This is a genomic window from Vibrio sp. 2017_1457_13 (genome assembly GCF_030851525.1).
GTDB classification, from domain to species: Bacteria; Pseudomonadota; Gammaproteobacteria; order Enterobacterales; family Vibrionaceae; genus Vibrio; species Vibrio metschnikovii.
The window spans coordinates 288,358-372,675 of sequence record NZ_VHTA01000005.1; the positions used below are offsets into that span (position 1 = coordinate 288,358).

The 84,318-nt window shown below is 44.0% G+C and carries 72 protein-coding genes (1 of these 72 only partly in view); 34 read left to right on the forward strand and 38 right to left on the reverse strand.

Features of this window, described 5'->3' with window-relative positions; genetic code table 11:
• The 3 genes from FKN88_RS08865 to FKN88_RS08875 all read right to left on the reverse strand — a co-directional run.
• Window positions 1-1,274, reverse strand: partial view of an FAD-binding and (Fe-S)-binding domain-containing protein gene (locus tag FKN88_RS08865; protein ID WP_187984632.1) — the 5' portion only. Its footprint begins 1,561 nt before the window's first position; the window shows 1,274 of its 2,835 coding nt (coding positions 1-1,274); the start codon lies at window positions 1,272-1,274; its stop codon lies beyond the left edge, outside the window.
• Between the two features lie 25 nt (window positions 1,275-1,299).
• On the reverse strand, window positions 1,300-2,436 hold the full coding sequence (gene lldD / locus FKN88_RS08870) for an FMN-dependent L-lactate dehydrogenase LldD (protein ID WP_306687410.1): 1,137 nt from the start codon (window positions 2,434-2,436) through the stop codon (window positions 1,300-1,302).
• A 112-nt stretch (window positions 2,437-2,548) separates the two neighbouring features.
• Window positions 2,549-4,249, reverse strand: coding sequence for an L-lactate permease (locus FKN88_RS08875; RefSeq protein ID WP_306687409.1), 1,701 nt, complete (start codon window positions 4,247-4,249; stop codon window positions 2,549-2,551).
• 204 nt (window positions 4,250-4,453) lie between these two features.
• Between FKN88_RS08875 and FKN88_RS08880 the strand changes: the two genes are divergently transcribed.
• Window positions 4,454-5,353 (forward strand): LysR family transcriptional regulator, encoded by a 900-nt coding sequence (locus tag FKN88_RS08880; RefSeq protein WP_004396998.1) that lies wholly within the window; start codon window positions 4,454-4,456, stop codon window positions 5,351-5,353.
• Between the two features lie 62 nt (window positions 5,354-5,415).
• Here FKN88_RS08880 and FKN88_RS08885 read toward each other — a convergent pair whose 3' ends face one another.
• Window positions 5,416-5,910 (reverse strand): hypothetical protein, encoded by a 495-nt coding sequence (locus FKN88_RS08885; RefSeq protein WP_040905296.1) that lies wholly within the window; start codon window positions 5,908-5,910, stop codon window positions 5,416-5,418.
• Between the two features lie 228 nt (window positions 5,911-6,138).
• Between FKN88_RS08885 and FKN88_RS08890 the strand changes: the two genes are divergently transcribed.
• The gene (locus FKN88_RS08890; RefSeq protein WP_004396999.1) at window positions 6,139-8,499 is read left to right on the forward strand and encodes a Lon protease family protein; all 2,361 of its coding nucleotides are present in this window, start codon (window positions 6,139-6,141) and stop codon (window positions 8,497-8,499) included.
• A gap of 51 nt (window positions 8,500-8,550) precedes the next feature.
• Here the strand turns inward: FKN88_RS08890 and FKN88_RS08895 are convergent, their stop codons facing one another.
• On the reverse strand, window positions 8,551-9,015 hold the full coding sequence (locus FKN88_RS08895; RefSeq protein WP_217512995.1) for a DUF2850 domain-containing protein: 465 nt from the start codon (window positions 9,013-9,015) through the stop codon (window positions 8,551-8,553).
• A 165-nt stretch (window positions 9,016-9,180) separates the two neighbouring features.
• Here FKN88_RS08895 and FKN88_RS08900 point away from each other — a divergent pair, with 165 nt between their 5' ends.
• The gene (locus tag FKN88_RS08900) at window positions 9,181-9,462 is read left to right on the forward strand and encodes a pyrimidine/purine nucleoside phosphorylase (protein WP_004397000.1); all 282 of its coding nucleotides are present in this window, start codon (window positions 9,181-9,183) and stop codon (window positions 9,460-9,462) included.
• A gap of 258 nt (window positions 9,463-9,720) precedes the next feature.
• Here FKN88_RS08900 and FKN88_RS08905 read toward each other — a convergent pair whose 3' ends face one another.
• The 3 genes from FKN88_RS08905 to FKN88_RS08915 form a co-directional block, all read right to left on the reverse strand.
• A complete protein-coding gene (locus FKN88_RS08905; RefSeq protein ID WP_306687408.1) occupies window positions 9,721-10,569 on the reverse strand; it encodes a pirin family protein in 849 nt (282 codons plus the stop codon).
• A 161-nt stretch (window positions 10,570-10,730) separates the two neighbouring features.
• A complete protein-coding gene (locus tag FKN88_RS08910; protein WP_306687458.1) occupies window positions 10,731-11,342 on the reverse strand; it encodes an alpha-ketoglutarate-dependent dioxygenase AlkB in 612 nt (203 codons plus the stop codon).
• 352 nt (window positions 11,343-11,694) lie between these two features.
• Window positions 11,695-13,227 (reverse strand): DUF3612 domain-containing protein, encoded by a 1,533-nt coding sequence (locus FKN88_RS08915; protein ID WP_004397004.1) that lies wholly within the window; start codon window positions 13,225-13,227, stop codon window positions 11,695-11,697.
• Window positions 13,228-13,385: 158 nt separating this feature from the next.
• On the opposite strand from FKN88_RS08915, the gene FKN88_RS08920 reads away from it, so the two are divergent.
• Complete coding sequence (locus FKN88_RS08920) at window positions 13,386-13,964, forward strand: malate synthase (protein ID WP_004397005.1); 579 nt, start codon at window positions 13,386-13,388, stop codon at window positions 13,962-13,964.
• Between the two features lie 123 nt (window positions 13,965-14,087).
• Here FKN88_RS08920 and FKN88_RS08925 read toward each other — a convergent pair whose 3' ends face one another.
• Window positions 14,088-15,104 carry a GGDEF domain-containing protein gene (locus tag FKN88_RS08925; RefSeq protein ID WP_004397006.1) on the reverse strand — a complete coding sequence of 339 codons (1,017 nt, stop codon included), beginning with the start codon at window positions 15,102-15,104 and terminating at the stop codon, window positions 14,088-14,090.
• A gap of 101 nt (window positions 15,105-15,205) precedes the next feature.
• Window positions 15,206-16,132 (reverse strand): chemotaxis protein, encoded by a 927-nt coding sequence (locus FKN88_RS08930; RefSeq protein ID WP_040905299.1) that lies wholly within the window; start codon window positions 16,130-16,132, stop codon window positions 15,206-15,208.
• 184 nt (window positions 16,133-16,316) lie between these two features.
• Here FKN88_RS08930 and ppiC point away from each other — a divergent pair, with 184 nt between their 5' ends.
• Together ppiC and ompW are read left to right on the forward strand one after the other, a co-directional pair.
• On the forward strand, window positions 16,317-16,595 hold the full coding sequence (ppiC, locus tag FKN88_RS08935; protein ID WP_072671031.1) for a peptidylprolyl isomerase PpiC: 279 nt from the start codon (window positions 16,317-16,319) through the stop codon (window positions 16,593-16,595).
• Window positions 16,596-16,918: 323 nt separating this feature from the next.
• Window positions 16,919-17,563: an outer membrane protein OmpW gene (gene ompW, locus FKN88_RS08940; protein WP_306687407.1), complete on the forward strand. Its 645-nt coding sequence runs from the start codon at window positions 16,919-16,921 to the stop codon at window positions 17,561-17,563.
• 88 nt (window positions 17,564-17,651) lie between these two features.
• Here the strand turns inward: ompW and FKN88_RS08945 are convergent, their stop codons facing one another.
• The 3 genes from FKN88_RS08945 to FKN88_RS08955 all read right to left on the reverse strand — a co-directional run bounded on the left by FKN88_RS08945 (window position 17,652) and on the right by FKN88_RS08955 (window position 23,806).
• Window positions 17,652-19,988, reverse strand: a complete 2,337-nt coding sequence (locus FKN88_RS08945) for a VolA/Pla-1 family phospholipase (RefSeq protein ID WP_306687406.1) — start codon at window positions 19,986-19,988, stop codon at window positions 17,652-17,654.
• A gap of 16 nt (window positions 19,989-20,004) precedes the next feature.
• Window positions 20,005-21,237 carry an outer membrane protein transport protein gene (locus FKN88_RS08950; RefSeq protein ID WP_306687405.1) on the reverse strand — a complete coding sequence of 411 codons (1,233 nt, stop codon included), beginning with the start codon at window positions 21,235-21,237 and terminating at the stop codon, window positions 20,005-20,007.
• 523 nt (window positions 21,238-21,760) lie between these two features.
• The gene (locus tag FKN88_RS08955) at window positions 21,761-23,806 is read right to left on the reverse strand and encodes an alpha-amylase (RefSeq protein WP_306687404.1); all 2,046 of its coding nucleotides are present in this window, start codon (window positions 23,804-23,806) and stop codon (window positions 21,761-21,763) included.
• A 310-nt stretch (window positions 23,807-24,116) separates the two neighbouring features.
• On the opposite strand from FKN88_RS08955, the gene FKN88_RS08960 reads away from it, so the two are divergent.
• Both FKN88_RS08960 and FKN88_RS08965 read left to right on the forward strand, forming a co-directional pair.
• Window positions 24,117-24,605, forward strand: a complete 489-nt coding sequence (locus FKN88_RS08960) for a hypothetical protein (protein ID WP_306687403.1) — start codon at window positions 24,117-24,119, stop codon at window positions 24,603-24,605.
• A gap of 136 nt (window positions 24,606-24,741) precedes the next feature.
• Window positions 24,742-25,650 carry an aldo/keto reductase family oxidoreductase gene (locus tag FKN88_RS08965; RefSeq protein ID WP_154170931.1) on the forward strand — a complete coding sequence of 303 codons (909 nt, stop codon included), beginning with the start codon at window positions 24,742-24,744 and terminating at the stop codon, window positions 25,648-25,650.
• A gap of 93 nt (window positions 25,651-25,743) precedes the next feature.
• Here FKN88_RS08965 and FKN88_RS08970 read toward each other — a convergent pair whose 3' ends face one another.
• Window positions 25,744-27,069 carry an anaerobic C4-dicarboxylate transporter gene (locus tag FKN88_RS08970; protein WP_004397015.1) on the reverse strand — a complete coding sequence of 442 codons (1,326 nt, stop codon included), beginning with the start codon at window positions 27,067-27,069 and terminating at the stop codon, window positions 25,744-25,746.
• A gap of 415 nt (window positions 27,070-27,484) precedes the next feature.
• Window positions 27,485-28,324 carry an ammonia-dependent NAD(+) synthetase gene (gene nadE / locus FKN88_RS08975; protein WP_154170933.1) on the reverse strand — a complete coding sequence of 280 codons (840 nt, stop codon included), beginning with the start codon at window positions 28,322-28,324 and terminating at the stop codon, window positions 27,485-27,487.
• A 130-nt stretch (window positions 28,325-28,454) separates the two neighbouring features.
• On the opposite strand from nadE, the gene FKN88_RS08980 reads away from it, so the two are divergent.
• Window positions 28,455-28,970 carry a nicotinate-nicotinamide nucleotide adenylyltransferase gene (locus FKN88_RS08980; protein ID WP_306687402.1) on the forward strand — a complete coding sequence of 172 codons (516 nt, stop codon included), beginning with the start codon at window positions 28,455-28,457 and terminating at the stop codon, window positions 28,968-28,970.
• Window positions 28,971-29,003: 33 nt separating this feature from the next.
• The gene (locus FKN88_RS08985; protein ID WP_170904377.1) at window positions 29,004-29,477 is read left to right on the forward strand and encodes a hypothetical protein; all 474 of its coding nucleotides are present in this window, start codon (window positions 29,004-29,006) and stop codon (window positions 29,475-29,477) included.
• A gap of 102 nt (window positions 29,478-29,579) precedes the next feature.
• Here FKN88_RS08985 and emrD read toward each other — a convergent pair whose 3' ends face one another.
• Window positions 29,580-30,785 carry a multidrug efflux MFS transporter EmrD gene (gene emrD / locus FKN88_RS08990; RefSeq protein ID WP_161425163.1) on the reverse strand — a complete coding sequence of 402 codons (1,206 nt, stop codon included), beginning with the start codon at window positions 30,783-30,785 and terminating at the stop codon, window positions 29,580-29,582.
• A 323-nt stretch (window positions 30,786-31,108) separates the two neighbouring features.
• Here emrD and FKN88_RS08995 point away from each other — a divergent pair, with 323 nt between their 5' ends.
• The 6 genes from FKN88_RS08995 (at window position 31,109) to FKN88_RS09020 (ending at window position 36,850) form a co-directional block, all read left to right on the forward strand.
• Window positions 31,109-31,387: a hypothetical protein gene (locus FKN88_RS08995; RefSeq protein ID WP_161425164.1), complete on the forward strand. Its 279-nt coding sequence runs from the start codon at window positions 31,109-31,111 to the stop codon at window positions 31,385-31,387.
• A 230-nt stretch (window positions 31,388-31,617) separates the two neighbouring features.
• Complete coding sequence (locus FKN88_RS09000) at window positions 31,618-32,526, forward strand: siderophore ABC transporter substrate-binding protein (protein WP_161439043.1); 909 nt, start codon at window positions 31,618-31,620, stop codon at window positions 32,524-32,526.
• Window positions 32,527-32,799: 273 nt separating this feature from the next.
• Complete coding sequence (gene vctD / locus FKN88_RS09005; RefSeq protein WP_158137058.1) at window positions 32,800-33,738, forward strand: iron chelate uptake ABC transporter permease subunit VctD; 939 nt, start codon at window positions 32,800-32,802, stop codon at window positions 33,736-33,738.
• On the forward strand, window positions 33,728-34,678 hold the full coding sequence (gene vctG / locus FKN88_RS09010) for an iron chelate uptake ABC transporter permease subunit VctG (protein ID WP_161426640.1): 951 nt from the start codon (window positions 33,728-33,730) through the stop codon (window positions 34,676-34,678). The genes vctD and vctG overlap by 11 nt, the downstream gene beginning before the upstream one ends.
• Window positions 34,679-34,684: 6 nt before the next feature.
• A complete protein-coding gene (gene vctC, locus FKN88_RS09015) occupies window positions 34,685-35,446 on the forward strand; it encodes an iron chelate ABC transporter ATP-binding protein VctC (RefSeq protein ID WP_158137056.1) in 762 nt (253 codons plus the stop codon).
• A 210-nt stretch (window positions 35,447-35,656) separates the two neighbouring features.
• Window positions 35,657-36,850, forward strand: a complete 1,194-nt coding sequence (locus FKN88_RS09020) for an acetate/propionate family kinase (protein ID WP_158145121.1) — start codon at window positions 35,657-35,659, stop codon at window positions 36,848-36,850.
• 113 nt (window positions 36,851-36,963) lie between these two features.
• Here the strand turns inward: FKN88_RS09020 and panF are convergent, their stop codons facing one another.
• The 4 genes from panF to FKN88_RS09040 all read right to left on the reverse strand — a co-directional run bounded on the left by panF (window position 36,964) and on the right by FKN88_RS09040 (window position 39,646).
• Window positions 36,964-38,430 carry a sodium/pantothenate symporter gene (gene panF / locus FKN88_RS09025; RefSeq protein WP_306687401.1) on the reverse strand — a complete coding sequence of 489 codons (1,467 nt, stop codon included), beginning with the start codon at window positions 38,428-38,430 and terminating at the stop codon, window positions 36,964-36,966.
• A complete protein-coding gene (locus FKN88_RS09030; RefSeq protein ID WP_004397051.1) occupies window positions 38,423-38,704 on the reverse strand; it encodes a YhdT family protein in 282 nt (93 codons plus the stop codon). The genes panF and FKN88_RS09030 overlap by 8 nt, the downstream gene beginning before the upstream one ends.
• Window positions 38,705-39,030: 326 nt before the next feature.
• Window positions 39,031-39,189 (reverse strand): hypothetical protein, encoded by a 159-nt coding sequence (locus FKN88_RS09035; RefSeq protein ID WP_004397053.1) that lies wholly within the window; start codon window positions 39,187-39,189, stop codon window positions 39,031-39,033.
• 244 nt (window positions 39,190-39,433) lie between these two features.
• Entirely contained in the window at window positions 39,434-39,646 is a 213-nt protein-coding gene (locus tag FKN88_RS09040) for a cold-shock protein (protein WP_004397054.1), read from the reverse strand.
• Window positions 39,647-40,105: 459 nt separating this feature from the next.
• Between FKN88_RS09040 and yghU the strand changes: the two genes are divergently transcribed.
• Entirely contained in the window at window positions 40,106-40,966 is an 861-nt protein-coding gene (gene yghU, locus FKN88_RS09045) for a glutathione-dependent disulfide-bond oxidoreductase (RefSeq protein ID WP_217536670.1), read from the forward strand.
• A 38-nt stretch (window positions 40,967-41,004) separates the two neighbouring features.
• Here yghU and FKN88_RS09050 read toward each other — a convergent pair whose 3' ends face one another.
• The 4 genes from FKN88_RS09050 to FKN88_RS09065 form a co-directional block, all read right to left on the reverse strand.
• Window positions 41,005-41,253: a hypothetical protein gene (locus FKN88_RS09050; RefSeq protein ID WP_306687400.1), complete on the reverse strand. Its 249-nt coding sequence runs from the start codon at window positions 41,251-41,253 to the stop codon at window positions 41,005-41,007.
• Between the two features lie 152 nt (window positions 41,254-41,405).
• Window positions 41,406-42,356, reverse strand: a complete 951-nt coding sequence (locus FKN88_RS09055; protein ID WP_306690724.1) for a VirK/YbjX family protein — start codon at window positions 42,354-42,356, stop codon at window positions 41,406-41,408.
• A 466-nt stretch (window positions 42,357-42,822) separates the two neighbouring features.
• Window positions 42,823-44,253: a glyceraldehyde-3-phosphate dehydrogenase gene (locus FKN88_RS09060; RefSeq protein WP_306687398.1), complete on the reverse strand. Its 1,431-nt coding sequence runs from the start codon at window positions 44,251-44,253 to the stop codon at window positions 42,823-42,825.
• A gap of 547 nt (window positions 44,254-44,800) precedes the next feature.
• On the reverse strand, window positions 44,801-45,274 hold the full coding sequence (locus FKN88_RS09065; RefSeq protein ID WP_004397071.1) for a dCMP deaminase family protein: 474 nt from the start codon (window positions 45,272-45,274) through the stop codon (window positions 44,801-44,803).
• An 858-nt stretch (window positions 45,275-46,132) separates the two neighbouring features.
• Between FKN88_RS09065 and FKN88_RS09070 the strand changes: the two genes are divergently transcribed.
• Both FKN88_RS09070 and yddG read left to right on the forward strand, forming a co-directional pair.
• A complete protein-coding gene (locus tag FKN88_RS09070) occupies window positions 46,133-46,537 on the forward strand; it encodes an OsmC family protein (RefSeq protein ID WP_110167371.1) in 405 nt (134 codons plus the stop codon).
• A 25-nt stretch (window positions 46,538-46,562) separates the two neighbouring features.
• Window positions 46,563-47,468, forward strand: a complete 906-nt coding sequence (gene yddG / locus FKN88_RS09075) for an aromatic amino acid DMT transporter YddG (RefSeq protein WP_306687397.1) — start codon at window positions 46,563-46,565, stop codon at window positions 47,466-47,468.
• A gap of 48 nt (window positions 47,469-47,516) precedes the next feature.
• Here the strand turns inward: yddG and FKN88_RS09080 are convergent, their stop codons facing one another.
• Together FKN88_RS09080 and FKN88_RS09085 are read right to left on the reverse strand one after the other, a co-directional pair.
• The gene (locus FKN88_RS09080) at window positions 47,517-48,416 is read right to left on the reverse strand and encodes a cation diffusion facilitator family transporter (RefSeq protein WP_040905323.1); all 900 of its coding nucleotides are present in this window, start codon (window positions 48,414-48,416) and stop codon (window positions 47,517-47,519) included.
• 176 nt (window positions 48,417-48,592) lie between these two features.
• On the reverse strand, window positions 48,593-49,471 hold the full coding sequence (locus FKN88_RS09085) for a LysR family transcriptional regulator (RefSeq protein WP_004397076.1): 879 nt from the start codon (window positions 49,469-49,471) through the stop codon (window positions 48,593-48,595).
• Window positions 49,472-49,664: 193 nt separating this feature from the next.
• Between FKN88_RS09085 and FKN88_RS09090 the strand changes: the two genes are divergently transcribed.
• Window positions 49,665-50,246: a class I SAM-dependent methyltransferase gene (locus FKN88_RS09090; protein WP_170904443.1), complete on the forward strand. Its 582-nt coding sequence runs from the start codon at window positions 49,665-49,667 to the stop codon at window positions 50,244-50,246.
• A 59-nt stretch (window positions 50,247-50,305) separates the two neighbouring features.
• Here FKN88_RS09090 and FKN88_RS09095 read toward each other — a convergent pair whose 3' ends face one another.
• Window positions 50,306-52,288 carry an acetoacetate--CoA ligase gene (locus FKN88_RS09095; protein WP_154170944.1) on the reverse strand — a complete coding sequence of 661 codons (1,983 nt, stop codon included), beginning with the start codon at window positions 52,286-52,288 and terminating at the stop codon, window positions 50,306-50,308.
• Window positions 52,289-52,531: 243 nt separating this feature from the next.
• On the opposite strand from FKN88_RS09095, the gene phhA reads away from it, so the two are divergent.
• The 6 genes from phhA to FKN88_RS09125 all read left to right on the forward strand — a co-directional run bounded on the left by phhA (window position 52,532) and on the right by FKN88_RS09125 (window position 57,688).
• Window positions 52,532-53,326, forward strand: coding sequence for a phenylalanine 4-monooxygenase (gene phhA, locus FKN88_RS09100; RefSeq protein WP_154170945.1), 795 nt, complete (start codon window positions 52,532-52,534; stop codon window positions 53,324-53,326).
• Window positions 53,316-53,648 carry a 4a-hydroxytetrahydrobiopterin dehydratase gene (locus FKN88_RS09105; RefSeq protein ID WP_154170946.1) on the forward strand — a complete coding sequence of 111 codons (333 nt, stop codon included), beginning with the start codon at window positions 53,316-53,318 and terminating at the stop codon, window positions 53,646-53,648. The genes phhA and FKN88_RS09105 overlap by 11 nt, the downstream gene beginning before the upstream one ends.
• Window positions 53,649-53,935: 287 nt before the next feature.
• Entirely contained in the window at window positions 53,936-54,490 is a 555-nt protein-coding gene (ectA, locus tag FKN88_RS09110) for a diaminobutyrate acetyltransferase (RefSeq protein ID WP_199244869.1), read from the forward strand.
• Between the two features lie 11 nt (window positions 54,491-54,501).
• The gene (gene ectB, locus FKN88_RS09115) at window positions 54,502-55,767 is read left to right on the forward strand and encodes a diaminobutyrate--2-oxoglutarate transaminase (RefSeq protein WP_154170947.1); all 1,266 of its coding nucleotides are present in this window, start codon (window positions 54,502-54,504) and stop codon (window positions 55,765-55,767) included.
• 9 nt (window positions 55,768-55,776) lie between these two features.
• Window positions 55,777-56,163 (forward strand): ectoine synthase, encoded by a 387-nt coding sequence (locus FKN88_RS09120; protein WP_154170948.1) that lies wholly within the window; start codon window positions 55,777-55,779, stop codon window positions 56,161-56,163.
• Window positions 56,164-56,257: 94 nt separating this feature from the next.
• Window positions 56,258-57,688 carry an aspartate kinase gene (locus tag FKN88_RS09125; protein WP_154170949.1) on the forward strand — a complete coding sequence of 477 codons (1,431 nt, stop codon included), beginning with the start codon at window positions 56,258-56,260 and terminating at the stop codon, window positions 57,686-57,688.
• Window positions 57,689-57,866: 178 nt separating this feature from the next.
• On the opposite strand, the gene FKN88_RS09130 is transcribed toward FKN88_RS09125, so the two are convergent.
• The 8 genes from FKN88_RS09130 to FKN88_RS09165 all read right to left on the reverse strand — a co-directional run bounded on the left by FKN88_RS09130 (window position 57,867) and on the right by FKN88_RS09165 (window position 69,149).
• A complete protein-coding gene (locus tag FKN88_RS09130) occupies window positions 57,867-58,079 on the reverse strand; it encodes a hypothetical protein (RefSeq protein WP_154170950.1) in 213 nt (70 codons plus the stop codon).
• A 221-nt stretch (window positions 58,080-58,300) separates the two neighbouring features.
• Window positions 58,301-59,233: an ABC transporter permease gene (locus tag FKN88_RS09135; protein WP_158137414.1), complete on the reverse strand. Its 933-nt coding sequence runs from the start codon at window positions 59,231-59,233 to the stop codon at window positions 58,301-58,303.
• Window positions 59,234-59,250: 17 nt separating this feature from the next.
• The gene (locus FKN88_RS09140) at window positions 59,251-60,219 is read right to left on the reverse strand and encodes an ABC transporter permease (RefSeq protein ID WP_158145111.1); all 969 of its coding nucleotides are present in this window, start codon (window positions 60,217-60,219) and stop codon (window positions 59,251-59,253) included.
• Complete coding sequence (locus FKN88_RS09145) at window positions 60,216-61,241, reverse strand: ABC transporter ATP-binding protein (protein ID WP_158137041.1); 1,026 nt, start codon at window positions 61,239-61,241, stop codon at window positions 60,216-60,218. Before FKN88_RS09145 ends, FKN88_RS09140 begins: the two co-directional genes overlap by 4 nt.
• The gene (locus tag FKN88_RS09150; protein WP_154170951.1) at window positions 61,231-62,196 is read right to left on the reverse strand and encodes an ABC transporter ATP-binding protein; all 966 of its coding nucleotides are present in this window, start codon (window positions 62,194-62,196) and stop codon (window positions 61,231-61,233) included. Before FKN88_RS09150 ends, FKN88_RS09145 begins: the two co-directional genes overlap by 11 nt.
• 4 nt (window positions 62,197-62,200) lie before the next feature.
• Complete coding sequence (locus FKN88_RS09155; protein ID WP_306687457.1) at window positions 62,201-63,853, reverse strand: peptide ABC transporter substrate-binding protein; 1,653 nt, start codon at window positions 63,851-63,853, stop codon at window positions 62,201-62,203.
• A 199-nt stretch (window positions 63,854-64,052) separates the two neighbouring features.
• Window positions 64,053-68,129: a zinc-dependent metalloprotease gene (locus FKN88_RS09160; RefSeq protein WP_154170952.1), complete on the reverse strand. Its 4,077-nt coding sequence runs from the start codon at window positions 68,127-68,129 to the stop codon at window positions 64,053-64,055.
• A gap of 165 nt (window positions 68,130-68,294) precedes the next feature.
• On the reverse strand, window positions 68,295-69,149 hold the full coding sequence (locus FKN88_RS09165; protein WP_154170953.1) for a hypothetical protein: 855 nt from the start codon (window positions 69,147-69,149) through the stop codon (window positions 68,295-68,297).
• Between the two features lie 339 nt (window positions 69,150-69,488).
• Between FKN88_RS09165 and FKN88_RS09170 the strand changes: the two genes are divergently transcribed.
• Complete coding sequence (locus tag FKN88_RS09170; protein ID WP_004397129.1) at window positions 69,489-70,259, forward strand: helix-turn-helix transcriptional regulator; 771 nt, start codon at window positions 69,489-69,491, stop codon at window positions 70,257-70,259.
• 192 nt (window positions 70,260-70,451) lie between these two features.
• Complete coding sequence (locus tag FKN88_RS09175) at window positions 70,452-71,123, forward strand: MaoC family dehydratase (RefSeq protein WP_154170954.1); 672 nt, start codon at window positions 70,452-70,454, stop codon at window positions 71,121-71,123.
• Between the two features lie 70 nt (window positions 71,124-71,193).
• Here the strand turns inward: FKN88_RS09175 and rnb are convergent, their stop codons facing one another.
• Together rnb and FKN88_RS09185 are read right to left on the reverse strand one after the other, a co-directional pair.
• Window positions 71,194-73,197, reverse strand: a complete 2,004-nt coding sequence (gene rnb / locus FKN88_RS09180) for an exoribonuclease II (RefSeq protein ID WP_154170955.1) — start codon at window positions 73,195-73,197, stop codon at window positions 71,194-71,196.
• A gap of 281 nt (window positions 73,198-73,478) precedes the next feature.
• A complete protein-coding gene (locus tag FKN88_RS09185; protein WP_158137035.1) occupies window positions 73,479-74,441 on the reverse strand; it encodes an OmpA family protein in 963 nt (320 codons plus the stop codon).
• Between the two features lie 583 nt (window positions 74,442-75,024).
• Here FKN88_RS09185 and FKN88_RS09190 point away from each other — a divergent pair.
• From FKN88_RS09190 to rplT, 5 genes are all read left to right on the forward strand, one after another.
• Window positions 75,025-76,926 (forward strand): DEAD/DEAH box helicase, encoded by a 1,902-nt coding sequence (locus tag FKN88_RS09190; RefSeq protein ID WP_004397151.1) that lies wholly within the window; start codon window positions 75,025-75,027, stop codon window positions 76,924-76,926.
• 205 nt (window positions 76,927-77,131) lie between these two features.
• Complete coding sequence (gene thrS, locus FKN88_RS09195; RefSeq protein ID WP_154170956.1) at window positions 77,132-79,060, forward strand: threonine--tRNA ligase; 1,929 nt, start codon at window positions 77,132-77,134, stop codon at window positions 79,058-79,060.
• Window positions 79,061-79,126: 66 nt separating this feature from the next.
• Window positions 79,127-79,615 (forward strand): translation initiation factor IF-3, encoded by a 489-nt coding sequence (gene infC, locus FKN88_RS09200; protein WP_325065042.1) that lies wholly within the window; start codon window positions 79,127-79,129, stop codon window positions 79,613-79,615.
• A gap of 100 nt (window positions 79,616-79,715) precedes the next feature.
• A complete protein-coding gene (rpmI, locus tag FKN88_RS09205; protein WP_004397162.1) occupies window positions 79,716-79,910 on the forward strand; it encodes a 50S ribosomal protein L35 in 195 nt (64 codons plus the stop codon).
• Window positions 79,911-79,951: 41 nt separating this feature from the next.
• Window positions 79,952-80,305 (forward strand): 50S ribosomal protein L20, encoded by a 354-nt coding sequence (gene rplT, locus FKN88_RS09210; protein WP_004397165.1) that lies wholly within the window; start codon window positions 79,952-79,954, stop codon window positions 80,303-80,305.
• Window positions 80,306-80,352: 47 nt separating this feature from the next.
• Here rplT and FKN88_RS09215 read toward each other — a convergent pair whose 3' ends face one another.
• The gene (locus FKN88_RS09215; RefSeq protein WP_306687395.1) at window positions 80,353-81,315 is read right to left on the reverse strand and encodes an integron integrase; all 963 of its coding nucleotides are present in this window, start codon (window positions 81,313-81,315) and stop codon (window positions 80,353-80,355) included.
• A gap of 1,954 nt (window positions 81,316-83,269) precedes the next feature.
• Between FKN88_RS09215 and FKN88_RS09220 the strand changes: the two genes are divergently transcribed.
• The gene (locus tag FKN88_RS09220) at window positions 83,270-83,560 is read left to right on the forward strand and encodes a hypothetical protein (protein WP_306687394.1); all 291 of its coding nucleotides are present in this window, start codon (window positions 83,270-83,272) and stop codon (window positions 83,558-83,560) included.
• Window positions 83,561-84,318: the final 758 nt, after the last annotated feature.

Below are 84,318 nucleotides of genomic sequence, written 5' to 3' on the forward strand. Positions count from 1 at the left end.
TAGTGATACTGATCGAATAGGGTTTGCAGTTCACGAACGCCAGCGGCGAGTTTTTCAACTGGAAAGGCCACATCTTCGATGATCACTGTCGTGCCGACTTCACGGACTGCGCCGACGGCAGGGAACATGCCTTTACGAATGCCCCATAGGGTAGCAACAGTCTGGTTATGGCTAGTAAACGGCACCGATTGAATGATCTGATAATCGCTGAGGCTGTCGATAATCGTTTGGCACTGACTATCGAGTTCGACTTGTTGACTGGCGTGTGATTCCACCAATAAAGCGCAGGCCTCGATGTCGAGTTCGGCAATAAAGTCTGGCATGCCAGGTTTATCGGCGACAGAACGGAGCGCACGACCATCCATGAGTTCCACCGCAGCAACTGGCGTACTGGACAAGGTGGTCACCGCTTGGCAGGCTTGTTCAATAGTGGCAAAAACCAAGAGCGCTGAGGCTTTGTAGCGATGTTCAACTACGGTGTTATAGGTAATATCAGCGATAAAGCCGAGTGTGCCTTCCGAGCCGATGAGAAGATGCTCGATGATCTCGATCGGATCGTGATAGTCAATGAGCGCATTAAGGGCATAACCGGTGGTATTTTTTAAGCGATATTTGTGACGAATTTGTTCAGTGAGCGGAGTATTGGCGCGAGTGTGCGCGGCTAACGTTTCAATGCCCGCGAGCAAGTCTGCTTTGCGGCGTTTGAAGTCAGCAATACTTTGCTCATCTCGGGTATCAAGCACGACGCCGTCAGCAAAAACGATTTTCATGCTATCAACGGTACGATAAGAGTTGTGCGCGGTACCGCAACACATGCCACTCGCATTATTAGCGGCGATGCCGCCAATTTTACAAGTATTGATTGAGGCGGGATCAGGACCAATTTTACGTTGGTAAGGGGCAAGGTATTTATTCGCGTCCGCGCCGATAACCCCCGGTTGTAGGCGAATTTTATGGCCGTCATCAAGAATTTGATGCTCACGCCAATCATCGGTTAAGGTGATTAAGACAGAATCAGACACCGCCTGACCAGATAAGCTGGTGCCAGCGGCGCGAAAAGTAAAATGAATGCCCAGCTCAGCGCAGCTTTGAATAGTAAATATCACTTCATCAAGAGACTGTAAACGTAAGACGATTTTAGGCACTAAGCGATAAAAACTGGCGTCAGTACCATACGCTAAACGCTGCGCTGGCTGAGTAATGATGCGCTCACTAGCAACGCGCGTTGCCAGTTGAGTGATCAGTTGCTGATAGTGTGAGGGTAACTCACTCATGTTGAACTCCTGTTTTCACCACGGACTAACGATTCACCAAAGAATCACGGGAGAGATCTTGCACTCGTTTAGCACCGGTTAAGGTCATTGCAACGCGCATCTCTTTGTCAAATAAATCCAGTAAATGTTCAACACCGGCTTGACCTTGCGCCGCTAATGCGTAAATAAAAGCGCGGCCCAGTAAAGTGCAATCTGCCCCTAAGGCAAGCATTCTGACCACATCCAATCCGCTACGGATGCCAGAATCGACCAGAATTTTTAAATCGCCTTTTACCGCATCGGCAATACTGGGTAATGCCTGCGCAGTAGAGAGTACGCCATCTAACTGACGTCCACCGTGGTTAGAGACCACAATGCCATCAGCGCCAAAGCGTACCGCATCTTTGGCATCTTCGACGTCTAAAATGCCTTTGATCACCATCGGGCCATCCCAGAAGTCACGGATCCATTCGAGATCTTGCCAACTGATTGAAGGGTCGAAATTGTTACCCAACCAGCCAATATAATCTTCGAGTTTAGTCGGGGTTCCGCGATAGGTCGAAATATTGCCCAGATCGTGCGGTTTACCCAATAAGCCCACATCCCATGCCCAGCGAGGGTGCGTCATCGCTTGCAGAATGCGTCGGCTTGCCGCATTGGGACCGCTCATTCCAGAATGCATATCACGATAGCGCGCACCGGGAACGGGCATATCGACCGTAAACACTAAAGTCGTCACGCCTGCCGCCTTGGCGCGCTCTAAGACGTTTTTCATAAAGCCGCGATCTTTCAATACATAAAGCTGAAACCACATTGGACGAGTCAAGGTGGCGGTGACTTCTTCAATCGGACAGACCGACACCGTCGATAGGGTAAAGGGAATTCCTTTATTGGCGGCAGCGTGCGCGGCTTGTACTTCACCACGCCGAGCGTACATGCCGGTTAACCCTACCGGAGCTAAGGCGATAGGCATGGCCAGCGATTCACCAAAAAGCTCAGTCTCAAGGCTTAATTCAGACATGTCATTGAGCACCCGTTGGCGTAGGGCGATATCGGCTAAATCGCTAGTATTTCGACGTAGGGTGTCTTCGCGATACGATCCGCCATCAATATAATGGAAAAGAAAAGGCGGCAGTTTAGCTTGGGCGGCAGCGCGAAAATCAGTCGAGGCGGAGATGATCATGGTTTGTATCCTTATAACAACGGGATCGTGGATAACCTAATAAGTAAGGCGCGGCAGCGAGCGTTGTGTGTTGGCTACCGCGGTAAATATTAACAGCAGAATCGGTCGGTCATCAGCGTTCAGCGAGCATCAACACATCGCTGAAATTAAACCCGTACACGACCACCATGCCGATAATGGCAGTGGCGATGAGATAATACGCCGTCGGGATGATGGTTTTACGCAAGGTGGCTCCTTCACGGCCCAGTAAACCGACCGTGGCTGAGGCTGCGACCACGTTATGAATCGCGACCATATTACCGGCAGCGGCGCCCACGGCTTGCAGTGCGACGACGACCACGGTAGAGATATTCAGTGTCTGCGCCACTTCAAATTGAAACTGGCTAAACATCATGTTTGAAACCGTGTTTGAGCCGGCAATAAAAGCGCCTAAAGCACCCACGGTGGCGCTAAGCGCAGGAAAGGCTTGCCCAACTAACCCGGCAGCAAAATTGGCGGTAGTCACAGGCATGCTGGCCAGATCAGCGCCGTTAACGCCAGAATTAATAAAAATTCGTACCATAGGAATAGTAAAGACCAACACAAAACCAGCCCCGACTAAGGTTTTACTCGATTCACCGACGGCTTTTAGTAATGGCGTCACACTGCGAGATTGTAAAAGCACCGCTAATAAGGCGACAAAGACTAAGATGCCACCGGGCAGATAAAGCGGATCAATCGATGTGCTGACTCCGGTCTCGCCAAGGATGTTATTAAAGCTCAGTTGAACGCTAAGCAGCATGGCTTTGAATTCACTGCTGACCCGGCTAGCAACCAGAATGACTGCCAGTAACACATAGGGTGCCCATGCTAAGGCCAGCCCCATAGGCTTGGCTTTCATCTCATCAAGATTCATTTTTAATGACCCAAGCCATTCGCTAGGCCATTCTTTTTCAGCCGGAAATTCCCAAGTGCTTTTCGGTACTAAAAAGCCTTTTTTCGCGGCGGTGACGACAACGGCTAAACTGACTAATCCACCGATCAGTGAAGGGAATTCAGCGCCTAAAAAGACTCCCGTTAGCGCATAAGGCAGCGTAAAGGCCAAACCGGCAAACAGCGCAAAAGGTAAGATATCTAACCCTTCGGTCCAACTGCGGTTTTTACCGAAAAATCGTGTCAGCATCATCGCCATCAGCACTGGCATTAAAATACCAACAACCGCATGAGTGAGTGCAACACCGGCGGTGATTTGCTGTAAGTAGGCGTCCCAACTTGAACCATTAGCCACTAAGGTTTCGCTAATGTTGTGGGTATCTAGTCCACGGTTAACGCCAACAATGATCGGCGTACCCACCGCTCCGAATGAGACTGGCGTTGATTGAATCATCATCCCCATTAATACCGCGGCTAAGGCAGGAAAGCCAATCGCAACCAACAAAGGGGCGGCAATCGCTGCCGGAGTCCCAAAACCAGAAGCGCCTTCGATGAAGGAGCCAAAGCACCAAGCAATGATGATCGCTTGTACGCGACGGTCGGGGGATATATCGATAAAACCGTTACGAATAGTAGTAATGGCGCCGGTGTGATTGAGAGTATTGAGTAGCAATATTGCGCCAAACACGATCCATAACACGGAAACGGTGATGCCGAGCCCTTGCAAGGTTGAAGCGAATACGCGAGTTATCGACATATCCCAAAAAATCAAAGCGATAGCAACCGTTAAGGCAAATGCGACCGGCATGGCTTTTTTGGCTGGCCAATTTAATCCGACCAATAGCACGGCTGCGACAACAATGGGTGAAAACGCAATCAGCGCCAGTAGGGTGTCACTCATGAAAGACTTCCTCGTCCTTTGAACTCTTCATTAATAATGATGACTTAACACGTGCAGTAGGGTACGAGTTAAGCAATGTAAGCTCGGGTTGTTTAATTTTTATAGTTGTGATGGTCTTGTTAATTGCGGGTGAATTTACTCCTTTATTTTTTGAGGATATAGAGAAATAATGAAAATAATTAGTTCTTAAAATGGTATAATCGAATGCGCGCAGATGATTTAATTCTGTTTTCTCAAGTCATTGAGCTCGGGAGCTTTAGTAAGGCTGCGGAACAAAATAATCTTACCAATTCAGTAGTTAGCAAAAGAATCGCCCGTTTAGAAGAAGAGCTGGCGGTACAGTTACTCTATCGTACCACCCGTAAATTAACCTTAACCGAAGCGGGGAAAGCCTTGTTGATCAGTGCAAGAAATGTGAAGCAAGCCACGCAAGAAGCGATGGATGCCCTGTCAGGCTTTGGTGAAAATGTCAGCGGTCACATTAAAATGTCGGTGCCGACCATCTCTGGAGACTTATTGCTCGCTGATGCGGTCGCGGAATTTTGTAATCGTTATCCTGGATTAACGGTAGATATGTCGCTGGATAATCGGTTTGTTGATTTAGTTGAAGGTGGTTTTGACTTAGTGATCCGTACGGGTTATTTGGATGACTCGAGTTTGATCGCGCGGCATATATTGGATTCGCAATGGGTTGTCTGTGCATCGCCCGCATACCTTGCCCGCCATGGTCAGCTGATCATGCCTGAGCAGCTTGTGGCTCATAATTGTTTACAATACGCCTATCAAACCACCGGAGCCAGTGATTGGGAGTTTAAAAGCCCGACAGGTAACCGGATAGTGAAAGTTTCGGGCAGCTTTTCTACCGATAATGCGACAGCATTACGTAAAGCAGCATTAGGTGGCCACGGTATTGCTTATGTGCCGCGCTGTTTGGTGTACCATGATTTTAGAGAAGGGACATTAATCGACCTATTTCCAGATCAGGTTGGCAAAAAATTGGGGATTTACGCGGTATACCCGTTTACACGTCAACCACCCAATAAAGTTCGTTTATTGATTGAACATATCCGCCAGCGTTATTTAGCGATTGCTGACTATTTTTAATTGCCCCTATTTTTAAGCTGAAAGTGTTTATTCCGTTAATCGTTAGACCCGACGGTTGGTGTTTAGTTGAGTCGTGTCGCGCTCGTCGACTGCCCTTGCTGATGTTTTAGTTGAGTAAAGTAGCGATGGACTTTTTCAATATTGGCATACTCTAACTGCCACGACGCTGCTCTTTGCGCATGGCAAAAAGCATTAATGTGTTCGAGTAAGTCGTGGCTGTTGCTGTCTAAGACACTGGCGACGGATCTGACCAATGGACTGTTTTCGATGGATAAAAATTGCAGTAACGCATAACTTTGGTTGAGTACTTGATAAGCGCCTTGCTGCTGTCCCATCGTATTAAGAATTTCAGATTGGTACACTGCGCAGTCTCGCAGTCCACTGATTAAACACACCAACTGACAAGGTTTGGTTTGAGTACTTTGTGCCGCGTAATGCAAATGTTGTGGGAGGTAGGCTAATACTTGCTCAAACAGATAATGAGCTTCAGGCCAATGCCCTTGATTGACCAATTTCTCAGCTTTTTGGTAGTAGCTCCAGCACTGATTAAGATCCATCGTGACTCCGGTGTTGGTGATGTTGTGGGACCCTATTTAAAGACAACTCGTCATCAAATGCAACTGGTTATCATTTGCGTCTTTATTGTTGGCGCTGGTGATTATTTACCCACTTAAGCGTGAATTAGTAGTAAGTCACTAAAAAGATTGTGCTTTTCTTCTACACTTAAGCTACAAATAAAGAAAATTAATTTAAATATAACAATCATAAAAAAATAAGGAGGGGGTATGGCGATTCAAAATTTGAGTGTTGAGCAGCTCTATCACGTTGCAACACTAGATAATTTGCCATGTAAATCGACCAAAGAGTTAGCTCCCATTGATGAGATTGTTGGTCAAGAGCGCGCGCAAAAAGCGGTTGAATTTGCGATGTCGATAAAAGAAAAGGGCTATAACATTTATGCCATTGGACGTAATGGATTGGGTAAACGAACCATGATCTTACGTTACTTAAATCGCCATCAGCCAGAAAATAATGCGCTATTTGATTGGTGTTATGTGGCTAATTTTGATGATATTCGTACACCACGAGTACTTAAACTTCCGTCTGGTGTTGGCCAGAAATTTCGTCAAGATATTGAAAAGTTGATGACCAAATTGGTCAATGCGATTCCGTTAGCGTTTGATAATGAACTCTACTTTAGCCGAGCGGACCGCTTAAAAAACCAACTTGCCCAAAAGCAGGAACAAGAATTAGCAGCCATCACCTTACGTGCCAAAGAGCGTGATATTAGTTTAAGTATCACTAACCAAGGTGAATATCAGTTTGTCGCCATGAATGGCGAAGAAATGCATACCGAAGAAACGTTTGATGCGCTGAGTAAAAAAGAGCAAGAGCATTTTGCGCAGACGATTGATGAGTTAGAAGTCAGCTTACGCAATATGGTCCGCCAGCTCACTGAGTGGGAGGAAGCGTACAGCGAAAAAATTAAAAAGCTCAATGATGATGTGACGCTCGATGTGATCAGTCATTTTATTAAACAGCTTAAAATCGATTATTCTAAGTACCCTGAAATCAAAAGCTACTTAACCGAATTACAAAAAGATATCGTCGAAAATGTTGAGATCTTTTTGGATGAAACGGGAGAGCAAGGGGAGCTCGCTACCGCGGCGTTGGATAAAAAGTTACCACGTCGTTATAAAGTGAATGTGCTGGTTTGTCGCGCGTCGCAAGAATTTCCCGTGGTGGTCGAAGAAAACCCTAACTATCACTCCTTGTTTGGTTATATTGAAACGGCGACCTATAAAGGAACGGTATTTACCGACTTTTCACTGATCCGCGCTGGTAGTTTACATAAAGCCAACGGCGGCGTGCTGCTAATGGATGCGGTTAAAGTATTAGAGCAGCCTTATGTGTGGGATGGTTTAAAGCGTGCTCTGCGTTCACGTCAGCTCAGCTTCACCTCGCTAGAAAAAGAAGTGACTTTAACCGGAACGGTATCGCTCGATCCTGAACCGATACCACTAGATGTCAAAATCATCTTATTTGGTGATTATCGTACTTATGAATTATTAACGCATTACGATCCGGAGTTCAGCGAGCTGTTTCGAGTCACCGCTGATTTTGAAGACGAAATGAAGCGTACGCCAGAAAGTGAGCTGCATTATGCCCGTTTCATTTCAAGTATTGTCCATGATAACAATATGTTGCATTGTGATCGCAAAGCGATTGCGCGAATTATTGAACACAGTTCGCGAATGACCAGCGATCAAAACAAGCTCTCTTTGCATTCAGCGCATATTGCCAATTTATTGCGTGAGTCTAATTACGTCGCTCGCCAAGCCAATTCTAATATGATTCGCCAAAATCATGTTGAAGAAGCGCTGTGCAACCAACAAATGCGAGTCAATCGTCTTCAAGAAGGCGTAATGGAAACCTTCCTTAATGGCACCACATTACTGCAGACCGAAGGCTCTGCGGTGGGGCAGATCAATGCCTTATCGGTGTTAGCGACCAGCGATCATGCCTTTGGTGCACCAAACCGAATTACGGCGACCACATCGTTTGGTGATGGCGATATTATTGATATTGAACGCAGCGTGGATTTAGGGGGCAGTATCCACTCAAAAGGAGTAATGATACTTTCTGCTTATTTAAATTCGGTGTTTGGCCGAACGGCGCGAGTACCGTTAACCACCACCATTACTTTTGAACAATCGTACGGTGGGGTGGATGGCGATAGTGCCAGCATGGCTGAGTTTTGCGCTATTGTGTCAGCATTTTCCAAGCAACCCAATCGGCAAGATATTGCGATTACTGGTTCAATGAATCAGTTTGGTGAAGCGCAGCCGATTGGCGGTGTTAATGAGAAAATCGAAGGCTTCTTCGATGTGTGTAATATTAAAGGTCGTCATTCTCAACAAGGCGTGATTATTCCTCGTTCTAATCAGCATCATTTGATGCTACGGGCGGATATTCTCAAAGCGGTGGAAAAGGGTGAATTCCATATTTGGGTGATTGACCATGTGACAGAAGCGATTGAGCTCTTTACTGGAAAACCCGCTGGTGTTGCAACAGAAGATGGCAGCTATCCCGTGGATACGATTTTTGGTTTGGCTCAGGCTAAATTAAACGCACTTCGCAAATAATCATAGGCTGGTCGTCACGCTTAACCTTCTTAATGGCTCCTTCGGGAGCCATTATCGTTCCCTAAAATGCTCTGAAACGGCTGAACGACGGCTAGGTCCAGGTTCAGTGGAAATGGTGTGCTCATAGCCTGCACGTATAAAACGTTGGTGAGGCAGCGGAGGTTCAACTCGTCGCATCTGCGGTGAGTCAGTGGTTCCCGAAAGTTGATAAATCGTTTCGCCAGTGCCAGTTCGGATGGCGATGGTCTTGCCATCAAATTCAAATTGCGTGGCAATTAAACGATGATCACGAAATACGCCTTGTTCATTAAAGGTGAGAACTTCAGTTAAATGGCTTGGTGCACCGATTTCAATCCAAGAACCGTGCACGTTCTTCGGATTAATGTAATCGCGATAACTAACGATAATTAATAGCGTAAATCCGACAGATAATAGACTTAATATTAGCCAGAAGAGGACTTTAAATAGAAACGATTGACTATCAGGGCGGTATTTTCGGCTAGTTTTTTTTCTAATAACCACATCATTCTCTCAAAGTATTTAGGATTTATTACGTAAAGCCTTTAGGTAAGCTCAGTATAGCATATTGTCATTAAAGCTAAGCTAATGATATCTTGAGTATCTGTTAAGTGATGAGTGGAAAACGCCACTCAAACTATTTTATCTCAGAAAAGGAATACCATGATTAAGGAAAATAGCTACTTTGATGGCAATGTGAAATCTTTAGGTTTTCAGCAGCATGGCGAGTCAATGACCGTCGGTGTGATGGCTCCTGGAGAGTATACCTTTGCGACGGATGCTCCGGAAAAAATGACCGTTATCAAAGGGTCATTAACCATTAAACGCACGAGCGATCAACACTGGTTAACGTTTCATAGTGGAGAGTGTTTTGACGTTGATGGTCATTCATCGTTTGATTTACAAGTGTCGCAAGCCACTGCTTATTTGTGTGAATTTTTATAGCCGTGCGTTTTTAGGTCATAATAGACGCTGACGTTTCCAGCAAGCCAAAAAAAGCCACACTCATTAATGGGTGTGGCAAAAACAAAAATATCCGGCAGTGGTTTTATTTTTGTTTAATAACCGACCTTATGGTCGAATGGACAGTAAACTTACTCTTCCTTTCTACGTACAGCGGCAGCTGTCTTTGTTTCGTCATCGAGTTTGTTGATGAGGGCTGACCATAACTCTAAGTCGTTTGGGTATAGAGTTATCAGGCAATTAGTAGGTGGAAAATAATCCTGCATTATAATCAGCAATCGCTTGATCAATCTCTTGATGGCTATTCATCACAAAAGGACCGTAATGAACCACCGGTTCGTTAATCGGCTCCCCCGCTAAAATCAATACACCGCTGGCCTCGTTGGCCGATAATTGAAGTGCAGCGTTGCGAGAAAGTACCGCGAGTTCGCCCTGTTTTAAACTCTTGCCAACTACATTCACCGCGCCTTGATACGCATAAAGCAATACGTTGTAGTGCTCAGGGATGACTAAAGCGATATCACTGGATGATTGAGCACGCCAGTCGGCAACGATAGTGGCGACGCCAGTTTGAGTTAGCGGACCTTGCAACGTTTGCCCGTTGATGGCGAGCTTTCCAGCGATGAGTCTTAGCGTACCCAGTGCATCTTCTGAATATTCAGTTATCGTTTCAGGTTGAAAATCATGATATTGAGCCGGTGCCATTTTTTTTTTCGCTGGTTGATTAATCCAAATTTGGAAACCGTGCAATTGACCTTGTTCCATGATTGGCATTTCGCTATGAATAACCCCTCGGCCCGCGGCCATCCATTGGGCACCGCCACTGCGTAATTCGCCGACATTACCCATTTGATCGCGATGTTGAAAGTGTCCTTGCAACATATAGGTTAAGGTTTCAATACCTCGATGAGGATGAGGAGGGAACCCTCCAATGTAATCGGCACTATGATCCGATTTCAATTCATCTACCATTAGGAAAGGGGAGAATCTGCCATGGTTAAAACCAGCGACACGACGAATTTTCACTCCGTCTCCATCCGAGGTCGCTCGGGCGGGAATTAGCTGTTCGATGACTCGTAAGGTGTTCATGATCGTGCTCCATCATTAGAGGATGATCATAGCTTACTGATTGCTGGCTCAAAAAGGAGCACAGAGAGTTGAGGATGTCATTCAAAATTTTTGAAGATCAATAGTCTCTTTCGGTACTTTTCCGAACGTAAGAACGAGGTTGGCGTTCATAGAGACACAGATCAACCAATGATCTGTCTAAATGTGAGATTGATTCTTGGTTGGCAGGATTGACGAGTTTTAGGAATGGTGTGCTGCCAATAGTGCTGTGTATCTCCAGCCATCACTAATAATGAGCCATGGCTGAGTTCAAAGGTTAATTTTTCTTTACTTTGAATATGGCGCAGCGCAAAGCGCCGAGTTGCGCCTAATGATAGTGAAGCGATGACGGGTTGGTGACCTAATTCCGGTTCATTATCTTGGTGCCAACCCATCGAATCTTGACCATGGCGATAGAGATTCGCCAGAACCGAATTAAATGGCTGATTTGCAACTCGTTCACATTGTGCTTTAAGAGGGAGTAATGCTGCTGCCCACGGTTGTGGCGCTAAACTTAAGCCTGAATAGCGATAAGCTTTTTCACCGTACCAAGCGTGCAGGCGAGGCTGCATGATTGGTTTACCAAACATCATGATCGCTTGTTGTTGCCAGTTGAGTTCAAGCGACAGGCGTTGATAAGCGTTATCGGCTTGTTCCATGGATAAAAAATCTGGGATCCACAGTAATTGTCCATCATTGATCGTTAGCCATGATGGCGTTGGTGTAGATTCAGGGATAGAAACTGGAGTTGGCATCATTATTCTCAGTTAATCATTTTTTGATAGGTTGGATGTTTCAAGGTTGAGAGAAACCGAGAAGTAGAGAGTTACCGGATCATTGCATTTTGCATCGAATTTGCAAAATGCAAAATCACTATGAGATCGGTTGTAATGAAACGGACGCTTTTTCGCCATGTTCGCCTTAAATTGCTTGATTAAGTGGTTTGAAAAAGTTGGCATACTATGTGCTTTATAATATGTGACCCTTTTAAGCCGAGGGTCACCTAGCCAACTGACGTTGTTAGTGAACCTCTTTGTTCACACAAAATATAGCCAATCGCACCTTTTTGCGGTTGGCTTTTTTTTACGTTGTTTTTCTTGTCAACGATCAACGCTGCTCGGTTTGATTGGCGCATTTATCGTAACAACTGGGTACTCTCGGGCACACCGCACCACGTGAACAAATCAATCTTGCTTGATTATCAATCCCACGCTCAATCCAATTAATATTGAGAATTTTTGCAATGGTTAGCAAATCTTTTTTAATGTGTCTCGGGATGATGGTTGAACCTCCTTGTTGAACACAAGAGGCTTTGAGTTCTTCGGCAATCGAGCGGGCATCACCACCTTGAGCATTAATGGCGGGATTAAGATCAATGCCAGCACATAGCACACGGTTATTCCCTGCAGCATCAGACATATTCATTGATTCACAACAGTAAATACGCGGTTCATCACCGACATTTAAAATGGAAATTTGTGCTGAGCTACCGGGTAAAGGCTCAGATAAACGACGAAACACCGCCCAGTGTTGGCAAGGGTCATCAACTTTACGCATATTTCCCCAAGGTAGAGGAATGCCATTACCACGATACACCGCTTTAAGTTTGCCTTCGCCATAGGCATCAAAATAGTGCCAGTGAGGGTAGGGAGAGACGACGGTCATCCGGCGCATGGCAACCGAAGGGGATACTCCGGCTTTTTGATGTACGGAGATTTCATAGCCATTACGATCCAACAGTTGGCGAAAGGGAACTTTGGGGCATAATAGAGCGCCAGCAAAAAAGCTCGATTCAAAATCACGCCATGCTTGCAAAATATCTTGTGAGTTAAGCTCGGAGGTTTGCTGAAGATCGCTCTGCGCTTCCCAGCCATGAGTATGCCCAACCGAAAGCACACTTTTTAATCCCTCTTTACTGTGTAAAACATTATGGCCAATGTACACCGCTAAGTCGTATTTCAGGCGTGTCGGATACTGTTTTAAAATCTCATTAAGATAAATGTTTCCCGGTGGTTCAAAAAAAGAAGTGACTAACTGTTTGGCGCTGATCCCCAATTCATCGACCACATCATGCGGTGTACGTGTCACCCAACGTATGGTCAATCCTAGGCTTTTAGCGATATCGATTAAATCTTCTACGGCCAAATTAAGACGTTTTAGTCCAACCTCCTCTGCTGCACGTTCTAGATCGGGGAAGTGATTTTGTAAACTTTCTTGATGGGCTCGGATCAGCAGATGAGCAAACTGGCGGCCGGTGATCCCGGTTTGTGAGAGCATTTCGGGAATCGCTATCTGTAAAATATCATTCGAAAACAGAAAACTAGGTTCTAGAGCCATGCCACTGATCCCACCTCGATTGCCCTTATTAGGTGTAATGTCGGCCTGTTCGGGTTCGTCGTCTAAAAACCAACGCGGATCTTTTTGAAAGACTTCAGCAATCACTTCGAGCATTTCTACACTGGGAACTCGCTTGCCTCGTTCAATCATAGAGAGATAAGAGACGGAAGGAGCGTATTCAGGATTAACCCGTATACAGCGCGCTGATAAATCTTCCATGGTTAAGTGGTTGCGTTTACGCAAGTTTCTTACCTTGGTGCCTAAAAAATGTGACTGTCTGACTAAGCTTTTTGATATGGCCATTTTGTAAAATTCACATTGTAAAATTTTTGTTGTGAAATTGTAGTAAAAAATCCGCTAGTCTACAAACTAAGCCAGTCACAGAATTGAATGAAAATTAAACATCAGTTTGAAGTAATGGCTCTAGGACACAATAAATAGTTATCCACGAGGGAACGACAATGAATATGCTGACATTCGATAAGACTAACATTCAATCAACTCAACATCCGTTTATCGCTGAAGCTGTCTTCGCCGTGGAGACAACCAGCGCAAATCAACAACGAGAAAGACAAGCCAAAGCTAAGCAATTAATGGATCGTTTATTTCCGCTAGAAAGTGGTTCGCATCAAGAAGTCACCAGTTATGTGATCGATTACCACCATGTACTGGCGTATTTTAAAGATGGTCGTCACAGCGGTTTACAATATCCGAAACAGTTTGTCGCCTTTACCGGCAGTAAAGATCAGCCTTGTTCAATTCTCTTTCGAGAAGGGGATGGAAGCCATGTTGAACTGCTATTAGGTTGCTTACGCGGTACTGGCTGTGTGGAATTGGTTGAGATAGAAGATATTCAGTTAGAAACCTGCACCACGTTTAGCCAGCAAATCAATAATCAAATGGCTAATACTGCGATTCGTCATTGGATAAGCTTGATCAAAGGGAATGCGCACGGTAAAGCGCAAGCCTGTAGCGAAGATAAAGAATATACGGCAAAAAGTGGTGAAGACTACTGTCTTAATTACGCTTTTCACTTATAAATTTGCCATTAAAATCAATAATTTGGTTGGGCGACTTGTTTTAAGTCGCTGACCATCTACCTTGATAGTGGATTGAATGGGTATTAATTAATGGCCTGCTTTTATGGACTCTCGATGGCGATTTTAGAGTGGCATTACTCGGTTACGGCCAAGATTTTTGGCCTGATAGAGCATTTTATCGGCCCGATCAACTAAAGTATCAGCGGCTTCCAAACTTTGATATTCGGCGACGCCAAAAGAGGCAGTAATATTACCAATTTGTTGACCTGATCGGCGATCGCGAACCGAAAGCTTTTCAATTGATCGACGTACCGATTCCGCGAATTGACGAGCACTACGTAAAGTCATGTTAGGCAGCAGAATAACAAATTCTTCACCACCAAAACGGTAGGCCGTCATCGCTTCGCGGCAATTACCTTGGATGCGTTTGGCAATCGCTCTTAATACTGAATCACCAAACAGGTGACCGAAATCATCGTTATAACTTTTGAAATGGTCGATATCTAACAAAATAATGCTTAGCGCTTGTTGAGCATGAAGCATGGCCAGTAGATCGTTATTAAAAGCGCGTCGATTATATAACCCACAGAGTGGATCAAAGAGCGCGTCTTTCTGTACTTCTGCCAATTGACTTCTCAGCTTAGAGATTTCATCGCAAGCGGTTTTGAGCTGATTGTTTAAAAAGCGGGTCGAATGGCGAATGTCACGTGACTCACTGACTAGCTGTCGAATAACGCCCATGACTTCCTCTAAAGAAAGATCTTCTTTCTCTACCCGTTCTAAATCGCAAAAGCTTTTATCGATAATGGCTTCAAAAGCTCGTGTATCCGTCATGGTATCCGACATTGAGCTGGCGACTTCACTGGCTAAAATTTCCATATTCGCGCGCAGTTCACTGACGGTCGTTTCTGCTTTAGAAGCGATGAAATTTTTGTATAACAGGTCGCCAGAACTGGGCGGACATAAGCCAAAATGCGCTAAAACGGAATCCATTTCTTGATTTAACTGCGGGATAGCATGATCGACATAAGTATACCAAAGCGCGTAGTTAGCAGGTGTGGCGGCAACATGATGCTTCATCATCAGAGGAACCGCTTTTTTAAGGTTGGCAGTGGATTTTTTAAAAACTTCATCAGGCATGGGTTTACCGTCACTAAGCGCTAATCAATTCTATGGGCTAAGCGTAGCGGATTTTTGCTCATCTTGCTGCAAAAATCCGCCGATCTTGCTGTTATCGTGGATTACATTGAGAGGGATGACGAGCGTTGCGATTCAAGTTTTTTCGCTCCTCTGAGCATCGCTTCAATAAGTTCAGTGGCGTTAAATTTTTCTAATGCCTCGTGTGCACCAACTTGATGAGCGCGATCGACACAAATTTCACTCGACAATGAGGTGTGCAAAATACAATAAGCGTGACTTAAGCGAGAATCGTTTTGTACCTCAAAAGCCAGCTCATAGCCATCAAGCCCGGGCATTTCAATATCACTGACTAAAAGGTCAATCGCATTATGCTCATCAGCTAGGCGGCGCATTAGTTCAATAGCCTCCAACCCATTTTTACAAATCTGATAAGGAATGTTGATTCTATCTAACGCATCGGCCAGTTGTTTACGGGCAATTGATGAGTCATCAACCAGTAAAATATTCAGTGGTTTAAGCCGCTCACGTTCAATATCGGTCAGCATCGGCACTTTGGTGGATTCGTATTGTGGGTAGATTTTTGAGAGCAGCAGTTCGACATCCAGTAGTTGAACAATACGATCTTGATAGCGAGTGATCCCGGTAACAAAGACATTATTGCCCGCTGTCACTGGTGCAGATTCAATCGATCGCCAATTACATTCGATGATCTTTTCAATGCCGCGTACCATAAAGGCAACCACAGTGCGCAGGCAGTCGGTGACAATCAAATAACACTGTTTATATTCTTGAGGAGTAATCGGTCTAAATCCAATGGCTGCGGCCATATCAATCACTGGTACCGTTAGATTACGTATCGTCACCGTTCCCACCACATGATGATGAGAATACGGGATTTGCGTCATCGGTAAATAGGGGACAATTTCCCTTACTTTTAACGTTCCAATAGCAAACAGCTGTTGCTGTGAGTTGAGGGTAAACATCAACATCCCTTGCGACTGATTTGCTTTACTGACGGTTTTGGCCATAACACACTACTCAAAAATAAACACACTACACCCTCTATAGTAACTGAAAATTGCCGCTTCGTAACGCTATTGAGCTATTTTTAGCAGTTAAAGCTTCTTGACGAGCGATGAATATCGAAAAGATGCATTATGAGGCTGCTTTGGTTAAAATCAGCAGCTTTGTTATTAGATCGAGTATTTCCCTATGGCGAAAACAGCCGCTGCATTGCACATTTTAGTCAAGCACAAAGAGCAAGCTGATGAATTACTACAGCAATTAAAAAAAGGCGCTAAATTTCAAACCTTAGCCAAAAAGCATTCACTTTGCCCATCGGGTAAGCGTGGTGGTGATTTAGGCGAGTTTCGCCAAGGACAAATGGTTCCTGCCTTTGATAAAGCGTGCTTTCAGGGTGAAATTTTGACGCCGCAATTAGTGAAAACCAAGTTTGGTTGGCATGTAATAAAAGTACTTTACCGTACCTAGTGTTGTAGTGAACTGTTCTTTTCTACTGAAGCTGCCGCGCTGCGGTAGCGTCTTTTGAGCCAAGTCTATTGTTTCCATACTCATGATGACTGACTCAATCAACATCGCCGAATGCGCTTACGGTTAGCTTGCTTTTTGCGTGGCACGCCTAGTTTGCATTAGATGATTGTGTTGCTTGAGTATTTATTGTGACAAAGTTTACAGATTTTCATATTTTTAACCAAAAAAATTCACAAATTGATTTCCATCAAAATAGTGTGGTTTTTATATGCTACTGTGCGCGCCAACAAAAAGAATAATTAGCCCAACAAAAGGAAAGTAGCATGAAAAAAACAGTCTGTGGATTAGCTGTCCTTACCATTTTAGCTTCAACTTCAGTGCTTGCTCATCAGCAAGGGGATATTTTGGTGCGTGCGGGTATCGCTAGCGTGGTACCTAACGATAGCAGTGATAAAATTCTTGGTTCGCAAAATGAACTGTCGGTGAACAGTAATACTCAGCTGGGCTTAACGCTCGGTTATATGTTGACGGATAATTTCAGTATTGAGTTATTAGCCGCAACGCCTTTCTCGCATAAGATCTCGACCGATCTTGGCGGTTTAGGGGATATCGGTAAAACTAAGCATTTACCACCGACGGTGATGGTCCAGTACTATTTTGGCGAAGCGGGCAGCTCATGGCGTCCTTATGTTGGCGCAGGCCTTAACTACACCAATTTCTTTGATGAAAAGTTTAATGATACTGGAAAAACAGCCGGGCTTAGTGATTTAAAACTGGATGATTCTTGGGGTCTAGCGGCCAATGTTGGTGTCGACTATATGCTCGATGATAACTGGTTCTTTAACGCATCAGTTTGGTACGCCAATATTGAAACCACAGCAAAATATAAAGCGGGTGTTGATGCCCAATCCACCGATGTAAAAATTAATCCTTGGGTATTTATGATCTCTGGCGGTTATAAGTTCTAACCGATTGACTTGATAACGCTCAGCAACAATAAAGGCAGGAAATCCTGCCTTTATTGTTTTCTATTTTACCGCTTTGCGGTTTGATTAATTAGTGCAATACGGTTTCTGGAATCTCACCATTCAATTGGTTATTAAGGAAAAACTTGACGGTTTGTTCTTGCATTTGACCGTGGTGAACCCAATCCAATATACCATTTTGTGGAGTAATAAAGGTTGAGTGCTTAGCTGTAGCATTATACTGAATAAATACTTTTTCATTCTTTGTTACGCTAGAACTGTTTTTATTAATCCATTCTAATCCAAGTAAGCTCGCCACTGGCTCTGTGCCAGCAAATGGCAGTATACCTGCTTCTTTGGTGACATTCGGCACTGTATCGTCATTGTGAACTTGAGTCAGCAATAACGGCGTTGTAATGCCCGAAGCTAAATTCGCCATTGGATCTATGCTGTCGAGCACCGATTGAGCGGCAAAGCTAAACTGAGCAAACAGTGCGTTTAATTGCGCTTTTTGTAGTTCAGTTGCATTTTGTTCAAAGATACCGTAACACGCGGAGTCAGTTTGCCCAATACAGTATGTGTCTGCAAACGCCTTATACTGAGCAGAAGTCAGCGCTAAGTTATGTTTGATCTGCGGTGCAAAAGCATCAGAACCAAACAGAAGTGGCGCGATACGACCACCAGAGTTATGGATCGCTGCGGCGCTAAAGTGATAGAGAGCATTCGCTTGAGGATTACCTAAATCTTGCTCACTTGCTGCCAGTGCGGACAGCCCGACAATACCACCTAATGAATGACCGAGCAGTTTAATTTGTGAGCCTGTTGCAATATTGACGTTCTCAAGGGGCGAGCCGATGAAAGATGATTGTGACAGGGTTAGCGCAGCGCGCAGCGCCAGTACATCCAAAATACTTTGACGCACGTTATCACGGGCCACGGGTAAGTTAGCTAAATTTAAATAGGCCAGCACATTGGTATTGGCTGAGCGCTGCTCGTCTAAACTGCGCTCTCCGTGCAGTGGCATATCAATCGCAATCACCGCTAAACCCGCTTGAGCAAGGCGAAAGGCAAACGCGTAAGCATTTTCTTTGGCTGAGGTAATGCCGTGCTGATAAATCACCACATTTTTAACTTCGCCCGTTTTGGGAGTAAAAAGTAAAAACGGCACGGTTTGCAGTGATTTAATACTTGGCAGCGGTGAATAGCGGGTGATCAAACGCTCGCTGTCTAATCGGCTGCCATCGGTTTTCGTGAGCTCAAGACCGACTAATTTCATCTGCTGTTCTTGACTGGTTGCAAGCTCGGTAAGATCAATACCAGCGCGGATCAATTGCGCGGCAAGATGAGCCTGCTCAACAGGGTCTTTTAACGCTGCTGAGATTTTCGCTAGGCTGGGGGAAGCGGCACTAAACGCTTGTGTGTTCCAATTGGCGCCGGTTTCAAGGTAGTAAGGCAGAGTCACTGAGCCATGAGTGACATTAACCTTTGCTCCCGATGTCTTATAAGTGTCAATGAGCGCATCTCTTTGCTCGTTGCCAGCAATAAATTTAATAAAACGAGCATCATTTTCCAGAGCGGTCTCAAAGTTTTGAGTAGATTTGAAACTCATTTGATAAGCATCATTTTGATGGACAAATGTTTGCGGCCAAATCGCTAATGGTGTTCCTTTACTCGCGCCGAAGGCCGTTGCGGCAGCTACAGCGTTTAAAGTATCGCCCACCGATTGGGTGCTAAACCAAGTGCTGTATACGATCTGTTCGGCATCAACCGTCGCGCTAAACAAGGCTTCCGTGCCATGAGTGATTTTCTGCAATTGTGCTAATTGTCCTTGGCTATAAATTCGCTGCTTAGATTTAAGGGTCGCATAGCTACTCGAGGTGCCGATTGGCTTGCCTTGTGCGTCTTTAACTTCACTGGTGATGGCTAAAATATAGTTGCTCGCGGGGTTTAATGGCTTAGTTGGGTAAATGGCAATCTTATTGGTCGCAGTATCGCTAAAGGCGACAAAGTCAACATTAGCTTTTGGTTGTGGGCTGCCAGTCATCGAATCTGTCAGTTCAACTAGATAAACACCGTCTGTGATGGCGCCAGTAGCCAAATTGCCGCCAGTAAAATCCAGATACAGTGGCATTGTGGTTGACCAGCCATCGAGCTGATTCATGGCAACCCGTGGATTACTGGGCGAGTTGTCACCATCCGTGGGTAAGTTCAAGGTGCCATCTTGTGGGTTCATTAACGCATACGATGGCAGCGGCACCGAAGGGTTCGCGCCGCTTAACTGAAATTTAATCTGTGTTTCGCGAGTTAATGCCTTTGCAATATGTGGCTCATAGCTAATGGTCGGTGCGCCAGAGCTTTGCGTGTCATCGCCGCATCCCGCTAACCAGAGAGCCGAGCAGAGCAGGGAAATTTTAAGTAGTTTTTTCATGGGTTTCTTAACCTATTTAGAACTGGTAATTGAGCTGGATGGCACTGATATAGGCATTGGCTTTGGTGTTGAAATTCAAGCTTTGGCCTGCGGCGTTGGTTTCGGTGAAGTTACCTTCCTTGCTTCTTACTAATGCAAAGCCCGCATCTAGGGTCATGGCATCACTCAAAGTGTAAGTAAAACCGGCTGAATACCAGTAGCGGTCGCTATCTGGAATGCTCAAGGTGGCTTTACCCGCTTGTTCATCAAATGCTAAACCAGCGCGCAGTGTCCAATCATGATTAAGGCGATAGGTGGTGCCAAGGGACCAGCGGCCGTTGTCTTTATAGTCTTCTGGTTTTTGGAAGCAGACACCGTCTTTACACTCAGCAGAAGTGGCTTTGAGCTCTTTGAATGAACGCCATCCGGTGCGTTGATAGCCATAGTGAATCGCCCATTGATCATTGAGCTGATGAAAGGCGGATATTTCCCAAATTTCTGGTAGATCAAGTTTTAAGCGGCCGACGACCTCGGGCTTGCTGGCCGCGCCAGAGTTATAGCTGGAAAAGGTACCATCATCAAAATCGAGTTTGACTTGTGAGCGGTAGGAAAACCCAAAGCGGTGATTTTCGTTCACTGAGTAAAGTGCGCCAATATTCCAGCCATAACCTAAGGTATCGCCTTCCATAGAGATCAGCTTATCACTTGGTTGACCACCTAAAGTGGGCGCTAAGCCACCTTGGTGACGATTGAGCTCTGCATGGGCATAAACAAGATTAATCCCAGCGCCCAAACTAAGATGTTGATTGACTTTGTACGCTAGGCTCGGGTTGAGGTTAACCGAAATCAACGCAGTGTCGCCTGCCATGTCACCAGCATAAATGTCGGTTGGGTAATCGGTTGCTACACCATAGGTAGTGAAAAGGCCGATTCCCCAGCTCCACTGTTCATTAATTGGGCTTAAATAATAAGCCGCTGGAACCACTTGGAGAGGAGCGATATCCGACATTTTTTGTTGATTGCTCAGATCATAAACATCAACTTCAGGATCGATGATACTCAGGGCGCCAGAAAATTGAGCACGTTCAAAACGAGTCATGGCTGCTGGATTGCGTGCTAGCACACTGGCGTTATCTGCCACCGCGCCTTCACCAGAAAAAGCTCGGCCAAGACCGGAGGCGGAATGCTCGGCAACTTGAAAGCCAGCGCTGTATACTGAGCTGCTGGCTATAACGGCAAGTGCAACCAGAGTTCGGGGAAAGGTTTTCATTCTCGTGTTCCTAAGTGTGTATTATCGCCCAAAATAAGGTGCGGTAGCGTCAATTGAGGTGAAGTGGTTGATTCACTCGTCTAAGCTAGTGTGCGGGTGAATCAAACATTTGACCGATGATTAGCCACTTCTTATTTAGTCGGCATAGTATTATTGCAGCCCTTTTTACTTGAAGTTGCAGCGGTGTAGGCTTCGATGCGTTCACCATAATCAAACGGTGTATTTATGTTCATCAGGTTTTACTTACGGGGTACCTAGCTGAAGCTTCAGGCCGTTCAGGTCTGTAACATCAAAAAAATTAATGTTAAAAATTTGTTTTAATAATGTCAAATGTTTGGTTTTGTTAGTGTGAGGGGCGGATTATAAAAGTACATTTCATCAATGTCTTATAGAAATTTTGTGGTTGTACCAGTAGGAGATTGAGCGTTAGGCTAAGATTTTGTTTGAAATGACCAGAAAAAAGCAGTTTAAGCTGCTGTTTATTAGAGACTAAACAGCAGCTTGGTGGGTTTTAAAAACAGAGTTATTGGCCGACAAAGGCGACGACGACGCGATTATTGTCTAACGTACGTGAAAAGACGTAAGCATTGTCTTGTGGGATTGGTTGATGAACTCCTGCACCAATTGCAGGGTTATTTTGGCGAAATTGGCCTAAGGTTTGCCAGTGTTGCAGTAAGGCTGCGCGATCGTTATCCCACTGCCAGTTCATTGAAGAGCGAGTCCCTTGATGAAAATCATCCGCATAAGGACCGACTTCGCGAGCGACTTCATCACCATAGTAAACTTGGATTGCTCCTGGAGTGAGCAGCAGAACATTCGCGGCATTACGCTGCATCTCAAGTGATTTAAAGCGCCCAAAAAATAGTTCCGTGTCATGAGATGACATGTAACTGACCGGATTAAAATCAGCATGTTTGGCGAGGGTTTGCGAATAGGCTTGGTACACATCCTCCATGGTGCTTAAACAAGCGGCGCCGCGGTCCATTCTTTTTTGTAAATCGAAGTTGATCAGCGCATCGAAACCATCATCAAAATATGGGCTACGATAAGCGCTATGCGCCCAAACTTCGCCCATCATCCAGAACGGTTCACCTTGTTTGCCCTGTTTGGCGCGCCATTCATTAAGGCGTTGGCTAGCGGTTGATTTCAGGCGTTGCCATACTTCCCCTTCGACATGTTTAACGGTATCAATTCGATAGCCATCAATACCAAAACGTTTTACCCAATCGGTTTGCCACTCAATCAGATAATCAGTGACGGTATAATTGTCGCGTGCTTGGACTCGTGTTCCTGGATTATTGATTAGCCATTGAGGCGGCGTGACAGGCACGTCAGCTTCAGTGAGAAAATCAGGCAATCCCGCTAACGTTAAGGTTAAATCGCTTGAGCCCGGCGCTGGATAACCCGGCAGCCCGGCACGTACCCAATCTTTACCCCACCATTGCTGCCAATTTGAGTTTTGATAATCAATATATTGATGAAAACTGTGCCACGTTTCGCCAGTTTTTGGCGTCCAATCGCTCCATTTTTCAGGCAGAGCGCTAGATTTGACAACGTCAATGCCATCGAACTGCAAATCCGCTAAAGTCGCGTAGCCAGTATGGTTGAGTACTGCATCGAGTAGGACTCTTATGCCTCGCTTATGGGCTTCTGCCACTAAGGTGGCGAGATCTTCATCGGTGCCGAAGTTTTCGTCGATTTTGGTGAAATCTCGCGTCCAATAACCGTGATAGGCATAAAAAGGAAAGGAGCCGCTATCGCCACCACCGATAAAGCCATGCACTTGTTCGACAATAGGTGAGAGCCAAATCGCATCGGTGCCAAGACTTTTAATGTGATCGAGCTTTTTAATTACCCCTTTGAGATCGCCGCCATGAAAGGTACCAATTTCTTGTTGGCCATCTTTTTTACGGCCATAACTGTGATCGTTACTCGGATCACCGTTATAAAAACGGTCAACCATAACAAAATAGATATTGGCATTACGATAAGTGAAAGGCTGTGGCTCACTCTTTAGCGGAGCAAGCAGAATAAGTCCGCCACTGGTTGGGGAGGGTGTTAAAGAGACCTGCCCGTTGTTGACCGTAACGATTTGACCGCTCATCGCGTCTTTTAATTCGGTGCCTTCAGCAAAACTATCGGCTAAGGTCAAGGTAACCTCTCCACCTTGATATTGCTCACAAACAACCGAAGGTAGCGGGCGTTGAAATTCGGTTTGTTTCGCTGTGGTTGGCTGACGAACAAAGGCGAGGGTTTTATGTTGGTCATCAAAACTGAACGCATAATCACCAGTAAAGCGGATATTCAGTGGTAATTCTGTCACGGCACCACAGTTAAGCTTGATGGGAGTATTAAAACGAACGGCTTGTTCACTGTCAGCGTGACAGTCGCCCTCAATACCACTGATTTTTAGCGTGTAGTTATCCTTGGTTAACGGTATGACTAACGGCGATGTCGTGCTGAGTGGGAAATCTCGACTATTGGTGGTGGTCGAAATGGTGATATTGGGTGAGGCCAGTACCGCTGGTGCGGCTAGCATCATTGCGTAGGTTAGCGTGTGCAGTTTCATTCTTTTTATTCCTTGAATGATGATATCCCCTGCCAATGGCAATTCACCGCTGTGCTGGCCAGAGGTAGAAAGGCGAGGAAGAGAGTAAACCGAATTTCATCCTTAACCATAAGTGGTCGGGTATCGCTTGACATCATTCTTGCTGACTACGCCCTAAAAGTTTGATGCAGTTCACTGCTTGGCCTATGGGGGCGTAGAGTCTAAGGCGCTTGTTGCTGAGATTAAGAATCGGCATGATGTGGTTGTGAAAAGAGAGGTATGCTCTCTTTCGTTTGTACTTTTGTACTAGAGCTGGTCGAGGAAACATACGATGGGTAAATGGCTATTATGGTTTGGTTTATTTAGCCTACCTGCTCAAGCCGTACATGAAGATTTTTTGTTACCGTTTCTCAACCCCAATCACGCTCTACCGACCTTGTCTGAATGGCAAGAAAGTCACCAGTGGTTAGAGTGCGCTGAGGAGAGTGATCAGCTGCGATGGTGCAGTGATGAATTTTATTATTACTCAACATTAGTTTGGGCAAGCATCCGTTTTATGAACGAACAGCCAGTCATGTTAGTCTTACATCTGACCTATTCGGCTCATGACTGGAGTCAATTGCAATTAGCGCTGCGCCGAGATGGCTTTCAAGTTGATCGCGTCCAGATCGCTGAGGCTATTTTTTCCGTTGATGATCAACGGAACGATAAAACCAGCTCTGACGTTGATCGCCAGTTAATCTTATTTCTTAACCATCATGCTCATGTTTTCCGAAGCGGCAGCAGTGGTCGATGTCTGGACGACACGTTGAGTTATTGACCGATGGTAAGGATATTGAAGTGCGTTGGTTAACCGTGATCGATAATGATTAATTTTAACCGCTTGCTTATCGGAAGTGGCGTAGCAAGTTTCATCTATAAAATTAAATAGAGAGCAAGATAAAGGAGTAAAAACAATGATTGAGAAAGTCACGATGGCTTCCCAAGGCCCAGAATTTTCTGAGCTAGTGCAAGGGTACTGGCGTCTTGGGGAATGGAACATGACGCCGCAAGCTCGTTTAACATTCATTAAGCAGCATCTTGAATTAGGTATCAGTACCGTTGATCATGCTGATATCTATGGTAATTATCAATGTGAACGTTTATTTGGTGAGGCCTTGGCTCTTGAACCAGCTTTACGTGACCAACTGCAAATCATTACTAAGTGCGACATTAAATTGTGCGGCGATAGTTATCCTTCGCAAAAAATAAATCATTATGACACCAGTTCAGCGCACCTTTATCAGTCGGTCAATCATTCATTACAACGTCTCGGTGTTAATGAAATTGATGTGTTATTGCTTCACCGACCAGATGCATTGATGAATGCCGATGAAGTAGCCGAAGTGTTCTCGGACTTACATAAAGTCGGCAAGGTCAAACATTTTGGTGTATCGAACTTTTCTCCAGCTCAATTTGACTTATTACAATCACGCTTATCTAAGCCTTTGATTACCAACCAAGTTGAGATTAATCCGCTGAATATTCAAGTTGCGCATGATGGTACTTTGGATCAATTGCAACGTTTACGGACCAGACCGATGGCGTGGTCATGTTTAGCCGGTGGTCAATTGTTTAACGGACAGAGTGAGCAAATTGCCCGAGTACGTCAGGTACTTGAAGAAATACGCGACGAGATTGGCGCACAGAGTATCGATCAAGTGGTGTATGCTTGGGTGCGTTGTTTACCCTCTAACCCAGTGGTGATCCTCGGTTCCGGCAATATCCAGCGTACACAAGCTGCGGTTGAGGCATTATCACTAACGTTAACCCGCGAACAATGGTACCGAGTTTGGGTGGCATCCAAAGGTCATAACGTTCCGTGATCTTAATTGATTAACCTTGTGTAATGACCAAAAGACCAGCCGCATCGAGCGTAAACGATGCGGCTGGTTATTATCAGCTGAGTGGATTAGTGATTAACCAATCACAATTTGTCCGAGCACATAGCCCACACAACACGCACTGATCACGCCCACTAAACCGGGAGCCATGAATGAGTGGTTAAAATACCATTTGCCGATCTTGGTGGTCCCCGTCATATCAAAGTTGACGGTAGCGATATCAGAAGGGTAGTTCGGAATAAAGAAGTAACCGTACAGCGCAGGCATTAACCCGATCAATAACGCAGGTTCGAGTCCCAGTGCTACACCGACCGGTAGCATCATCTTCGCAACGACCGCTTGTGAGTTCACCACAACCGACACAATAAATAATGCCAGTGCGAAGGTCCAAGGATAGGCGTTCACCATATCAATGATTCCTGAGCGAAATTGTGGCATCGCATATTGAAAATAGGTGTCCGACATCCAAGCAATACCAAAAATGGCAATCGCAGCCACCATCCCCGATTTGAAGACGACGCCTTCTGGTACGGTTTTCGGATTAACTTTAGCGACTAATAAAATAATACCGCCAAAACAAAGCATCATCATTTGAATCACGGTCGCCATATCAATCGCCTTATTACCCGAAATCATTCTGACTTCAGGGAACATGGCGATCAAAACAATGATCACAATCGAGAGAATAAAGAGCATGACAGAATTCTTTGCCGCGGCTGGGAGGACTTCATCTAATGATGTGGCGGTTGTGCTAAGAATTTTCTCTTTGAAGATAGGATCTTTTAGGCGTTCTTGATAGTCCTGATCTTGCTCGAGCTCTTTACCTCTACGCATGCTGTAGAGCGACATCAACACGGTTCCAAATAACGTCGCAGGTACCGATACCATCAAAATAGATAACAGCGTGATGTTGTGATTAATTGTCGATAGCTCTGCAAGATAGTAAACAACAGCGGCAGAAATGGGCGAAGCCGTAATGGCGATTTGTGAAGCAACGGAAGCGGCGGCCATCGGACGTTCGGGACGAATACCATTTTTTAATGCGACATCGCCAATGATCGGCATAATCGAGTAAACCGCATGACCCGTTCCAAGCAGAAAAGTCATGGTGTAGGTGACTAAAGGAGCAATCATGGTGACTTGCTTTGGGTTACGGCGTAACAACTTCTCGGCAACTTGCAGCATGTATTTTAAGCCACCCGCCGCTTCTAGGATCGACGCACAAGTAACCACGGCTAAAATGATCAGCATGACCGTTACCGGAGGCGAGGTCGGCGGCATTTTAAAAATAAAGACTTCCACCACCAAGCCAATGCCTGAGACAACACCAAGGCCTATCCCACCATAACGAGAACCAATGTATAACACTATTAATAGGAATAAGAATTCCAAATACAACATACTAACCTGACCTTATCATTAAAATTGGGTATCCCAATTCACTCGGATAGCGTGTCTAGAAATGCTCGGTATTTCATCTCTATCTTGCTGTTCAAGTGAGCCGGGTGAATATTCTGTGACTGAGACGATTTATTGCTCAATAAGTTGAATATCTTGGCGTAATTAACGGATTAACCAGCGTATTTTCTGATTTCATCCACAAAAAGTATGAAGTGAAGTTCACACATATTTACATTTTAAAAATGGAAGTGACTTATTGTGATCTTTGTCCCATTAAAATCCGAAAAAGTTAATCTTTTTAAGGTGTTAATGTAGCCAAAGTGTACTTTTTAACGCTGAAAGCAAGAAAAAGCCGAGCGGATGCTCGGCTGTTTTTAGGCAACGGAAGGTGAATCCGAATCATGCACCACGCTGGTTACAATGATTCGTCATAAATGGTTGGGATCGGCTGTCGTTTATGTTGAGTGACTTGATAGATATGAATCAAACGTTCAGCCACATAACGAGGGACGGGTTTACCTTCTAAAAAATCATCAATTTGTTGATAAGTGAGATTAAGCGCGTCTTCATCGGCTTTTTGTGGAGCTAGCTCTTCTAAATCAGCCGTAGGGACTTTATTAACTAATACTTCAGGTGCACCCAGTGTGGCGGCCAGTAAGCGCACTTGGCGCTTATTGAGGCCAAATAGCGGCGCTAAATCACAGGCACCATCACCATACTTGGTATAAAAGCCAGTAATATTTTCCGCAGAATGGTCGGTACCCAGTACCAAGCCACCAACATAGCCAGCGATTTCATATTGAGCAATCATACGTGCCCGCGCTTTGACATTGCCTTTGACAAAATCGACTTTGGCTTGATCATTAGGCAATAAGCCAGTGTTGGCGAGTGCTTGATGCGAAGCTGCATGTAAACCATCGACGCCCGCTTTAATGTTGACCGAGACCGCATGAGTGGGTTGAATAAACGATAAAGCTAACTGAGCTTCTTGCTCATCTTTTTGTTCACCATAAGGTAGGCGAACAGCAATAAATTGGTAAGCTTGCGTTTGTTGTTCTTGATTGAGTTGATCAACGGCGAGCTGTGCAAGGCGGCCACACGTGGTTGAATCGACACCGCCACTGATCCCAAGGACTAACGATTGACAACCAGACGTTAAAAGTTTGCGTTTAATAAACGTGACGCGTCGTTCAATTTCAAAGTGAGGATCAATGCTCGGTTGTACGCGCATTTCTTGTCGAATGATGTGTTCCATAAGATTTCCTTTCTGGCTTGCTAAACCGAGGTGGCTAAGGCTCGCATAATGAGGTGACTTAGGTATATCATACCGCAAACATGAAATTAGAAAACCGTGAATACGGGCTGAGTCTTGAATTGAGGAAACGATGCAAAAAGTGGCCGTCTTTGGTAGTGCGTTTAATCCACCGTCACTAGGGCATAAACATGTCCTTGAGTCGCTGAGCCATTTTGATCGCGTATTATTAATCCCCAGCATTAGCCATGCTTGGGGTAAAACCATGCTGGATTACACATTACGCTGTCGTTTAGTCGACGCTTTTATTAAAGACTTGGCTACCAGCCATATCGAGTTGTTGGCGATAGAGCAAGCGTTATGGCAACCGGATCAGAGCGTGACAACCTATGCTCTGTTGACGCATTTACAAAGCCAATGGCCTGATGCTGAACTGACATTTGTGATTGGTCCAGATAACTTCTTTCGTTTCCACGAGTTTTATCGAGCAGAAGAGATTGTGCGGCATTGGTCGGTAATGGTCTGCCCAGAAAAAGTGAACATTCGTAGTACCGATATTCGTCAGGCTATCGCCGCGAAAGAAAATATCCAAGGTCTAACCACTCCGAGTGTTGCCGCGCTCCTTGAACAACTTCAGGTGTATCGCTAATCGTATGCAAAATACCCAAAGAGTCATCGCCAAATGATGCAGCCAGTAGTGTGGGGATGGTTGATGTTATCCAGCTCGGTAATGGACTGTTCGCCTTACGATGGCGTTGAGCAATCTTTATCAATCCGTTCGGTTATTTTTAGCCATCAAACGGTGTGTGATGAGTGGCGAGAAGCTAATTATACTGGGCTGACTTTGTCGGTGAATCGATTAGAGAAACCGGATGACTACTGGACGGGATGGCTTGCAAGTAGTGTTATCAAGGCCGATCCGATGGTCAGTTCTAATTATCAGCAAGGTTATTTTGGCGTCAGTGTCTGGATGCCTGACGAGCTTGCTGAGCAAGAAGCGGAAATGACTTTAGAGGAGTGGCTAAAAAATCACGGTGTCGCGCTTAGCTTGGCTTATGGCGATAAGAGAAACGGCTTACCTCGTTTACGTCTCGATTATCGTTGGCATGAAATGTCGCAAACCGATTGGTTTTTACAGCTTGAAATCCCTTTTTAATCCTGAAAAATTAATCACAAAGCAGCAGGGGCATATTGATTACGCCCCTGGTTTGTTTGAGGTTGTACTCAAACAACCTCAAATCGAAAGAACATGGTCATATCAAATTGGTAGTGGCATTGACTGTGATGGGTCTTGCGGCTTGTAGACTCGCTTTAAACCCAGTATCGCCAGCATGGACATCAATAACATAATGATCCCCAGAGGAAGCTGGTTAGTCGTAGGAAACAAAGAGGCGGTTAGCGTGGCTAAGCCCGCGCCTAAGTTTTGCATTCCGCCTAATATCGCACCCCCAGTACCAGCATGGTAAGGCAGCGGATTGAGCGCTCCGGTTGTCGCCGCGGGGAACAAAATGCCCGCACCGAGAAAATACACCGTTGCGCCACCAATGAGTGTTAATGCGGTCGTTTGGTCAAATAGACCAGGGATAAGGACAATCATTGAGCCACAAAAAATCGCCATTAGACCGACACGCAACGCTTGTTTTTCGCTGTATTTTTGCGCGACGACGCTAGATAACCAAGCGCCAGCTAAGTAACCCGGAATGGGCGTGACAAACAATAAGCTGACGGTCGTCGCTGGCAGAGCTAAGACGCCACCCAATAATACGCCTGCAGCCGCTTCAAAGACCGCTAAACCAGCGAAGGTCGCGACTAAGCAGATTAAGTAACCTTGAAAGCGGTGATCCGACATCACAAACTGATAACTGCGCATCACAGGTTCTTTTCTGCGGTTCGCTTTCGGTAAGGTCTCGACTAGGCTAGTCAGCATTGTAATCAGCACTGCAATTGCAAATAGCGATAAAAACAGATAGCTAGATCGCCAGCCAAACGCTTCGGTTAAGTAGCCACCCAATACTGGCGCAATCAGTGGTGAGAAAATCAAACACATACTGATCAAGCTGTTGGCTTGATGAAGTTTACTGCCGGTAAAACAGTCACGGGTGAGTGTACGGCACATCGCGCCACCACAGCCAATACCAAGACCTTGAATAAAACTACCGGCTAAAAACCAGTGGTACTGATGAGCGAATAATGCCATCAAAGTCCCGAAAATATAAATAATCAATCCGACAATGATGATCGGCTTTCGGCCTAAGCGGTCAGACAGTGGCCCATAAGCAAACTGTGATAGACCATAGGGAATCAAATAACACGCCATCACGGCTTGTAGCGCTGATGGAGAAACTAAAAACTCTCCAGCCATATGACCAATAGATGGGACATACATGGTTTGTGTCATTTGACCTACCGCCGCTAAAATCGCGATCAAGAAAGTCAATTTGACTAATGGAAATGTTGCCGACATTACGTTCTCCACCTAACAACATTAAAGCGTGAGGATTGATATCAAGGATGAATAAAAACAACCAGCAAACCAGTGTTTACGGCGCGTGATATTAGTCATCAGTATACGGTTAATCAATTAAAAAGTGATGAAGCTAGCACGATATAATTCTATACTTATGATTAGATAAACTAATCCGAATTGATGGTGCTAACTTAACCTATTATTGGATGATATGAATTAATGCCACGTTAATGGTAAGGTTTTTTTTAGGCTGGCTATTGCTTTCGGTCTTTGGAGTCTCTACATTATTTAAATGAGAATCAATATCATATGTGGTGTTTATGTTAGCGTGGTTAGCAACGGTGGTTTTTTTAGTTGGGATGGGGATGAAAGTGGCGGTTTCGTCACGTTGGCTCATTAGTGTGATTGGCGTGGTCACCTTATTATCGTGGTTTGCATGGTTCGATATACGTTTGGTTTGTCTCGGGATATTTATTTCAGCCCCTTTTATTGTTCGTTTCACCCGTCAGCATACGGCGAAGTTATGTTTTTTACTGTGTGTATTGGGATCGACGCTTGCTAGCCTACTGATCACCTTATTGACTCTTCGTCCAGTATAACTGCGGTTGATTTTCTCAATCGATTGATAGAGCGTTTTAATTGTCTTTTATCATCAATAATATGAATGACAGACGATGGTCAATATTGTGCTTAAAGGATTTTAGCGTTCAATCTTAACCAAATCGGACGATGGCTATTGCGAGGGAAAACAGAACTGGTTATAGTTCTCGACACTAATGCGAATGCTTATCAAAATATATCGCAGTCATTTTCGCCAGTAAGGAATCGTATGAAATCAATAATCAGTTGGGCAGCGTTGGGCTTGCTCACTTCAATGTCAGTCCACGCCGCCAATGTGACCATTGAGCATCAAATGGGCAAAACCACCTTACCGCAAAATCCTCAACGTGTGGTGGTCATTGGTGTTGGCCCATTAGACGCTGTTGATTATTTTGGAATTAATCCTGTCGCCGTCTCAAAAGTCGCCGAATTGCCGGATTATTTAGCCAAATACCGAGGAGACGATTACGCTCCTGCAGGTTCGTTATTTGAGCCTGATTTTGAGCGTATTTTTATGCAAAAACCGGATCTGATCATTACTGGTCCGCGCGCTGCACGAACGGCTTATGATGAATTGAATAAAATTGCGCCAACCGTAGTATTTGCGGTGGATGATAACCAACCGTATTGGCAGAGCACTCAAGCTCAGTGGCGCAATTTAGGTAAAATTTTTGCTATTGAAGATAAAGTTGAAGAAAAAATTGCCCAGTTAGATAAAAAGTTCGCTGAAGTTAACGCTTACAATCAACAGCATCACGCACAAGCGATGACGGTAATGAGTTCTGGTGGCAATATTACCACCTTTGGCGCGAATTCCCGCTTTGCTGCGATTTATAAAGATTTTGGATTCAGTGAAGCCGCACAGGTCAAGCAAACGGCTAACCATGGTAATTTAGTCTCTTACGAATACATTCGTCAAAACAACCCTCAAACGCTGTTTATTATCGACCGCGATAAGTTGGTCAATAAAGGACAAAGCCATACCCGGGATGAATTTGAAAATCCGTTGATTAAAGCGACCGATGCCTATAAGCAAGATCGGATGGTATTTTTAGATTTGAATGCTTGGTACTTATCGATTGCTGGTGTGACCGCGACCGAGCAGATGCTAAGTGATATGCAAGTTAGCCTTCATTAATCCTATTGGTTTTCTGTGTGAGACTGCGGTCTTGTTAATGTTTAAGAATCGTCATTAGCCAGCGGTTTCACATGGTTTACATTAGTTCACTAGCAGACTTGGTTGATGCTCTGAGTCTGTTAGCGCTCTTAGATAACTATCATCAACCAATCGTTATTGAAGCTTGTGGATTAACGAAACTGGTTTTCTCTAATCATCATAAGATTGATGCTCTAGGCTTTGCTTACCTTCTGCTAGATTTGATTTCATTTTTGTCGTTATTTGAGGTTAACTTTGAAAAAGTTATTACTCGTGCTCCTATTACTGAGTTTAGTTTCCTTGTTCGTTGGTGTGGGACAACTGTCTTTTTCTGCGTTGATGCAAGGGGATGAAGTGGCTTGGCAATTGTTGTTGACGAGCCGTATACCGCGTTTATTGGCCGTACTTTTAGCCGGTGGTGGATTGAGCATTGCTGGTCTTATCATGCAGCAAATTAGTCAAAACCGTTTTGCTGCGCCTTCAACGTCCGGCACGATCGAATGTGCGATGCTTGGCTACGTGCTGAGCTTAGTGATTTTTGGTCATGGCGAGAGCTTATTACTGATTTTCTCGACGGCGATGATCGGTACCTTGATGTTTGTGCAACTGATCCAACGTATTCAATTTAAGAATGTGGTGTTTGTTCCGCTGATTGGGATTATTTTTGGCAGTGTTGTTCAATCTGCCGCGACTTTTATCGCTTATCGTTACGACGCATTACAAAACTTATCGGGTTGGGCGGTGGCTAATTTTGCTAATTTACTGAGTGGTGACTTCGAGCTGCTGTATATTGCGATTCCGGTCGCTATGTTGAGCTATTTATATGCCGCAAGAATATCCGCTGTTGGGATGGGTAAAGATTTTGCGATTAATCTCGGTCTTAATTATCAACAAGTGCTCACTCTCGGTGTGTGTTTGGTTTCCATTATGGCGGCATCGGTAGTGATGATCGTTGGACAATTGCCCTTTTTAGGACTGATCGTCCCTAATCTAGTCAGTTATTTTTATGGCGATAACCTGCGTAAAAATATTCCACGCACTGCGCTGTTTGGCGCTTCCCTCGTTCTACTCTGCGACATTATCAGTCGTGTGCTGATTTTTCCTTATGAAATACCGATTTCGATGATCATCAGTATTATTGGCGGCATTGCGTTTATCGTGTTGATTTTGAGAGGTCCTCAGCATGCAAGATAAACATAAAACGATATTGATGATGGTACTGGCGTTATTATTTGCCGTTCTGTTTATTAGCGTTGGCCTTAACGCCGATAACTATCAGTATTTTTTGTCTCGTCGGATCCCCAAAGTGTTAGCGATTGTGGTAGCTGCTATTGCTATTGCTCAATCCTCTTTAGCTTTTCAAACCATTACTCACAATAGAATTTTGACGCCGAGTATCATGGGGTTTGACGCCTTGTACCTTTTGGTGCAAGTGTTAGTGGTGGTTTTATTTGGCAGCTTCAGCGTGATTATGCTCAATAGCTATTTAAATTTTGCGTTATCGGTTGCTGCTATGCTGGTTTTTTCGAGCTTGCTTTTCACTTTCTATTTTCGCCGTCAGCGCAATAACATTATTGTTCTTTTGTTGTTGGGGGTTATTTTAGGTCAACTATTTTCGAACTTTTCCTCATTTTTCATTATGTTGATGGATCCAAATGACTTTGCGGCGATACAAGCCAAAATGTTTGCCAGTTTCAATAATGTTAACGTGAAATTGGTTTATGCCGTATCACCGCTATTACTTGTGGTGAGTTATTTACTGTTCCGTATGCATCGTACGCTCGATGTTTTTTGGCTCGATAATGATAATGCGATCAGCCTCGGCGTTGATGTCAAGCGCACCACGCGTGATGTGATGTTGCTGAGTGCCGTGTTGGTTTCTATTTCGACGGCTTTAGTGGGGCCGGTAATGTTTTTCGGTTTGCTGGTGACCAATTTAACTCGTGAATGGTTACGCTCTTATCAGCATCGTGTGCTGCTGATCGCCTGCTCTGCTATGTCGGTCGTCGCCCTTCTAGGCGGTCAATGGATAGTAGAAAACGTATTCTCATTCGGGACTACCTTGAGCGTGATCATTAACTTCATTGGTGGGATTTATTTCCTCTCTCTTCTCTTGCGTAATAAAGTGGTGTAGCCCGTTATGATTCAATTAGACAAACTGACCAAGTATTTCGGCTCTCAAGCTGTGGTTCATCAAGCGAGCGCGCAATTTTCGAAAGGCCAGGTGACCTCAATTATTGGTCCGAATGGGGCAGGCAAGAGCACTTTGTTATCAATGGCAAGCCGCTTAATGTCACGTGATGAAGGTAAAGTTTGGATTGAAAGCCGTGAATTGGTGGATTGGGATACCAAAAGCCTCGCCAAAAAATTGTCCGTTTTACGTCAAGCCAACAACCTGACCATGCGCTTTACTGTGCGTGAGTTGGTTGCTTTTGGACGTTTTCCACATTCTCAAGGTAAGCTCACGGTAGAGGATAACGCGATCATTGATCAAGCGATTGCCTATCTTGATATTAAAAGCATGGAGCATAAATACCTTGATGAATTGAGCGGTGGTCAACGCCAGCTGGCGTTTATCGCGATGGTCATGGCTCAAGATACCGATTGTGTCTTTTTGGATGAACCGCTGAATAACTTAGATATCAAACACTCACTGCAGATTATGGAAACGATCCGCCGTCTGGCGCATGATTTAAACAAAGCGGTCGTAGTGGTCATTCACGATATCAATTTTGCTTCCTGTTATTCCGATCGGATTATTGCTCTAAAAAAGGGAGTGGTAGTAGCCAGTGGGTCGGTAGAAGAGGTGATCCAAGCTTCGGTACTAGAAGACATTTACGAAACGCCTTTTCGAGTATTAGAGCTGGAAGGGAAAAGAATGTGTCTTTATCACACCGCTTAAGATGAGGCTTTTATCAAGGCGGATAAGGGCAGAGAAATATTTCTCGCTAGAAAAGAATAGATTATTTGTTACAGATCAATAAAAGAAGCGGCTTAACTGAGCAAAACAACAAAACAAAAGTTGAAAGATTCAAAAATTATTGAATAATGGGTAGCACGAAAAAAGAGAAGCGCAGGCTTCAAACTCATAGTCGAATACAGGATACTCCCCATGTCGAACTCGTATGTGTTGGTTATTAACTCTGGTAGCTCATCACTGAAATTTGCGGTTATTGATTCTAATACGGGTGATGCCGTATTGAGTGGTCTCGGTGAATGCTTTGGGCTGGATGATGCTCGAATGAGCTGGAAATGTAACGGAGAAAAAGCCAGTTGCACCATTCAAGGTGAAAATAACCACCATCAGTTAGCGGTAGAAAAACTGGTTGAGTTAGTCAAAACTTACGGTCTTATCGATGAGGTGGTGGCGATAGGACACCGCGTCGTTCATGGCGGTGAAAAGTTCACAAAAACCGTTAAGTTAGATGAGAAAATTGTACAAGAAGTCGAAGCGTTAAGTGATTTAGCTCCGCTGCATAACAAAGCTCATGCGATTGGTATGCGTGCAGCGATGCATGCTTTTCCTGAGCTGCCACAGTTTGCGGTTTTTGATACCGCCTTCCACCAAACGATGCCACCGAAGGCTTACACCGGTGGTATTGCTAAATCGCTCTATACCGAATTTGGCATTCGCCGATATGGTTTTCATGGTACCAGTCATTACTTCGTCAGCCGTGAAGCGGCCAAAATGCTCAATAAGCCCATTGAACAAAGCAGTTTTATCTCGGTGCATTTAGGTAATGGTGCATCCGTTTGTGCGATTAAAGATGGTCAAAGTGTCGATACCAGTATGGGCTTTACCCCCTTATCTGGTTTGATGATGGGCACTCGATGCGGTGACCTTGACCCTGGGATCATCGAATTCTTGTTGAAAAAAGGGTGGACGCAAGAGCAGGTATTTAACTCATTAAATAAAGCGTCTGGTTTCCTTGGTGTGTCCGGTTTAACCAGTGATGCGCGTGGTATTCTCGAAGCGATGGATCAAGGCCACGAAGGCGCGACGTTAGCCTTCCAAGTGTTTACTTACCGCGTGGCGAAATACATCGCTTCTTATCTTGCTGCCTTGGATTCTTTAGATGGGATTATTTTCACCGGTGGTATTGGTGAAAATGCCCTGCCTATCCGCCGTGAAATCTTACGCAATTTAAAAATTCTTGGCTTTGTAGAAGATGAGCAGGCGAATGAACAGGCTCGTTTCGGCAATGCTGGGATCATCGCCAGATCAGAGCCATTAGGCGCAGTGGTCCTTGTTGTCCCCACGAACGAAGAATTCGTGATTGCCCAGCAGTCGATTGAGTTGCTGTAAATTTTAACTCACAATCATGCTAGCGAGCCTCGATGGCTCGCTTTTTTGTCTCTATTAACCTTGTGGTCATCCAAAGAATAATAACAATCAAAATGCACCTTGCTTGGCTTCACTTAACGCTCAACCATACTTTCTTTAAGCTGTTGCCTTGTATCCGGTTTTAGATAACTCATCATAATAAAACTGAGTAATCCACACAGTAGGGTCGGGACGATGGGATGGATGCCCGCTAAATCAGGTTTTAACCACATTAAACTCGTGTAGGTGGAAAGCCCAACGATCATTGAACTCAATGCGCCTGTCGATGAAGACTTTTTCCAATATAAACCGAGCACCAAAGGCCAGAGAAATACCGCTTGTAAGCCTCCGAGTGCCATTAAGTTAAGCCAGACAATCATCTCCGGTGGATTGGTGGCTGCAAAAAAAACTAACAAAGCAAAAATCATCGTCACCCACAAAGATAAGCGAGTCAGCTTACTTTCTGCCTGCGGCTCATCGATGAGTCTGGGATTAATATAGTTAAGATAGAGATCTTTTAATAATGTCGCCGAGGCTTGGATTAGCTGTGAATCAATACTCGACATAATCGCCGCCATGGGGCCGGCGAGGAAAATCCCTGCCAATAAAGGCGGAAGAACGGTGATCATTAAGGTCGGCATGATTTGATCTGGGCTAGTAAGATCCGGCACGATAGCGCGCCCTAATGCTCCCGATAAGTGAGTACCAAACATCAACAAAGCCATCATAATAGTGCTTAAGACTATACCCTTGTGCAGCGATTGGCTGTCTTTATAAGACATACAACGAACTGCGGCATGGGGTAACCCAATCACGCCAAAGCAAACCAGTATCCAAAAGCTCAACATAAATGGCTGGCTGAGGAATTGATCGGGGCCGTAGGGGGTAATTAACGCAGGATCAATACGATGCAGTTCCGTGACTAGTGTGCCAAGGCTACCACCAGCGTGGATCACTCCTGCTAATAGTACAAAAGTCCCGATTAACATCATGATCCCTTGCACGGTATCGGTCATTACTACCGCACGAAACCCGCCGATGGTTGTATAAAGACCAACAGTAAAAGCAAACAGCATTAAGCCATGTTGATAAGAGAGCCCAGTAACCGTTTGTAATAGGCGTGCTCCACCAACAAATTGCACGACCATCGTACCAAAAAAGGCCAGCAGTAAAGACGTCGATGCCAAAATAACCACACTACGACTTTTAAAGCGAGCGTATAACATATCATTGAGAGTTAACGCATTATGACGACGAGCTTCAATCGCAAACTTTTTACCTAATATACCAAGAGTTAACCAGGTTGCTGGTAGCTGGATCATCGCGAGCAATACCCAACCTAAGCCAAGTTTATAAGCGGCACCTGGCCCGCCAATGAAGCTGCTAGCGCTGGCATAAGTGGCAGCAAGCGTCATTGCGAGCACAAATCCCCCCATGCTGCGCCCACCAAGAAAGTATTCATTGAGAAAGCCGCCATCTGTTGTTCTACGCCGGCTAAAAAAAGCAATCGCAAATACGGCTGCTAAATAAATGATGAGAGGCAAGAGAAGTTGATTATTCATCACGGGTCGTCATATCTGGTTCAAGACTAATATCGCGATAAATGAATGCCACCATTAACGCGCAGAGAAGAGTAAATACTATTGGACCTACCACACAAGACAGCAAAAACCACAACGGCATACCGAAGTAGAGTGCTGGCAATTCAAGATCATCAAAAGGCGCAGAGAAGCCATAAGCCGTGACATACCACCAGATAAAGTAACCCAAGGCGAGGATCAGAGCGGCTAATGCTTCGCGATGAGTTTGTTGAATAATACGCTGTCGGTTATTCATCCGTTTCCTCGGTGATTAGGTATCCCTAGCTACTTGAAGTTAACGTTGGATTATTGGTATCCGTTTGTTCAATGGTAATAGTGAACAAGGCTGATGATGACAAGATCGAGTAGTTTGGGAATAGCGAGTTTCTAAGGGGAGGTATGGTATTACAAATATGGCGTTGGAGACAAAAAATATCGTACAGGATGAATGAAACAGCTGGATACAGATGGTTATTGATGAGTCAATGGTGCTTAATTCTAAGATCAGATAAGGAGAAAAGCATTTAAGCGTTGGCCTTTTAGCGTATGACGGCTGCTAAAAGGCAGTCGGCCATCGGTAACTTATCCACCATACTGCTTTTCAAAGGCTCTTTGCTCAAGAATATCTTCAATTTTTTTACGCGTTTGGTGCTGAGTTAACGGCATTTTCTCATTGCTGTCCGCTTGAGGAGCGGCTGTCTTGGTTTTTTTTGGTGCTTTTGCCATGTTGGTATCATCCATTTTAAAAATGATTCCTATTAGTACACTAATGAGGATTAAAGGCCAGCCTAAGAACCGAGTTATTAGATTTGTTGCACAAAAGTGAATGTAATCCGTGCATCATCGTTAACACCTCTATTTCAGTGTTATTTCAACGAGAAATATTGGTCGTGCGGTATCGTGAGTGGCAAGCTTTTCTCAAAGCGGAGAAGGAAGTGATGGATAAAACAATGGCGTGATAAAGTATCACGCCATCAACATTCTATTACAGAACCGTTACTTGTTCTGCTTGAGGGCCTTTTTTGCCCTGCTCAACGTTGAAGCTTACTTTTTGGCCTTCAGCGAGAGTTTTGAATCCTTCAGATGCGATTGAGTTGAAGTGAACAAAAACATCACTTCCACCGTTATCTGGAGTAAGAAAACCGAAACCTTTAGTTTCGTTGAACCATTTTACTGAACCTGTCACTTTACCTGACATAATTACCTCTATATTTTATGATACTAAATTAATGTTGGCTGATAGATAAGCAATTGAATGGTAGATGAAGGTAAACTTGTACAGGCACTAAACGAAGGGTATCGATGGTTTTCTGAGCAAAAACTTACACTTTATGTCACATTAACAACTCTGCTTTAAGAGCCAACTTCACTATACACGTTGCCGAGTAAATAGCGAGACTTATTTATTTCGAGATGATCGTTGTATCGCTTGAACGTTTGGAAACAGCCCCAATATCTTAGTTAATTAACAATGAGTATACCCTTCCTACTTGAAGCTGCAGCGGTGTTGGCTATGTTCGTTCACCCCAATCACATCGTTTGCCTATGCTCATGGGGATTCAATCACTTGCCGCCTACCTGCAACGCCAAGTCGTTTGGGTATAAACGATGTTTCGGCAAGGTTTACTGACAAGATAATAACAACAAGGAGAGTGTCATGACACAAGCATATGTACCCCCTAAGGTTTGGACCATGGAGAGTGAAAATGGCGGACAATGGGCAAGTATTAACCGACCTGATTCTGGTTCTCGTTTCGAACAAGTGTTACCGATAGGTCAACACCCGATTCAACTTTACTCAATGGGGACACCTAACGGGCAAAAAGTCACTATCTTGTTAGAAGAGTTATTAGCATTAGGTATTCACCAAGCTGAGTACGATGCCTTTTTGATAAAAATTGGTGATGGTGAGCAATTCGGATCTGGGTTTGTTGAGGTCAATCCTAACTCGAAAATCCCTGCATTAATGGATCGTTCGTTCGCGTCGCCGATTCGCGTTTTTGAATCGGGTAATATTTTGCTCTATCTTGCGGAGAAATTTGGTCACTTTTTACCACAAGCGTTGCCCGAACGTACAGAAGTGATGAATTGGTTGTTTTGGTTGCAAGGTTCCGCGCCTTATTTGGGTGGGGGATTTGGTCACTTTTATGCTTATGCTCCAGAAAAGTTTGCTTATCCTATCAATCGATTTGCAATGGAAGCGAAACGTCAACTGGATGTGTTAGACAAACAACTGGCCAAACAGACCTATATTGCGGGTGAAGAATATACGATTGCTGATGTGGCGATTTGGCCTTGGTATGGCAATCTAGTGTTAGGTAATGCTTACAATGCGGCTGAGTTTCTGGATGTGCAATCTTATCAACACGTGCAACGTTGGGCGAAAACCATTGCAGAGCGTCCGGCGGTGCAACGTGGTCGAATTGTCAACCGAACATGGGGAGAGGCTTGGGAGCAGTTAGCTGAGCGTCATAACGCACAAGACATTGATCGCGTATTGGCACAGCAACCGAAGTAAGTTGAAATCGTCCAGTGAAGTACGACGCCACCTTAATGTTATTGACGGTTATCGCTACGTTGTTCGGAATGTTGTTCGCGATGTGGTACTTCTTCGAACTCACCTTCAATAACATGTTCACTTTCGTTATTGTGAGCTTGATGAAAAGGGCGGCGTCTTAGCTGCCTTTCTAACCGCTTGCCGCTAATGATGGCGATCAAGGTGAGTGGAATCGCGAGCAGTAAGCCAAAGATTAAGGCGAAAAAACCGCAGATTAATGTCAAGGTGGTTACTAATACTCGATACATAAGCTGTCTCCCAAAATCGATATCAATTTATCATACCTCATCTGTGATGAAGAAAACATGAACGATGCTTACTCAAACCGCATTAATGTTTATGAGAGGTTTCACCGAGGGAGGGTGTGCCGCCCTCCCTATGATGAACGTTGGCTAATAGGTTATTGAGTTGAGTCATCGGTTAGCCAAGCGACTTGTTCAGCAATACTCATCTTAAGATTATGAGGATAGAGTAATGATGGCTGCAACAAGGCATAAAGTTGCTGCTGGTAAGCGTCTAACCATGCATATCGCTCACGGTACATTTTGCGTTTCGGGCGCTTTATCTCTCCCATTTCGCGACGCTTAGCAGATAAGGGTAAAGAATAAAACCAACGGTTGTGATCAACGCCATCGTGTTCTTGCCATAATTGGTCATAGTCTAAATTGATCGAATCACTTTTTTTACCATATCGCTTGGCATTATAAATATGGGCTGAATTTTTAACCGCATAGATAGTTTTTATATCTAAATATTGAGCGATAAATTGAACCGCTTCAACCATAAAGGATTTAGGCCTTAAACCATGGATAGCTTTAGTGAATGTTCGGCTGAAACCATTATCGTTAACGGCACCTTGCATGCAGCCAATTAATAATAGGTTGTTTTGAATCGTGAAACCTAAAGTATAATAAGCATAGCCTGTATTATCTTCTAGTGATAACGCCAATTCACCTTCTTTACGTATTCTTCCATCGAAGCTTAAAGTAAGTTGATAATTTTCATCGTCAATATGGATACTGCCTAAATATAATTTATCAGTATGTATTTTAAGAATGGCGGCACGAGAAAAAGTAGCTTCTAGCCATGAATGGTGGTCATTGAGCAACTGTATGACATCACTTTTACTTAAACCAATATGTAGAAATGGAATCATACATTTCATGATATAATTTGGCTGGCGAATAAAAATATGTTGCCGACGCTCATGATGGAATAAGTTTACCATCTTTTGGAAATGACGAGGATAGAGATAAGATCTAAGAATAAACTTACTGATATCTCTCAATTTATGTTTTTGGCTTTGAGCATGAGCTGCCGAGGCTAATTTTAATCGCACACGAATTACCACTACTGTAATACAGATAATATTCAGCGAGTATTATTACTCACAGCCAAGAACATCGCTATTGTGTTTGTGTACTTTTTTGTATGGGATTGTCTTAATCGAGGTTATGTATAGTGTTAACTTATTAATAATGCTGCACTCTGATTATCTCTTAATCATAATTCCTGATCTATTGTCCTTTTTCTATCAATGAAAGCCTGAATTGTATTTATGTCAATATATTGATTGACTTTGATTAATAACTATAAATTATATTAGTTAGCCGTAACCCGAGAGCAGAGTATCGCTAGTGGACCAAAACAAAAAAGCCGCCTATCGGTCGTGATAAGCGGCAAGGGGGGATGATGGATCCATCTGTCCTGAACATTATTGGCTACCCAATAATATAAAAGCGTCGTAACTCTTTCCGCCGCCTTTCGCTCAGCACATTCGGTTTATTATTATTGTGTTGTGGAGTCGGTTTCGATTATTAGGGATACGTTTTGTAACGCACGCCCATCATTTGTTCCATACAGTGAATGACTTGGCAACTGTAACCAAATTCATTGTCGTACCAGACATATAAAACGCAGCGATTGCCTTGGGCGATCGTTGCAGCACCATCAACGACGCCAGCATGACGTGAACCGACTAAATCGCTCGAAACGATTTCAGTTGAATCGGTATAGTCAACTTGCGCTGAAAGAGGGGAGTGAGTAGCAATTTGTCTTAAATAGTGGTTTAACGACTCTTTATCGGCTTCTTTGGCTAGATTTAAGTTAGCAACCACCATGGACACATTGGGTGTCGGTACACGAATCGAATTCCCAGTTAATTTTCCTGCTAGCTCCGGTAACGCTTTGGCGACGGCTTTCGCTGCACCTGTGGAGGTCAGCACCATATTCAGAGACGCAGATCGGCCACGACGTTCACCTTTGTGGAAGTTATCAATCAAATTCTGATCGTTGGTATAAGAATGAACGGTTTCAATATGCCCAGATAGCACACCATATTGATCGTGCATCGCTTTAAGAATGGGCGTAATTGCGTTGGTCGTACAACTTGCTGCGGATATGATCGTATCATCAGCGCTAATCACCGATTCATTCACCCCAAAAACCACATTTTTAATATCGCCTTTACCGGGGGCGGTGAGCAGCACTTTACTCGCACCCGGAGAAGCTAGATGACGGCTCAACCCTTCACTGTCGCGCCACACACCGGTGTTATCAACGACAAGTGCATCGTCAATACCATAGTGGCTATAATCGACCTCTTGCGGTGAGTCAGCATAGATCATTTGAATATAGTTACCGTTAGCAATCAGTGCCTTGCGTTCACTATCGATAATAATACTCCCGTTGAACTGGCCATGGACGGAATCTCGTCTTAATAGATTGGCTCGCTTTTCCAAATCTCCGTCTTTACCGCCACGAACGACAATTGCACGTAAGCGTAATGGGTAACCCGGACCACTTTTTTCTATTAATAAACGAGCCAATAAACGGCCAATACGACCGAAACCATAAAGCACAACATCTTTAGGTTGATTCATGGGTTCGCCGTTCACGGCTTCAACAAGTGCCGTATGCAAGTAATCTTGCATAGCATCGGCGTCATCATGATGTTGCCAATAACGATGCGCTAATTGGCCAATATCGATTTTACAAGGTGATAGGGTCATCTCTGCCAGTGAAGTGAGCAAAGGTATGGTTTGTTCAAGAGATAAAGATTCTCCGATATAGCGACTCGCAATTTTATGAGCTTTGATGATGTCAATCGTGGTCGCATTGATCAGCGTTTTACCAAACAATAAAATTTCTACACCTGCTTGTCGGTAAAGTTTGCCAATCAGAGGCGACATAGATTCAGCGATGGTTTGGCTAATTTGCCAATCGAGGCGATGTTTTTCTGGGCTCATGTTGACTTAAGACCTTTCACGTAGGGTTAAACGTGATGTCACCGCAAGCGATAAGCATCACGTGCTCAACCATCACAATTTGTATTGTGTTTAGTATTGAGCTAGCTTGTTATTGGATTGTGTCTGGATTGTAAATCTTGAGCGGTTATTCTGCTAGTAAAATTAATGGCCATATATTAGGCTGTAGTTCTACTGATTTCTGGTGTTTTAGCGGAGTTTTTAAGGGTTAAATCGGTATTGACAATTTTAATTAATGTCACTTATTTCGTGAGGATATGCATTGAAATCATAGTTGTGTTTGAAAAAGAAAAATGAGTTACTTAATTTTTGTGATTTCAATCGAAAATACCTATTTATTCAGCAGGTTAATCCGTATTAATGAGAGTGATTTAATCCATGTGGTTTGAATGTGTTCGCGATCTGAAAATAATCCTTAATTGATTAGGGTTATTGGCAAGCACAAGGTAGGTTAATTTTTACCTACCTGCTTGTGAATGAACGGTGGTTACCAGACAAGGCACTCTTAAGTGGTTACTGGTGGTATTAATTAGAGATTCGCTGGTGGGATCTGGCTGATCGGTTTGAGCTCATTTAAAGGTAACCAGTTTACTTTTACCCCTGCTTGTAAAAACATATCTTGGCTAACTTTTATTTTGTCGCCCCAACGAGAAAGAAAATCGTCAGACTGTTCAGGGCAATGCACAGCAGAAATACCAGTTTGAATGATTTTTGCTGCGCAATTTGGGCACGGAAAATGAGTGACATAAATTTCACAGCCATCCAAATCACGTTTAGCGAACAGAATCGCGTTTTCTTCAGCGTGCAATGTTTTTAAATATTTCATGTCACGGTCGTCGGTATTTGCACTGTCAGAGATCCCGTGTGGATAACCATTAAAGCCGACAGAGACAATACGATTTTGTTTGGTGATCACAGCACCGACTTGAGTAGACGGATCTTTACTCCAAGAGCCAACCAGTTCGGCCATTTGATAGAAGCGTTGCGCCCATTTTGAAATCATAATCTTGGTTTCCTTAACGTAACGTTATTTGTCAGTCATGATCGTGATTTTGTAGAGCTTAGTCTAGATAAATTTTGCGACCGTCACACGAGAAAAACGTTGATTGGTTAGGCTTGGCTTTACTAAAGTGAGACTGAACTCTCGTTTTTTATCGCTCCTCGCTAGACGGCTATGGGTGATTTAGCGATAAGCTTTGTGAGAGATCTCTTACAATCAATGTGAGAGATGTGCGTTTTTTGTTATGGGTAAAACGGTGATATTGCCCTTATGTTATTGTTTTTAATGATTTATTCCTGTAATAATTTGCTGAGCTGAATAGACATGTTCATTCACCACCTTGCTGAAAAACCGTGTTGCCGTATTCTGAATTTGTCAGCAGGAAGCCGACACGGAACAGGAAAGACCCAAGGATAGGTCATCTTCAGGACGAAGATTCGATGATTCAGGATGAAACATCGGCAAGGAAAGCAAAGGACATTAGCAGGACGCGAATAACTAGGATGGTTATCACGGATGGTTAATGGACATCTTAAAGGAATAAGGCACGTCTATCAGGATGATAGAGTAAGGGACACCGCTAGGATGGCGATGAAACGGAATGTGCTAACGGATATAGCAGACTATCAAGGAATTGATGCAGGGAGCACTTGATTAGTAGCCGGATTGCTGCGAGTAAGAACTGAACCCCACTAGGCGTAAGCTTAGTGGGGTTTTCTTTTGTACAGCGAACTGGCTTTTTTTATCGGCTTAGATATATTGCCGTAGTGGTCATCGGTTCGCCACGATGAAGCCCCCGTTTATTTTAAAGATAATATTCACTTTGCAAGGCCAATCTAGGCTAAAGACAGGAGTTATTCGATGCAAGCAGAAGTACAATGGGTTGATGGATTAAGATTTATTGGTCAATCACCGTCAGGACACTCTATCGTAATGGATGGTAATGCAGGCTCCTCTGCGCCCAGCCCGATGGAAATGGTGTTGATGGCCGCTGGGGGGTGTAGCTCAGTGGATGTGGTTAATGGCTTAAAGCAAGCTCAGCAAGCGGTAACGGGGTGTCGTGTATCGTTGATCACTGAGCGTCGAGAAACGGCGCCGCGTCTTTTTACTCATATCAATCTGCATTTTACGATTGAAGGGAATAAGGTATCGTCAGAAATTGTTGAACAAGTGGTGGCAGATTCACTCAATAAATACTGTTCAGTTTGTTTAATGCTTGGTGAAAGTATTGAGCTCACCCACAGCTGGGAAGTCATTAATGCTTAACGAATGAGCATAAAAGGGAACAGGAATGAGCTATTTTAAATATACAGGATATGGGATTGCTGCCATTTTTTTGTGGGGAGCAATGATTGGTTTAATGCGCACTGTGGCTGAAGCTTTCGGACCGATTGGTGGTGCAGCCTTACTCTATACCATTGCCGCTGTCTTTTTAATACTCGTGCTTGGTGTCCCTAAACGACAACATTTTTCTCTTCGCTATTTATTGATAGGAGGAGGGTTATTTGTCAGTTATGAAATCTGTTTGGCATTAGCGATAGGTATGGCCAATAGTCGTCATCAGGCTTTAGAGATGGCGGTGATTAATTACTTATGGCCAGCGATCACGGTAGTACTAGCGGTTATCTTAAGTAAAAAAACAGTCAGCGTTTGGCTTTATCCGAGTGTTGGTCTGGCCTTTACCGGTGTTGTTTGGACTTTAACGGGAGACGCCGGATTCTCTATCACACATGTGGTAAATAATATTTCCAGTAATCCTTTGACCTATGGTCTGGCCTTTATGGGAGCGGTGATTTGGGCAATCTATTGCAACGTGACGAAGTTAATCGCAAAAGGTCAAAATGCTATCGCTCTGTTTTTTATCGCTACAGCGATGGTGTTATGGATAAAGTACGCGCTAAGCCAAGAAGGACCACTGAGCTTTAGCCCAATCGCCATCTTCAATGTGATACTGACGGGTGTGGTGATGGGCAGTGGTTATGCGTTATGGAATATCGCTATTTTGCGTGGCAATATGTTGTTATTGGCAACATTGTCTTATTTTACCCCTGTGATATCGACGCTTTTTTCATCGTTAATTCTTGGTGTGATACTCGATACCAGCTTTTGGCAAGGGGTGGCAATGGTGACGTTGGGTTCATTACTCTGCTGGTGGTTAACGCGTGATAAACCTAAGCTGATTGAAGCTACCACCTAAAATAAACCCGCCATTAACGGCGGGTTTATTGGTTAGGATAAGCAGGGATTAACGCGCGATATTGACGTTAATTTGTAGTTTCAGTGGTAACCCAGATAAACGCTTAGCGATGGTTTTTCTGGTTTGTTCGATATCATCGACTAAAATTACATCGCTGTTGTCTTCAGGATAGATATCCACATCTACCCATAATTCTGGACCGACTTTGGTCACTCCGGTTAATTCAATATCTTGCTCTGATTCTTTACAAGCATCGATAATACTTTGATCAACGCGCTTACAAATATCTTTACTCGGTGACATGAGGAATATTTCGCGTAATGCCGTTTTCACCATCCCGAAAGGTACTTTTAAAAAATAAAACGACATAGCAAGCATCATCAACGGGTCAGCATAGACCGCATAGTGAGCGAAGGGAGTAAAAGTCACACCCAGTGCCACAATAAAGCCGATGGTTACTGCAAGGCTGAGCAATGTATCCATTTGCCATTGTTTAACCTCTGCACCAATCAGGCCTGAAGCGTGGCGTTTACTCAGTTTTGCCATATACCACCATGCTAAGCCACAGCCGATAACATTGACTGTACCAAAAAGGGTTGCAATCGAAGCATCGACTTCTCTACCGCCAGTGATTAAAGCACCGATCGCAGAATAGAGTGAGTAGGCGACGAGTAGTAAGATCACGCTGCCTTTGATAACAATAACCGCAGGTTCAAATAGCGCACGACCAAAAGGGAACTGCGCATCAGACGGCTTACGTATATAACGTGAAGCGACCAGCGACAATAATGTTAACAGTAAACTGATGAGAGAGTAGACTCCATCAAAGACAATAACTAATGACCCTACAAGTAAACCAACCACTAATCCGCCAAGGGCAAATACTGATGCGATAAGGGCGGAGAAGGTTAAGACACGATTTTCATTTAAACTTGTTTGAGCACACATAAAACATCTACCGATTTAAAAACTAAACGTATTTTGGCTTAAAATCGGTCTATTACAATCTCAATTTACTTACACATCTAAATAAAAAACACGAATTTAAAATAAATCCATTTAAAACAGTAGGTTGCGCGCTATTTTTGCTGTCAAAAATATTGACTCTGACTGCCATTGGTTATTTAAAAGTCAAATAGGTAATCACTGAGCTTATCAGCTAGCCAAAGCATAGCTGGATTTTCTGCGTCACCAGGGATGGTATACATGCAATAATCTTCTTGAGTTAAGCCGTAGGTATGGCGAATAACGGTTAAACGTTGTTCGCGCAGATGATGGCGAATTAATGGCTCAGGTAACACTCCCCAAGCGCTTTCGGTCAATATGGTCGCCAGCATATATTCAAAACTTGAGAAACCAATATAGCGGCGAGAAAAGGGCTCAAGGTTGGAGTTATCTTGATCGTTGAGGTAAACCATCACCGCTTGCATCGATTTACGTAAGTCTTCATCGGACACTCGTTTGAGTTTAGTTAAAGGATGACTGACGCTACAGACCGACATCATGCGGATTTTACCCAGTGGCTGGTAACTGATACGAGGATCGTCCAAACGCTCGTAATCGACACCAAATGCAAAGTCAACCTGCTCGGTTGCGACTAAACTGGCTAGATCACCACTCGAGGCAAGGACGATGTTAAAGGACGTATTAGGAAATAAATTATTCAGTGAATGAGCCAAATCTTGCCATAACACATCAGGCAGAGAGTCATCACGCGCAATCCACATTTCAGCGGCAAATTCATCACACACCTGCGAGCAGGTGCGTTTAATTCTGGTCGCTGTAATTAATAAGCTTTGGCAGTCTTTATAGATAGCCTTACCGGCTTCCGATAATGTGACTTGATTACCACTGCGGACTAATAGCTCAACCTTAAGTTCATTTTCCAGCGCTTTTACCGCCATACTCAGTTTGGTTCGGTTACATTCCAGTTGGCGAGCCGCCTCGGAAACTGAGCCTGCATCGGCGATAGCACAAAATGCTTCTATTTGTGATAGGTTCATGAGGGTTCCATTATTAAACGGGAGCGACGTTAATCAGGCTGATAACTTCCACTTTACATTGCCGATTTTCTCAGCATTACGATGAATATTGTATTTTCTTAACCAAGATTGTTCGCTAACGCTATGAAGTTGACTCTATTTTGGTTTAATCTTGGCATATTACCAGAATACAAGACGTAATACGGAGACCATGATGGTACACGACTGGGATAATCTCGCGAAAAATTGGGAAAACAATACAACAAACACGATGTTTGTTCAGCAGGTATTTCAGCAACTGAAGACCTTAACGTCCTTGGATGGCAAGCATATTCTTGATTATGGCTGTGGGACGGGTTTCTTAAGTCAGATGATGTCCCCCCTAGCGAAAACTATCGTCGCATTGGATAGCTCAGAATCGATGATTGAGGAGCTGGATAAAAAAGAGCTACCTAATGTCGAGCCTGTGGTCGATAGTTTAACGCGCGGCTTAGTGGCTCAACATCCAGCTTTTCGAAAGCAGTTTGATCTTGTCGTCGCCGCTTCGGTGTGTGCTTACGTTGATGACTTTCCACAAGTAGTCGAGATTATTTACTCGTTACTAGACCAAGGTGGTTTGTTTATTCAGTGGGATTGGTTAGCAGACAATGCGCTCGCCGATCACCATCTACATGAACTTAACGTTAGACAGGCTTTTACCCAAGCAGGCTTTACGACCATTGAGGTTGCACAAGCGTTTGTCATCGCTACCCCGGATGGACCACAAGCCGCCTTTTTTGCATTAGGACGTAAATAGCCGTACACACTCTGGTTTGAGTCTGTATTACGATGTGAGCAGGGTACGGCGTTGGTTGATTAGGTGGTCGCGTTGGCATAACTCGCCACCTCATCAAGCACTTCAGGATGATCAATCGCATGACGATTGTCGACCGTTTGCCCATTGAGTACTTGCTTAACCGCTAACTCGACCAATTTACCGGAGCGCGTTCTCGGTACTTTAGAAATAGGGTAGATTTTCTTCGGTACATGTCTCGGTGAACATTGGGTGCGCAATTGTTGTTTAATGGCTTCGATCAGTTGATCGTTGAGCGAAGCGCCTTGTGACAACTCAACAAAAAGAACAATGATTTCATCACCTTGCTGCTTTTGGCCGACGGCGACTGCATCCGCTATCTCGGTAATTGATTTAAGCGCTTGGTAAATCTCCGCAGTACCGATGCGTACTCCGCCAGGATTGAGTGTCGTATCACTTCGGCCATAGAAGAGAAATCCGCCTTGTTCTGAGCGCATGACATCGTCACCATGATGCCAAGTATTGGGATACTTCGCCCAGTAAGCATTGTGGTAGCGCTCGCCGCTATCATTCCAAAAGCCAATCGGTTGATTTGGAAAACTGTTACGGCAGACTAATTCTCCGCGCTGTTGCATGACCGCTTCTCCCCGCGAGTTAAACGCCGCTACGTCCATGCCTAACCCCGCGACTTGGCATTCTCCACGATAGACGGGTGAGAGTGGGTTGCCCAAGACAAAGCAACCACAAATATCAGTGCCTCCAGAAATCGAGGCGAGATGCACATCGGATTTAATATGTTGATAAACATAATCAAACTGATGAGGATAGAGCACTGAACCCGTAGAACAGATTGTTTTAAGATCCGCGAGGTGATGATGTTGATTGGGCGAAAACCCCGATTTTTGCAATGATTCTAGATAAATAGCAGAAGTGCCAAACAGCGTTGTTTGTGATTGCTCAGCCAATTGCCAGAGAACATCGGGATTCGGATAGATTGGGCTACCATCAAAAATCACTAAGGTCGCTCCACTTGCCAGCGCTGATACGTGCCAGTTCCACATCATCCAGCCGCAGGTCGTGTAGTAAAACACCCGATCATTCGCTTGGATATCACAATGTAATTGGTGCTCCTTCAGATGATTGAGCAGCGTTCCTCCGACAGAATGAATAATGCACTTAGGCTGTCCAGTCGTGCCTGAAGAGTAAAGAATAAACAAAGGATCATTAAATGCTACGCGTTGGTAGGTTAGTCCTTTTGGTGTATAGCTAGCGAGAATGGATGCCCAATGGGAAAAATGTTCATTGATGCTTGGGTTATAGGCGCGCTTTTGCAGATAATCAATTTGGCAGACATTATTGAGCGTCGGTAATCGAGTCACTACTTGGGAGTTTTGCTCATGCATCTGGTGTGTTTTACCTGAAAAGGTATACCCATCGCAGCAAAATAGAATTTTAGGCTCTACTTGTGCAAAACGCTCAACCACGCTGTTAACCCCAAAATCCGGGGAAGTTGATGTCCAGATTGCCCCTAAACTGGTGGTCGCGAGCATGGCCACGACCGCTTCTGGAATATACGGTAGATATGCCGCGACTACATCTCCTCGACCGATACCATTTTGTATCAACCACTGCTGAATCATGCAGACTTGATCAGAGAGTTGTTGCCACGTTAAGTGGCGACTCTGGCCGCGCTCATTATGAAACCAAAGAGCAATATTTTCCGGCTGTTGATAGGCATAAGCGAGTAAATTTTCTGCGTAATTAAGCTCCGCATTCGCAAACCAAACGGTATCTCGACTCGGCATGAATGGCGGCCAGCGTGCCTCGCCTTGAGTTGATAATAACGTTCCACGTAAGCCAATCACATCACAATATTGCCAGATTTCACTCCAGAACCGTTCGGAAGATTGAACCGACCATTGATGCAGTTCATCATAGTGAGTCATTGCATAGCCTTGTTGATGAAGATGTTGCATGAATTGGTACAGTTCAGAAGCATGAATACGTTGTTGGCTAGGTGTCCAAATCGGGTCAGAGTGAGACATGTCTTCCTCAAGTTAGCAAATTTTAGATAACAAAAGTGTTGTATAGATTGCTGTAAAGTCAAAAAAGAAGATTGATAAACAAGCAAAATTATAGATTAAGGCATACTCAATAGGGGGGAACGCCATCAACGAATGTAAATAAATTGTTACAGAGATAAGTCAATCCAATCCTTGCAGAGGAATGGCAGATTGAAGCAACCGTGAATACGCTAAATGTAATAATAATGTTACGGAGATTCCGTCATGAGTTGTTACGTTGCTAAATCACTCAATCAACACGGTGAGATCGATTGGAGCGAAGAAGAGCATGGTGTGTGGCACGATCTTGTCGCTCGTCAGCAGTCGATTGTTAGCGAGACCGCTTGCCAGCCTTACTTAGATGGATTGAATTTATTGGCACTGTCAGCGGATAGAGTCCCACGACTATCTGAGCTTAATCATACCTTAGATCGAGAAACCGGCTGGCAAATTGCCCCCGTTCCCGCCTTAATCAGCTTTGATCATTTTTTTGCGTTATTGGCCGATAAAAAATTTCCCGCTGCAACGTTTTTACGATCTCGGCAAGAGTTTGATTATTTACAAGAGCCCGATTTTTTCCATGAAATTTATGGCCATTGTGCCATGTTAACGCACCCGGATTTTGCGGCATTTACTCATCGATATGGTCAATTAGGCAAGAATGCTTCTCCTAAAGCACGGGCTTATTTAGCTCGTTTGTACTGGTTTACGGTTGAGTTTGGCTTAGTAAAAGAGCAAGGGGTCGTCAAAATTTATGGCGGCGGTATTCTCTCTTCTCCTGCCGAAACACGCTGCGCGCTAGATAAACCAGACACGCAGCATCGGCGATTTGATTTGTTACAAGCACTGCGTACCCCGTATCGAATTGATCATATTCAGCCGGTGTATTATGTATTGGAAGAGATAGGTGAGCTTTACTCACTCAGTCAATTAGATTTAATGCATTATGTTGAACAAGCCATGGCACTAGGCTTACTACCAGCGCCATTTACTGTAAAGGAAGAAAACTATGTTGGATGAATTACGTTGTGAAGCCTGTGATAGCAACGCAACTGCTTTAACTCAAGATCAGCAGCAGACATTACTGAGTGAACTTGATGGATGGGCACTGGTGCATCGAGACGGTGTTCCTCAGTTAGAAAAAGTCTATCGGTTTAACAACTTCAAGCAGGCTTGGGCGTTTTCTGAGCAGGTAGCCAACCTTGCTGAAGCGATGCATCATCATCCTAAAATCACGGTCGAGTGGGGTAAAACGACATTAACTTGGTGGACCCATGCGATTAATGGACTGCACAATAACGATTTTATTTGTGCTGCACGCTGCGACAAACTGCCCTGTTAAGTGAATGATCACTCAGGCGATATTGAGTGTTCGCCTGAGTGATCTTGCCCCAGTTCTATCCTCATATTCCCCTTCATTCTATCTTCATAAAACTGTCATTATTGTTACACATCTAATCTTTTTGCTGTGATGGGTTTATTTTTATTATTATTTTTTATGTATATTTATCATTGACTTAAGTGTTGATTTTGCTTTTTTGGTAAAATTCAAGCTTGAAAAAGTCGCTGAGACTGTTAGTTTATAAAAGAAACTTGTTTAGAGTTCTAATGGATAATATGTATCAAACTATGATGACAGCATCGCCTTGGGTTGCATACCCAGAAATTATGCAAAACACTCAGGATGAGTGGACTTTTCGGGTTCCACACCGAACGGATGGTAAGCGAGTCCATGATCTGATAGCACAGTGTGCTCCGCTGGATGAAAACTCCGCTTACTGTAACTTCTTACAATCTACCCACTTTCAAAACACTTGTGTGATAGCCGAGCGTAATCAGGAATTGGTCGGTTTTATTTCAGCCTATCGCAAGCCGGATAAGCCGAATGAGTTATTCATTTGGCAAGTCGCAGTGAGTCCCACTGCGCGAGGTATGGGTCTGGCTTTCCATATGCTGAATGAGCTGCTGACTCGTGATGAATTGAGCGATATCAGAGTGTTAGAAACGACCATTACTCGTGATAACCAAGGCTCTTGGAAATTATTTAAAAAGCTGGATCGAGCACATGGCGAACGCGGTGAAGTGTCTACTTTTCTCGATGAGACTCGCCACTTTGATGGCGAGCATGACACGGAATACTTGTACCGCATCCCGCTCTCTCTTCCCACCAACCCAAAAGGATAAATCCCATCGTTATGGATATCTTCAAAAAGAAAGAATCAAACGTTCAATCTTATGCCAATAATTTTCCTGTTGTGTTCTCCACAGCAAAAGGAAGCTGGTTGTATACCCAAGATGGTGATGCCTACTTAGATTTCTTAGCGGGCGCAGGCTCGTTAAATTACGGCCATAATAACGCCATTTTTAAACAGGCATTGCTTGAGTACATTGATAAAGACGGCATCACCCACGGTTTGGATATGCACTCAGAGGCGAAAGCGGATTTTTTACATGCGCTACAAACCTACATTTTTGAGCCGCGTCAGCTTGATTATAAAGTGCAGTTCACCGGACCAACGGGGACGAATGCGGTTGAAGCGGCGATGAAACTGGCGCGTAAAGTGACAGGGCGAACCAATATTGTGGCTTTCACAAATGGCTTTCATGGCTGTACTTATGGCGCTTTAGCCGCCACAGGGAATCAACATCATCGTGGTGGTGCTGGTATGGGGCTATCCGGAGTGACTCGTATCCCTTACGACGGTTATGCCGATATCGATGGCCTAGCGCTGTTTGAGACCATGCTTGGCGATCCGTCCTCTGGTTTGGATAAACCCGCCGCTGTGCTATTGGAAACCGTACAAGGTGAAGGGGGGTTAAACGCAGCCTCTTACCCTTGGTTGCAAAAGCTGAGTAAAATTTGTCGAACGCACGGTGTACTGATGATTGTCGATGACATTCAAGCCGGTTGTGGACGTACAGGAACCTTCTTTAGTTTTGAACCTGCTGGTATTAAGCCAGATATAGTGACGTTATCGAAATCGATTGGTGGTTATGGTTTACCGCTCGCGATCGTCTTGTTTAAACCAGAGTTAGATGTTTGGAAGCCCGGAGAGCATAACGGCACCTTCCGTGGCAATAACCACGCCTTTGTGACGGCGGCGAAAGCCTTACAAACCTATTGGGCTAATGATGATTTTCAACAGCACATTAAAACCCGATCTGAACAAGTCACCCATACGATTCAGCAGACCATCCGCCGTTTTCCAAGCCTATTTACGCGTTTAAAAGGGCGTGGATTGATGCAAGGTATTGAATGTCAAGATGGCGATATCGCCAATAAGATTGCTCGCGAATGTTTCCGCTTAGGCATGGTGATTGAAACCGCAGGGCCACAAGATGAAGTGGTGAAGTTTTTCTGCCCCTTGACGATCAGTGAAAATGAACTGGAGCAAGGCTTAACGATTTTCCAGCAAGCGGTGGAAAACGTCGCTCCGCAGTTTATTCAAAAAGCATCCTAAGGAAAAATTATGATTGTTAGAACATTACAAGAATGTCAACAAAGTGAACGTCGCGTCGTCGCCGAAACGTGGGAAAGTGTTCGCATGTTGCTCAAAGACGATAACATGGGGTTCTCGTTTCACATCACGACGATTTATCAAAATACCGAGACCCACATACACTACAAAAATCATCTGGAATCGGTCTATTGCATGTCGGGTGAAGGGGAGATAGAAGTCGTCGGCGGTGAAACTTACCCGATTAAACCAGGTACTCTGTATATTTTGGATAAGCACGATGAGCATTATCTACGAGCCAATAAAGAGGCCGATATGGTGATGGCATGCGTATTCAATCCTCCGATAACGGGAGCGGAAGTCCACGATAAAGATGGCGTTTACCCCCTCGTTGAGTGAGCCACTGACCATAAGCAGCGTCAATGGATGTTGAACGAATCAAAGTCTATTATGCTGCTTATCACCTAACCGATATTCAATACAAGGAGACCTTATGTCTTACACCGTAGAAAAAATCGGTGGTACTTCCATGTCGGCGTTTGATGCTGTACTGGACAATATTTTTTTAAAGCCGACGAACCCGTATGGACGAGTGTTTGTGGTGTCGGCTTATTCAGGGATGACCGATGCACTTTTAGAGTGTAAACGCACCGGAAAACCGGGTATTTATCAAATGATTGCTAAGCGCGATGAACACTGGCAAGACGCGATATACGAGCTCGAACAACGGATGTTGATGATCAACGAAAATCTGTTTGCCGATCCCATGAGTCGAATTCGCGCCGATAAGTTTATTCGCTCTCGTCTTTCTGAAGCGGTCAATTGCGTCAACAACATTTTAGAAACCTGCCAATATGGTCAGTTTTCATTGCGTCATTATTTACCACAAATTAGAGAGTTCCTCTCTTCTATTGGCGAAGCGCACAGTGCTTATAACACCACGCTGAAATTGAAAACGTTGGGCATTAATGCTCGGTTTGTCGATTTATCGGGGTGGAGTGAACAAACGCGTGGCCAGTTGGATGAGGTGATTGAACGTGCCTTTGCTGATATTGATGTGACGCGAGAGTTACCGATTGTTACCGGTTACGCTTATTGCGACCAAGGCTTGATGAAGAGTTATGATCGCGGCTACAGCGAAATGACCTTTAGCCGGATAGCCGTATTAACCAATGCCTCCCAAGCGATCATTCATAAAGAATATCACCTTAGCTCCGCAGACCCTAGAGTCGTTGGGCCGGAGAAAGTTCGCCCGCTGGGACTGACGAATTTTGATGTCGCCGATCAGCTGGCTAATCTGGGTATGGAAGCGATTCATCCTAACGCCGCGGCTGGATTACGTAAAAAAGGTATCGAGCTTCGAGTCAAAAATACCTTTGAGCCGGATCATCCTGGTACGCTGATTTCAAACCATCATCAACCGGAAGCCAATAAAGTCGAGATCATTGCTGGGCGTAATAAAGTGTTCGCCTTACATATGTTTGATCAAAGCATGGTGGGTAATGTTGATAATGCCAGCTATGAACTGATGGAAATCATTGCTGAAGCGAAAGTGCATTTAGTCGGTAAAGAAATGAACGCAAATTCAATGACTTACTTCTTGAGTGGCACGAGCGACAACTTGAATCATGTCTTGTATAAAGCAGAGAAGCGTTATCCGAATGCGTCGATTTCAGGAAAAATGGTCGCGTTAATCTCGGCGATTGGAGCCTCGATTAATACCAACCTCGCACTTGGCAAAGGCATGCAGTCTTTAATGGAAGCAGGGGTCAACCCGATGGCGGCTCACTCATCCATGCGCAATGTTAATGTGCAATTTGTGGTGGAAGACGGTGACTATAACAGTGCAATTTGTGCGTTACACCAAGCCTTAATTAACCAAAATACCAGCGTGAAAACGGACGATAAAGTCAAAGCGGCTTAGTCCTTTTACCCGCGAATCATAGCAATCCAACCGCTACAGAGCTGATGACTTTGTAGCGGTTTCGTATTTTATTGCGGTGTTGTTCAATCAATCTCTTCGCTCCTTAACCCGTTGGGTTGGATCAACAAGGCTTGATTGTTAATCGTTCATAGAGGTGGTTGTTCGTCGATCTGGGCGATTAATGAATCGTTGGTTTCCAAAGATTGGCTAATCTCATGACGTCTAGCCATAACCAAAGACCAGGTATCAAAGCGACTACCCGTTTTGGCGGCGGTAAAAAAAGAGTATCTTGACTACGTTGAGGAAAAGCCATCACGGCTGGCCAATTTGGACTTGCTGCTCCTGAGGCAGTTTCCGAGACTTGTAAATGGATATTGGGCAAGGTATTCATCGTTACCCCCGTTAATACGTTTAAGAGTCAATGTAGGTTGCTTACCCATATAGATAAGGCAAAAAATACGGACTTCAAGCGAGATAAGGAAAAATAGTGTGTTTGTTTTTTCTCACCCTCACTGGTTTTACATCAAGCCGTCTTAAGGATAAAAGTGATTGAAAAAAAAGCCGCCCTCGAATACAGGGGCGGCGCAGATGATCTTGATAAAGGATGAGCGTTTAAGCTTTAGGATCTAACGCATCTTGTAGCGCATCACCTAAAAAGTTAAACGCCATGACGGTGAATAAGATAGCCACTCCCGGATAAATCGCCAGCCCTGGGGATTGCCAAATCATTTCTTGGGCATTTTGCAGCATATTACCCCATGAAGGCAGTGGCGGCTGAATACCTAAGCCAAGGAAAGATAAAGCACTCTCAAGCAAGATGACGCCACCTAAGGCCATGGTGGTCGAAATGATCACCGGTGATAGCACATTCGGCAATACGTGTTTACGGATGATGCGAGCGGAAGAAGCGCCATAACCGACAGCGGCTTTGACATATTCACGCTCACGGACCGATAAGGTGCCAGAACGCACCAAGCGTGCAGTAGTCGGCCAACCGAAGAGAGCGACAATCACAATGATCCGTAACAGGCTAATGGTATCGCCTTGCACCCATTCATCCGGTAGACCTAACTTACGTAAGTCTACGGCGGCCAGAACAATCATCAATGGTAAGGTAGGCAGTGAGAGGGTGAAATCGGCAATGCGCATTAAAATCGCATCGACTTTTCCGCCAAAATATCCGGCACAAACACCAATCAAGCTACCGATAATCGCTGTGGCAAATGCCGCTACCGCGCCAACCATTAATGAGATTTGCCCACCATATAAGAGACGTAAAAAAACATCACGGCCCAGTTCATCGGTTCCTAACCAATGGGTACTGCTCGCTGGTTCTAAGCGAGCAAAGAAATTGACGTCAAACGGGTCATGACCCATCCAACGCGCAATTAAAGAGGCAGAGAAACACAGGATCACCAGCAGTACAACAAAAATGGCACTGACTACACCGGCTTTATGGCGCTTAAATCGGTTCCAGACTAAACGCCAAGGTGAAACACTTGGCTGAGCTTTTGGCTGCTCAGGAAGCACAACATTCGAACTCATCGTCGTTGTTCCTTGACTCATGATGTCGCTCCTCGGCTTAGAGAAATACGCGGATCCAATTTTGCGTACAGTAAATCGGCCACTAAGTTACCCAACAATGCGGTAAAGGTAATCACCATTAAACCGAGCAACGCCAGATTGTAATCATTCCCCATAATGGCATCAAAAATCAGTTTGCCCATCCCCGGCCAAGCAAAAATCGTTTCGGTAATTAACGCTCCTGAGAGCATAAAGCCAATATCAAGGGCAACGATAGTGACAAGTGGGATCATCGCATTACGTAGGGCATGATGAATCACCACCCGTTTATTATCCGCCCCTTTAGCTTTAGCGGTACGAATATAATCTTGGCGCATCACTTCCAGCATGGTGCCACGCACGTAACGTGAGTGACTCGCAACGTTTAACACGGTTAACGTGATCGTCGGTAGTACCATATGTTTAGCGGTTAACCAAAAACCGCCCCCTTCAGCTTGTCCCGTTCCGCCAGCCGGAAACCAGCCCAAAGTGACAGAAAAGAGTAAAATAAGCATTAAGGCTAGCCAAAATGCAGGGGTAGAAAAGCCGACAAACGCAGTAAAGCTAATTAAATAATCCGCCCAGCTACGGTGTTTTAACGCGGCAATAATACCGACGGGGATAGCAATCGCTAAAGAGAAGAAAGTCGCGAAGCCGACTAATTTTAAGGTATTGATTACCGCTGGGATCAAGACATCGATCGCTGGTTGCGAATAGAGCCTTGAATAACCGAAGTCTCCTTGCAAAGCGGAAGTTAGCCAGTGCCAGTAACGAGTGATGAGCGGTTGATCCAATCCGTATAACGCTTTCATCCTTGCCACATCGGCAGGTGTCATGGTCGGATCGGATTCAAACATCAAATCAATCGGGTCGCCCGGCATCAGGCCAATAAGACTGTAAGAAACAAAGGAGACAAACAGCAAAACCAATAGGCTTTGAATAAAACGATGAGCTAAATAGGTTTTCATGAAACCTCCATAACAGCAATATGAGCATCATTTTTTACCGCATCAGAATGGGTCACTAATTGCGGATAGTGACAAGCGACTTGATGTTTGGCGTGGGCGAGCGTTTGCATCGCGGGTTTTTTCTGACGGCATAGCTCATCAGCAAAAGCGCAACGCGGATGAAAGGTGCATCCGGATGGCGGGTTAATTGGACTCGGTACATCCCCCTGTAGCGCTAAGCCTTTACGTCTGCGTCCCAGAGCGACCTCGGGTACGGCAGCAAGTAGGGCTTGGCTGTAAGGATGAGCAGGGGCAGAAAAGAAAGCTTCGCGCGGCGCTTGTTCGACAATACGCCCTAAATACATCACCACAACGGTATCCGCCAGATGATCGACGACCGCCATATCGTGACTAATAAAAAAGAACGACAGTTGGCGAGTTTCTTTTAACTCAACAAATAAGTTGAGCACTTGGCTTTGTACCGAGACATCCAGCGCGGATAATGGCTCATCAGCAATGATCAGCTCCGGATCCAAGACTAATGCGCGTGCGATACAGATCCGTTGACGTTGCCCGCCCGAAAACTCATGAGGATAACGGTTGAGTGCATCTTCACTTAAGCCAACCGAGTATAATGCCTCTAATACTTTAGCACGTTGCTGCTCACGATTACCCATACCATAGACTTCTAATGGCTCAGAGACCAGTTGTGAGACGGTCATACGAGGGTTAAGCGCCGAATAAGGGTCTTGAAAGACCAGCCCAAGTTGCTTACGCAGCGCTTTCATGGCTTTTTTGCTTAAGTTAGCGGTCGGTTGCCCTGTGATGTATACCTCGCCTTTACTTGGTTTTTCCAGCAATGAGACCATACGACCTAAGGTGGATTTGCCACAGCCAGACTCGCCGACAATCGCTAAGGTTTCGCCTTTGCTAATCTGCAGTGAAATATCATCCACCGCGTGAAGATATTGCTGATGGCGTCCAAAAAAATCACTGTCGCCAATTGGATACGCTTGGCTGACATTATCGAGTTTAACTAGCATGGGCTAACTCCACTTGATGGCACGCAACGCTGTGCGAGTTTGAAAGGGGGAGTGTGGCTGGCATCTGCTGGTGGCAGAGCGGTTTCGCTTGCTGACAACGATCGACAAATGGGCAGCCGAGACTGCGTTGCCCAAGTGGAGGCACACTCCCAGCAATTGCGGGTAAACGAGCTTGGCGGTGGCCAATTCGCGGTAGGGTAGCGAGTAACCCTTGGGTGTAAGGATGCTGTGGATCGCTAAACAATTGATCAGAGGTTCCTTCTTCTACCACCCGACCGGCGTACATCACGACGACGCGATCGGCAAGTTGTGAGACGACACCTAAATTGTGACTAATAAATTGAATGGCGGTGCCGGTGGTTTCTCTCAGCTCTTCAAGCAGGTCTAAAACCTGCGCTTGTACGGTAACATCGAGGGCGGTAGTTGGCTCATCGGCAATGATCAGTTTAGGCCGACACGCCAGCGCCATGGCTATCATCACCCGCTGGCGCATGCCACCAGACAGCTCATGTGGATAAGCTTTGGCGCGACGCAGTGGATCGGGGATATGCACTTGTTCCAGCATTTCAATCGCTTTTTGTCGCGCTTGTGCTTTGTTGTCTCCTTGATGAAGAAGAAACATTTCTGCAATTTGATCGCCAACCGTGACCACCGGATTTAAGGCGGTCATTGGCTCTTGAAAGATCATCGCGATGCCTTCACCGCGTAGTTTTTGCCACTGCTCGGCGGTATTGGTCAGGATATTTTGTCCGGCAAACGTGACCGAACCAGAGGCTTGCATAATCGATGGTTGCAGCCCCATTAGGGTTAAAGACGCTAGGCTTTTGCCACAGCCAGACTCACCAACAATTCCGACAATCTCACCAGCATGGATACGATAACTAATATCATGCACGGCCGGGTGACCATGGAAGGTCACCCGTAATTGGTTTACATCTAATAATACTTCGCTCATTGGTTTATGCCCCATCTTTACGCCATTCTTCTACCCACAAGGTAGAGGGGTATTTATGACCCGTTGGGCGCACGCCTTTTAGCCACTTTGGCATCACATAACTATCAGAGCGGAAGTAAAGAGGTAACGCGGGTAAGTCTTCAGCGTAAAGTGACTGCATTTTGTGGAACAGTTGATGTCGAGCTTCATCATCGAGCTCCACTTCAATTTTTTCGAGTAACGCATCCATATCAGGGTTGCTATAACCGATGTAGTTTTGTCCAGCCCAACTATTTTGTGCCGATGGGATCTGCGCTGAATGGAGGGTAGTTAATGGCGGGCTTTCTGGTGCTGATGCCCAAGCAAACATCGCGAGTGCTTGATGTTTACGTTGATTAAGCGTTTCACCAAAAAAGACACGAGCGGGTTGGTTATTAATTTGTACGCGTACGCCAATTTGTCGCCATTGTGATTGCAAAACTTGCTGGACCAATTCACGAGAGCGGTTACCGGCGGTGGTCATTAATTCTAACTGGAGTGGACGACCTTCTTTATCAACCATGACATTGTTACGCAGTGTGTAGCCCGCTTTTTCAAGCAATTGACGAGCTTTGACCGGATCGTATTGGTATTGATGTACTCCATCAAAAAAAGTGACATCGAGTGGATGAACGTTACTGTGAGCAACGGGTTGACGTCCTTCAAATAGACGATTGACCAGCTCTTCTCGGTTCATGCCGTACATCAGCGCTTGACGTACTTCACGAATGGCGAGATGCGGATTATCCATTTGAGTATCAAGATGTTCGTAGAGTAGTCCTGGCGCGTATTCGACCGTAAAGCGATTCGCGTGACGCTTCTCAAATTGTAAGGCTTGTTCAATTGAAAAGCCCAGCTCACCCGGAACGTAGTCGACAGAACCTGATAACAAATGCGCCTCAAGCGCTGCCGTGTTTTCGACGACTTTAAAGATCAGGCGATTAAAATCCGGCGCTTGACCTTTCCAATGCGAGTTACGCTCTAAGGTGATGAAGCTACCTTGTGAAATTTGCGTGATGCGAAAAGGGCCATTGTATAAACCAGGATGCGTGGGCTGGGTAACGTACAGCGTTCGACGATCATACGTTGTAGGATCTTCGCGATAGATCGCTTCTTCTAGGTGAGCAGGGAGCACAGACGGAACATAATCACGGTACTTAAAGTGCGCTTTATTAAGATAGACCTCGAAGGTCTTGTCATCCAAAGCCACCACTTTCTCCATGATTCGGTTGCTTTCTAAACCGGGAATGCCTTTGACATTAGGATCGGTCAGAACGGCATGAGACAAGAGCACATCTTTGGTGGTGATGGGGGTACCATCTCCCCAATATAAATCATCTTTGAGCTCAACAGTGAGTTTGATACCGAGTGTGCCATCTTCTCTGGTGTATTTTTCCGCACGTCCATTATCCAAAGAAGGGGTTTCTGTACATAACATACAGAAACTTTGCCAATCATGGTTATAAGCGACCATATCACGAAAGGCGGTCCCCATAATCAGCGAATTAGCTGTCATTGAATCAATCACAGGATGTAAGTTACTTGGGAATTGAGTAATGCCCAACGAAAGATCATTGGCGATGGTTGCCGCACTAAGCAAACTGCTGCTTAAAGCGACCGCTAAGAGTGTTTTTTTCATCATCACGGCTCCATGTGTAATTATCAATGGGTAATGTTGCATATTTGTTTCTTTCATTCAATAAAAGGCAGTGATGCCAAGAGAATGATTGAATCTGTGTCTAGATTTAATAAGTCCCAGCTCAAAAAGTGAGCTGGGAAAGTGTTTTTCTGATAATGAGGTTCAATACAATTCGTTATCAGAAATCATGGGTTATCTATTAGCGATTTGAAATCGGTAAACTATCAAGAATCTGATAATACTGGCCGGCAACTCGCTCAAATTCACCATTGGCGTAAGCGTTAATTAACGAGAGATCGGCTGTCCAGAAAAACTGTTGATCCACTGATTCATTGGCGTAGCCTTGAGCGACGTTGTCAACGGCAGTGAAGTACTGCTCTTGAAACTCGGATGCAAACAGGGCACGACTGCGCCAGAAGATGTTATAGAGCTCTGGGAGGCTAAACGTTAACGGATTATCACGGTTTTGATAGCGAGTTTCTTTCTTAAGCAGAGGTGTATTATCCTCTATCGCTAATGCATTGATAAAAGTAATAAACGTTTCAATCTCATCATCGCCTTCATCTATCTTAAGCTCAACAAAGCGTTGTATTAACTCAGGGTTAAGTGCTTTGATCGGGCTATGAAAGGCGGGGATAATCGTTTCCAAGATACCATTCCAAGCGGTTTCAATTTGCGTGGTTTTTGCGCGTAACTCGGCATTAGAATAGTTTTGCAGTTTGGTGGTTAACTGATAACCCTCGTTTGCTTGCAGAGCACTGGCGTATTGATAAGCCATGGTGTTGGCTTTGCTGGCGACATAACGTTGGCCATAGAGATCAAACGGTATGGTTTCACCAGCGATAGTGCCGGAACGATCTTGCTGTTTAGTCCAGCTGTCGTATTGGGCGATACCACGACTGCGCACTTCAAAATCATTCGACTGCATCTGCTCAACGGCTTGTTGTAAGATCAAGTTGGCTAAGTTATTTCGAGAGTTCTTAGAAATATTGAAGCTACCCATGATTCCACGAGGTAATGGTGGTAAAGATTCCAATAATTCGGTTTTATGCAGATTGACGGTGACCCCACTATTGATAGGGAGTGTGTAAGCATTGCCGTCTTTATCGCGCAAAGCAAGCGGAGTATTGAGCGCTTCTTTAGCGATGAGGTTGGCCATAATATTATCAAATTGTGCTTTGACACCAGGTAGATCGAGCAAGTTAGCATAGCTCACTTCATCGGTTTGACGTAGTGAATAGCGACGGGCAAGTAAATTACTGGCGAGCAATTTATCAGGCCATATCCCTAATACTGAGACTGCATTTGACCATGGAAAATCGGGGTCAAAGCCTTTGACGGAGTTAATGAATCGACCATTCACCGTTTCTGCTACAGGTGTAAATCCACGAGCAAAATCGTTAATGATTTCAGAGCTTACCGAATCAAAGCAAGATGCATCACCAATATTGTAAGTGGCAGGTATCTTGAATGAGTAGCCATTGAGCATATGCCCCAGTGATTCAACTCGATATTGATTACCGTTTTGTAAAACACATTGATGTTCTGGAGTCGCTAAGACGTCTAAAAAGAACTGTGCCGCGAGCTTTGACGCATTACCTAAATCGCAGAACCAAAAATCCGTATCTTGACCACGACAGTACTCGGGATTACTGGTTAAGCTGCTGAGAAAATCCCCAGGTTTGGCACCAGCAGGAGCGATACCTCGTGAACGATAAAGATAATCGATGCGCTCATGGTCTTCTAAGATATCACGAATTTCATTCATTTCTCTAAAGCGACGTAAAACGTAGCTTGGGTAATCACTATTGAATAAACCAGAAATACCATGAATGCCAATATTACGAGCATCATAGCTGTCTAAATGACGTTGCCATGAATAGGTGACGATTTCGGTTAAATTTGTTCCTTCATCAAAGCGGTTACAATCGCTATTGAGAGAGACATTACCATCAGTACAGAACTGATAATTGATCTGCGCTAACTCTGACAAATTATGCTGTTGTTTAATTTGAGCGAGATAGTTTATTGCGCCATAGCGCACTTGCTCATACAGGGCGTTGCGATAAGGCGATTGATGAGCATTATAAGCAATCGCATCAAACGTCGATAAGTCACAACTATACCGTACTTGTCCATCGTTGAGCTGACCACGGGGTTGGCAATCGAGTAAACTTGGGTTATTTGGATTTCTCGCACTCAAAATAAATGGATTCTCTGCATCAGACTGAGCATGCACTGAATTTGCTGGCGCTGTGATGTCAATTTTACGGCCGTAGGCAAACTTAAGGGCGGCAAGATCATATTTACCCCAAGTCGGCAGTTGATCGAGCATGCTTGGTGCGTAATCCATGATTGAACTATAAGCGGGAATATTATTGAGACCAATGGCTTTCGCTTCTTGTTGAGTATAGAAGTTCGCCTTGTCATTCGAGCCTTTAAAGTTATGACGCAACCCAAGGTTATGCCCTAACTCATGAACCAGCGTTGAGGCATAAGTTGCAACCGTAATCGCATCTGCCGCTTGTTGTTTCAATTCACTAGGAAGAGCAGACCAGCGTTTTAACTGTTTAACTTGTTCCCCTTGTGCGTTAGTGATGGTGTCAAAAAAACCTGCATCGGTTAACGGCAAGTTATCCAATAGAGTTTTAGAGGTTGAGGAAACCCAAGTGGCTTCGACAGGATAAATATTGTTTTCAGACCAAGTGGCTAAACGGCGTTCTTCGGCATGCAGTAGCTCCTCTAGGCTCATGTCATCATCAAACTTGCGAAAGATTGATTCAGGGAGGCCAGCAGACGGTCTTTGATTTAGGGCATGATCAGCGCCTAATAACGGTACCTGAAACTGGGTTGTATCCACGCGCTCAACTTGTTCCATTAATCGCAATACATTCTGCTGCGCTAAGCGAGCGGCAATATCTTGAGATAGGGCTTGCGTGCTTTGTGCATGAGCCGTGGTTATCGATTCACTATCCGATAGGTTGCGTTCAATTTGGCCACGATTGTAAAACCGCACCAAATTATCCCAATAGAAAGGTACCCCAGCCCGAGCAACTCCTGAGTATTGGTTAACATGAGCTTTTAAAATCTCACCAGTTAAAGGATGACTGACGGATGGACCATAGCCAAGTAGACCATTAGCCAACGGCTCATCGATAAGGTTAATTACATTGTAGCGAAGATCACCGGGATGAATATTCATCGGTTGGTTGTGATTCACAATCGTGATGGGTGGCTTTCCTGAATCAGGTTCAATGATCTTAAGGGTACGATTCATAAGATCGATGGTTTCTAATGTTGAGTCCAAGAACAGTTTGTTTTTTGGCTCAAAGAAACTATCACTTAAATAGTATTCAATCGGTTGGTTAGGATTGAAACGGTTGAGATAGGTCACCGTTCTGTCATAGCGGTTGGTGACGGGATCCAGAACTTTCGATGACGTGGTAAAAAAACCGATGTCATTTTCATCTTTTACAGGATACGGAATAGGCTGATAATCCGCGGAAGCTAATTGACTTTCATGGACTAAAGAGTAGTGAAAACGAGATTTAAACGCGCCGTCTTGAATGGCATCACGCAGCCCTGCACGGTTTTCCCATTTGATGTACGAGCTACGCTTATCTTCATCAATTTTGAATGTACGCTCAATTTCAAAATTGAGTACGCCAGCTTTAGGATCAAACTTCCAAGAAATCAGTTCTGCTTTGCCTATCTCAGAAATACCTTCACGAATGCCATAAAAGTCTTCCCAGTTCAGCTCTGCAATCAATAGATCTTCAGGCTTAGGGGTAAAATGTGTGTTAGCACGAAAAGGGAGGTTGGCGTCTTTGTTTGCTTCTTCTTTATTAACACAATCACCATAGCGATCTTCTTGACAACGATAAGCGGCGAAATCCCCCGGTATGGTTAAAATGTGTGAGAAATTCGTTTGTTTATCACTGCCAACGGCGTTGCTTGGTTGTGGTATACAATAGCCATTAGCATCTTTGGGGAGAGTCGCATCAGGATAGTTGCTATCGTAGTTGCGAACTTCTAAACCACGCTCACTAAAACAGACTTCTGCATAGCGGCCCATGCCTTGTAAAAAAGGAAACTGATTAATCGCAAAGCGCGGAGCGGCACCAGTGGTCGGAACGTAAAACCAGCGACCTTCTGTTTTAAGATCTTTTACCGCGATTTCTTTGATATCACGGGGAAGCGTATCATAAGATTGTTTATCTGCGCCGCATCCCGCCAAAATGGCGGTAATCGACGATGCTAACAAGAGTCTTCTCATCGTATTGCTACCTATGTTTGTTGTGTTTATTTACTCGTACACATCAACCGATTCATCAAGCACAGACGATGAGTCATTATTGAACGGATAATAATGACCCATGATGGGTTATGCCGATGAAAGCAATGAATGTGTGATGGTTTGTTATAAATCGAGTGGTGTTTGTTAATAGTTCAAACTGATACTGGCGGAGTAAATCACTCTATCTGCATCAAAAAGATCGATGTTCCCCAAGGTACCCTGCGCGGCATCGTAATAAACACCGGAGTTTGAGGCTCCGACATTAAAGGCCACATGTTGGTTTACGCGGTAACTGAGATTGACATCGCCTGCATAATCGAATGAATTACGTCGCGTACCAGCGTAGCTAATGGTATTGCCTCCCAGCACTGAACTGCTAAGAGTAAAATCGCGCCACTGGTAACTGCCAAGAAAGTGAAAGCCGTAAATCCATTCGGTTAGCGAACGTTCGCCCATGGTTTCATAGCGGTGGAAATTTTTGCGTAAGCGAGGTGTAAATTGCCAATCTATATTGACCGCTTGCCATTGGATAGGGGTTGATAACCTTAAGGCGGTCGTCAGTTTGTCTTTACGTGAAAACTCTGATGTTGGCAGGGTGAATTGAGCTTGCCAGCCAATACGTCCCGTTTCACCAAAAGTAAATTGAGACTGTCGATGTAAAGCGAGAGCCGTGTCAGTAAAAAAATCACCGCGCTCTTGCTGTAATGGACGATAAGCGCCAGTTGAAAGTGAAACTGAATAATGAGGAGCAAAGGTATGGCTGAGTGTACTGTTCCACCATAGCTTACGTTCTGAACGGTAATCATTTTTGTTGTAAACATTTGAATCATAGCCAAAAGTTAAACTGGCTGCATAGCTGGGTACAAAATCAGCGCTTTGCTCAGATTCCGATTCTGACTCTTGTGGGTAAACAAAAGGTTGTGTGTTGGCAACGGCTTGATGACTGATCATCAGCAATGACGATAGCATCACTATCAGTGGTGAAGAGTAGATTTGCATGTATTAACTTCCATGTTGCAATGTGTGTTGTGTGGCAGTTCATCATGTGTATTTCACCAGTTGTTACTCATCAATGTGAGCTAAACCATTCCTTAGTGATACCGATTCATGTGACTGTTATATTTGTTTAACATGCTTGTAACTCAACTGACTTAATTCAAGCAATCTATTTTTGGGAGTGATTTGAGGGGTGTTATTTATTGATACCGTAAAGTTTCATCTATTGAGCTATTGAACCGCAGAATATAAATAAGCTATTGTGCTTAACTGCCGACAGGTCGGATCAGCCGATAAGAATAAGCAGGTGCCAATGTCGCACCACATAAGCAAGGATGTTGTATGAGTTTCTGCGCCAATTTATTACTGCAAGCATTACGCCAAAAATTAAAAGAGAAAAATGTCACTTATAGCGAGTTGTCGGAGAGAATTAATGTTCCGGTATCAACACTGAAACGCCATTTTCATAGTCAATCAATCAGTCTCGATAAACTGCTTGAATACGCTTCAATACTGGATACTAACCTTGAAGAGTTGGTTCGCTTAGCGGGTGAAATTCATACTGATACTTTGGATTTAAGTGGCGAAAAGCGAGATGAGCTTTTCTTTGAATATCCGTTTCTTTATGACTTCTTTAACGAAATTCGAGTAAAGGGCAAACCCGTCGAACAGGTCAAACAGGAAAACCAGCTTTCCGATCAAAGTGTCTATGTTTATTTGCGGGCATTAGAGGTAATGGGGCTGATTGAGATTAAGCCGCACAACTCGGGGATCAATTATCTGACGCCTCCTTACTACTCATTTCATGAAGGTTCAAAACTGGATCAACTGTTTACGAGCAAGTTAAAACAGGATGTTTTCACTAACTGCCATATTCCTCAGCTTGGCTTATGTCGAGTAACGTTGACGAATGAGCAAACGAAACAGTTAGCGGATCTGTTGTATGAGAAGATACAACAGTTTCATTTTCAAAATAACAAACTGAAAAACAGAGAAGCACTGCGGAAAAACCTTTTATTTGCGGTCACTGAAGGAAACGGTTTTTGGTTATCGGAAGGGATAAAAGAGATAGAGCCTGCATTTTTGAAAACATTATCTACGCGAATAGGTTAATGGGGATCAAGATGAAGTATTTACTCTAGGCCAAGGTTGCTAATAAAATAATGTTTTATTGATAAGTCTTTGTTTATTAATGATAAACAGGCTATAGCATACAGGTGTGCGCTCGAAAGTGTTTGCGGATTAGTGTGAAGTGTCTCAAAATTAACGAATTAGCAGTGTTTCTTTGTTAGGAATGAGGTTCTGATGAAAGTGAGCGATCTTTTAAAGCATCGTGCTGAAAATTTAGTCAAGACTACGGAATTTAAGCAATGGATGTCGCCAGTGGTACGTGAGTACTGGGATGGTTTTTTAGATAGAGCGAACAGTCGTCAGCTTTTTTCGTGGGTGAAAGAGTTTCATCAGCCAGCGAATGAAGATACTCAGTTGCCCGCTGAAATCGTTTTAAAACCAGAAGCACAGGCGCTTTATCATGAATTGACGGATAAGTTAGGTGAAGTTATCCACACTGGGCAGTGGTTAGCCGTCGATCAACAGCGTATTAATCAATTTGCTGACGTTACCGAGGATCAGCAGTGGATTCATACCGATCCAGAGCGAGCCGCTGTAGAGTCTCCATTTAAAACCACTATTGCCCATGGTTTTTTAACCTTATCTCTGTTACCAAAACTGACCGATAGCGTTGATGCCAATCAACCGCTTTTTCCGACCGCGAAAATGGTCGTCAATATTGGTTTGAATTCAGTGCGATTCCCTTATCCAGTCAAAGCAGGAAATCGTCTTCGCGCTGTCAGTACTTTACTCAAAGTGACGCCAGTGAAAAAAGGTTTAGAGATTGAACGCGAAATCAAAGTAGAAATAGAAGGCGTACGTCGCCCAGCATGCGTGGTGGTTTCGGTCATTCAACTGCACTTTTAATTCTACCTGTATGAGAGTGATAAAAAGGGGAAGCCGATGCTTCCCCTTAGTTTTTATACCGATTTAGTTTTTAGACTGATTCGGCGCCGGTGTCATCGGTCAGCGTTGCTAGCTCAGCAAAGGTTTGGGTTGGTTTCGCAACAATACTCCGATTGTCTTGATTAACCTCGGTTAAGACGACTTCTAATGTATCAGCGAGTCGATAGGTAGGCTGATCATCAATCGCTAAGACGCCTTGCTCACTATGGCAGACGATTCGCTCTTTATTGTCGACAATGAGTGTGGCCGGAATGAAAGCACTTGCGCCATTTTCGAGTAAGCGAACTCGCATTCCCGCTCGGTTAATATCAAAAATTTCAGCAGTAAAGCGGGTCTGTTTGCTCGGCTCTTCGGCAAGAGTGCGTGTATAGAGCCAGTCGGCAACATTTCTCTCGGCTATTTTATGATGCTTACGGTGAATGGCTAGCTCTTCACCCAATTGCTCATCAGGCCATTGTTCGGGATCTTTACCGAGAATATGGGCTTTTAACAGACGATGGTTCACCATATCACCATACTTACGGATCGGTGATGTCCATGTCGCATAGATATCCAGCCCCATTGCGAAATGAGGCAAAGGCTGATTGCCAATTTCACTGTAGCTTTGCCATTTACGTAGGCGATTATCCAGATAAGCGGTCGGTTGGCTGGCCAACCAGCGTCGTAAGGCAGAAAATCCTTCTAGACTGGTCAGTGAAGCTTCATCAAACTCAGCGCCGTGTTCTTTGATAAGCGCAATAACATCGGTAATTTTATCGTTTTTAAACCCGGCATGAGTGTTAAATACGCCCGTTGAAAAAGACGATTGCAGTATTTTACCTGCACAAATATTGGCGGTGATCATCGCTTCTTCAACGAGGCGATTCGCGCTACGACGCTTATCGGCGTGAATAGCAATAACATCATTATCTTCGCTGAGTTCAAAGCGATAATCTGGCCTTTCTGGGAATACCACCGCATGAGTTTCACGCCATTGGGCACGAGCTTGAGAAAAGGCATACAGATCTCGGACAACTTGCGCAATTTCAGAACTTGGTTGCCATTGAGATTCACCGGTTTCTAACCAGTCTGATACTTCATCATAGATAAGACGTGCTTGTGATCGGATATAAGCTGCAAAAAAACGAATATTCTCACTATTAATCACGCCGTCTTTATCGACCGTTAAGGTACAGCACAGAGCCGGGCGAGTTTCATTTTCGATCAGTGAGCAAAGATTATCCGCTAATTCCCGCGGTAACATAGGAATATTGCGCCCAGGAAGATAGATAGTAAATCCACGCTCGCGTGCGACGTTATCCATACTGTCATTAGCGGCTATATACGCAGTGGGATCGGCTATCGCTATCGTGACATCAAATCCGCCATCTTGGCGCTGAATCGCGTATAACGCATCGTCCATGTCTTTGGTTGATTTGCCATCGATAGTTACAAACGGTACATGGGTTAAATCGATACGCTGCAAAGCAGAATCATCGTTCAGTGACCAATGCTCCAAACCGGGAGGTTCACAGTTGGGTAAATCATTTTCTGCTAAGGTAACCCACCATGGGGCAATTTTATCCTCAGCATCGGTAATTTTTTGAGTGATTTCAACCAAAAAACCGGTATCGCCTTTGAGTGGATGACCGATTAACTTCGCGACGACCCAATCACCTTCCTGCATTTCTTGTGGATTAATGCCTTTTTGGGTTTTGGCTCGCAGGGGGAGTTTCTTCAGTTGCGGATGATCAGGGACAACGTTTATTTTACCTTTATGAATTTTTATACGGCCAATAAAACGCGTTAATGACGGCTCTAACAATTCTTGTGGTTCAGCAACTTCACGCTCATTTTCGGTGCGAATGATTGCCACGACTTTATCACCGTGTAGGCATTTTTTCATATAGGGTGGTGGGATAAAGACACTGTTTTTGCTATCTATTTCAAGAAAGCCAAAGCCTTTTTCGGTCGATTTAATCTGACCTTCTTTTTTGGGTAGGTTTTCTTGAATTTGTTGTTTGAGTTGAGCAAGAAGTGGATTGTCTTGAAACATGTTTAATTGTAACCCTTTAATTCTTAAAGTGCGATTGGGTTCCCTGTCACTGCCTAAAAGCGATTCTGTGAATGTTAAATAGGTGGTTTATTCGTGGGGAAGTTTTGTCAATCTGCCATGGTCTACATGGTACTTGGCAATAAGATAAAAGTATAGCGTGCTCTTTTGCTTGAGTTGGGTAGCTTACAGTCTAGAAAAGTGACGAATTAAGAGTTGGACAATATTCAACCATAGAATGGAGTAGTGCGGATAATGCCCTCTCCGAGGAGAGAGCATGAGGTCTATTTAAGAATGATTTGTACTGAACGTTCGATATCAGCACTGCCTTGAGTTAAAGGACGGGAATCTGCGACCGCTGATACGTTAATTCTTTTTGCATCAATGCCTTGAGATTGAAGGTATTGAGAAACCGCTTGAGCACGTTGCGCTGAAATCTTGTTATTGATCGCATCAGAACCAGTGCTATCTGTACGACCGACTAGATGGGCAACCAACGCTGGGTTAGTTCGCATCACATCGACGACTTCATTGAGATAGAAGTAAGAGAGATCTTCAAGCGTAGATTTACCTAAAGCAAAAGGCAGTAGGAAATCAGTACGAGCCGCTTTAGCAACTTCAACCTGAACAGGAACTTCAATGACACGTTCTTGAATCACTTCAATTTGCTCAGTTACGACTCTTGGTGTTGCTGGTTGACCAAATTTATACGCCATTCCCCAGTAAATCTGGTGTAGGTGTGGATTCCGGCCTTCTTTAACCTGTACGCGATCATAGTAGTCGTAACCCACTTTTGTTGAAATCGCGTTAGTCAATTGATACTCAAGGCCAATGCCTGCTGAACCAGTAAACGTGTCTGTTTTTATATTGGATGAGCTGATATCAGAATAGATATAGGATGCGCCTAATTTACCAAATACAGAGAGGTTATCCATAAGCTCATATTGACCTTTGAACCCCAAAGATCCGATATGTAGCTTATCAACACCTAAACGATGAACATAATCATAACCGGTGTAAACCCCCCAGTATTGGTTGACATCGTATCCTAATTCAAGTTTGGGGCTAACGGCTTTATCTCTGTGACCAGTGATGGATTTTCCATCTGCAGTTGTCACGCCAGACGCAGCACCGATCCACCAGCCTGATTGATCGATCGCAGAATCAGAATGTGTTTCGGCATTAACGCTCGCGGCTGTCATTGTGAGTGCAGCGATGATGGAAAGAGAGACCAGATTTTTTTTCATTACTTATCCTTAAAAATAATAACGACTTATTCTTATTTCTTAATTTATCAGCGAACATGTTAAAAAACGCTGTTCAATAATAGGTTGCCACTGCTTTATGCGGAATTAGACCAACCATTTCGCTAAGTCCTGCTCATTATTCGGTAAGCATGAATGATTAGATATCAGTTAAAGAAACAGTGGGTGTAGGAAAAATCCGTTTTGTTTTTTAGCTTATATATTGATGATTATCTTGTTGGTTTAAAGAATCAGTGCAGATGGCAAGCTAGATTGATGAGATAAAGCCCCCTTATCATTTTGACAAGAAGTAGGAGGTGGTGAGTAAAGTTTCTTCAAAGGGTGCGTTAAGTTCATACAGATTGTGTTTTTTGTCGTCTTTAAGAAAAAATATGTGATGAAATTCAATTTTTTCTGGCTTTTTTTATGCTTTTAGTGAATAATCCGCCTCCCTTAGATGTCCCTAGTGGCTTGATGCTTTTTGAGACTCATCCGCATCTGAACGGAATCAGCTCTTCTTTTAGGATTGGTTGGAAATGGTATAGCACGTGGGACCTTAGTTATTTATTCTTTTAGTGGGATCCACATGCAAGAAACCGTTATTCAATTTAGTGATTTAGCACTAAACAGCACACTCCTTTCTGCCCTAAACGAAATGGGCTTTGTTACTCCAACCCCAATTCAATCTGCCGCGATACCTCTTTTATTAGCAGGTCGTGATGCATTAGGTAAAGCGCAAACCGGTACCGGTAAAACGGCCGCATTCTCTTTACCGCTTCTGAATAAGCTAGACCTCACTCAGTACAAGCCACAAGCAATTGTTATGGCACCAACTCGTGAGTTAGCGATTCAAGTTGCCGCGGAAATTAAAACCCTCGGTAAAAATATCAAGGGATTAAAAGTATTAGAGATTTACGGTGGCGCCTCCATCGTCGATCAAATGCGCGCTTTAAAATCTGGCGCACATATCATTGTTGGTACGCCTGGTCGTGTTAAAGACTTGATCACTCGTGAACGTCTACATTTGGACGAGTGTCACACTTTCGTTTTAGATGAAGCTGATGAAATGTTGAAAATGGGCTTCGTCGATGACGTCACATGGATCATGGAGCAATCGCCAGAAACAGCGCAGCGCGTATTATTTTCTGCGACTATGCCCCCGATTGTTAAAGACATTGTTGACCGCTTTTTACGTGATCCTGCACGTGTTGACGTGGCGGGTTCAAACCAAACTGTGGCAAAAGTTGAGCAGCAATATTGGGTTGTTAAAGGTGTAGAGAAAGACGAAGCCATGGCTCGTCTACTTGAAACTGAAGAAACGGACGCTTCTATCGTGTTCGTTCGTACCCGTCAAGATACTGAGCGTCTAGCCGATTGGTTAATTGCGCGTGGCTTTAAAGCCGCAGCTTTGCACGGTGATATTCCTCAATCGTTGCGTGAGCGTACTGTTGATCATATCAAACAAGGTGTGATTGATATTTTAGTAGCAACGGATGTTGTGGCTCGTGGTCTTGATGTGCCACGTATTAACCACGTATTCAACTATGATATTCCATTCGATGTTGAATCTTACATCCACCGTATTGGCCGTACTGGTCGTGCTGGACGTAAGGGTAAAGCGATTTTGTTGGTTCGCACCAACCAAATTCGTATGCTACGCACCATTGAACGAGTAACTCGCACTTCAATGGAAGAGATCCAGCTACCTCATCGTGATAAAGTGGCTGAATCGCGCTTAACTCAGCTAGGTCTTGAGTTAGAAGCAGACAAAGATCATGCAGCACTAGAAAAGTTTGCTGAACTGGTTGAGAAGCTACAAGCTTCATTAGAGGTTGATGCAACGACGCTAGCGGCTATTTTACTTAAACGTCAACAAGGTAAACGTCCACTGTTTTATACCGGTGAAGATCCAATGTTGGCTGCGATTGAGCGTGATAAGTCTCGTCGTCGTGATCGCCGTGAATCGGGTGATGGCCGTACAGACAGCCGTGATGGTCGTCGTGAATTTGGTAGCCGTGATAACGTGCGTAATGTTGATTGGGATACTTACCAATTACAAGTTGGTCGTGATCAAGGTGTACAAGTTAAAGATATCGTTGGCGCATTAGCTAATGAACTTGGTCTAACCAAAGGTTCTATCGGTGCGATTAAATTAGCCCAAGGCCATACGTTTGTTCAGTTACCAAAAAGCATGTCTAGCGATGTGACGGGTAAATTACGTAAGCTACGCATTCGCCAGAAAGAGGTGGGTGCAGTCGTGTGTGATTTTGATGACTTCCGTGAGTCACGTGGTCGTCGTCCAGAAGGTAATCGTGATGGTGGTGGTTACCGTGGCGCTCGTGATGGCGCACCACGTCCAGCACGCAGTGATTCTCGTCCTCCTCGTGAAGGTGAGCGCCGTTTTGACCGCAACCGCGGCGCGGATGGCCGTAGCAGCTATCGCGGTGATCGCCCAAGTACTTCAAGCCGTCGCCCTAGCGAAGCTTAATTACTACTGATATTAAGCCCGTGGTGGAATGCTACGGGCTTATTTATTTGGTTTCGCATTCATCCTTTACATTAAGGATGTGACCTAGGTACAATCGTCCAACGTTGATGATCCGGTATTCGTGTTACCGAGTGACCATCGATGTTTACTTTTAACGTACTGAACACGTGTTGCTTGGTGTGCAACACCACTGTAAGGATTATTCATGCCTATTATTACTCTTCCTGACGGCAGTCAGCGTCAATTTGATCACCCTGTCTCTACCATGGACGTCGCTCAATCTATCGGTCCTGGTCTTGCTAAAGCAACCATTGCAGGCCGTATCGATGGCCGACGTGTTGATGCTTGCGATCTGATTGAACATGATGCAAGCCTTGAAATTATTACGGTTAAAGATGAGGCTGATGGATTAGAAATCGTTCGTCACTCTTGCGCGCATTTATTAGGGCATGCTCTTAAGCAGCTTTATCCGCAAGCAAAAATGGCTATCGGTCCAACCATCGATAGTGGTTTTTACTACGATATCGATCTTGATCATTCGCTCTCACAAGAAGATCTTGAGCGCATCGAACAGCGAATGAAAGATTTGGTTAAAACCAAATACGTGGTTGTTAAGCATAAAGTCAGTTGGCAGGAAGCTCGGGATACTTTTGAATCTCGTGGTGAACCTTATAAGATCGAAATCTTAGACGAAAATGTTGCTCGTGATGATCGCCCTGGTCTTTATCATCACGAAGAATATATCGATATGTGTCGTGGTCCACACGTACCTCATATGGGTTTTTGTCAGCATTTTAAACTGCTCAGTGTTGCTGGCGCGTATTGGCGTGGTAACAGTGACAATAAGATGTTACAACGCGTTTATGGCACGGCTTTTCATGATAAGAAAGCACTACAAGCTCATTTAACTCGTTTAGAAGAAGCGGCCAAGCGTGACCATCGTAAAATTGGTAAGCAGCTTGATCTTTTTCATATGCAGCAAGAAGCGCCGGGGATGGTTTTCTGGCATCATAATGGCTGGTCTATCTTCCGTGATTTAGAAGTTTTCATTCGTCATAAATTAACGGAATATGATTACCAAGAAGTGAAAGGTCCATTGATGATGGATCGCGTTCTATGGGAACGTTCTGGTCACTGGGATAAATACGCGGACGCGATGTTCACCACATCATCAGAAAATCGTGAATATGCGATTAAACCGATGAACTGTCCAGGTCACGTACAAATCTTTAATCAAGGTTTGAAATCATATCGTGATTTACCCTTGCGCATGGCTGAATTTGGATCGTGTCATCGTAACGAACCTTCAGGTTCATTACATGGTATTATGCGTGTGCGTGGTTTCACTCAAGATGATGCGCATATTTTCTGTACTGAAGATCAAATTCAACAAGAAGTAACATCGTGCATTAAAATGGTGTACGACACGTATAACACCTTTGGTTTTGAAAATATTGCGGTTAAACTATCTACCCGTCCTGAAAAACGAGTAGGCAGTGACGAGATTTGGGATAAGTCTGAAGAGGCCCTGAAACACTCGCTTGACGCAATGGGTATTGCCTATGAGATTCAAGAAGGTGAAGGTGCTTTTTATGGTCCTAAAATTGAATTCACTTTGTATGATTGCTTGGATAGAGCATGGCAATGTGGCACAGTTCAATTGGACTTCAATCTTCCATCACGTTTAGGCGCGACCTACGTTGGTGAAAGTAATGAGCGCTTAGTCCCGGTTATGATTCACCGTGCGATTTTAGGTTCTCTTGAGCGCTTTATCGGTATTCTTATCGAAGAATATGCGGGTTTCTTCCCAACGTGGTTAGCTCCTGAACAAGCCGTGGTAGTCAATATCACCGATAAACAGGCTGATTACGCTCAAGAAGTCGTACAAAAGCTACAAAAATGTGGCATTCGTGCGAAAGCGGACTTGAGAAATGAGAAGATAGGCTTTAAAATCCGCGAACATACTTTAAAACGTGTACCGTATATGCTCGTTTGTGGCGACCAAGAAATGGAAGCTGGTGAAATTGCAGTACGTACTCGAAAGGGCAAGGACTTAGGTAAATTTAAATTGGATGATTTTATAACTCACATCCAAGCCGAAGTTTCTAGCCGTCAGCTCAATCTGGAGGAATAAACTATTAAAGGCGGAAGACGTGGCCAACAGCCGGCCAAACCAAACCAGCACCGTTTAAACGGTGAAATTCGTGGCGTTCGTGAAGTTCGTTTAACTGGCGCAGATGGTGAATCCGTTGGTGTTGTATCAATCAGCGAAGCACTAGAAGCGGCCGTAGAAGCTGGTATGGATCTTGTAGAGATCAGCCCTAACGCCGAGCCACCTGTTTGTCGTGTGATGGACTATGGCAAATTCCTCTTTGAAAAGAGTAAAGCTGCTAAAGAGCAGAAGAAGAAGCAAAAACAGGTCCAGATTAAGGAAATAAAATTCCGCCCTGGAACTGATATCGGAGACTATCAGGTAAAACTACGCAACCTGACTAGCTTCCTTGAAGAAGGCAACAAAGTGAAAGTAACTATTCGCTTCCGTGGCCGTGAGATGGCGCACCAAGAAATCGGTGTTGATGTTTTGAATCGTTTGAAAGAAGATACGGCTGATATCGCGGTAGTAGAATCTTTCCCGAGCAGAATTGAAGCACGTCAGATGATCATGATGCTTGCCCCTAAAAAGAAGTAATTAACGGCATTGCAAGTAATAAAACCTAGTGATTAAAAGCTGGGTTTTATTCGCCCTAATTACATTGTTATTAAACTACTACAATGCGGAGTTATTCATCATGCCTAAGATGAAAACCAACAAAGGTGCTGCTAAGCGTTTTAAGAAAACAGCTGGTGGTATTAAGTACAAGCACGCTACTAAACGTCACATCCTGACTAAGCGTACTACTAAGAACAAGCGTCAACTACGCCCTAACTCAATCCTTCCGAAATGTGAAGTGGCTGGTGTTATGCGCATGTTGCCATACGCTTAATTCTTTTTAGTTTATTTATCGTTTAGTTTAGGAGAGACATAATGCCTCGCGTAAAACGTGGTGTACAAGCTCGTGCACGTCATAAGAAAGTTCTAAAACAAGCTAAAGGTTACTATGGTGCACGTTCACGTGTTTACCGCGTAGCTTTCCAAGCCGTTACTAAAGCAGGCCAATACGCTTACCGTGACCGTCGCACTAAAAAGCGCCAGTTCCGTCAGCTATGGATCGCGCGTATTAACGCTGCATCTCGTCAAAATGGTCTATCTTACAGCCGTTTCATCAATGGTCTTAAGAAAGCATCTATCGAGATCGATCGTAAGATCCTCGCAGATATCGCAGTATTCGACAAAGCAGCATTTTCTGTTCTTGTTGAGAAAGCGAAAGCTGCTCTGTAATAGAGTTTTAACTGTTTAATCGAAAGGAGGGCTTAGGCTCTCCTTTTTTATAAGCGAGATAAAGGGCTCAATACCCCGTTTGCTCCTCTATCCAATACATGAGTATAAATTTGTGTCGTTGAGACGTCAGCATGACCAAGCTGCTCTTGTACCGTTCGAATGTCAGCTCCTGATTCGAGAAGATGGGTCGCAAATGAGTGTCTTAGCGTATGGCAAGATACTGATTTTTTAATTTCAGCTTCTTTTACTGCTCTTTTTACGGTTCGTTGTAATGAGGTTTCATTAATATGATGCCGACGTAATAAGTTGCTTTCCTGATCAACCGATAATGCGTTAGATGGAAATAAGTAATGCCAATGAAATTCGAATGGTGCTGTCGGATATTTGCTATTTAATGCGTTAGGCAACCATACGCCACCATAACCTTTCATTTCCATATCTTTATCGTAGTATCGTTTTGCGAGTGATATTTGTTCCTTGATTAAAGGGTGTAACTCTTTGGCCAGTGTTACTGTTCGATTTTTCCCTCCTTTTCCCTGCCATATCCTCAAAGCTCCATAATCAAAATCGATATCTTGTACACGTAAGCGAACGCATTCCATCAATCTTAGTCCTGAACCATAAAGTAGTTTGATGTGAAGCTGATATTTTGGATCAACATGATTAAAGAAGCGTTTTATTTCTTCTCGCGTCATGACGATCGGTAGCTTTCTTTCCAATTGAGATTTTTGGAATTTCATTTCCAGTGTCAATGGCTCTTTGATGATCTCCCTATACAAAAAACTCAGTGCATTCAAAGCCAATGATTGTGTTTTGGTTGCTACTTTTTTTTCAACAGCTAAGTAGGTTAAAAACTGTTCGACATCACGAGAGCCTAATAGATTAGGGTGAGTTTTATTATGAAAGACCACATATTGCGTTATCCAATGTATATAAGATTCTATAGTTTTGTTAGCATAATACCTGACTTGCATATATTCCTTTACGCTAAGCAGAAATTGAGATTTCATACATAAATCCTTTGCTGTTTTTATATACAGTGATGTGGGTTTTATAGGCTGTCAATAACTAAGTGACATTTTGCCGTTTATTTAGATCTGCTTCTCATTGCGATGGTGTATAACATGATGAATCAGATGGTTATTATGTTACGATTGTTCGACCTTTGCTCTAAAAGGCGGCGGTAGCGTGGAAGAAAAGACGGCATGTTTCAGTGTAATAAGCGTTATGCTTTATTGAGCCTCAGCAAAATCAATATATAAATTTTAATGGGAAAACTTAATCTAATTTAGAAGTTTTCTTATTCTAATTTATTGATATTATGAGTTTATTGTTCTTTTTCGTGGCGATTGAAAGTTGAGCGATACTTGTGCTTTTTCGGCAACTCTGCTCTGATAAATTGTGTACACAAAAGGTTCGATTTTTGCTGAAAGGTCTCTTTCTTTGGTGTTGCTGGTTCATTGATTCCACAGGCTATTTCGCTTCAACTTATTTGGGATCTTATCGGCACCAATGATTGCTGAAAGTAGGCAAGTTTATCATTTTGAGTTAAAGTGCTGCGAACAAATAAATTTTTTAAAAGTTCAATGTAATCAATGAGTAATAAAGCATAACAAACGCTTCAAGAGGGACTTCCAACGCGTGGCATTTTTATTATGCGTTGATTTTGGTGGTTACGGTGTTATGCGGAAACTTGATGGTAGCGTTGTCAGCCCCTTAAGCGGGCGTTAGGTCACAACGGGATCACACGAATAATGTATGAAGATATCGAGTGAGTATGGAATAGCCAATAGGGTATAGAGGAAAGAAGGCAAAAAGGACGAATATTAGTCATTTCCATGATACCCTTGAGGCGCTTTCGTGCGCACCTTAATCGGGGCGCGATTGAAGCGTGACGCCCGCAAAACCTCAAGGTAGAGCGATGCCCAATACTTCGGCTTCGATTTTTGTCTTTTTCTTCAATTCTTTTTTGATAGTCAATAATGAACGAGAGACCATAGGCAACATTGGTCGTGACCTAACAAACGATTCAAGACAGACTCGCAACGCAAAGCATTGTTATTATGCGTGTAGTTTGGTGATAAAGTCGTTATGCGGAAGGTTGGTAGTCGCGTTGTTCGCTGCTTAATCGGGCGTTAGGTCACAACGGGATCACACGAATAATGTATGAAGATATCGAGTGAGTATGGAATAGCCAATAGGGTATAGAGGAAAGAAGGCAAAAAGGACGAATATTAGTCATTTCCATGATACCCTTGAGGCGCTTTCGTGCGCACCTTAATCGGGGCGCGATTGAAGCGTGACGCCCGCAAGACCTCAAGGTAGAGCGATGCCCAATACTTCGGCTTCGATTTTTGTCTTTTTCTTCAATTCTTTTTTGATAGTCAATAATGAACGAGAGACCATAGGCAACATTGGTCGTGACCTAACAAACGATTCAAGACAGACTCGCAACGCAAAGCATTGTTATTATGCGTGTAGTTTGGTGATAAAGTCGTTATGCGGAAGGTTGGTAGTCGCGTTGTTCGCTGCTTAATCGGGCGTTAACTGGCAATAAAATTACCCATCTTTTTTCGTTGAATTTTAAGTCATTGATTTATATTAATAATAAATCGAGTTAAAAATAAAAGGTTATTTTGAGAAATTTGATGTAATTACTTTTATTAACAATAGGTTACTGATAAAGTTTCATAGTTCACTGCCGCACAGGCAGCTTAAAAACCATACCGCTGCGACCGTAAACAGCATGTACCGTTCACTGCCGCACAGGCAGCTTAAAAATATTGGTAATTTTGGCATTTGGGATCGGCCAGTTAACAAAGCGTTTAAGAGGGATTCGCAACGCGTAGCATTTTCATTATGCGTTGATTTTATTAGTTTTTAGTGCAATGCGGTGAGTTGGTAGTTGCGTTACTCACCCCTTAACGCGGCGTTATGTTTTCGGGATAACTTGAGGAAAAAGAGATGGATTTCATTTGGTTGCTTTTAGTTTTAGGCGCGGCTGCAATATTCTACTATTTCGTATCATATTCGAAGCCACAAGATGATGATTGGTACAAATTGCCGACACTTGAGAACTATTTGATAAAACATCCTGAATGTAAAACGGCAGATCCAGAAAGTGCTAAATGCTTTAGTTGTGGTTCAGACAAAGTGATTTTTCAACCATTAACAGCTCATGCAGATCCTCGTTATAAACATATTTGCTTATCATGCAAAAAAACACTTTTTAGAAGTAAGGCAATAATGTCTTAAACTAGTTGAGATTTTTAAGGTTATTTTTAACAAAATCAGCTAGTTGGATCAAAACATAACAAACGCTTCAAGAGGGACTTCCAACGCGCGGCATTTTTATTATGCGTTGATTTTGGTGGTTACGGTGTTATGCGGAAACTTGGTAGTAGCGTTGTCAGCCCCTTAAGCGGGCGTTATATTTCTCTTAAATTCAACGTGCTACAAATTTAAAAGTTAAGTGGTAATGTGAGTGTTTTGCTGGTTGATGATTTCTTGTGAAGCATAGCTGTTGATTTGATCAAGTTTATCAATGTCTAACGAACATTATTGTTTAATCGCATTTAGCAACTCTTTTGATTTGGTTTACATTAATGGCTTATTTCTCTGATATTTATCATCAGAATCAATGGGTAAGCTTGATTCGATTTCAAAATTAATTGTTTTTTGTATCTAAATCTGGCTCAACTGACGTTAAGCTTTTGATGTTATTTACTATTTTCAAAGGTTGTTTGGTGTTTCAGTGGCTGTATGGAACTGAAATATAACAAACAATTCAAGCAGACCCTCAACGCGTGGCATTTTCGTTTTGCGTTGAGTTTAGTGATTACGATGTAATGCGGGAAGTTGGTAGTAGCGTTTCGGGCTACTTAATTGGGCGTTATGTACTATGGAGATAATATGGAAGTAGTTGCTCTTGAAAATCATATCTCAGAATATCCAAATCCATTTTATTTGAAACGAGGCGATAGAGTAGCTCTTGGTAAAATGGATGATGAATT

Bases quoted from the DNA above. Each gene is read 5' to 3' on its own strand.
- FKN88_RS09220 (WP_306687394.1), top strand. From the start codon at position 83,270: ATGGATTTCATTTGGTTGCTTTTAGTTTTAGGCGCGGCTGCAATATTC.
- FKN88_RS09150 (WP_154170951.1), bottom strand. From the start codon at position 62,196: ATGAGCGAAGTATTATTAGATGTAAACCAATTACGGGTGACCTTCCAT.
- thrS (WP_154170956.1), top strand. From the start codon at position 77,132: ATGCCTATTATTACTCTTCCTGACGGCAGTCAGCGTCAATTTGATCAC.
- FKN88_RS09040 (WP_004397054.1), bottom strand. From the start codon at position 39,646: ATGTCAGGTAAAGTGACAGGTTCAGTAAAATGGTTCAACGAAACTAAA.
- FKN88_RS09035 (WP_004397053.1), bottom strand. From the start codon at position 39,189: ATGGATGATACCAACATGGCAAAAGCACCAAAAAAAACCAAGACAGCC.
- FKN88_RS09105 (WP_154170946.1), top strand. From the start codon at position 53,316: ATGTTGGATGAATTACGTTGTGAAGCCTGTGATAGCAACGCAACTGCT.
- ompW (WP_306687407.1), top strand. From the start codon at position 16,919: ATGAAAAAAACAGTCTGTGGATTAGCTGTCCTTACCATTTTAGCTTCA.
- FKN88_RS08965 (WP_154170931.1), top strand. From the start codon at position 24,742: ATGATTGAGAAAGTCACGATGGCTTCCCAAGGCCCAGAATTTTCTGAG.
- FKN88_RS09215 (WP_306687395.1), bottom strand. From the start codon at position 81,315: ATGAAATCTCAATTTCTGCTTAGCGTAAAGGAATATATGCAAGTCAGG.
- FKN88_RS09175 (WP_154170954.1), top strand. From the start codon at position 70,452: ATGAAAGTGAGCGATCTTTTAAAGCATCGTGCTGAAAATTTAGTCAAG.
- FKN88_RS09190 (WP_004397151.1), top strand. From the start codon at position 75,025: ATGCAAGAAACCGTTATTCAATTTAGTGATTTAGCACTAAACAGCACA.
- FKN88_RS09020 (WP_158145121.1), top strand. From the start codon at position 35,657: ATGTCGAACTCGTATGTGTTGGTTATTAACTCTGGTAGCTCATCACTG.
- FKN88_RS08875 (WP_306687409.1), bottom strand. From the start codon at position 4,249: ATGAGTGACACCCTACTGGCGCTGATTGCGTTTTCACCCATTGTTGTC.
- ppiC (WP_072671031.1), top strand. From the start codon at position 16,317: ATGGCGAAAACAGCCGCTGCATTGCACATTTTAGTCAAGCACAAAGAG.
- FKN88_RS09170 (WP_004397129.1), top strand. From the start codon at position 69,489: ATGAGTTTCTGCGCCAATTTATTACTGCAAGCATTACGCCAAAAATTA.
- emrD (WP_161425163.1), bottom strand. From the start codon at position 30,785: ATGTCGGCAACATTTCCATTAGTCAAATTGACTTTCTTGATCGCGATT.
- FKN88_RS08885 (WP_040905296.1), bottom strand. From the start codon at position 5,910: ATGGATCTTAATCAGTGCTGGAGCTACTACCAAAAAGCTGAGAAATTG.
- FKN88_RS08930 (WP_040905299.1), bottom strand. From the start codon at position 16,132: ATGGCCAAAACCGTCAGTAAAGCAAATCAGTCGCAAGGGATGTTGATG.
- FKN88_RS09060 (WP_306687398.1), bottom strand. From the start codon at position 44,253: ATGAGCCCAGAAAAACATCGCCTCGATTGGCAAATTAGCCAAACCATC.
- FKN88_RS08980 (WP_306687402.1), top strand. From the start codon at position 28,455: ATGCAAAAAGTGGCCGTCTTTGGTAGTGCGTTTAATCCACCGTCACTA.
- FKN88_RS08920 (WP_004397005.1), top strand. From the start codon at position 13,386: ATGAATATGCTGACATTCGATAAGACTAACATTCAATCAACTCAACAT.
- FKN88_RS08905 (WP_306687408.1), bottom strand. From the start codon at position 10,569: ATGAACACCTTACGAGTCATCGAACAGCTAATTCCCGCCCGAGCGACC.
- FKN88_RS09130 (WP_154170950.1), bottom strand. From the start codon at position 58,079: ATGAATACCTTGCCCAATATCCATTTACAAGTCTCGGAAACTGCCTCA.
- FKN88_RS08915 (WP_004397004.1), bottom strand. From the start codon at position 13,227: ATGGCCATATCAAAAAGCTTAGTCAGACAGTCACATTTTTTAGGCACC.
- FKN88_RS09135 (WP_158137414.1), bottom strand. From the start codon at position 59,233: ATGAGTTCGAATGTTGTGCTTCCTGAGCAGCCAAAAGCTCAGCCAAGT.
- nadE (WP_154170933.1), bottom strand. From the start codon at position 28,324: ATGGAACACATCATTCGACAAGAAATGCGCGTACAACCGAGCATTGAT.
- yddG (WP_306687397.1), top strand. From the start codon at position 46,563: ATGAGCTATTTTAAATATACAGGATATGGGATTGCTGCCATTTTTTTG.
- rplT (WP_004397165.1), top strand. From the start codon at position 79,952: ATGCCTCGCGTAAAACGTGGTGTACAAGCTCGTGCACGTCATAAGAAA.
- lldD (WP_306687410.1), bottom strand. From the start codon at position 2,436: ATGATCATCTCCGCCTCGACTGATTTTCGCGCTGCCGCCCAAGCTAAA.
- vctC (WP_158137056.1), top strand. From the start codon at position 34,685: ATGATTCAATTAGACAAACTGACCAAGTATTTCGGCTCTCAAGCTGTG.
- FKN88_RS09050 (WP_306687400.1), bottom strand. From the start codon at position 41,253: ATGTATCGAGTATTAGTAACCACCTTGACATTAATCTGCGGTTTTTTC.
- FKN88_RS09070 (WP_110167371.1), top strand. From the start codon at position 46,133: ATGCAAGCAGAAGTACAATGGGTTGATGGATTAAGATTTATTGGTCAA.
- FKN88_RS09160 (WP_154170952.1), bottom strand. From the start codon at position 68,129: ATGAGAAGACTCTTGTTAGCATCGTCGATTACCGCCATTTTGGCGGGA.
- FKN88_RS09185 (WP_158137035.1), bottom strand. From the start codon at position 74,441: ATGAAAAAAAATCTGGTCTCTCTTTCCATCATCGCTGCACTCACAATG.
- ectA (WP_199244869.1), top strand. From the start codon at position 53,936: ATGATGACAGCATCGCCTTGGGTTGCATACCCAGAAATTATGCAAAAC.
- FKN88_RS09140 (WP_158145111.1), bottom strand. From the start codon at position 60,219: ATGAAAACCTATTTAGCTCATCGTTTTATTCAAAGCCTATTGGTTTTG.
- FKN88_RS08950 (WP_306687405.1), bottom strand. From the start codon at position 21,237: ATGAAAACCTTTCCCCGAACTCTGGTTGCACTTGCCGTTATAGCCAGC.
- FKN88_RS09090 (WP_170904443.1), top strand. From the start codon at position 49,665: ATGGTACACGACTGGGATAATCTCGCGAAAAATTGGGAAAACAATACA.
- FKN88_RS09165 (WP_154170953.1), bottom strand. From the start codon at position 69,149: ATGCAAATCTACTCTTCACCACTGATAGTGATGCTATCGTCATTGCTG.
- vctG (WP_161426640.1), top strand. From the start codon at position 33,728: ATGCAAGATAAACATAAAACGATATTGATGATGGTACTGGCGTTATTA.
- FKN88_RS09000 (WP_161439043.1), top strand. From the start codon at position 31,618: ATGAAATCAATAATCAGTTGGGCAGCGTTGGGCTTGCTCACTTCAATG.
- FKN88_RS08910 (WP_306687458.1), bottom strand. From the start codon at position 11,342: ATGCCAACTCCAGTTTCTATCCCTGAATCTACACCAACGCCATCATGG.
- FKN88_RS08890 (WP_004396999.1), top strand. From the start codon at position 6,139: ATGGCGATTCAAAATTTGAGTGTTGAGCAGCTCTATCACGTTGCAACA.
- FKN88_RS09120 (WP_154170948.1), top strand. From the start codon at position 55,777: ATGATTGTTAGAACATTACAAGAATGTCAACAAAGTGAACGTCGCGTC.
- FKN88_RS08970 (WP_004397015.1), bottom strand. From the start codon at position 27,069: ATGTTGTATTTGGAATTCTTATTCCTATTAATAGTGTTATACATTGGT.
- ectB (WP_154170947.1), top strand. From the start codon at position 54,502: ATGGATATCTTCAAAAAGAAAGAATCAAACGTTCAATCTTATGCCAAT.
- rpmI (WP_004397162.1), top strand. From the start codon at position 79,716: ATGCCTAAGATGAAAACCAACAAAGGTGCTGCTAAGCGTTTTAAGAAA.
- FKN88_RS08960 (WP_306687403.1), top strand. From the start codon at position 24,117: ATGGGTAAATGGCTATTATGGTTTGGTTTATTTAGCCTACCTGCTCAA.
- FKN88_RS08955 (WP_306687404.1), bottom strand. From the start codon at position 23,806: ATGAAACTGCACACGCTAACCTACGCAATGATGCTAGCCGCACCAGCG.
- FKN88_RS09085 (WP_004397076.1), bottom strand. From the start codon at position 49,471: ATGAACCTATCACAAATAGAAGCATTTTGTGCTATCGCCGATGCAGGC.
- FKN88_RS09125 (WP_154170949.1), top strand. From the start codon at position 56,258: ATGTCTTACACCGTAGAAAAAATCGGTGGTACTTCCATGTCGGCGTTT.
- FKN88_RS09080 (WP_040905323.1), bottom strand. From the start codon at position 48,416: ATGTGTGCTCAAACAAGTTTAAATGAAAATCGTGTCTTAACCTTCTCC.
- panF (WP_306687401.1), bottom strand. From the start codon at position 38,430: ATGAATAATCAACTTCTCTTGCCTCTCATCATTTATTTAGCAGCCGTA.
- FKN88_RS09095 (WP_154170944.1), bottom strand. From the start codon at position 52,288: ATGTCTCACTCTGACCCGATTTGGACACCTAGCCAACAACGTATTCAT.
- FKN88_RS08995 (WP_161425164.1), top strand. From the start codon at position 31,109: ATGTTAGCGTGGTTAGCAACGGTGGTTTTTTTAGTTGGGATGGGGATG.
- FKN88_RS08880 (WP_004396998.1), top strand. From the start codon at position 4,454: ATGCGCGCAGATGATTTAATTCTGTTTTCTCAAGTCATTGAGCTCGGG.
- FKN88_RS09030 (WP_004397051.1), bottom strand. From the start codon at position 38,704: ATGAATAACCGACAGCGTATTATTCAACAAACTCATCGCGAAGCATTA.
- FKN88_RS09065 (WP_004397071.1), bottom strand. From the start codon at position 45,274: ATGATTTCAAAATGGGCGCAACGCTTCTATCAAATGGCCGAACTGGTT.
- FKN88_RS09155 (WP_306687457.1), bottom strand. From the start codon at position 63,853: ATGAAAAAAACACTCTTAGCGGTCGCTTTAAGCAGCAGTTTGCTTAGT.
- yghU (WP_217536670.1), top strand. From the start codon at position 40,106: ATGACACAAGCATATGTACCCCCTAAGGTTTGGACCATGGAGAGTGAA.
- phhA (WP_154170945.1), top strand. From the start codon at position 52,532: ATGAGTTGTTACGTTGCTAAATCACTCAATCAACACGGTGAGATCGAT.
- FKN88_RS09145 (WP_158137041.1), bottom strand. From the start codon at position 61,241: ATGCTAGTTAAACTCGATAATGTCAGCCAAGCGTATCCAATTGGCGAC.
- FKN88_RS08900 (WP_004397000.1), top strand. From the start codon at position 9,181: ATGATTAAGGAAAATAGCTACTTTGATGGCAATGTGAAATCTTTAGGT.
- FKN88_RS08985 (WP_170904377.1), top strand. From the start codon at position 29,004: ATGATGCAGCCAGTAGTGTGGGGATGGTTGATGTTATCCAGCTCGGTA.
- FKN88_RS08925 (WP_004397006.1), bottom strand. From the start codon at position 15,104: ATGCCTGATGAAGTTTTTAAAAAATCCACTGCCAACCTTAAAAAAGCG.
- rnb (WP_154170955.1), bottom strand. From the start codon at position 73,197: ATGTTTCAAGACAATCCACTTCTTGCTCAACTCAAACAACAAATTCAA.
- FKN88_RS08945 (WP_306687406.1), bottom strand. From the start codon at position 19,988: ATGAAAAAACTACTTAAAATTTCCCTGCTCTGCTCGGCTCTCTGGTTA.